The organism is Sphingobacterium sp. UBA7631 (assembly GCF_002483935.1).
Taxonomy (GTDB): Bacteria; Bacteroidota; Bacteroidia; order Sphingobacteriales; family Sphingobacteriaceae; genus Sphingobacterium; species Sphingobacterium multivorum.
This window is the reverse complement of record NZ_DLIX01000010.1, coordinates 1183258-1298600: the sequence shown is the minus strand read 5'-3', so window position 1 is coordinate 1298600 and position 115343 is coordinate 1183258. Positions and strand designations below refer to the sequence as shown.

The following is a 115343-nucleotide window of genomic DNA, read 5'->3' as shown; positions in this document are numbered from 1 at the left end:
ACCGGCGATCCGAAATATTTGCAGCAAGCCGAAAAAGTTGCACATTGGCTGTTTACACATCCTAATATGCCGAAAGACTTGATCCCTTATTGGGATTTCGATGCACCTCATATACCAAATGAACCACGGGATGTGTCGGCAGCGACAGTCATCGCATCGGGGCTGTTGGAATTAAGCACGTATAGCAACCAAGGAAAAGATTATCGTGCAAAAGCACAGACCATATTGGCTAACCTGATAGACCATTACATGTCGCCACCAAATAAAAATCGCGGTTTTATATTATTACACAGTACGGGATCGAAACCTTCCAATACCGAAGTGGATAAACCTTTGAGTTATGCCGATTATTATTTCTTGGAAGCACTGCATCGACAAGAAGAGCTGCAGTCCGGAAAAGTGCAATCGGATCTGGTCCGGAAAAATCCAGCGGGACAATTGATCTATTTTCCGGATGCACAGGGAAACGTCATCCCCGACTTTAGCCATGTGGGCTATCATCAATGTGATCAAAAGCTGCCCAATGTTCCTGTCGTGGTTACGGTAAAACCCAGCATAAATGGCGATGATCAGCAAATTATACAGCAGGCTATCGATGCCGTAGCAGCAAAACCACCTGATAAAAACGGTTATAGAGGTGCTGTTTTGTTAAAAAAAGGCCTGTACACTATACCTGGGAGTTTGGAAATTCATGCCAGCGGTGTGGTGTTGAGAGGTGAGGGGGATGCCGAAGGACAAACCCTGCTTAAAGCAGCAGGCCAGCACCAACGGAGCTTATTGAAAGTTTCCGGTACGGGTAATTATACAGTGGATCAGGCTAGACAACAGTTTGTTAAGCCTGGCTATGGACCTGTAGGGGCTAACTATGTTCTGGTCGATCGTCCGAAGGAATGGAGAGTGGGCGAGCAGGTCCTCCTCTCGTATGAAATGAACGATGCCTGGATTGAAGCGCTTCGAATGAACCAGATTGAAAAAAGAGAAGGGACGAAACAGTGGACAGCGCGGGAATACAAGCTAAATTTTGAACGTACTATTTTAGCCATTCGAGGTGACTCTGTATTTTTTGATAATCCCCTGGTGATGGCGATTGATCCGAGGTACGCAAAAGTGGCCGTCATTCCCTACACCTTCGACGGGCGTATAAGTGAAGTTGGGATCGAAAATATACGGTTCGAGTCTGATTTTGTAAGTGATACGGACGAAAATCACGGCTGGATTGCAATTGATATGGATAAAATAACGAATGGTTGGGTGCGCAATATCACCGCGCGTTATTTTGGCTATGCGGCGGTGAGTCTTGGTGCTTTTGCCAAACAGATTACAGTAATGAAGTCGCGGTGTCTGGATGGAAAATCTCAAATTACAGGCGGGCGGAGGTATTCGTTCAATAATGACGGTCAGCTTAATTTATTTAAAGAACTTTATACGACGGAAGGTCGTCATGATTACGTAACAGGGGCCAGGACCCTCGGTCCGAACGTTTTTAGCCTTTCTAGCGCGGAACGAACACATGCGGATATTGGTCCACATCATCGATGGGCTGTTGGAACCTTATACGATCAAATCGTAACGGATGGTGAAATTAATGTGCAGGATCGGGGTAACTGGGGGAGTGGACACGGTTGGGCTGGGGTGACACAAGTCTTATGGAATTGTACGGTCAAAAGTGCTGCAGTACAACAGCCCTGGACTTCTGGGCAAAATTTTGCCATAGGCGTAAAGGGAGAAAAAGTAGCAGGAAGACTGAAAAATAGAAACGCTGGTTATTGGGAAAATCAAAACCGGATAATGTCGATCGGCTCGCTTTATGAGCAACAATTAAAAGATCGATTAAAGTGATTCTTGTTCGTGTTTATTCAATGGAATGATTATTTTTATCATCCATTTCAATTATATACCTTATGATGCCACTACGTGTTTTTGTGCGCTGTTTTTGCTGTGCTTTAGCGTTAATTTCTGTTTTGCATGCGCAGGAAAAAAACTATCGTTTTTTACACTTGGATGTCAATGAAGGTTTGTCTCAGGGCAGCGTTTTCGCTATTGCTCAAGATTATTTGGGTTTTATGTGGATCGGTACCCGTGATGGCTTAAATAAGTACGACGCTCGAAAGTTTACGATTTACCGCAGCAATCCACAAGATAGCCTTTCCTTAGAGCACAACTTTATTCAAGCGATTACGGAAGATAACAAAAGGCGGCTTTGGATAGGGACAATGACAGGACTGAATTTATACAATCGTGCGTCAGACAATTTCATCCGTATACCCTTACCTACTGTGGAGAGTAGCAGTGGAAAAATGGATGTCAACGTTCATCAGATTTTTCAGGATTCCAAGGGCAAGATTTGGATTGCGACAAATATAGGCTTGTATAAGATTAAAGAGGGCCGGCATCTCGAAGCGGAATTGGTCTTCAATGAGATTACCGTTGAAAGAAGCCAGGGAAAAGAATACTATCGTAATTTTCGAACCGTGTATGAGGATCGCAGAAAGCGATTGTGGTTTTGTACTGATGATGCCATTGTACTCATGCAGGCCGCATCGAAAGATGGAAATAGTTTAAAGGTTCTACGGACTTACTTCAAAGAGAAATCAGTAGATAATAAAGTTAATCAACGGTTTCAGGCCGTATTGGAGGTTAGTCCAGGTATATTCTGGGTAGGCACGAAATATAATGGGATTCGGATTATCAATGAGCATACAGGCGAAATATCCTCGTTAACTGAAGCGGGCAATCATACAGGTTTGGCCAGTCAAGATGTACGGTCCTTAAAAAAAACAGTTGATGGAAAGATTTGGATCGGAACATTCAATGGCCTATATGTTTATCAAAATGGAAAACTGCTTTTTATTCAGGCAGACGATGGAAATCCCAATAGCTTAAGCAATAATTCCATTCGTCCTATATTTCAGGATAAGAGGGGATCTATTTGGATCGGAACCTATTTTGGAGGGGTCAATATCTATGACAAGGATATTCCCAATTTTCAGAATTTTACCCATCAAGCTAAACGAAATAGCTTAAGTTACAATGTGGTGAGCGCTTTTGTTGAAAATGGAATGGGAGAACTTGTAATTGGAACTGAGGGTGGAGGATTGAATTATTTTAATCGGCGTACGAATTCGTTTTTTAGTGAACGTCACGATAAAAATAACCTGAATGGCCTAAGTCATAACAATGTGAAGTCCATTTGTCTAGATAAGGGAGGGAACTTATGGGTAGGTACCTATGACGGTGGATTGAATTTAAGACGAAAGGGGCAACAAGGCTATGAACATTTTCGTTTCGATCCCAATGTAAGTAATGGCCTGGCAAACAATAATGTCTATGCAATCTTAGAGGATCGCAATGGCGATATTTGGATTGGCACGTTCGGTGGCGGACTACAGGTGCTTCGTAAAAACCAGAAAGTGGGATCTTTCCAGACATTTGATGTTGCAGGAAAGCAATTGAGCTCCAATATGGTGCGTGCTTTGCTAGAGGATTCAAAAGGTAATCTATGGATCGGTACTTCCAATGGGTTAAATCTAAAAATAGCCGGTACCGATAAATTTGTCTCCTTTCTAAATGACAAGAAAGATTCTCTTTCAATTAGCGGAAATGATATTGTGAGTATCCATGAAGATCGAAAAGGACAGATTTGGATCGGTACCTATATGGGTGGGCTCAATCGCTATCTTCCGGAGAAGAAAGCATTCAAAAGGTTCAATGAACGAAATGGATTGCCGATCAACAATGTTTTTGCGATGCTGAGCGATCTGAAAAACAAATTGTGGTTGAGTACAAATACAGGGATTTCTTGTTTCGACCCCCTATCGGGTCATGTACGCACCTATACGAAGACCGATGGTCTTCCTGGCAACGAATATATTCAAAATGCAGCAGCAATGTTGCGGGACGGAAAACTTGCCTTTGGAAGTTTCTCCGGCTTCACCCTATTTAATCCGGATAGTTTAAGTGTCAATAATTATATTCCCCCCATTCAGTTTACAGAGCTGAAATTATTCAATAAAACAGTTCTCCCAGGTATTGATGCTGTTATTCCCAAAGATATATCCATGATGGATGAATTGATACTTGATCACAATCAAAATGTTTTTAGTCTCGAATTCAGTGTGTTGAATTATGTCCATCCGGAGAAAAATCAATACGCGTATTATCTGAAAGGTTTTGATCAAGACTGGAATTATGTGAGCAATCGCGTGGCTACGTATACCAATTTAGACCCTGGTACCTACGAGCTTTGGGTAAAGGGGGCTAACAACGATGGGGTATGGAACGAAAAGGCAACGGTTTTGAAGATTAAAGTGCTGCCAGCACCCTGGAAGACATGGTGGGCCTATAGCGGCTATTTTCTTCTTTTTGCTGCGGCCGGTTTTTTGATTATCCGATTTTTCCTCGGCCGGAATAAATTGAAACAGGACCTTTTGATTCGGCAAATAGATTCGGAAAAACAGGAGGAGCTCCATGAAGCAAAACTGAATTTCTTTACCAATATCTCCCATGAATTCCGTACGCCATTGTCATTAATTATCGGGCCGTTAAATCAATTAAAAGGCGACCGATCGCTTTCAGCGTATGCACAGGAGCACCTTGGTTATGCGACGAGAAATGCCGATCGGTTGATGAATCTGGTCAATCAGCTGCTTGATTTCAGAAAACATGAAGGCGGAAAGATGAAATTGTTTTGCCAAAAGGTTCATCTTGCTACGTATTTGGAAAACATTCGCCAGAATTTTCACTTTATTGCCGAAAAAAATAATATTCAGTTTTTTCTGGATAATAAGGTAAGCCCTAATTACGTTGCAGGTTTCGATCCGGAACAATTTGAAAAAGTCCTTGTCAATTTGATTTATAATGCGTTTAAATTTACGGATAAGGGGGGTAAAATAAAGATACAGGTTGAGCTAGAAGTGGAAGGTGAGTTGGAGAAATTGCTTGTTTCCGTTTGGGATTCCGGGCGTGGAATCCCACCCAAAGATATTCCTTTTGTATTTGAACAATTTTATCAGGCCAATACAAAAGGCTTGTCGGCTACCAATGGTGGAATAGGTTTGGCACTTTGCCGTTCCATTGTCCAGTTGCACGGCGGGAAACTCACTGTTGAAAGCAATATGGCACAGGAAACGACAGACTACAATACGGTATTTCGGATCAGCCTGCCCCAGAGCGCTGTCGTCATCGAAGAGCTACAGGTCTTAACGGATACTCCAGGGATGATATGCGCTGACCCAGCAGATGCCGGTATGCCCTATGTGGATACTACAAAAACAGCAATTGAGCGTCCTGCGGCGGAGGAAGATAAACCCATCATACTTGTTGCCGAGGACAATGTGGAGCTACGTTGTTTTCTATGTGAAAATTTACGAAAAAAATATATTGTTTTGGAAGCCAACGATGGTATTGAGGCCTTGGAATTGGTGCAAACAAAACAGCCCGATATTATCATTTCGGATGTAACGATGCCCAACTGTGACGGAATCACACTTTTGCAGCAGATTAAAAATGATAGCAGTTCAAATCATATTCCGGTGATTCTTTTGACAGCCCGCACAGCTGATCCTTATATCACAGAGGCATTTGAAATCGGTACAGATGATTACATTACCAAGCCCTTCAGTATGCCGCACCTCATTCAGAAAATTTCTAACATCTTACAGACGCGGAAAAGGTTGGAGGAAAAATTTGTACAGCATTATCTTCTTGGAGCGCAGGGAACAGATCTGCCCGAAAGAACCCGTTTCTTGGATCAGGTGTTGAAGATTGTTGAAGAAAATCTGGGCTGCGAAGATTTTGGCGTGCTTGATCTTACAAAAGCCATCGGTGTGAGCCGCTCTGTTTTGTACCGCAAGATTAAGCAGCAAACGGGACTGAATCTGGTTGAATTTATTAATATGGTCCGTCTCAAGAAAGCAGCCTATATTTTGGTGAACGATACAGGTTTGAGTATCAGCGAGGTGGCTTATCAGGTCGGGTTCAATGATCCAAAGTATTTTAGCAAATCATTTAAGAAATTCTATAAGGAGAGTCCACGTACCTATGTTGAAAAATTCGGTGTAAAGGAAAGTAGCAATTTAGAAAAATAAGCAAGGGTTTTCGTGATTTGGTCAGCAGCAGCGAGGACAGCAGACTGAATTTTTTTTCGGTCAAAAAAAAAGGTTTTCAGACGGGGAGAATGAAAACCTTCAATAACCAATTATAAACCTAAATTATGATGCAACAAATATAGTTGTTTTTAATACTATTTTAAAAATAATTCAACTTTTAAGTATAGTTTTGTAGCTGTCCAGCTACAGGTTAATATTGCCCTGTCGCTGAAAGAACCTGCCCATAGCTTATACGCTTTTGACCAACTTATGAATAACGTATAAAGTGGTCAATCCCAACAGCGCAAATATGCCATAACCTAATCCAATCTGAAACTGCGAAGAAGGGTTTACCAAGCTTACCGTGATGTAACTGAGTGAAGAGGTCAGCAGGTAGGTAATTCCGCCAACCAATCCGCCGGCGATACCTGCCGACAATGGAAACCTCCCTAAACAGTAGCTGAAATAATTGTTAAAAATAAATCCTGCTGTACAATGTACAGCAAATGCGAAAAATGTCAATGTATAGAGATTTGACAGGTAAGGTGAAACCAAGAGCATACATACAATCAGGCTGATCTGAATGAAGTTGGCGATTCTCAACTTCGGAACCAAGGCTCTTTTAATAAGGGCTTTACCAATAAAACCACCACACATCCAAGCTAAGCCCATAATTAGCGAGGTATAACCGGTTGTGATTGCGCTATAGCCCAGCTGGTGTTCAATAAAAAAGGGACCGCTGAGGTTGTAGAACATGACAAGACCGTAGGATATACCGCACATGACTATACCGAAGGTAAAATCATTGCTTTTAAGCATCATTTTAAATTCACCAATCAGGTAGTTGATATGGAGAGGTTTCTTCTGTTTGATTGTTTCGCCAGAAAAGATCAGTTCAAGGATGAAAAGTACAGCACTGTAAACGGTCAGAACCATAAAGTTAGAACGCCAACCAAATTGTGTCTGAAGGTAGCCGCCAATAAAAGGAGCGACAATCGGACCGATCGACCAGACGATGGTCATAATGCTGAGGTAGTGCTTGCGCTGTTCACCTTCGTAGACATCCACAAAATAGGCTCTTTTTGAGATGACCACGAATGCCGATAAGATGCCCTGTAGAATACGCATCAGGTAAATAACCCAAATATCTTGCGTGCTTGCTGTAATCCAGAAACTGACAATGAAAAGGAAAAGTGATATCAGGTTGATGCGATATCTTCCCCAAGCGTCAACCAACGCTCCTGTAAAGAACTGAGCAACACCATAGCTGATTAGAAAAAGCGAAAGGGTTAGCTGGATTTTGCTTTCATTCAAGCCAAGCTCCTGAGCCATTTGTGGCATCGACGGAAGATAAATATCGGTCGCAAGTCCCGTAATCGGGACAAGTGCAAATGCTAGTATCGTCGGGATAAAAGATTGCTGTGGTTTAGTGTTTTTTTCCATCCTTTAATTTTTTAAATTTCGCGTCTCTATGGACGTTCATGCAGCCAGCCACTTTTTTCTCTTTGACCTGCTAAATATGATGTGGACAAAAGTAGCTTCATTGCCTGTTTCGAAAGATATAGAATTCAAACAAATTATTGTGAAAATCAAACAGGCCTGTTGCGAAAAGCTAAAGGCGGTATGCCCGCATGCTTTTTGAAATAATTACTGAAGTTTGCGGGTTCCTCAAAACCCAGGGCATAAGCGATTTCATTGATATTCCAGCTGCTATGTTGGAGGAGGGCTTTTGCTTCCTGTGTGATGCGTAGCGCGATGAGTTCTTGGGTGGTTTTTCCTGTATTTTGTTTCAAAGCCCTGTTTAGCGAATTGACATGGATATTGAGCTGCTGTGCATAATCCGTTGCATTTTTAAAACGAAGCAAATTTTCGGTGTCAATCGGAAATTGGCGTTCCAGTAGCTCTAAGAAAAGATGTGAAATACGCTGATTGGCGTTTTGGTAAGGTGATATTCCCTCATTTGGCGCTAGTTTTAATGTTTCTAAAACGAGTAACTGCAACTGATTCCGGATAATTTCATATTTGAACGAAAAATCAGATAGCAGTTCCGCATTGATGCGCTGAAAAATGTGATCGAAAAGATCGACCTGTTCGTCCGTTAAGAAATAGACGGGGCTACCACTCGGATTGAAAAAATGGCTTTCGAGGATGTTGTGGTTGTAATGTTTGTCCTCCTGAATGAATTTTTGCGTAAAAAGACAGAACCATCCTTTTTGATCGGGATTGTCTGTTTCCCAAGAGTAGGGAACAAGCGGACTTGAAAATACAAGCGCTGGACGGTCAATAGGGATCCATTGATCGCCATAATGCAGTTGACCCACGCCGATCATAAGGGATATTTTGAAATAATCTTTTCTATTGTACGGTGATTTTAAGGGGCAATGCTCACGAGAAAATACGTTAAAATGAGAAATTTGTTCGGGCGAGGAGCTTATTGGGTAATTGGATTCTCGAAATACCCGTTGATAGAAATCAATTATATTTTCAGAAGTTGTCATGACGCAAAGTTATAAAAATCAAACCTTTTGTTGTGCGCGAGATTCCTCCCGGTCAGTCATTGATTGGTAAAATATGAACTGGAGCAAAAAGGAAGGTCCCATCACCTCGTTAGCTATGACTAGCCCGGGTGATGAGACCTTTGAGAGGGAACCGATTGTTATAAAAGGAAGCGACTATTGGGATCTAGATTTAAGAAACTCCTTGACAAATTCATCGTCGTTTAACTCAGGGTAGTCTTTATATACACGATCAATTTCTTCTTGCTGTCCGATGGAAAGATTTTCGTCGGGGTTCAGACACCAGATACCTTTCATCAAACCTTGTCTACGGAGCACCTCATGTAAGCCTGGTATACAGCCATGGAATGCATTTGCTGGGTCAAAAAATGCGGCATTACTGTCTGTGACAGCAATTGCTTTGCTTAGGAGATGGCTCGCGTGGAAGTTATTGGGGTTCTGTTTGTATGATTTTATTTCCCGAAGGAGCTCAACGGCCTTTGCCGTCCAAACGGCCCAATGACCTAGTAAGCCACCTTTAAATTCTATGGAGACGTTTTCTCCAGCTACGGGGAAATTATACACGCTCATCAGATCGTTGACAATATTGTCATCATTGCCCGTGTACATGGCAATTTGATCTCGCCGGCTGGAGTTTGCTATAGCACGCATAACGTCTAATGTCTGGTAGCGGTTGAAGGACGCGCACTTGATGGCGACGACGTTGTCGATTTCGGCAAACTGCTGCCAAAAGGAATAAGAGAAAATACGGCCACCAACGGCAGGTTGAAGATAGAATCCAAAAACAGGAATAATAGCTGCTATTGCTCTGACTCGATCTAATATTGCATTTTCAGTCCAGCTTTGGAGTCCGCCCATACTCAAAAGTCCGATATCATAACCGTATTGAAGTGCCGTGTTTGCCTCCTGTACCGCTTGTTCTGTGGCGCCGCAGATGCCCGCAATTCTGATAAATGGTCGTTGGAGCTCAGCTTTATCGACTTCTTCGCTAGCCCATCGCAACACGGTTTCAAAAAGATTGATCTCAGGGTCCCGGATTTCAAACTGGGTTGAATGTACAGCGACAGCGATTCCGCCCGCTCCACTGGCTATGTAATACTGGGTCAGGAGTCGTTGATTCGCTTCGTCAATGCTGCGGTCCTCATGGAGGGCGAGGGGGTGCGCCGGAATGACCGTCCCTTCCCAAAGCAACTGTTGTAATTTGTTGTCTAAAGTTTTCATTAGAATTTTCCTTTTCGTTCTTGAAAGTGCGTGTCTTTGTTCCATAGTTCGCCACCTTGGATCAACCATTTGGCTGTAATGTCTATCGCTTCCCGTATGGTTGTCTTCGGGTAGCCAAATAAACGATGGCATTCGGAAGCGTTGTTTAGTAAAGCAGTTCCGGCGGGCTCATTCACAAAGATGGGCCTAGTGTTGAAATGCTCAGCAAAGCGCTCTGCGATCCATCGTGTAGAAAGGATTTCGGGCCCCGTGACATTCAGTATTTTGGCCGGAGACTGACAGTGCAATAATGATCTTAAGGCAATTTCGTTGGCATCTCCCTGCCAGATGACATTGACATTTTCGGTTGTCAAATCTATTGGGAGCTGCCCTTTGACCGATTTTGCAATTTCGACGAGGACACCATAGCGAAAATCCACCGCATAATTCAATCGGTAGATCAGGGTAGGTGTACCATTTTTCTTCGAAAAATACTCGAATATGCGCTCGCGTCCCAAGCAGGATTGTGCGTATTCACCGACAGGCTCGGGCGTTCTTTCCTCGGAAACGCCGCCATTGCTTATCGGCACAAAGGGCAGTACGTTACCCGAAGAAAAAGCAACAATGTTGGAGTCTCGAAAATGAGAAGCTACCATTCCGGGAAGATAGGTGTTCATTGCCCAGGTGAAATCTTCATTTCCTGTGGTGCCGAACTTATGTCCTGCGAGGTAAATGACATTCGGAACCTGCGGAATCTTTTTGAGTTCTTCCTCATTCAGCAGGTCGCAGGCGATGGTCTCTATGCCTAGATCTTCCAGTTCCTGTTGGAGTTCCTTGGTTGAAAAACGCGAAACACCAATGACCTTTTTGTCTATTCCTGCAGCTTGAATAGCCCGCATGGCTAGTTTTGCCATGCTTGGCCCCATTTTTCCGCCAATACCTAGGAAAAGAATATCACCTTGTATCTTTTTTATATCTTCAATTAGATCTAATGATGGTGCAAGTATTTGCTGTTCCAATTCCGCTAAATTGTTATGGTCCATGTCTGAATTATTTGATTAAATTATAGAAATTACTAAAAGCAAGAAAAACGAGTAAGAGAAGTCCGAGGATTGCCCATAACCTTGTTAGTGGGCTGTTTCTGAGCGCACCCATAATTTCTTTGTCGTTTGCGATCAGAAAGAGGATAATGCCAATAAAGGGAACAAGAAAAATGGTGATGCTTTGGGCAAAAACAATAAGCTCCAAGGGGAGATTTCCGAAGATCAGTGCGATGGCAGACCCAAAAATCATGACCAAAGAAATAAAGAGTTTCACTTTGGGGTGATTGAGATTGTTGCCGAAGCCAAAGGTATCGCCCAGTAATGAACCGCCTAATACAGCATTGCCGATCAAGGAAGAAAAGGAGGCGCCGAAAAGGCCGATAAAAAAGAGGTGTGAGGCGTAGCTTCCCAAAAGCGGTTCCAATGCACGGCCCATCTCAGCGGCAGAACTCAATTTGATGCCTTGCGGATGAAGGGTATTTGCAGCGCAGACCATCACGGCAGCACTCATGATCCCGAGTATAATGATGCCGATTCTGCTCCCGACTATTTGCCGTTCCGAAGTCTGCTTGTTGGACGACAGTTTTCTTCTTGACTGCACAAGATAACTTTGATAAAAGGCTCCCACGATCGAAAAGCAAGACGCTGTGAAAGCAATAATTAAACCCATTGATAAAGGCGGGAGGCTTGGAATAAAACCTAAGAAAAAGTCCTGTGCAGACGTCTTTGTCATTATGGCTGTGGATAAAAAAGCAAATAGCATAAGGATAATAAGTGCTAGCATCAGTTTTTCCAGTAGCGCATAGAAAGACTTGAAGAACAACAGTAAAATGCCGATGACATTAAAAACGATGATCCATATTTTAGGGTTTGTCCCCGTTGCTTCCGAAACAGAAATGGAGACCCCTGTGGCATTTCCGGATTGAAAACAGGTTGCGACAAGGAAGATTCCGAGGCCAATGATGATGGCGGTTGTTTTACCAAATTTCTGGCGAATCAAGGTAAGTAAAGATTCGTCTCTCGCAATGCCGATACGTGCCGCCATATTGGTGAAAACCATCATAAAAAAGATCGCGACGACGACAACCCATAATAGGGCGAAGCCATAATCTGCACCCATTTTTGATGTGATGGTCATTTTGCTGGGCCCGAAAACCAGGGCGGCGGTAATGATGCCGGGACCTAAGATGGATAGCCAATTTTTAAACAAAGAGGGTTTTGGCTCGAGGTTGTTTTCCATGAGATTTATCGTAATGAGGTTAAATGCTGTTGGTTGATTTTAGGTGCAGAATTTCCAAAGTGTGTACGGATATAATTGGTAATTTCAATGACCTCTTCATTTTTCAGGAATGAAAAAGATGGCATTGCGCTCTCGTATTTGACCTTGGCTATTGTTTTGTCTTTCAGTCCGTGGAGGATAACCCGCAATAAAGGTGCTGGGTCGCCTTTGACAAGAGATGAATTGGCTAATGGGGGGAAGGTGTTTGTAAGTCCCTTTCCATCTGCTTTATGACAAGATGCACAATACGCTTCGTATAAGGCTTGACCACTTTTGGTCGGGGAGCTGACGGCGTTGGCTGCAACGGGCTTAATCATTGGCGCAACGGCTTTATCGGTAATGCGGAGTCGGTAGATCACGTCGTCATCGGGTTTTGGAAACCCCTTTTGTGGATTCCAGTCCCGGTTGCTTGAACAGAAATAAATGTCCCCATTGGGTAAGGTCAATACGGATCTTAGCCGGCCAAGTTGATCTTTGAACAGGATCTTCTCATCGACGATCTGCTGCCCATCGGCAGATAATTTTAGGATACGTAGAGACTGATTTTTTAACGTCGCAAGCAATAAGCTATGTTGCCATTCAGGGATAACGTTGGAACCGTAATAGGCCATACCAGATGGTGCAACGACTGGAGTCCACGATTTAATAGGTTCCTGTCTTGGCGAGCTTTTGGCGATAGCTTTTTCCTTTTCCGTGTCAATCATGCCTTCGATCTGTGGCCAGCCATAATTTTTTAGCGGTTGGATCAGGTTGATTTCATCTTCGATGGCATCGCCATGTTCGGAGGTGTAAATTAAGCCTTTTGCATCATGGGTAAGTCCTTGCATGTTTCGAAATCCCCAGGCATATACATAGCTGTTTTTAATTGGATTGTCTTTGGGAATGCTCCCGTCGAGATTGAGGCGTAAGATTTTACCGTTTAATGAGGTGCTGTCTTGTGCGAAGGTATCACTTGCGGCATCTCCTGTAGCCCAATATACTTTTTTGTCTGTCGAAACAATAACTCGGGAGCCGTTGTGTCCCGTGTTTCCGGGGATCTGTATAAGCAATTTTGGGTTTGACAACTTGCCTGCCTTATTATAATCGTAGCGATATAGGTTGGAAAAAATAAGGCTATCTTTTTTGCTGGTGTAAGAAAGGTAAAGATAAGCTTGCTGCTGTTCCGGCTGATAGAGCGCCATTCCCAAGAGTCCCAGGGTGCGCTGATGGTATACGTCGGTCAGGCTGTCCACCAAAGTAACAACTTTTGTTTTTGTATCCAGTCTTCGTATACTCCCTCCGATTTCAGAAAACAGAATGGCGTTATTGACCCGGTCATATTGTAAATCCCAGGGCACATGGAGTTTTGTAGCTTCTTTGGTTAGCGATAGTATACTGTGCTCCAGTTGGATGTTATTTATGGGTTTACGTTCTCTTTCTGTCTCGGAAGAACAGGAAGAAAGCAGCGGGATCAGCGATACAAGCCAAATATAGGTTTGTTTTTTCATATAGGATCTACGGTTATTCCTTTGATTTATGTGGTTAGTCAAATGTAGTTGAATAAAAATAAATATACAAAAAATAAGTTAAATTGTATACAAAAATATTTTATCAGCCTAAGGTAAATACGATTTAGTTTATAATCTGGTGGGCAAAAATGTGGTATTGTAGATTTGCCACGAACTTGTTAGCAAAGCTATTTTTGTAAAAAAGTGAAAAAAATATTGAATTGTATACAAAAAATATATATTATTGTATTCACTATGATAAAGTAAAGAAGAGAAATTGCGATCGCATAGGGGTCGAAAATTATTTTTCTTAAAAAATACCAATAAACTAAAGAGCTTATAAATCATTTATTTAACCACTTTAACCTGAGTATTCATGATACTAAAGCAGATTAAAATCCGGGATGTAATAAACAGGAGTTGCCTGTTGGTAGGGCTACCTTTTATTTCGATGGCTGCATTGGCAAATGTACCTTCTTCCCCTAATAATGGAAAGATTCCGATCTCGGATGTTCTAAATCCTTCGCCGGGTTTAGCTAAATTTCAGCAGCAGCTTGTCGGGCAGGTGCTGGACGCCAAAGGGCAGCCACTGTCCGGTGTGGAAGTGCGTAACCTTAAAAATGCAACTGTTACCGTTACGGATCAAGAAGGCCGTTTTAAATTAACGGGTTCGGTTTCAGATCAGATTCAATTTCGGTTAATCGGTTTTAATACAAAAGTGGTGGCGGGGAAAGACGTGCAGGCTTTGGTGCTTGATGCGAGCGAAAATGCGCTGGATGAAGTGGTTGTGGTGGGGTATGGTAAGCAGAAAAAAGGCAACTTGACTGGTGCTGTGGCCAGTGTCAATTTTGACCAATCTACTTCAAGCCGGGGGCTTTCCAATGCCTCGCAGGCCTTACAGGGTGTTATTCCCGGTTTGGCTGTAAGTCAAAACTCAGGGATGGCCGGAAATAATGCAGCGGATCTTTTGATCCGGGGGCTGGGGACGGTCAATAGTGCTGGACCGCTGATCGTGGTCGACGGGATGCCCGATGTCAATATGAACCGTGTGAATGTGAATGATATTGAAAGTGTGACCGTGCTAAAAGATGCTTCTTCCGCTGCTGTATACGGTTCCAGAGCGGCCAACGGGGTTGTATTGATTACGACAAAGTCTGGTAAAAGAAACAGTAGGACGGCTATTTCCTTTAGTGCCAACAAATCGCTGGTGAGACCTACCCGCTCTTTTGATTTTGTCAATAATTATGCAAAAGCAATGACGGCTACGCAAAGGGCTCAGGCTTATAATACCGCTGCATCTGCATTCAATTTTAAAAATGGAACGATCGACGAATGGTTGGCTTTAAGTATGATCGACCCGAGATTGTATCCAAGTACCGATTGGTGGGATGTTATTCTTCGCAATGGTCAAAGTGGGAATTATAATGTTTCCATTAATGGGGGGACTGAAAATAACAATTACTATTTGTCTGTGGGTATGCTGGATGAGAAGGGGATACAGATCAATAATGATTTTAAACGTTATAATGCTGCATTTAACTTCGAAACAAAAGTAACCAATACCATCGGTGCTGGGGTCCGGTTCTCCGGAAATTGGTCCGATTACCGGTATAACTACGAGGATGGTATGACTGCCAACTCAACAAGTGGAATGGATTTGTTTACCTCGCCAGCAGGTATATTGCCTTATGATCCTATGACCGGTTTTTATGGTGGTGCAATGTCTTACAATGAAAGTCCGCAGGCCAATAATATTTATGCGGATTACATGACGCGCAACCAGAACCACATGAATCAAAAGCAGGCTCTGGTGAATGGTTATTTAAACTGGAAGCCGTTCAAAGGGTTTGAGGCTAAAGTGGATTATGCCCTAAATTATGACACGCGTTTTCAATGGAAGGCAGATATGCCGACAAAATTATATAACATCCGAACAGGATTGTCTATCCGGGATCTTGTGCCAACAAATGATGGGATCTATAATACAGACCGGAACAATTACAAAACGCAGCTGAACTTCAAGTTGAGTTATGATCATAAGTTCGGCGCTAATCATGATTTCTCTGCTTTGGCCGTGTATTCCGAAGAATATTGGAACAATCGTGTTTTGGCGGGTAGTCGCTTAGATCGTTTGCATCCTAGTTTACATGAAATCGATGGCGCATCTGAAGATGTGCAAAATGTATCTGGATCATCATCCGCGGAAGGTTTGCGTTCTTATATTGGACGGTTAAATTATACGGCCTTTGGAAAGTATATGTTTGAAGGGAACTTCAGGGTAGATGGTTCTTCGCGTTTCTTACCGGGCGATCAATATGGTTTTTTTCCCTCCGCGGCAGTGGGGTGGCGGATCTCAGATGAGGCGTTTATGTCGGCATTTAAGGAGAAGATTAGCCTGAGTTCGGCTAAATTTAGAGCTTCTTATGGTTCATTGGGTAATAATAGTGGTGTAGGCTTGTATGAGCAGAAACAATCTTTGGTGTCCAGTCCCTACTATCTGATTGACAATAGTACAGGAACAGGGTCTGTTGTCAAGGGGTTGATCAATAAAAAACTGATCAACTATGACCTTACCTGGGAAAAGACACGTGTGTTTAATTTGGGCTTGGACCTTGGTTTCTTTAAAAATAAACTGACGGCCGAGTTGGATTACTACGAAAGAAAGACGATCGGTATGAACAGACCTTCGGATGTATCGATGCATCTGACGGGTTTATTTGCTGCTCCGCGACGCAATATCGGCGATATGATGAATAAAGGGCTGGAAGCAAATGTGACCTGGAATGATAGAAAAGGTGATGTGGGTTACATGCTGAACTTTAATGTGGGCTACAACAAGAACAAGCTACTTTCTTGGAATGAGCAGTTGCAAAGAGGTTCGGTATTTATTGATATGCCTTATAATTTTATCTATGCTTTCGAATCGTTGGGCATTGCGCAGTCTTGGCAGGATGTCTATAATGCAGTTCCTCAGGGGGCTTCTCCGGGAGATATTTTGTTGAAAGATGTCAATGGTGACGGCAAATTGGATGCGAATGACCGCGTGGCATATCCCGCTTACCAATTGGGTAGACCAAAGGTAAATTACGGATTTAGAGGTTCCGTTGACTACAAAGGTTTTGATTTCTCTTTCCTGTTGCAGGCTGCTACCGGACGAAAAGAATTTTGGATGAACAAAGCGAATTCAAATTTTTTAGGGACGGCAAATCAGGCGATTACGGAAGATCAGTGGAATAATATGTGGAGCCTGGACAATCGCGATGCCGATTATCCTAAATTGCTTCCAAGTACATTGGGATCAACGAGTCCAAATGCATACTTGAGTACATTTTGGTTGCAAAACATGTCCTATTTAAGGGTTAAAAATCTGCAGCTTGGCTATACTTTTAAGAAAGAATTATTGATGAAGCTGGGGATCCAGAAGTTACGTGTATTTGGTTCTGTAGATAATTTGGCGGTTTTGACGAGTTTTAAAGGCTTAGATCCGGAGAAAAGTACCTATACCAATGATGCCTATCCGATGACGAAGAGTTTTGTGGTTGGACTGAATGTAGACTTATAATATTTGAACTTATGAAATCGATATATAACATCGTGTTTATTTCTTCTTTGTTGCTTCTTGGTTTATCCGCGTGCCGCAAAGATTTGTTAAATCAAAATCCAACAACAACGCCAAGCTCTGAAACGTTCTGGGTGGACGAAAATGACGCGCTTGCTGCCTTAATGGCGAACTATTCGATATTTAGACCTTGTTTTGATCGTGACTATCATTTTGATGGTCATGGTGATTACCTGAAGGTGTACAATACCGGTGCGGCGCCTATTTCATTAACGGTGAATAGTCCGATGAATTATGGTTCCGGTGCGTCGGCAATGTATAGAGCATTGTATGGATCTATATTCAGTTCCAACTTTGTGATCGAAAATACCAATGCGCGCTTGCTGCCCGTAGCAAAAACTGATGCTGTAAAACAGACCTTGGAAACAATCGTGGCGGAAGCCAAATTGCTGCGTGCCATTGCCTACTTTAGACTGATTTCCTTATGGGGCGATGTACCTTATTTTTATAAATCGGCACCGGCGCCTGCAGAGGCTGATACGGTGCGTAGAATGCCTATTGCGCAGCTGAAAGATTCCATTATGGCTGATTTAAATTACGCTGTGGACAAATTGCCGAATAAGGGGGCTGCAATTGGTCGTGCCGGTAAGCCTGCCGCGTTGGCCTTCCGTGGTAAGTTTCAATTGTACTGGGGTTCGTGGAAGAAAAATGGATGGCCCGAATTGGATGGATTTGTGCAATCTGCTGCCGACGCTAAGTCGGCCTATACGGCGGCAGCTGCGGATTTTAAGCGTGTGATCAATGATTTTGGTATCAAAATGTTTAGAAATGGTGACCCAGGTTCATGGGGTGAATTGGGGAAGGCAGATGTGCTCCCAAATTATTACTACATGTTTATACCTTCTACGGGCAACTTGAGTCAAGATGAGGAAATGGTCATGGTGCTTACCCATGGCGGTGTGGGTACAAAACAGAGTGAGGAATATCAACGTGTGTGGACTGGGCCATTGGTGTCTTTAGGGCAGAACCAAGCTATTCCGCGTTATGAATTGGCCGACCGTTATCAATCTACCATTACGGGAGATTTCTTGCCCAAGATGGTTCAGCTAGATCCTGTGAAAAATCCGGCAGCACGTACAACAGCAAATTCAGCGGTGAACCCTGAGTCGTACCGTAATCGCGATTATCGCATGAAAGCGACTTTGTTGTGGGATTATGAACTGATTATGGGTATGAGCCCTACGGAGACGACAGGTTATATTCCTTTTGTCTACAAAACTTGGGGTGCTGCGGTGACGGTTAACGGTGTCTCTTACAAAACTTCCTTCACCGATAATACCACAAATCTCTCGGGATTACAATCGCGTAAATTTGTGCGCAATTATGGTGGTGTGGCACGTAGTGACGGAAATTACAATTGGCCTTTGATGCGCATTGCAGACGTGTATCTGATGTATGCTGAAGCGACCAATGAGATTGGTGGTCCACAGGCGGATGCGATTGATTTGGTTAATAAGGTCAGGCGCCGTGGTAACTTGCCCGCGCTTGCGGGTGCTAAAACCGCTTCTCGTGATGCTTTTTTTGATGCTATAGAACAGGAAAGGATTGTAGAGTTGTTTGGTGAAGGACAGCGTGCCTTTGACCTGCGGAGATGGCGTAAACTGGAAACCGTATTTGGTAAGCCGTATGGTGATGGAAAATGGTTCCAGGATAGTTTTGGGAATAATTGGGAGCGCTTTTTCTTCAATGAGTCTGAGTTGACTTATCAAAAGTGTTATATCTATCAAATCCCGGAAACAGAACGTTCGCGGAATCCGAATTTAACACAAAATATACCTTGGAAATAAGATGGTAACACTTGACTGTAATAAGATGAAATATACATTATTTTTAATCGGCATGCTGTTCGTTAGCTTGTCCGGTTGTAAGGATGATTATCCAATGGATGAGGATGGTTTGTTGATCACGACCAGGTCGGAATGTTATGTCAGTAGTTTTGAACTGTTGGGCGCCGATTTTCAGACGGTACGGACCAAAGCTGCCTTGGTAGATACCGTTGAGCAAACCATAAAAGTGGAGGTGCTCTTTGGTACGGATTTGAAAAATCTATACCCACAGTTTTCATTGGTCACCGATGCGGTATTAGATCCTAAGATTTTAGGAAAACAAGATTTTTCCAATTTGGATACGCCACGTGAATGGACTGTCGTGTCTGGAAATAGAAAGGTTCGTAAGACGTATAAAGTTTATTTGACAGTACAAAAATAAGTAAGCTGATGAAAACAAATTATTTAAAAATAGGGCTACTGTCCATTGGATTTGGGCTCTTGCTGTTAGGTTCTTGTAAAGAAGAAGCTTATGAAATTCCAAAAGCAAAAGATGGTTTGCAAAACGACATCATTAAGCGCTCTTTAGGGCCAAATGTGGTTGGTGCTACCATAGACTTTGCTTATGCGGCGGCGATATTACCAGATCAGGGGAAGCTCACATCGATCGCTGTGGAAGCCAGCATTGCGGGTGATGAGGGTACTGTGCTTGAAAACAAATCGTACTACACCAGTAGTACGGGGGCAGATGTAGGTGTGGTCGTTGGCGACCCCGCGACAGTAAATGGGAATAGCACGGAGGTGAAATTTACAAAAGACACCTCGGCTTCAACGCTGCGTTATAGCTACAAAATACCGGCAGCAGCAAAAGGCAAATCGGTTACGTTTACATTCAGGGCGAGGTCCAGTAATGGGCAGGAAATTGCGTTGAAGACCGAAGCGTATGCGATTCGTAATATGGATATGGCCTTAGATTTGATCGGGAAAGATGGGGCAGCCTGCTTTTTTTCTGTAGCAGATCTAAAATGGTATACAGCAACGGAAGCTGCAGCAAACCCGGATAAAATTGATTTGATCTATTTGTACCGGCCATTGCCAACGGTGACTTATGCACATTCATTGGTTGCTCCCACGACGGATGCCAGTTATTTGCCGAGCTTCACCTTACCTGTCGGGCTGACAAATAAAACGAAGATCGTGAAGGCTTGGACCGTGCGCGATCAACAATTGGCACGATTGCAATACAGTGTATTTGTGGACGATGTGGATTTGAAAGACAAATCGTTTGTCGATGCGCCGGATTTTGCCATTAATTTAAAAGCTGAATCAGGACTATGGCTGCAAACGGCAGATGGTAAATACAATGCTTATGTATTTGTCAATAGCGTAAATAATACCACGAAAGAAATGAAGATCAGTGTAAAAAGGTTGCAAGTAAAATAAGGATATGGGTGCAAGGATATGGCTTAAAGTTAAAGGTACTATGCTAGGGGGCGCTTTTATGGCGATCCTTGGAGTGTCCTATGGGCAGCAGGCAAAGATTACTTCGATAAAGGGAAATGGGCAGAGGTTGCAGGTGCAGGTAGACGTTCCGACCCCTGGTGTCTATACCTTGGTTTCAGAAGGTGAGGTTACCGATTTGGATAAAATTAAGGCTGCGGATAAAACAGGTATGATGACGCTGTATGCGATGATTGATGTTCGCGCTGCACGATCGACCAAACGGATCGTATTCGACAGCTTTAAAGGTGCGAAGCAAGATCTTGGTAAATTTTATTTTGGGAAAGGGAAGCAGACGGTCGGCATGCAATTGCCAGCTAATTTTAAAATTAAAGCTGTTTCGATCAATGCCTTTGTGCCTCCAGTTGCACCAGCTGCAGCGGAAAATTATAAACCAAAGATTGTTCCACCTGCAGGTCATCCCAGATTATGGGTTAATAAAGAATCTTTGCCGCTTGTTAAAGGGCGGCTGGAAGAGGCGGAGCATCTGGAAGCTTGGGGAAAAGTGAAAACACTTGCGCAGCAACCTGTTCAATTTATTTTTGATCCGAATAAGGAAATGTTTTACGATGAAAAGCTCGAGCGTGCTATTGAATCAAAAGCGTTTTATTACCTCATGTCCGGTGACGAAAAAATAGGTCAAGAGGCGGTCAGACTGGCGGATCAGTACTTGACGATGTTGGAGTTCGGGAATGTATCCTATGGTGATATTACACGCGAGCTGGGACGTGCAATTTATACGGGTGCACTGGTGTACGACTGGTGCTACTCCTTATTGGATGTACGCGTTAAGGCCAACCTGCATAAAAATATGATGCGTCTGGCGCAAGATATGGAAATTGGCTGGCCTCCCTTTTTTGGTATCGAAAGTATTATCAATGGGCATGGGAATGAGGCGCAGGTGTCGCGCGATCTGCTGGCAATGAGTATTGCTTTATATGATGAGGATCCTGTACCTTACAAATATACTTCATATTCGATATTGGAAGAGTTGGTGCCTATGCGCAAGTTTGAGTATCAGTCTCCGCGCCATAATCAAGGTGTTGATTACGGTGGCTATCGTTTTGGGTGGGAAATGCACGGAGCCTGGTTGTATTATCGCATGCTTGGCTATCCGGTTTTTGACGATAACATCAAGGATATGCCGTATTACTGGCTGTATATGCGAACGCCTGACGGAAAAATGTTACGCGACGGGGATATGTTTAATGTAAAGTACAACAGCAGTGCCGATTTTTATTGGAAAAATCCGCAGACCATGTTGCTTTGTTATGCCTATTCAGGTAATCCGGTAATCAAGGCCGAGTTTGTCAAGCAGGGCGGTTTGCCCGACAATCCAATCTTGTTCCTCCTCTTGGATGATCCAAAATTGAAGCCGGATTTTGACCGTGAGAAAATGCCGTTGACGAAGGATTTTGGACCCATCTTAGGGTCTATGGTTGCCCGGACAGGCTGGAGCGAAGAGAACGGAAGTTCCGATGTGGTTGCAGAAATTAAGGGTGGCGGTTATCATTTCGGCAATCATCAGCATGCCGATGCAGGTGCGCTGCAGATCTATCATCATGGTATTCAGGTTGGTGATCTTGGCCTGTATCTTTCCTATGGCTCCCCTTATGATTTTAACTTTAATAAGCGGTCGGTTGCGCATAGTATGCTTTTGGTGCGTGATCCTGCTGAGCCGCTGTTGTTCAGGACCAAAACAAACGATGGTGGTACTCGGTTTAGCCAGCGTTTTCCACGTACGGTTGAGGAGGTATTAAGTGACTCCTGGTACCATACCGGAGAGATCAGGGCATCGGCATTTGGTAAGGATCCCATTCAGCCGAGCTATAGCTATTTCAATGTGGATCTAACGGCTGCATATACCGCTAAAGTGAAATCCTATACTAAAAGTTTCCTGTTTTTGAATTTGAAGCGGAAGGATGTGCCTGCGGTCATTGTCCTATTGGACGAGCTTAAGACCAATGATCAGAAATTTGAGCCCTACTGGCAGATCAATACGCTTGAAAAGCCGTTACAAAGTGAAACAGGTTTTGTATTGCATAGTCAATTTAAAAATGTCGCTGGTGCTACCTATGTTGATTTGCTGAAGCCGCAATTAAGAGACTGTGCGGTGAAATTGTATTCAGGCGATTCGACTGCTTTTGTTTTTGGTGATCTTTATCAGGTCAAGTCTCCTTGGCCAGAGGCTAGAGGAACACGGATTATGGTCTCGCCCAAACAGGAAAGTGATCAGGCGAGTTATGCTTCGGTTTTTCAGATGACGGAGAGTGGTTCTTCAAAATTACCGGTGTATTCGGAGGAAAAAGCAAACTATTACCTCATAAGGGTGGCTGATCGTTTACTGGTGGTGGCCAAACCAAATCAATATCTTAATGAAGCCATTGAATTTGCGGTACCGGGAGATCAGCAGTATGAGGTTGTTGTGGTTGGTTTGAAAGATGGTTTCTGGAATATGAAAAGTTCATTAAAAAATAGTAGCTTTAATATAAATGTCCTGAAAGGGAATCATACAACCAGTTGGAAATCTAAAGCCGAAACTATTTATTTGTCGCCGGGGAGACAGTATCGTGCCCAAGAGGGGAAGATTAATTAAAGAATACGTTGTTTAAATTTTTTTAATGATTTTGTATTCTTATTTTTGCATAAAATTGTATACAATATGAAAGAGGATTCGCTTGCCTATAAAGTTTATTTAGAAGTACGTAAGAAAATTTTGTCCAGTCAGCTAGCTGGAGGGGCGAGATTGGTGGAGAGTGCTTGGGCGGATAAGTTGACGGTGAGTCGAGTGGCTGTTCGTGAGGCTTTTATGCGGTTAGCAGGCGAGAGTCTGGTAGAGTTTGGTGAAAAAGGCGGCTGCTTTGTGAAGAAAATGACGGTCGAAGATGTGAAGGATATTCGTGAGCTGCGTGAGTTGTTGGAAATAGGTGCATTAAAGATTCTGTTTTCAAAGAAAAGTAAAGAGCTTATCGAAGATTTGGAACTGATCTGCAACGATTTTTCTGAGATGGTCAGCAAGGGGTATTATGGTGGTGCTTGTGAGGCGGATGTTCGTTTTCATGAGCGGATTATTGAGGGGACCTGCAATTCAAGATTAATTTCTATTTACAAGAACAGTAACATTCCCTTATTTCATATGAAACTCGGGGCTATTATGGGGCAGATGGAAGATTATCTGGATACGGAGAAGGAGCATCGCGCTATTGTTGATGCGCTGAAAGCGGATGATTGGAATAAAGCTTATACCACTTTGGTCCATCATTTGGATCGGGGCGAGCAAGAAGCCTTGGAATTGGTTTAATATTTTTTGGATTTTTATAGGGGGTCTATTGTTTACAATAGACCCTTTTTTGTGCTGTCCCACAGCAACAATTGCCCTTTTTCAGCTTCTGTAATCATAAGTCCCTGAATGCCTTTTGGGTCTAAAGCACAATTTGTCGGATTCTTTCCCGGCGTAGGTATTTTCTCGGTCGTCTTGTTTTTGGTATCAATGGATAGGATATGTTGCGATCCATAGATAGCGGCATAAAGCTGGTTATCCTGATCGAAGGCAATTCCATCTGGGCCAATAAGACCACCTGTTTCGATGAATTTTTCGATGTTCTCCACCTGTTGTGTCAAGCTGTTCCAGTGCATTTTCCAGATCCATTTTGTACCCGTTTCAGCGACAAAAAGTGTGCAGTTGTCTGCTGCAAAGGCTAATCCGTTTGGGTAAAAAAGGCCTGTGTGGATCTTCGTAAGCGCACCATGTTTATGTAGACAGCAGATGTAGCCTGTACCATCTTCCAGGTCATTTCCTGGGCAGGAGAATAATAGGTTTCCTTCGGTATCAAAACATAAGTCGTTGGGCATTTTTAATGGCTTTCCTGCGATTTCCGTGACTATTGTCGTACAGGTTTTGTCGAAGGGATCATAGCAACGGATGCTGTTTTGTTGTGCGTCGCAAAACCATATTATTCCTTTCTTGTCGATCGCGATGCCGTTGGGATGTCCGCCCACGGCTATCCTGCTATGCTGACTGTTTTTGTAATAAACTAAATTTCCTGCTTCTTTCTCCACAAGCCATATACCACCCTCCCGGTCGAAAGCGGGGCCTTCTGGAAAAAGAAGTCCTTCAATGAGAATATTCATTTTTAAAAATTTTAAAATTTATTTTAAATGTATACAAAAATATTGTAATTTGGTATACATAAAATAAGGTGTATTTAAATACAAATTATTGATGACTGCAACATGTGTGGCGGTGATCGTCCAATTATAACAATAACAAATAGCAAAACTTTTAATAGGCATGCAAGAAAATGAAAAATCAGCCGCGATACTGCGGGAGAATGCAAGATGGATACCGGGTGGAGTGGTATCGTTAAATCGGAAGTCAGATCCGAATATCTGCTTCGTCAAAGGGAATGGTAGTTTGGTCGAAGATATTGACGGGAACAGCTACATAGATTATCAGGCTGGATTTGCAGCATCCTTTCTGGGGCATAATGATCCTGACGTGAACGCTGCAGTGTTACAGACCTTGCAGGAACAGCAGGTATTGATGGGGGCTGGGCCAACCTTACTCGAAGGAGAGTTTGCGGAGCTTTTTTGTCAGTCTGTTCCTTCGGTGGAGAGTGTTCAGATTACAACGACAGGATCGGAAGCGACTTACCATGCCATCCGTATTGCTCGTGCGGTAACAGGCCGTGATCATGTGATTGTTATGCAGGGGGGCTACAATGGCTGGCATAACGATGTGGCCTGCAATGTGATCAGTCAACGTGCAGATGTGGGTTCATATCAAAGTCCGGGGGAATATCCATTCGATTCATTGAGTGCTGGCGTTCCCAAAAATCACAGCGATTTAGTACACATTGTCAACTACAACGATTTGGAAAGTGTGCTGTATGTGGTTCAAAAATATGATGTTGCCTGTATTCTGTTGGAACCGATTCTTCAGAATATCGGGATTGTGAAGCCAAAGGAAGGTTATTTGGAAGGCTTACGCAACATGGCCGACGCGCATGGATTTCTGTTGATCTTTGATGAAGTGAAAACCGGATTCAGACATGCGCTGGGTGGCTATCAGTCCATCTGTGGTATTCAGCCCGATCTTTCAACCTTCGGAAAGGCGGTTGCAAACGGCTACCCATTGGGGGTTATTGCAGGGAAGAAAAAATATATGGATTACTTTGTGGATCCTGATAAGTCGAAGCGCGTTATGATTGCCGGTACCTTTAATGCTTTTCCGCTAACGACGGCGGCGGCGATTGCGACTTTGAAAAAATTAGGAAGCGCTGAGCACCGCGTTTATGAGCACGTAGAGGCGCTTGGTGCGCGTTTGGAGCAAGGATATAAGGAAATATTTCCTAAATTAGGCGTACCGTTTTATGTCGCACGCCAAGGATCTGCCTTCTGTACATATTTTATGGACCATGCGCCAGTCAATTTTCATGATATTTTGGATAACCACAATTTTGAGCTGGATACCCAATATCGAAAAAAGCTCATAAAAGAGGGGATTTTCAATTTCCCGGCACCAATTAAACAAGGAAGTATCTCCTTTGCGCATACGGAGGATGATATCGACAGAACGTTGGAGGCAACTGAACGCGTAATAAAAAGTTTGTAAACCCTAACTATGAAAATAACCGCTATTGAAACCTTTGTATGCCATGCGCGCATGCGAAATTGGATTTTTGTCAAAATTATGACCGACCAGCCCGGGCTTTGGGGATGGGGCGAAGCCACATTGGAATGGCATACGCAAAGTGTGGTCGGAGCTATCAAGGATATTTCTCAATTGTTGATCGGCGAAGATCCGCGTCGTATTGAATACCTGTGGCAGATGATGTATAGACAACATTTCTGGCATGGAAACGGTATCGTTCGCGGTACGGCCATCAGTGGTATCGATATCGCCTTATGGGATATCTTAGGTAAAATTCACAATGTCCCTTGTCATGAGCTGTGGGGAGGTCGTGTACGTGACTATATCCGTTTGTATTGTCATTTAGGTGGAGGTCGCATGGAGGATTTTTATGAGACTGCTCCGGACGATGCCAAGCGATTTGGGGATCTGGCGCTAAAAGCTGTTGATGAGGGTTTTACTGCTTTTAAATCGATGGCTGTTCCAGAGACGATGTCGTTGGAAGGTCTTCGTCCCATTAAATATGCTGAAGCTTGTGTGAAGGCCATGCGTGATGCTGTCGGCGACGATATTGATATTATGGTGGATTGCCACGCGCGGCCAAGCCCACGTATGGGGATGCAATTTGCGAAAGCCTTGGAGCCCTATGGCCTGTATTTCTTTGAAGAGCCATGCTGGCCAGAGACCATGGAAGATATTGCTTTGATTCAACGGGCGGTGACGACACCTATTGCTTCAGGCGAACGTTTGATCGGAGTGCATGCCTTTCGGGATATGCTCGAAAAGCGCGCCGTAAGTGTTATACAGCCTGATATTACACATTGTGGCGGTCTGACTGAAGCGCGTAAAATTGGAGCTTTGGCCGATGCTTACCGTGTATCTATGGCACCACATAATCCACAGGGCCCCGTGAGTACGGCTGCTTCCATTGAGCTGGGATTTGCAACACCATCTTATATTATTTGTGAAAGTGTGCATAAGGACGTCGAATGGCGCCAGGACGTCGTTACCGAAGGGTTTACGGTTCAAGAGAAAGGGCGGATTGTCCTTCCGAATAAGCGCGCCGGTTTGGGTATTGAAATCAATGAAGAAGAGGTAAAGAAACACCCTTTTCAACAGGAAATATTGCAGCGAACCTTCTATAAAGACGGTAGTGTAGGGGATTGGTAGTCTAAAAATAGCGATAATGGAGGAATATAAGAATAAGGTCGTCTTGATCAGTGGGGGACTTGGCGATATCGGAAGGGCTATGGCTGAAGCATTTTTGACCCAGCAGGCCATTGTATGCATCTCGGATCGGTTTGAACCACAGGTGGCTAGCGAGCGATGGCCCTTGTTGGATGCCCCTGGAGCGCGTCTATTTTATGATCAGGTCGATGTAGCGGATGCCGGGCAGGTGGACGCCTGGGTGACACGGATAAGACAGGAGCTGGGGGCAATTTCCATCTGTATCGCGAATGCAGCATGCGTTACGATTAAAGATTTCACCACGTTAAGCAATGCGGAATGGAAGAATGAAATGGCCGTTAATCTCGACGGTTCATTCTTCTTGGCGAATGCCTGTGCAAAGTCATTTGTGGAGAATGAGATCGCAGGTTCGATCGTTTTTATGGGCAGCTGGGCGGCACACGCCGTACATCAAAATTTACCGGCATATAGTGTCTCTAAGGCTGGCCTGCGTATGCTTTGCCAGGCCATGGCTCTTGAATATGCAGCATACGGAATTCGTGTCAACGAGATTGCACCAGGCTATGTCAATGCGGGCTTGAGCAAAGTGGTCTGGTCATCAAATGCCGAACTTCAAATGAAAGCAAAGGCTGTGGTGCCACTTGGTCAGATTATAGAAGCTGAAGAGGTTGCAAAACAGGTACTTTGGATCTGTTCGGACAATTGTAAACATATGACTGGTACCGCAATTGTGATGGATGGTGGACTGTCCTTGATTAGACCCTAATGTATGAAACAGAAAGACCTCTTGGAAGAAACGACCGGTAGCTTGTACGCACGATTTGGACTTAGCCAGTGTGATATTACTCCACCGGTCGGCATCTATTCCCGTAATTGGGGTGCAGCTGCATTTGACCAGGCAACGGCTGTTCACCAACCTCTGTTGATGCATTGTTTAGCTATGCAATCCTGCAATGGCTTGCCCGCAATTCTGCTAACCGCCGATTTGGGCTGGTGGAAAAATGCAGCTGATGAACAAAATTTGCGATTAGCACTGCTCAGTCATTTTAATCTGGCTGAATCGCAGCTGATTTTTGCGCTGTCGCATACCCATGCCGGGCCAAGCATCTGTTCGACAGATGCAGCACAACCTGGAGGTGAACTGATTTCGCCCTACCTTGAATTCCTCAAACAACAGGCGATATATTGCATCGAAACGGCACTAAGTGGGCTGTTTAATGGCAGCCTAACCTGGAATTATGGTGTATGCGATTTGGCCAGCAACCGCGATCTGAAAGTCGATGATCATTATCTGATTGGCTACAATCCATTGAAAGAAGCGGATACAACCTTGTTGGTCGGGCGGTTGTATGATGAAACTGAAAGCTTAAAAGCAGTTATTTGTAATTATGCCTGCCACCCAACCAGCTTTGCCCACGAGAATGATTTGCTCTCGCCCGATTTTGTTGGCGAGATGCGGAATACAGTAGAGCGCTCTTTATCCGTGCCTTGTCTTTTTTTACAGGGTGCATCCGGTGATTTGGCTCCGCGGAGACAGTATGTAAAAGATCCAGCACTGGTTGAAGCCAACGGGAAGCAGTTGGGCTATGCGGTGCTCGCGACCCTGGCCCAGGAACAGCGTAGTCATAAAAACTGGGTTTTTAAGGAATCTTTGATCTCGGGGGCGCCACTGGCCTGTTGGGGATTTCGGGAACAGCGCGCTTCAACCGATTTTAAGCAAAGGGTATTATCGATCAAAGTACCTTACAAAAAGCTACCGAGTCCCGAAGCAATTTTGAGTGAATACGAAGGCTGTACGGACCGTGTTATGAAAGATCGCCTTTGGCGAAAATATAATACCCGCAAATCCATCGGCGATCAAGAGGATGCTGTTATTCCGGTGTGGATCTGGAAAATGGGAGATGCTGTGTTGGTGGCGCAGGCCAACGAAGCTTATTCCTGTTATCAAATCGAAGTAAGAGCCGAATTTCCAGATCATACGATCGTTTTTATCAATATCGCGAATGGGTATGTGGGGTACCTTGCACCGAAAGAGCTTTATGATAAGGATATTTATGCCGTGTGGCAAAGCCCCTATGCCAGCGGCGGTCTTGAAATACTTATTGAACAAACTAAATTAGGAATTCAAACATTATTGACCGATGAAACTCGATTGGATTGATGTCATTATTTTTGCCGTATATATTATTGGTATAGTGGTATTGGGCTTATATGCTTCGAAAAAAAACTCCGTCTCGAAGCGGGACTATTTTCTTGCAGGCGATAAGCTGCCCTGGTGGATGATCGGGGGTAGTATCATCGCAGCAAATATCAGCAGTCATCATCTCGTTGGCGCTATGGGCGCCGCTTATAGTCGTGGTTTTGTAGCTATTACCCTGGAGTGGGGCGCGATTCTAATCGGTTTTAATGCATTATTGTGGATATTTCTTCCCTTTTATATCCGCAACGGTTTCTATACGATACCTGAATACCTCGAAAAGAGATACGGCAACGCTACCCGTGTACTTTATGCAATTTTGATCTTGTTTACTTATGTGTTTGTGGAGATTGGGGCAGTTCTTTATTTGGGCGGTCTGTCGCTGCACGCTTTATTCGGCATTCCTATTTTATACAGCATTTTTGGAATGGCAATTCTGACCGGTTTATATACCGTATTAGGTGGGCTAAAAGCAGTGATATGGACAGAGATGGTGCAGCTCTTCATTTTGGTGTTGGGGGGAATTGTACTAACTTTTGCCACCATTGATGCGGCAGGGGGATTTCAGTCGGTCATAGACTCATCGAAAGATTGGAAAATGTTTTATCCTGCTTCTGATCCTGATTTTCCCTGGACCATGTACTTAGGCGGATTGTTGTGTATCAGTGTGTTTTATTGTGCGACAAACCAGTTTATTGTGCAGCGCGTATTAGCGGCAAAAAATGAATGGCATGGGCGTATGGGAGTTATCTTTGGTGACTATCTTAAATTTTTGGTTCCATTGATTATTACTATTCCGGCATTGGTGGCTCCAAAATTCCTACCTCATCTCGATCAGCCCGATTTGCTGTTTGCAACACTCGTGGAAACCTTACTGCCCAAAGGTCTGGTAGGGTTGGTGATGGCCGGATTAATTTCGGCGATCATGTCCCACATTTCAGGAGCGATCAATTCCTGTACAACAATTCTGACCGTGGATATCTATAGCCAGTATATTAATAAAAATGCAAGCGACTACGAAGCGGTCCGTTTTGGTAAGCGCGCCGGCGTTGCTATTATCGTACTCGGGATCATGAGTGCGGTTGTACTGATCAGTTATTCGGATAAGCCGGTTTTCCTTTATTTGATGAATCTGTATGGTCTTTTCACGCCAGGCATCGCAACAATGTTTTTAATGGGGGTATTTTGGAAAAGAACCACATCGCAGGGTGCTTTAACAGCAGGTTTACTGACAATTCCCCTTTCTTTACTTTTGGAATACACCTTACCTGAAATGCCGTTTTTTAATAGAACAGGCATTGTATTCTGGACTTGTATGCTTGCTTGTGCTGTGGTCAGTTTGTTGACACCAGCGGTCGCCGAAGCAAGATTAAAAAATCTGGTGTTGACGGGCGATTCTTTTCAGGTACCGGATCAGGATAAAGCCGCTTACCGTGGTTTTCGAAATCCGACCTTATGGTGGATTATTATAACGGTGTTGGTGCTCTATTTTTATGTACGTTATTTTTAGCTTAACTTGTTGACCTGTTATACTCTTAAAACTTATCCAGATGATCGACCCAATATTGAAAGAATTAAATGCCAAGATAGCGACTGTTTTTCCAAAAATCGTTGCAATGCGCCGACATATCCATCAGCATCCTGAATTGTCTTTTCAAGAATACGAGACAAGTGCCTATATTCAGCAACAACTTCGCGAACTGGGTATACCATTCGAGCTTGTCGCTCAGACAGGTGTTGTGGCTGTACTGACCGGACAAAAATCGGCGAGCGATGATATTGTGGTATTACGGGCTGATATTGATGCTTTGCCGATACATGAGCAAAATGATGTGGACTATAAATCGAGGAATAGCGGTGTCATGCATGCTTGTGGCCATGATTTTCATACGGCTAATCTCTTGGGGGCGGCGTCCATATTAAATGATTATAAAACGGAGTTTTCTGGTAAAATTATACTACTATTTCAGCCTGCTGAGGAAAAGATTCCGGGCGGAGCGATTCAGGTTTTGGAATCCGGGATTCTGGAATCTTTTGGTGGAACGATTAAAGCTGTGCTGGGGTTACATGTAAGTCCCCGTGTTTCTGTAGGAAAAGTCGGTTTACGTTCGGGACGATTTATGGCCTCGAGCGACGAGTTCTATTTCACCATTAAGGGACGTGGTGGCCACGCTGCGGAGCCACATCGGGCTGTTGATCCCATTATGATCGGCGCGCAGTTACTCACCACCTTACAGCAAGTTGTCAGCCGGAAAGCCAACCCTGATGTACCGTCTGTATTGACCTTTGGTCGTTTTATTGGAGATGGCGCGGCCAATGTTATTCCTGAGGAAGTCAAATTAGCGGGAACATTTCGTACCATGGATGAGGTATGGCGCAAGGAGGCGCTGGAAATGGTTGCTGAAATAGCGGCAACGCTTCCCGTATCGCTGGGTGCAAAGGTGGAAGTTGAAGTACGGCATGGTTACCCCGCACTTTATAACGATCCCGCATTAACGCAAAAAGTCAAAACAATTATTGCGGAAACGATGGGGAATAGTGTGCCACAAGATCTCGAAATCTGGATGGCGGCCGAGGATTTTGCTTATTATTCTTATCGTTATCCGGCGTTGTTCATGTTGATTGGGACAAATAACGACGATTCCACCACGCAATATGGCCTTCATAATCCACAGTTCAATCTGGATGAAAAGGCTTTCGAAACATCCATGGCTGTTTTGGTCAATGCAGCTATTTCTCTTTTGAATGAATCAAATGAATAGAAAGAAATTCTTGATGTCCTCTTTTGCATTTGGACTATCCTATGCCGTTAATGCGAATAACAAGCTGTCCTCGAGGCAAGAGAAGGTGAAAAAAATAGGGATCATTGGACTGGATATTACGCACGCTGCTGCTTTTACAAGAGCGATTAATACGGCTGCCAGCAATCATCCCTATGGAAAATTCAGGGTTACTGCGGCTTACCCCTATGGAAGCAAAACGATCCCTTTAAGTATCGAGCGTATTCCGAAAATTACAGCGGAAGTGCAACAGCTCGGGGTTTCGATCGTATCAAGTATTGCCGAACTATTGAAGAAAGTAGATTATGTACTTTTGGAGACAAATGATGGAAATCTCCATTTGGAACAGGCACTTCAAGTGATTAAAGCAAAGAAACCTTTATTTATTGACAAACCAATAGCGAATTCCTATGCGGACGCTTTCAAAATTTTTGAAGCTGCAAGAAAGTATGGTTGCCCTATTTTTTCGTCAAGCTCCTTGCGTTATATTACCGGTCTTCAGGAAGTGGATAGGACTAAGGTTATCGGAGCAGATGTCTATTGTCCGGCAGTAACGGAACCTTCACATAAGGATTTATATTGGTACGGCATTCATGGCGTTGAAATGTTATTTGCGTTGATGGGATCGGGGTGTCTTTCGGTAAAGACTGTTCAGGAACAGGGTACCTCGTTTTATGTTGGGAACTGGGCGGATGGAAGAATTGCCTCACTTCGGGGCATTCGTGAGGGGAAGGATGATTTTGGTGGAACGGTTTTTTTGAAAGATCAGATTGTCCATTTGGGGCAATTTATGGGATACGGTCCCTTGTTGGATAAGATCCTTCCATTTTTCGAAACGGGTGTAAGTCCGGTTGACGAAAAGGAAACCCTGGCAATATGCGCATTTATAGACGCCGCCGAAGAAAGTAAATTAAACGGCGGCAAGACGGTTCTGCTTCAAAAATAAAAAACTATGTAGGTATGCTTAATACGTATTCGCAATCGTGATCAATAACGCACTATTAAAAATCGAAGCTGGTGATATGACCGTTTCATTTAGCGGGACGCTGTTGCCGTAACGCTCTTTCAATTTGGTTTTTACTTCGGGGCTGCTTAGGTCAAAATCTTTCAGCTTTTCCAGCTTCCCAACTTCGATGCCTGCTCCACGTTGGTATATTTTCCAGATCAATTCCGAACAATATATTTTATCGTCCGACCATTCGAATGTAGCATCGTAATTTTTTCCGAGAAAATTTTTGCCGATTGATTTCATTTTGGCCAGCGTCGAATTGGTCAGTACCTGATCTGCATTTTTGAGGCGCTTGACCGCGTAATGCTGCTTTTCCCCTCGCGCAATCCAGTGTTCTAACTTAGTTACAGTTACGGGCTGTACGGCTTCCAGTACATAAGGATTACCGTTCTCATAAAAAATAATCCCACAATGGGAATACGGAGAACGCGTCGCTAATTGGATCGCTTTACATTGCGGTGAAATGGAAGACTGAAAGATCATATCACCATCTTTGAGTGGGGGCAATTTCGCATTATCTTTTGCGTGTTTGGGGACCACTTTTTTTGGTTGAGCATGTATTGGCTCAGCAAAGATCAGTGTGACTAACATCAAGCTAATCAGCGATAGCAGGTATATAAGTGTCTTTTTCATTGTTTTATTGATGATTTATTGAAATAGTTTCATGATTTTCTTTGACTTGGTCCTTTCGGCAAGTTGAAAAGCAGATAATACGTCGGATTCATATTGGTATACTTTCTCCGTGTTTGCACCGTTCTGCGAAAGATAATCTACGATTATTTTGTTTTTTATTAAGATAGCTTTTCCAAGTAATGTGCATTGTGTAAAGCTATAATCAGCTTTAATTTCATCAATACCCAGTCGGTTCAGGCTATTTAAACAAGTTTTACGGATAAAATCCATGTCGTTTTTTTCTATTGCTATCTTCAGGATTTCGAAATCATTGAATTGTCTGTTTTTAGCTAGAAATAAATGGTGAAACTGTTTGGCGATAGCGTACTGTCCCTTTTCTAAAATCCGATGAATGGCATTGCTGCTAAATTCCTCTACTGTGGAAAATCCATGCAGCTGACTAAAAAATAAAAGTATATTTTCAAAAGGGAGCTTGGCTACCTCCAGTTGCATGAGGCCGCTCAGATCGTTCGTGTCGAATAAATTCTCCATGTGTCTGAGGCTGTCCAAAGCGATAAATTGAAATTCGGGTTGATAGTCCGCGAGCCAATTGGAGGATTTGGCTATTACAAAGGTGTTGTTAGCAATCCTATAGTTGATAGAGATAGCTGGTTCAGCATAGTTGATTATTGTTATTGTACTGTCTGATAATTCATAATGTTTTGAACGAAGATGCGCTGTCGTTGCGGTGGGAAAGAGCCTGTTGAGATTGATCTGTATGGCGTATACGCCCAACTTGTCTGCATGCAAATTATAACAAAGTGTTCCTTGCTCTGTGATGTAAAAGGGTATTCTGCTCCCCGGCTGCTGCTGTGACTGAAAAACGATCTTGTTTTGGTAGGCAAATAACGATGTTGCCAGACCGGCTAGTAAGCAAAGCATGCAAAGACCTATTTTTAACCCTAAGCGATTTATGGTATAAAATGATCGCATGACTAATCGTGGTATAGCTCTAAAAACTGATTGATCTGATTGGTTAACCCAAACGATTCGGATTCCAATAAATTGATTTCAGCTTGTATCTCCATTGTAGTCGGCGACAAGGTAAGCTTTCGATAGACCTGAATATCTAGTTCCAAAACGGCTAATTGTAGTGCGAGCAGCTGTTTGCCTTCTGTAGTATGGAGTTGTAGTTCATTAAAGGCATGTTTTAATCGTTCCAATTCAGCGATTGATTTTTGGACGTCATTTTCATCGGCCTTGCCAAAGTTCGGATAGGCCTCTCCCAACGTGCGAAAAGCATCGAGGTATTCTTCCTCGGACATTTCATAAATATTCGAATAGAGCATATTGTACGCATCAATGGCGTCATAGGTTTCCGAATCCATTAAGTCTTCGCGATAGTCCTCGACCAACTGTTTGATGTCTTGAGATTCAATCTGTAAGATTGACTCAATATCCTGTTTGATAAGATTGGCTATTTCCATGCTTTATGCTTAAAGTAATCTAAAGTCCCCCGCCGGCTCACAAATTTGCTGACAAAGAATTTTTTGACTTTGGTATAGACAAAGATCTTGTTTTATCGCAAAATTTCAATCCCTATAATCAGCTAATTTTTATGGAGACTGTCGCTCAGCAGTTTTTTATCACCTGAGCATCTCCTATAGGACCTGTGCAGTCCATATTTCCATCGCATTTTTCTGTCTTGTCGCACGTATTTTTCTTTCTGCCCGTCAATCAAACGGAGAGCGGGATGCCGTGTAGCCAAACGGGGATGAGCGAGCTATCAAATTCTACCTTTTAACATTGTTTGTTCAGTGCTTGTTCAGTGATTGTTCAGTGCTCGTTCAGTGATGACTCAGTGTGGACTGTATAATTAATGAATGATCACTGTCTAAATAGTGACTAAAAATTGTTATGAGATACGACTTGGTATAGGTATGCTTGGTTTAATATAGGTGAATCAGGAGATCAGCTTTAGGACCAATAGTTAGAAATGGGGGATGAATTTTAAGTAAACTAACTTTCTCTAAATTATTTGATTGATTGATAGTGTTTTATGGTGTTTTTGTGATTTCATGAGTAAAAAGTACTCAATATATTTTGCGCGCTTAAATTTAATCCTCATATTTGTTGAGTAAAAAATACTCAATAGTACAAAGTAAAATTAAAAGCTATGATCGTATTAAATAAGCAACAGGTAGTCACAGAACAATTTCCAAACGGGGAAACAAAAGTGAAAGATTTTGATCAGTTGATCTTAAAAGACAACCTTGTCGAATTTACATATCAAGAAGATGGAGACTTAATCCGCTTGCTTTTTGTCAAGAAGCGGTTGGATGAAACCGAAGCTGAAACTTGTCGGTTATTGATCCATTATATGCCCTATAGCCGTATGGATCGCAAAATAGAAGGTGATTTATTCACATTGAACTATGTGGCGGAGTTTATCAACAGTTTGCAATTTGATCAGGTGTTTGTGGTCGAACCGCATTCCCACGTTACCCTGGAACTTTTAGTGAACAGTGTTGGGGTTTATCCGGCATTGGACTGGTTGCCACAGTTGATGGAAAAGCTTGATTTTTCGGACAATGATCGGATTGTTTTCCCGGATAAAGGAGCGGCGGCACGTTACATCAACAGCGGCTATGAAAATAGCTGTGTTTTTGAGAAAAAGCGAAATCCACAAACAGGCCGGATCGAAGGGATGGAACTTAAGGCTGGAGATATTCCGCTTGGCGCAAAATGTATTATTGTCGATGACCTCTGTTCTGCAGGTGGCACATTTCTTTGGGCCGGGAAAATATTGAAAGAAATGGGAGCCAGTGCAGTTTATCTTTTGGTCACACATTGTGAAGCCCGAATTTTTAAAGGGACCCTGTTGGATGATGATTCACCAATAACCAGTGTCTTTACCACCAATTCCATGATGGATACCGAGCACCCAAAAATAAATTATATCAACTTAACGACTGAAAGTTATGTTTAAATCAATGAGCAAGAATCCAATACTTTGGACAGATGGTTATAAATTGTGTCATAAGGATCAATATCCAACACATACGGAATGGGTTTATGAGACTTGGACGCCACGCATGTCTCGCATAGAAGGTATTAGTCATGTTGTATTTTTTGGATTACAGGGAGCCTTGGCCGAAATCACCAATTCATTTGATGCAAACTTTTTTGCTCAACCGGAAGAAGAGGTCGTGGCGGCTTACGAAGAGGCAATTGCAACTGTTTTTGAAAATACAAACGCGAAGTTTGCGGCGACGCATGATTCGAAACATATTCGCGACTTACATCGGCTGGGGTATCTTCCAATCAAGGTAAATGCGTTGCAGGAAGGAAGCTTGGTTCCTGTCGGCGTACCAATGTTTACGATTGAAAATACACATCCCGATTTTTTCTGGCTTCCGGGTTACCTGGAAACACAATTATCGGCTTTTATCTGGTCACCGATGACTGCAGCGACAATCGCAGATCGCTATAAAAGGTTATTGACGGGGTTTGCCGAGAGAACGGGCGACGTCAATAAAGTCTTTACGCAGGCCGGAGATTTTTCCATGCGTGGTATGGGTTCTCCTGAAACGGCTTATCGTACGGCTGGGGGACATCTGTTGAGCTTCGGTGTCTCTGCTACATTGTCTGTTCGGGAGTATCTGAAATCCTACTATCATGCAAAAAGTGATGTAATGATGTACACCCCATCGACGGAGCACAGTGTAATGTGTTCGTACGGAGAGGACGAGGTAGAAGCATTTCGACATTTAATCACAACGGTGTATCCAAGTGGAAATATCTCCATCGTATCGGATACCTACGACCTCTGGAATGTAGTTGACAATGTATTGCCGCAATTGAAAGATCTTATTATGGCTAGGGAGGGGAAGGTTGTTATTCGTCCCGATAGTGGCGATCCTGTGAAGATTATCTGTGGCGATGCTGCATCTGATCGCAGTACTGTGCAGAAAGGTATCGTCGAACGTTTGTTTGAACTTTTTGGTGGTACGACCAACAGCAAAGGCTTTAAGGAGCTGGATCCCCATATTGGCGTAGTGTACGGTGATTCCATTACAGTCGATCGAGCGGATAAGATCTGTCAAGGTTTGCTGGATAAGGGTTTTGCCTCGACGAATACCATATTGGGCATAGGTTCGTATACCTATCAGTATGTGACACGGGATACCTTTGGCTTTGCGTTAAAAGGGACGGCTGAGATTGTCAATGGTGAGTTTAAAGCGATACAGAAACGTCCCGCTACAGATACTGGCAACTTTAAAAAATCGCAAAAGGGGATGGTCGCTGTGGTCTTTGAAAATGACGATTTTCGTTTGATAGACGATCTTACACCGCAAACGGTCGCCGATCTGGGTGAACGAAATCTGCTGGAAACATGTTATCTGAATGGCGAATTTATACGCACAACGCGTTTTGAAGAAATAAGGAATAGATTAAGAACTGAAACAATTCGAGTATATGGAAAATAGCGTAAACAAACCGTTTTTCATCCAGGATGAAAACGTTGCACAGTATGCACAATTGATGGCATCCTGGATTGCCCAACAGGTGAAATCGGCCGACCGCAAAGGACTTGTATTGGGTATGAGTGGTGGAATAGACTGCAGTGTTGTCGCTTGCCTATGCCGGCTGGCACAGGTGGATGTCCACTTGGTGTTGATGCCGTATGGCAGTGATATGAACAAAAGTAAAAGCCATCAACATGCCATGGAGCTTATTCAGAAATTTGATTTTCCATTTCATGTATTTGACATTCAACCCGCGGTGGATGCGTTGGCCATTCATCAAGAAAAGTTTGTCGCAGAAGCTACCGCCACTAACCGCGCTTTGAGCCTTGCTAATATTCGTCCACGTGTTCGTATGACGTATTTGTATCAATTAGCACAATTGGGTAGTAGATTTGTTATTGGTACGGGGAATATGGCCGAAGCTACTGTAGGTTATTTTACGAAGTGGGGCGATGGTGCCTATGATCTGAACCCGCTGGCAATGGTTACCAAACAGGAAGTATATACCTTAGCCAAATATTTGGGGGTGCCCGAATCTATTCAGTATAAAAGTCCATCTGCTGGTCTTTGGGAGGGGCAGACCGATGAAGAGGAATTGGGTATGACCTATGCGCAAATCGATGGGTTTATTTTAAAAGGTACATCGGGCGATCCGGTTATAGACGAAATTATTCGTAAACGTATACAACAATCTGCCCACAAGTTTGCAGCGGTGCCTACATTCAAAGGTTAATTTTAAATGGTTCGAGAAGTCGACGCAAGCACTTCATAACAGGCAACAAGGGACAAAAAAGTACTATAGTGAAGATGATTTTTCACTGGAAGAAGGCTTTAATGGCTTCATCGTTCTGCGAAATGAAGGCTGCGTTGAAATAAATATAGATGTTATGAAACTGAATAACATAAAAACACAATTTGATCAGATTGTAGATGTCCAACAGATTGCCAGCGGCAAAAAGGATAATATTCCAAACATGTTGATGTTGGCACAGGAAGAAAATATACAGCCAGCAGCCTTGGATAAAAAACGAACCTTGCTATTGGCGATCGATGTCCAAAATGATTTTATGGAATCCATCGGTAGTCTTGCCGTCAACGGTTCAAAGGCCGATGTACAACGTCTGACGCAGTGGATGTACCGTAATATTGAGGCCTTAACGCAAGTCATGTGTAGTCTCGATTGCCACTCGATAAGGCAGATTTTCCATGCCGATTGGTGGCTTGACAGTGCGGGAAATCATCCGGAGCCATTCACCATTATTCGCCATGCCGATGTCTGCGATGGTATCTGGCGTGCTGCGAATGACCATACGGCCTTAGCGCTGGATTATCTCCAGCATTTGGAAGCTGAGGGAAAAAAACAATTGTGTATCTGGCCATACCATTGTCTGGAAGGGACTTCGGGGGCGCAGCTGGAGAGTCAATTTACCAATATGCTTTATTTTCACAGTGCAGCACGTCAGGTCAAACCGATATTGGTTTATAAGGGGCAAGATCCAAATACGGAAATGTACGGTATTATCAAAGCGGAATATGACGATAATAAATTCGTAAATCATGCTGTGCTCGATGCAATTCGCGATTACGATGCGATATACATCGCCGGTGAAGCTTCCAGTCATTGTGTTTTAGCATCAACCGTGCAGATTTTGGAATATTTTGAACAAGATCGAGCGATTACGTCACGAATCACCTTATTGATCGATTGTATGTCGCCCATCGCTGGATTTGAAGCGCAGACTTTACAGCAGTTTGAGGCTTTAAAGGAGAAGTATGGAATCCAGATCAAATTGTCAACCGAAGTAACTTTGTAGCAGATGACAGCCTCCGAAAAAAAATACACATATGATTACCCAAGACCTGCTGTTACGGTTGACTGTGTAATCTTCGGCTTTGATAAAAACCAGCTTAAGGTATTATTGACCAAACGGGCAATAGAGCCTTTCTTGGGAAAATGGGCATTTCCTGGCGGTTTTATTCAGGAAGATGAGAACGCCGACGACTGTGCGCTTCGTAAACTGCAGGAGGAGGCCGGTCTCAAAGATATTTTCCTCGAACAGCTTTATACATTTTCAAACTTAGCTCGTGATCCGCGCGGAAGAGTCATTAGTATTGCCTATTATGCACTTGTCAGGCCCGATGCTTATACGTTGGAAGCAGGGGTTGATATCGATGCGGTGCAATGGTTTGGTATTGACGAAAAGTTGGATCTCGCTTTTGACCATAAACAGATCTTGAACACCGCCATACAACGGCTCAGGGGTAAAATTCGTTATCAACCAATCGGTTTTGAGCTCTTGCCCAAACAGTTTACGTTGCCCGATTTACACAATTTGTATGAAACCGTTCTGCAGCGGTCAATTGACCGTGGGAATTTTCGAAAAAAAATTCTCAGCATGGGTTTATTGATCGACCACAGCGATAAGCAAAAAGACCGGCGTGCCAGGGCTGCAAAGATCTATAGTTTTGACAGGGTAAAATATAAAGAACTTACTGAATCGGGCTTTTATTTTGAAGTATAGGTCTAACGAACGGAGCAGGCAACCATGAAATTGGCTTCTGCCTGCTTTCATTGCTGTCTGGTCTTTTTAAGATCTTACGTTAATGTCCGGTGCAGCGCTGTCTTAATGCACTAATTCAAGCTGAGTCGCGTTTGGGCTAACCCTGAAAATCACCACAATCATGGACTTCGAACTGATCGACTAAAGCTTTCTGCGTGTAGTATTTTGCGACACGTTTATTTTTTAACAAAAGAGAATCCCCCTTGATTTTTAATTCGAAAATGGGCTCTTTTTCTATTTTCTTGAAGTAAAACTCATTATTTTTAGTCTTAATCGTGAGGCCGCTGTCACGAAAATTATAGGTGAAATCTTTGATTTGATAGATTTCATTGGAATCACAGACATTGACCAAAAGCAGTTGTTTTTTATTCATTTTGATTTCTGCAAGATCGCATGCATAACATATTCCTGAGAATTCGATGCCATACTTCTTAAAACTATCGTTGCTTTCCGGTCGAAGAATAGCAATAGGATACAGCTGTTTAAAGAGCGAAAGGTTATCATCGGATATGGATGTTAGCTCTTTTTGTTTCTTTATGGAGTCTATGCTGGCGGTGCTGCTGAATGCGGCAGCTGATTTTTTGGCTCCATTCTTTTGCTGGCAGCTGAAAAACAATACCATGCAGGACAGAAACATAGTCTTTAAGATTACCTTCATCGTTATTTTTCGCAATTATTGTTGTTACTCATAAACATATAGATTGAGAAACGGTTTTTGTTATTCAATCTCAACCCATTTTCTTTCGAAGTAGACGGTGCCTACCGGTGTATCGGTGGCGTCTATGATTTTCGCTGCTACAAAGTCGCCCTTTAGGCCAGCATATTTTAGTTTTAAACCTTTACTTTCTAAGTCGGAGGTATCATAGTATGCACCCAATTTGAGTTGAAATGGATTGTGTTCCACATCATTTGTAAAGATGGAAAACAAAAGCAACTTCGTAGCCTGTTTATCTGCCTCTTCGTATCCAAAGAAGCGATGATCGATACGTATATTGGCATGTAAGCGGATCATACTGTCTCGAGCACTTAAGTTTACATAAGCTTTGGTGATTTCGTCAGATTCCAGTACGCTTTGTGCATTTGCTTGGTCAATGCTATCCAGTTTGGAAGTTTTTAACGAGATACTTTTTTTTGGGGCAGTATCCTCGGCAGCTTTTTCCATGGCCTTGCTTGAACTTACAGGTGCTTCGACTTGTTTTGGTTTTTCCTGACAAGCGATTTGTAACGCGAGGAGTGCTAATGCACTGCTATAATAACTGTATTTGAAATGATTCATTGTTCTTTCTGTTACAAAATCCAATCCAAAGTTGCCGAAAATAGGGGGAGAAAAAAATCCCTATTTTCCGCTAATCGAAAAAATCGATAAATACGGTATTTTTACGGCATTCGCATGATTCTTGTCGTATGGAACGGATCAATGTGATACAACAAAAAACAGAAGAAATAAAGTATGGCACATCGTATTTATATTTATAATGTAAATCTCAGGACCAAAGAAACATATCCCACTTACCTGGCTGAATGGAATTATGAAATTCCCATCCTCATGCGGCCATTATTTTCCGCCAATATCCGTTCCAAAGGTTCTCAGCTTTATGCCAACAAGGAAGATGGGATCGCAAGACTTCGCTATTTTTATGCGTTGTTGGCTGATAGGTATCAATTGCATTATAAAAAAAGCTATTATGAGCCTGTCAACAACATGTTTGAATTTTTGGAAGCGCTACCTTTTGATACCTTGCAGATCGACGGACGCGATGTTTTTACCATGAATGCGGAAAAAGATGTGGAGCAAGCCAAAGATTGGGTGGAAGAAATTAAAATGCAAGCCTTATTGTTTGAACAAGCTGTCGAAGAACAGTCCTTAGATCCGCTGGACCCGCTTGTGAAAGCGTCTGGTTATACTTCTTTTTTAGATGCCCTTCAAACCGATTGGATTGATTATGGATTGGGTTTATGGGAAGAAGACGTTCTGAAAGAGCCAGACCCTGAAGTTTTTGAGGCAGTAGGAAAGCAGGGATTAAAGAATGCCAAGGGGGATATTTTGGTTGAGGCGATTTACGATGAAATATTCGAATTCAATGAACAGGGGATCGCTGTTGTTGAACGCGATGGCCTTTTTGGTTATATTGATACGAGTGGCACTATATTAATTCCCTGTCAATATGTGGAGGCTTTTGATGCCCGGCATATCAATGGGAACAATTACGCTGAAGTGGAAGTGGCAGGAAAACGTGGGGTATTGCATATTGATACCAAACAGCTGAGCATACCTGCATTATATGATGAACTCGACTGGATCGCCTATGGCTTTTTAAATGCAAGACAGGGGGATAGCCACATGCTCCTTTCGGCTGAAGGACGATTGATTATTTCAGATCCCGCAGCCGAGTCGTTTATGTTTGACTATAACAAGTTGTTCTATAGCCGGCAAAAAGGAACGATAAAAAGGAAGTATTACCTAATGGATGGTCAGTTTTTAGGGACCTTTTTGGAAGGTAGCCTGGAGCCGCTAGCCAATCGCTATTTTTGGATTAAACCCAATAAGCTACAGTCAAAAATTGCCGTCATTCAGCCCGATGGTAATATTTTGGATGAAGGAATTGACCGGATTATAGTGTTGGACGACTATCGAAGTATTGCGTATCTCAAAAATAAAAGATGGCAGATCTATTCGCTTGAACAGGGCTTATTCCGATTGGCTGATTTAACGATTGATCAGGTTCTAGTCGATCATATACAGCAGTACCGTAAAGATATCTTTGTCGTTGGTTGTGCCCAAGGACAGGGGATTTATGATGCTCATCGAGGGGAATGGTTACTTGAACCTGCTATTGCCTATCAAAAAATCGAACATTGCTTTTTGGATTTTATGCGCATACACTGTGCACAGGGTATGTACTGCTTCGATACGAAGCTTAACGTCCGTAGTGCGCTGTATGATTATATTTGTTCGCCTTTTCATTACCCAAGACCAGAAGCGGCCGAAGGTGAACTGTTGCTTTTATTCAAAGGGGATAAGTTGTTTAATTTGGATTTAAATCGAAATGTTGTCGAGATTCCCGAAACAGCATATGGCTATTTATATTCCGAGCGATACCAGCTCCGGGGGCGTGATCAAAGTTATTTTGTTCAGTTCTATCAGGCGTGGATCAGGCGTAAGGGCGACGGCTACGAACAGTATTTTGACAATGAAACGCTGTTGGAAAATGGTAAGAAGCTGGAAGCGGAGGGAAAGATTTCAGATGCCATTCGACTGTTCAGCATCGGAGCAGATCGGGGTAGTGCGGACTGTCAATATCTGCTTGGAAACATCTTTACGGATGATGACTACGAGGGGATGGACATCGAAAAAGGAAAGTCTTTTTATGAAAAGGCCATGGCTCAGGATCATGCGCAGGCATGGAACAATTGGGGATTTTTATATGCCACAGGCCATGGTGTAGCTTTTGATGTATCTAAAGCCTTAAAGGCCTATCAAAAGTCTGCTGCGCTGGGGGAAGCGCAGGCCATGAGCAACCTGGGTAACTGGTATTACGAGGGTGAATATGTGGAACAAGATTATGCCTTGGCCCTAGATTATTTTAAACAAGCAGAGAAAGCGGGGATTTATAATGATGCTCAAATCGCAGAAATCTACTATCAAGGGCAAGATTATGCGAACTTATTGCGTTATTTGAAAAAGGATACAACCAATCAATTTTCTGCTATTTATTATGGGATTCTTTATGAGGAAGGCTTTGGTGTAAAGCAAAACTTACAAAAAGCAATCCGCTACTATGAAAAAGCCAATGAAAATAGCGTGTACGCCTATGCCGTTAATCGTTTGCTACAACTCTATGGAGCGCATGGAGCGGCTTCAGACGCGGATAAATACGGATTTTGGTTCAATTTTGCTAAAGAAAATGCTGTTGAAATTGATCAATAGTAAGGAAATTGCATAGAAAATGGCTCATCGCATATATATTTACAATACAGATAAGAAGGATCAAGATTACTTCCCTCATTATTTAGGAGAATGGAACTATGTGATTCCACCCCTTTTTTTACCACTATTTGCTGCTAATCCGAAAGCAAAAGGTATCTTAGTTTACTCCGAAAAGGAACCGGGAGTCAGAAAGCTTCGTGCGTTGTATGATTTGCTCATTCATGAATATGGGTTAAATTCCGATTTGCTGGCCATGGCAGCTATCGGGAAACTGTTCGATTTTTTGGACGGTTTACCCTTCGATTATTTCCAGCTGAACGCAAGTGATGTATTTAACATGAGCGATGTTAAACATAGCCAACAGGCCAAAGATTTTGCAATTGAAATCCTTGAGAAGAATTTGCTCTATGAAAAAGCAATCGAAAAACAATCCTTAGCTGAGCTTGAGTTTATTTTGGTGTCTGCTGGTTATACTTCTTTTTTAGCGATGCTCGAACTGGAATGGAGCAACTATGGCTTAGGCTGGTGGAATAGAGACGCGATTGATCGTCTGGATAATCAATTTTTTGAAGATCAGGGGCTTTGGGGGATACGCAATGCAAAAGGGGAGGTGAAGGTCGAAGCTAGCTATCAGGAAATTGGTACTTTTGAGTGTGAAGGGATCGCAGTCATACAGAAAAATGAGCTGTTCGGTTATTTGAATAGGGGTGGAGAAGAAACTATTTCCTGTGTTTATTCATCGGCGGCGCCAGCCCAATATGGAACCGGATCAACGGTTGGTAAGGTAAGCTTAGCTAAAAAATATGGATTAGTCAACGTCGGGAACGGAGAAATAATCATACCACTTGAATATGATGAACTCGAAGATTTTGCTTACGGTTATTATCAGGGGAAGAAAGATCAGCAATATTATATCATCGATGCCCAAGGCCAGCTGTTCAATGCTGCCGGTGCGGACAAACCGTTTGAAATTGATTATGATGGATTTATCTATCAAGAGATTGGGGGAAATAAACTGCGTCATTATTATTCCAATAGCGGTATTTTGCTTGGCGCTTTTGCCAGTAGTGCACTGAGCGAATTACTGTTTGATTTTTATGCAGTCAATTTGAATAATAAAAAGAAAAAATCAGTTTTGTCTCCCGATGGAACTATCTTGGTCAAAGATGTTGCTGTACTCAATGCTGGAAATGGCCGAAGCGCAGTATTTTTTGCTGATTCCGGCGGCATCCGTTTGTATGACCTGGAAGCCCGCGCCTTTGTACTGCAAGATTTGGCAATTCGGTCCATTCAAGGGGGGACTGATTTTGGTAATGGCGCCTGGGATTGCTATATTATCGAAACAGCAACCGGGAGAGGAATTTATCAGGCTGCTGAAAAGGTGTGGCTGGTCCCGCTCTCAACGCACTATGTGAAAATTGTATATGCTGCTGTGATGGATTATTTTATTCTGAAAGACCATGCGGGAAGATATTACTATTTTGACGCAGTGGAAAGGACGCTAAGTTCCGCCTACGATTATGTTTGCGCAAGCGTTAATCACTATCAGGATCTGATGTTATTGCAAGGTGACCTGTTGTATAAAAAAGGCTACGATGGTGTGGAAGTAATTCAGGAAGATCAATATGGTCAGTTTCTGAAGAAGCTGGATCAATTGTCTGGAGAAGATTTTGAAATATGTAATCGTTTTTTTGAAGGGTGGAAGGCTGCGAAGGGCGATAATTTTGAATCCAGTTATAATAGTTATACGCTATATCATATGGCCCTGGACTGTTGCCGACAAGGCGATGTCGAAATGGCGATACGCTATTTTACCTTTTCTGCTGACCAGAATAATGAAAGCAGCATGCATGAATTGGGGAATATCTATACGGATACTGATAGCGAAGACAATCCTTTTTTAGATTTGGACAAAGGAATTCAATATTATGAACAAGCGGCCCAAAAAGATTATTCCGCTGCATGGAATGCAATCGGCTACCTCTTTCAGTATGGCATCGGCTATAAAAAAGACCTGGAAAAGTCATTTAATGCCTACATGAAAGGAGCAGAGTTGGGTAATGGCTATGCTTTGTCCAATTTAGGCTACTTTTATTCAAGTGGAACCTATGTCGAAGAAGATCTGGAAAAAGCCCTCAGCTATTATCAGAAAGCTGAATTAAAATTAGTTGAGAACAACAGCAATATAGCTTCTATCTATTACAGTTTGGAGGATTACGATCGTCTATTGGTTTATTTGAAAAGGGATAAAGAAAATAGTTATTCCAATATTTATTATGGATTGCTCTATGATCAGGGACTTAAATTTAAAAAGGACAGTAAAAAGGCGATCCACTATTTTGAACGAGCCAACGACTATGGTGTTTACGAAAGTGCCACTGCTCGCTTATTGGATTATTACAAGAATGATCCTACATTTAGAAATCAGGAAAAATATGTCCATTGGCTTGATTTTGCAAAAAACAATGAACTGGATATCGAACTGGATTTATTGCAATGGGATAATCAGTCTGAAGACTCAGGTGCTAGCTCGTCCTTTTTTGGCAAACTGTTTAAAAAGAAAAAGTAAATTATGTTATCATCAGCAAATATAGATTTTGGTGGCATTCTGATCGACTTGATCCTGATTGTTTTTTTGGGATTTGGAACACTTTATACGTTATCTGCAGGCATTGTTCATCGTGTAAAGAAGCAAACACGGACGGTAGGATATTATTTCCTATCCTTTGTGGTATCGGGTGTTATTGGACTGGTTGCCGCCGGATTGCTGGCCTTTATATGGGCGATGTCATTATCGTAAAGTGACGGCAATAGAGTAAATTTATCGCAATGATCTGTTGACCTTAAGTGAAATGATCATTGCGATATTTGATGCCCATCAATGGTTTTTAGCATTGACAATGTGCATCAGGTGGTGATTGCAATGCCAGGCATAGAGGCCAATATTGATCTTTAAAGAAATCAACCTTTTGGTCGCAGGATGAATAAAACCTCTTTCAAGCTGTTCGCCAGTCAGGCTTTTCAACAAAATAACCCAGCGTTCATGTAGACCTTCGAGCAATTTGATCGAGCTTTCTATTGGAATATTTTTTGCGTCGGGAAGCTCGGCCCACAATTTCTCCTCATATAATTTGATGGTTGGGTCTTCTTCTGTAAGGGCTAATTTAAAACGGACAAAGCTGTTCATGTGGCTGTCGGCGCAGTGATGAACGACCTGACGAATCGTCCAGCCTTCGGGACGGTAGCGTTTTTCCAGTACGTCGTCTGTTAGATCGCCGACTTCGGATTTTAACCGGGCCGGAAAGTCGGCAATTGTTTTGATCCAGTCATTCAACAGGGATTTGTTGATGACATCGGGTATCGCAAAGCGACCTATAGGGTATCTGAGTTTTTCTAATTCATGTTGCATGACTTAAAATTAGTTAAAATAGACACAAGGTTCCTAATCTTTAGGTGTATGTTTTCGAAGAATATTTTCTTCGATTTGCTCTTGGGTCTGCTGTAATTTGGATGCGATAAAGAATTATGGTAATTTCGGCACAATGAATAGCTGGATAGCGTTCGAATTCGACCGGTAGACTAGCTGGTCGCTGCATAAAACACATAGGAAATGAAAAGTCTAAAAGAACTGATTGATACAAGTAATTCAGGATGGAAGTTGGTAGAAAGTTGGATGAAAGAAGCGACGAATGCTTATGAAGTGCTTCCTCGAAACCCTAAGCGGGCTGATGAGGAACTTTTAAGGGCCCAAATTACCACAAAATCGCCTATGGGAGCCATTATTCATCAAACTGGTGGTATTTTAATCGATGGGGGCTGGTTACGTATTTTAGGCTCTGGCTCGTCGCAGCTGGACCGAGGGATTATGGAATGGAATAAAGGGAAAAGTTTTGACAAGGAAGGCGAAAAAGGTGGTTTTTTGCTGATTGCAGACGATGTTCTAGGTGGTTATTTCGCTATTAATGCCGGTACGCTGGGAGATGCTATTGGACAGGTCTATTATTTCGCACAAGATACCTTACAATGGGAAAGTTTGGAATGTGGTTATTCAGATTTTGTTTTTTGGGCATTGAAAGGGGATATTAGACAGTTTTACGAAACATTTAAATGGAAAGACTGGAGCGAAGAGGTCAAACTCCTGAGCGGCAATCAAGTTTTTTCATTTTACCCTTTCCTGTGGACTGAAGAAGCACGCGATTTTCGTAAAGTGGATCGTAAGCCAATGGCCATCGATGAGAACTACCATTTTACGATGGAATTTGCTGGTGGACGCTAATTGTTATTTCAATACGACAAACCTCCTGCATAAGGCTTTAATGCGATAATAGGACAATGTATTGTTGTCCTATTATCGTATGATACAGAAGATAATTCCGCTGAATGATATTAAACTGATTTATTTTGAAGGCTAAAGCTAACTTCGTTCAGTCTGACTATTTGTATTTGTATCCCCTCGGAAAGGCCAAGTTTGGTCGCCGCATCTTTTCCTAATTTAAGCACATGAAACCCTCTGCCGCGATAGGTAAAATTACATTCATATTCTCCAGCGTTGATCATAATCCTTAATTTTTGGGATTTGGTTGGGAATAGGGGTTTAAATTCTTTTGTTATCCGTATTTGCGATTTTTTTACGTCATCTGTAGTGATCTTGTTACCTTCAGAAGGAAACAACATGTTCGTGGGCGGAGTGTCAGCTGTAGGGGGGGGCGTTTCTGTTTTTTGCTCCTGAATTTCCTGAACTTTTGGAGCCTCGTTTTGTATTGGGTCAGGACTTGTTTTGTCCTGGCGTTTTTTATCTGGCCGTCCTTTCTTTCTGGTGTTTTGATTTGCAGTTTTTTCCGTAGTTTCTGTAGAGGGTACGGAAGGAGTAGGAGTAGCAGGAGTTTTGTGCTCGGTGTCCACTGCTGTAGCTGGGCTGGCCATTGCTAAAGGCCGTTTAATAATATTACGGATGTAATAGTGTTTTATGCGCGATTTGTCGGTGTTTCGTTCCTCAATTTCAAAATCTTCTTTGTAAGCTTTGAAAAGATGAGACATCTTGTCGTATCCATAGTTGCGCGCATCAAAATCAGGCTTTCTTTTGTTGAAAAGACTTCCGATCTCACCCAGGAATGCCCAGCCATTTTCATCTGCAGTATCATCCACCGTGTCCTTTAAAAGTTCCAAAGTCTCCTCGTCCAATACGGCAATACTTGTTGGATTGTCAACGGGAGCAGGTTTGGGCTGATTTTGTTGCTTTTTCTTTGCGACCGTTTCTTTCTTTTGATTTTTCTCAAAAATTTCGACGTAGATGAACTTGTCGCAGGAGGCAATAAAGGGTTTGGGGGTCTTTTTCTCGCCGATACCGATGACCAGTTTACCGGATTCTCGAAGACGTGTAGCCAGTCGGGTGAAATCGCTGTCGCTGGATACAATACAAAACCCATCAACTCGGTCTGAATGCAGAATATCCATGGCATCAATAATTAATGCCGAGTCAGTAGAATTTTTGCCTTGTGTATAACTGTATTGTTGTATGGGGGTAATTGCATGGGTAAGGAGTTTATCCTTCCATTTTTCAACATATGGGTTGGTCCAGTCTCCGTAGATGCGTTTGATGGTCGGAATTCCATATCTTTTGACTTCATTCAAAATCTCTTCGATCTTTCGATAAGATACATTGTCCGCATCGATTAGTATTGCGATTTGCAAATCCCCATGTTCTGCCATATATGTTTAGATTATTTTTTCAATATAATATTTGAACTCTTTTCTATTCGCGTGACCTTTCTCATCCGAATATATTCGTTAAAAATACAGTATTGTTAAAGAATATCTTGAATTTTTTGAGAATTAATTTGAACGCTATTTTTTGAGAACATGCGATCAGCTGCTTTTGTTTGGGTCTAAAAGGGAAATTATTACGTTTGCGGAGTAGCGAAATGATTTGAGGGACGGTGAAAATAAATAAAAAAAGGTTTTCAAACGGGGAGAATGAAAACCTTAAATAACCAATTATAAACCTAAATTATGATGATACAAAGATAGTGTAAATATTACACCTGTGCAAATATTCGTTACTATTTTTTTTAAACGTCCTGAATTTTGTAGCTGAACAGCTACAAAATTACCTGTGGATACGCCAAAACTAGCCCGCCATGAAGTGCGAAGGTCTATATTTCATCACGGCATAAAAGCTATTGGTAAATGCTTGGACGCTTTTATAACCGACTTTATACGCAATTTGAGAGATGGTGAATTGTTTTGTGCTCAGAAGCTCCAAACTCTTGATAATGCGAAGGAGCTGCTGATATTTTGCAAGCGTCATTCCGGTTTCTTTTTTAAAAAGGCGTTCAATAGTTCGGAGCGAAAGATTGGACAGCATGGCAATCTCGTCTAACGTGATGGCTTCTGTGTAATGGACATGTAGGTGATTTAAGACCGTTTGAAGCCTGCTTTCATGCGGAGGGGTAATTTCTAAGTGGAGTAATTGTGAGCAGAAATAGGGGAGTTCATGGAGTAAAGCACCGAGGAAAACTCTTTCCTGTTCATTTTCTTCTCTCAATTTTGACCATTTTTCGGTATATAAAATCATTTCCCGTAATACTTTAGGCGCCGAAAATAGCTGTACCTGATTGAAAAACAAATGCTCTTGTGAGCTGTCAAATTGTGGGGGATCAAAAAAAAGGACCATAAGCTTAATGCGTTCCGAGTGGGAGTTGGTCTTATGTAATGCACCTGAAGGAATCCAAGCAACGTGATTTTGGGGGAGTAGGTACATTTTTCCTGCAACGGTAAGGTATTGAAAACCCTGCTCAACATAAATCAATTGACCTTTCCGATGACTGTGTAACTCGTCGTCGTGTATCCAGTTTTCTTCAAACCAGACATAGGTTGATTTCTGGATGCCTTCAATTATCAACGTATGATTTGTCTGATCCATGTCGTTTTAAATTAAATTAATGGCAAATTTAATTAAAATTCCATACATACCTTTGCAAGCATTCATTACGTGTATAGCTTGGTTTACATGTATAGTGTGGTTTTATGATGAAAGAAAATATAAAAATATCCGCAGCTGTGTCTTGGACCTGGTTACCCATATTGGTTGTTGTTTTAGTCTCAACCAATCTGCGGTCGCCAATCACAGCCGTTGGCCCTGTACTGGGGCAAATCAGTGAAGATTTGCAATTAAATAGTTTTCAAAGCAGTCTATTGACGGCAATACCTCTTTTTATGTTTGCGAGCTGTTCTGTAGCAGTGAGCCGATATTCACATAAACTGGGCATGCACCGTTTTTTATTACTCGGTTTAATGGCGTTGAGTGTAGGAATTGTGCTTCGGATTTGGGGCAATATGCCAACGCTGTTTGTGGGGTCTTTTTTAATCGGACTTGGGATCTGTGTGGGCAATGTCGTTACGCCCGGTTATATAAAAACAAATTTTCCAAAGCAGATTGGACTGATGACAGGCATTTTTGCCGTAGCAATGAATCTGACCGCAGCTTTTGCTTCGGGGTTTAGTTTACGATTGGGCGAATGGACTGGTCTCGGGTGGCAGGGTTCCTTGGGGGGTTGGGTGATTTTAGCCTTGTTATCCCTTATCGTTGTTTCCTTTGATGCTTTAAGCCGAAAGAAAGCACAGGGTATCACTGAAAATAGACCGGCGACAAGTGGAATCGGACATATCTTTAGGTCAAGATTAGCTTGGTATATCAGCTTATTTATGGGTATTCAGTCCTTAATTTACTACAGTTTGATTTCTTGGTTACCTAAAGTATTGGTCGATTATGGTATGCCAGCGGAGGATACGGGCTGGTTGCTTTTTTTGATCCAAATTGCCATGATTCCCATAATGTTTATTGGGCCTATTTTGGCACATCGGATGAAGGATCAGCGTCTAATGGCAGCGGCTGTTGCGATAGGCATGTTTGGAAGTATCTTTATATTTTGGCATTACAAACTTCAGGGAATTTATGTTGCCGCCATATTGTTGGGACTTTCCAATGGACTTTCTTTCAGTTTGTCTATTCTTTTCTTTACCCTGCGGGCGAGGTCAACGGCGAATGCGATTAAAATATCGGGCATGGCCCAGTCTGTTGGTTATCTGATTGCAGCTTTTGGCCCGCCGGTATTCGGTAAGCTGCACGAAATAGATGCTACCTGGAATTACTCCTTCTATTTTTTAGCGGGCAGTATCGTACTTTTATTGTTTGCAGGATGGAAGGCCGGGGAAGATAAGTATGTAGCGGAAGATTAAAGATAAGGCTACATCAGGCACAGCTGTTTAGCTGATGTAGCCTTATTCAATTCGCTCTTAAACGCTATTATTCAAATTTAACTGTTAATCTTTGAGGACAGAAAATTCGATGTACGTGGCATTGTTCACATCGTGAAAAATACGTTGTGTGGCTTTACGGAAGTCAGCTTTGGTAGCTGTATAAGGCGCTAAAAACACCTGTGGATTTCGTTCTGCCAGCGGAAACCAGGAGTTTTGTACCTGAACCATAATGCGATGTCCTTTTTTGAACGTATGCGCAACATCTGGCATTTCAAAATTCACCTTTTCGACCATTCCTGGAGTCAGGGCCTGCGCTTTTTCAAAACCATTTCGGTATTTCCCGGCCATGATCTCACCACGTACCATCATCTGGTATCCAGCCATTGTTTTTCCTTGATAACTTGCTGCATCGTTCGGGTAAACATCAATCAGTTTGACAACATAATCTGCATCTGTACCTGTTGAAGAAACCTTAAGGAAATTTTTGATGGGGCCAACTATAGTCAGGTCTTCTGTCAACGGTTCCGTTTGATAAACCATGACATCAGGGCGACTAGCGGCGAAACGCTGATCATCTACCATATACTCCCGCGTTCGGTTTTGGATTAGCCCACCCTGGTGCGGAACCGGTTTATTGGGGTCAGTGACATATTCATCCCAAGAATCTGTACGTTGAACTTTGTCAAATCCAAGTTTCCCCTGAGGTTGGAAGTATAGTTTTTTTGTTTCTACATTTTTGGGTGGCCATTGTTCGAAATGTTTCCATTCATTGCTTCCAGAGACAAAAATGTTCGCTTCCGATGGTGCGAAGTTCCCTTCATCTTTTAGATAATATTTGAAAAAAGGCTGTTCAAATTGTTCCTGATAGGTAACGCTGGTTTTTTTCTCAAATTGGATATCACCTAAATAGTTTCCTTCTGCACGAACCCAGCCGCCATGATACCAAGGTCCCGCGACTAAAATCGAGTTGTTTTTTTTGCTTTTATCCTCAATCGATTGATAGGTCTTAAATGTTCCATAAGCATCTTCCGCGTCAAAGAAACCACCGACGACCATCACCGCTGGTTTTACCTCCTGTAAAGAATTGGTGATCACACGCGACTTCCAAAAATCATCATAGTCGGGATGTTTAAACAGGTCATTCCAAAACTGTACGGAGTCACCAAAATACTTTTCCTTCAGTTCCCGTGCTGTTCCGGCTTCTAAAAAGAAGTTGTATTTATCGGCTTCTTTGATCTGAATTTTGCTCTTGAATTGATCTGGGGTGATGGGTTTTGGACGCGGGACACCAAAGGTTGACATGAAGGTGAATGCATCCTGAAGAAACAGTACGCCATTATGGTGGAAGTCATCGCCGATATACCAGTCTGTTACCGGAGCTTGTGGGGAGACCGCTTTCAAGCTCGGGTGCGTTTTGACCAATCCAACGGTAGAATAGAAGCCTGGATAGGAGATCCCATAGAGTCCGGCTTTGCCATTATAGTTTTTGAGATTTTTCTGTAGCCATTCAAGCGCATCATAGGTATCTGTACTTTCATCGATGGCTTTTTTGTCTTTGCTGTAGGTGGTCGGACGTACATCTTCAAATTCACCTTCGCTCATCCACTTGCCCCGCACATCTTGGTAGACGAAAATATAGCCTTCACGCATCATCGTCGGAAAGTTGCCCAGGCTTTTTTTGTATTCGTTTTGTCCATAAGGAGAAACCGTGTAGGGCGTTCTATTGAGCAAAACTGGATATTTCTTCGATTTGTCTTTTGGACTGTAGATCGCAGTAAATAATTTTTTCCCATCTCGCATGGGGATTGCTACTTCGGTCTTTTCATAATGATCTCTAACATAAGCCGAGTCGGCAGCGGTTTGGGCATGTAACTGGCTTGCGCTTAAAAGCGCCAAAGTTAGGCACGAAATTGTATTTTTCATTCAGATAATTATTTGTTCAGTACATTCTTTGGTGTAAAACTCTACTTTACACTTGGTTTCGTTCGTTGCAATGTTATGGATACTCTTATGCACGTTAGGCTATAGGGGATACCGTTAAATTTGTCATCGCGCTACCGATTGGCAGAGCATTTATCCAATAACAATGCGCAGGTCAAATGCTGTTGGTTTATAAATTGAACGATAGACTCATTGCCTGTATTTAGATTTTAGGCTAAAGTTAGTGCTACTAAAACCATTTTCCAATTTTATTGTCATATTTATGGGAAATAGAAAAAGAAAAATTGACCAATTTTTAAGAAAGAAAAACTTTTTTTGGATTGAATTTGGATTAGTTTTCGAATCTTGATATATTGAGTAAAATTAAGGACAATTGTTTTTTGGGTTAACAACTTTAGCTAAAAACGTTAAATTCCAGTTAGATGGACTAGTAGAATACTAAATAATAATTCATTTTCGGATTATTTCTTAAGGTTTCGAATAGGCTTCGTATCGCTATTTGTCACGATTTTATAAATTAAGTGCGGGGTGGTATGAAATATGTTTTTTTAAGCTAATTTTAAGAATTATTTTATCATAATACATCAATTAAATAACAATTTAAGTATATAGAATTAATATGGGACAACAAGTGAAAGATGCCAATGGAAAATTGGGTATTCTTATTCCGGGATTAGGTGCTGTGGCTACAACATTAATCGCTGGTGTGGCATCTATAAACAAAGGTTTTTCAAAACCAATCGGATCTGTTTCTCAATTGAGCAGAATCCGTCTGGGTAAACGCACTGAGAACAGAAATCCATTAATTAAAGATTTCGTCCCTTTAGCAAAACTGGAAGATGTTGTTTTTGGTGGCTGGGACGTATACGAAGATAACGTATATGAGGCTGCATCAAAAGCACAGGTATTGGAGCAAGGTCAATTGGATGCTGTTAAGGCTGAATTGGAGGCTATCCAACCGATGAAAGCTGTGTTTGACCGTAATTTTGTGAAAAATTTGGACGGAACGCACATCAAATCTGAAAAAACTCGCCGTGAATTGGCAGATGCTGTACAACGTGATATTCGTGAATTCAAAGAGAAAAACGGATTAGACCGTATTGTCTTGGTATGGTGTGGATCTACTGAGCGTTATATTGAGACAAACGAAGCTTTTTCAACCTTAGCTAAATTAGAGGAAGCGTTAGATAATGATGATCAACGTATTCCACCGAGTATGATCTATTGTTATGCGGCATTGAAAGAGGGCGCTCCGTATGTCAATGGTGCACCAAATTTAACATGTGACGTTCCAGCGATTGTTGAGTTGGCGCATGAAAATGGTGTAGCAATTGCAGGTAAAGATTTTAAAACAGGTCAAACATTGATGAAAACAATTGTGGCACCTGGTCTTCAAGCGAGAGCTTTGGGTGTTGAAGGTTGGTTTTCGACGAATATCTTAGGTAACCGTGACGGATTAGTATTGGATGATCCTGAAAATTTCAAAACAAAAGAAGTGTCTAAATTATCGGTATTGGAAGAAATTCTAGATGCGAAAAAGAACCCTGAGTTATACGGTGACCTTTACCATAAAGTACGTATCAACTATTATCCTCCACACGGTGATAATAAAGAATCTTGGGACAACATCGATATTTTCGGTTGGTTGGGCTACAAAATGCAGATTAAAATCAATTTCTTATGCCGCGATTCAATTTTAGCAGCACCGGTTGCCTTGGATTTGGCTTTGTTTATTGACTTGGCGCAACGTGCAGGCATGTCGGGTATTCAAGAGTGGTTGTCATTCTACTTGAAGTCGCCTCAAACAGCTCCAGGATTGCCTCCTGAACACGATATCTTCAAACAATTGATGAAATTGCAAAATACATTGCGTCACATTATGGGTGAAGATTTAATCACACATTTAGGACTGGATTATTACCAGGAGCTAGTCGATAGTATTCAATAAGCTAACTTAATAAGAGCGGGGAAACAATTGTCTAAAAACAGTTTTTCCCCTTTTTCTTCAACATCTTTACGGTATTGAAGATTTGTGATATAACCCTCTGTAGACTTTTGCGCTTACGAACGCTGAGATAGTGACGGGGGTTTTGCTTTTTTATAAATGATTTTATTTTGCAATTAGAAGAAATGGAATTTGCAATTATAGCAGCGGGAGAAGGTTCTCGATTGCGAAAAGAGGGGTTCAATTTACCGAAACCCTTGCTAGCATTACATGGAGTTCCATTAATTGAACGATTGATTCGCGTGTTTGTTAAAGAAGGAGCGCAACGAGTTCATGTTATTATCAATAAACAATCTCCGGAGCTGAAATTGTTTTTGGAAAAAACGACGTTTGAATTACCTATTGTGCTTATAGAGGAAGATACTGCAAGTTCATTGCATAGTTTTGCCTTGCTTGTCAAAAACAACCCCGATTGGTCGTCCTGTTGTCTGACCACAACAGATACGGTTTTTAGGCCACATGAATTTCATGCCTATTTAGAAGCATTTCAGCAACATCAACAGGCCGATGCTTTTATGGCTGTAACTCCTTTTGTTGACGATGAGAGTCCGCTCTATGTGAACACCAATTCGCAGCTTCGGGTGGAAGCTTTTTTGGATACGGCAACCGCCAAAACGAAGTACGTTTCTGGGGGAATTTACTGCTTTCGTCAGGCGGCGATGGACTGTGCGTTGAGCTCCGTCGAAGCAGGTAATTCCAGAATGCGTAATTTTCAGCGTGCTCTATTGGAAAACGATTTACAAGTAGAAGCATTTGTATTTGAAAAGGTGGTCGATATTGATCATTTAAAAGATCGTGTTGTCGCAGAACAATTTTTGAGTGAGGAGGTTAGTTAGTAAAATGAGCGATATGATTTCTATTTTAGGCGTAACTCGAAAAAATCGCTTTTCACCCAACCATGTGGGGAATGATGCCGCCATATTCAATGAAGTAGTTTTAAAACTGACTGAAAAAGGTGCCTCGGTAGAGCTTTGTAACGAGGATGAATTTTTGTCTTCAGCATCCGTGAAGCAGGATAATATTCTGACTATGGGGAGAACAAAGACTTTAGTGAAAAAGTTGCAATCTCTTCAAAATAATGGGGTCAATGTTTTGAATTCTGGATTTGGAATTGAAAATTGCTTTCGGAAAAATATGACCCTTAAGCTTTTGGAAGGTGGAGTTCCTTATCCGAAAAGTATCGTGATCTCTACGGTTGCCGATATTCAATCTATTTTTGAGAAACTGAAAGGAAAGGGTGTGTGGATCAAACGTGGCGACTTTCACGCCATTCATAAAGAAGATGTTACTTTTGCCGCTAGTCTGAAAGAAGCGCAACATATCTTGAATGAATATGCGCTCCGCGGGATTAAAGAGGCGGTGATTTCTGAACATCTTGCCGGAGACCTACTAAAATTTTATGCGGTGCGGGGAACGGATTTCTTTTTTTATTTTTACCCCTATGAACACAATCATCACAAATATGATTTGTATGAACAAATTAATGATGAGGTCGTACACTTTCCTTTTGATCTCGACAAGCTAAAAGAAGTCGCCAATCGTGCGGCAGAAGTCCTGGATGTACATATCTACGGCGGCGACGTGATTATTGATGCAAATGGAGACTTCCATATTATTGACTTAAATGACTGGCCAAGTTTTGCGCCTTGTCGGGCAGAGGCTGCAGAGGCCATTGCTCAAATGGTTTACCATAAATTTACTGAAAAGAACCACAATGCAGAAAGAACAAGTTAATGTAATCGAAGAAGATAATTTGAGTGCATTCGAACAATCTTTAAAATCTAATGATACCGAGGAACGAATTGATATTTGGTTTTATCGACCTATAGGTTATCGCATTGCGCAAGTCTGTGCAAAAATTGGTATTACACCCAACGCTGTAACCATTATTAGTATTTTCTTTGGCGTTGCGGCGGGTATTTTATTCTATTACCCGGCGTTATGGATTAATGTGATCGGCATGCTTTTATTGGTTTTTGCCAATTCTCTAGATAGTGCCGATGGACAGCTGGCCAGAATGACGGACAATAAAAGTCGCTTTGGTCGTATCTTGGATGGTTTTGCTGGCGATTTTTGGTTTGCTTCTATTCATATTGCGATCTGTTTACGCAGTATTAACGAGGGGTGGCCACAATGGCTGTGGGTATTTTGTGTGCTTGCAGGTGTATCGCATATGCTTCAGTCAGCAATGGCTGATTATTATCGTAACGTGCATTTGTATTTTATAAAAGGTAAAGCTGGAAGTGAGCTGGACAATACACGTGATTTGAAAGTTGACTACGATGCCTTGTCCTGGCGCAAGAATTTTTTCAGCAAATTTGTGTTAAATGGCTATATGGGCTATACACGAAACCAGGAAAAGCTTTCGCCAAAACTGCAAAAGCTACTGCGCCTAGTGAAAAGTCGCTATAAAGACGAATTGCCAAAACAATTAATGGTCGACTTTAGAACTCAAAATAAACCATTGATGAAGTATACAAATATTGTACAGTTCAATACAAGGGTGATTTTCCTATTTGTTTGGTTGTTTATCGGCCAACCTTGGATTTACTTTTTCTTTGACATGTTTGTCCTAAATCCGATATTGATCTATATGTGTAACCGACAAGAAAAGGTAAGTGGCTATTTTGTTGATAAATTAACAAATGATCCAACCTATGGGTAGCAAAATCTATAAAGTGCTCTTTATGCTGATCGGTATAGGTACACTGGCCTATATGATTCATGCAATGGGAATTGATGAGATTTGGAACAACCTTGAAAATATTGGCTGGTGGTTTCTGCCTGTACTTGGTAGCTGGGCAGTACTCTACTGGATGAATGCTATGGCATTTAAGGCAATTATTCAGGAACCGGAATTGCCACAGACAAACGTCCCTTTTTGGAAGGTCTTACAATTGACAATATCGGGGTATGCCATCAATTATATAACACCATTTGTTGCGTTAGGAGGGGAGCCTTATCGTATTATGGAGCTTAAAAACTATATCGGTGGTTCGAAGGCAGGTTCATCTGTGCTGTTATACGGTGTCATGCACATCCTATCGCATATTTTATTTTGGGTCGCTTCTGTTTTTCTAATTCTTTGGTTTGTGCCTGCTAGCACGATGGTCAATGTGGCCTGTGCTGCGATTTTTGTAATGGCTATCATCTGTACTTGGCTATTTACAAAATTTTATAAGAAGGGAATTACCGTTTCACTATTGAAAGCCTTGTCTAAACTGCCTTTGGTAGGCAAGAAAGTGGGTGATGTACTGGATACGAAATATGAAACTTTGAATGACGTCGATCAACAGGTGAAAAACCTCTTTCAAAATCGTCGTGATCGTTTCTATACGGCGCTTTTTTTGGAATTTGTAGCACGCGTTGTAGGCTGTTTTGAGATTTATTTTATTGGTTTGGCTTTAGATATCAATATTGATTTTATTGATGCTATGATCATTAGCTCAGGATCTTCCCTATTTGCCAATCTTGTTTTTTTCTTTCCAATGCAGTTGGGAACCCGGGAAGGTGGATTGGCAATGGCCGTAATGAGTATAGGATTGCCTGCGAAAGTCGGTATTTTTATGGGTGTTGTGACACGAATTAGGGAAATTGTGTGGATTATGATCGGTTTGGGGTGGATGAGTTTAGTAAAAAAGAAATAACATGGATAAGTTTAATATTAAAGGAATTATTTTTGATTATGGTGGAACCTTAGACACCAATGGCGGCCACTGGGGAGCTGTTATCTGGTCGGGTTATGAAAAATATCAGGTTCCCGTAAATTTGAACGCTTTTCAGGAGGCCTATACCTACGCGGAACGTCAGATGGCTTTACAACCTATTATTAAACCGCAGTTTAATTTTTTGGAAGTGCTTGAAGCAAAGCTCACTGTGCAATTTGATTATCTTATTGCTGCAGGGTACGACTTAGACCGATCATTAGCGCATAGAATAGCCTTTGACGGTTATTCATTGGCGAAGAATACGGTTGAAGAGGTAAAACCACTGTTAAATTCACTCCATGAAAAATATCCGATTGTCATGGTTTCCAATTTTTATGGTAATTTAAAATCGGTCCTTGATGATTTTGGGATTCTATCTTATTTTCAGGAAGTTGTGGAGTCGGCTGTCGTCGGTGTGCGCAAACCTGATCCCGCAATTTATGCCTTAGGTGTAACTAAAATAGGACTTCCTGCACAAGAGGTATTGGTGGTGGGTGATTCCTATAGTAAAGATATGGTACCTGCCAAAGCGGTTGGCTGCCAAACCTTATGGTTGAAAGGGCAGACTTGGGGCGAGGATAAATTGCAGGATACTGGAGCTGCAGACCAGCAATTTACAAGCATCTCCGATTTAATCGACTTTGTTTAAGTAGAGATTCTGACGAAATTCTTTAGGCGAGATTCCAACATTTCGCTTAAAGAATTTACCAAAAAAAGATTGATCCGAGAAATGTAATTTCACTGCAATTTCTCCGATGGGAAGCCCCTGGCAAAGTAATGATTTTGCTTCCTCTACCAAGACGTTCTGAATAAGTTCTATTGCTGATTTTCCAGTTAGTTCCTTGGTAATTACGGATAGATGTTTCGCTGTGATGCCGAGTTCCATCGCATAAAATTGCACCATGTGTTCTTTATGAAACGACTTTTTTAATAGCAAATGGAAATTGGCCAGAATCTCTCTTTTCCGGGAGGGAATAGCGGGTGTATTTCGCATATTTTGGCTTCCTAGACGGGCTATTTCACAAAATAATATTTCCGTTAATGACTTTATAATCTGATGCTTGAAAAGATAGCTAGAGTCTTGTCGGTCGTAATGAATAAACTGTTTAAATAAGTTGGATAAGTTGGTCGAATCTTGGTTCGATAGCGACCAGATGTAACTGTCATTTAAGGCAAGCGACTTTTTGGTGACCTCAAAGAAATCTTCTTGAAAATCCAATTTGAAGCTAAAATCCAGCGTAAAGAAAATCAAATATACCTCACAGTCCCAAGATTTGACGACTGAGGAGCCATTCACTCGGGAGGATGGATTGGTTAACAATAGGTGATTTTGAGCAACCTGTACCCGTTCATTATTAATCATGAAGGAAGTCTCACCTTTTTTTATTAAACAGAGCGAATAGAGATCACCTTTTGTTAAAATCTGCTGCTGCTCGGAACTAAAGACAGGTTTCGATTTGTTGCCCTTAAAATGAAAGACATAAAAACCCTTGTTTTTGATGGGAGTTTCCTTTACAGACATGTTTATTTTACGATAAAATCAAAATAAGTTTTACGATAGGGTTCATCTTGCAAAGTGTAATGCCACCATTCCTTATCATAAGCTTTGAAGCCAAATTTAGCCATCGCTTCTTTTAAAATCTTCCGGTTTTCTTTCTGTTGGGCGGTCAGATGCGCATAGTGATGATGGGAGACTGCGCCGAAAAAATCAAAAGGTCCACCCATATCAATCTCCTTATGATCTTTTAGGCTGATGAGCGTTAGATCGACTGTACTGCCACGGCTGTGGCCTGATTTGGAGGCAATAAAGCCTAGATTGAACAAGTTCTTCTTATTGATAAGCGGGTAGAATTCCCTTTTTGCGATAGTATCATTGGTGTTTAAGGACCATGTTTTAAAGTTGTCAACAGCACGTTGCGGACGGTAGGCATCGAATATTTTCAGGCCAAGACCTTTTTTATTTAAATGGTTCTCGACCTGTTGCAGTGCTAGCGCTGCGCGCTTCGTTAAAATAGCGACTGGTTTTTCATAACCTTGAATTGGCCTTCCGGTGAAGTTGTGGCTACCAAAATAACGCATTTCTAAACTTATTGTTGGAATAATATCCTTGACGTATACAAAATCTGAAGGCATGGTCTTTTCCTGCGCACTGAGAGAAAGCGTGGAAAGGCTTAAGGCAAATATAAGACACAAGTTAAATTTCATGGAATGAAGATACAACTTGTGTCTTAATTAATATAATATAAAACGTTATTCTCGTTCGTAATGACAAGAATGATCTTGAATTCAGCTTATTGACCAATTTGTGCTCGTATTGATCAACAGCCCACTAATGATCCGCTAATTTTTTTTTCAGATAATTGTATATTTCAATCTGCGAACGGCACGGCGCCTTTTTATTCTCAACGTAATGATTGCTCAGTGAATTGTTGAGTATACGGGCCTTGACATTATCATTGAGCTGGATCTGAAGCATTTCTTTTAAATCTTCCTTGATTTTTTTACTTGTTATTTTGACCGCTGCTTCGATGCGATGATCCAAGTTTCTTGTCATCCAATCTGCCGAGGAAATAAATAGCTGCTCTCGGCCAGCGTTGTAGAAATACATCACACGTGCATGTTCCAAATACTCATCGACGATTGAAATGGCATTCATTTGCAATTTAAAGGTTTTTTGATTTGTTGCACAGTAGATTCCCCGGATGATAAGGTCTATTTTGACACCAGCTGTTGCGGCATCATAGAGCTTTTTAATCATTTCTTTATCGCTCAGTGAGTTTACCTTGACAATAATATATGCTTTTCGACCAGCCTTGGCTTCGGTAATCTCCTGATCGATGTAGTGTAGAAGTTCCCTGCGCATATCCGTTGGGCATATCAACAGACTTTTGCAATTTTTGATAATTTCAGCCGGATTTGACTTAGGACGTCTCAGGTAATTGAAAACCTTATTTATATCGGCAATAACATCCCTATTACTCGTTAACAGGCAGTAATCTCCGTATAATTTAGCCGTTTTTTCGTTGATATTTCCTGTGCTGACAAAACCATACTGGATCGTTTTCATTCCGATACGTTTTTTGATGACGCATAGTTTTGCATGGACCTTTTTATTTGGGATACCGGTCAATACCTTGATGCCTTCCAGTTCAAGTTTCTCTTTCCAGTCCAAATTGTTTTCTTCATCAAATCTTGCCCGAAGTTCAAGCATCACGGTGACTTCCTTTCCATTGCGGGCCGCGTTAATCAGGGCATTTGCAATTTTTGAATTCGAGGCTAAGCGGTATGCCGTAATCTGGATGGTTTTCACATCTGGATCCATCGCTGCTTCACGAAGTAGATCAATGATCGGTCTAAACTCATGATAGGGGAAGGAGAGCAGCACATCTTTTTTCAATACAGTATCCGTTACACGTTCGTAGTTCTTGAAATAGGGGTGTGGAAAGGACGTCCGTTCCAAGGGCTGATTGTACGATTTAAACACATTGGGAAAATCCATGAAGTGTTTGAAGTTGTGTATTTTTTGTCCTGGAATGATGCTGTCTTTTTTTGAAAGGTTAAGTTTCTTGATCAGGAATTCTACCAATTTATGGTCCATCTCTTGATCAAAAATAAATCGGGTAGGTTTACCTTTTCTTCTATTTTTTACCCCTTTGCTTATCTTTTCGACCAGCGTCGTGTTGATGTCATTGTCAATGTCAAATTCGGCGTCTTTTGTGACTTTAAATACATGTGCATTGAATACATCAAAACCGAAATAGGAGAATATCAGAGGAAGATTAAACTTGATAACATCCTCCAAAAGTATGATGTGTTTTTCATCTTTTGGCGATGGCAACTGGACGAAGCGTCCATTTTGACTGGTCGGGATTTCGATGAGTGCAAATTTGGTTTCGTACTGCCATTCCTGTTTTCCCATCGCAATGCCCAAATAAAGGCTCTTATCCCGAATATAAGGCATAGGCCGCACATCGTCCAATATCAGCGGAATGACGTTCGATTCTACGTCATCCTGATAATAGTCACTTACAAACTTCTGTTGTTCGGGGTTGAGTTCCTCACTGGTCTTAATATAGACATTTTGTTTGGCCATATCTTTTTGGATACGATTCCAGGTACTGTCAAATTTCTTTTGCTGCTTGATGACCCGGATATTGAGCTCTTCTAGGATAAGCTGAGGATCTTCATAGAAGGATTGATTGGCACTTTTATCTTTGAGGTCTATAGCCCGTTTTAGACCTGCAACACGCACGCGGAAAAATTCATCGAGGTTATTGGAAAATATACCTAAAAATTTGATTCTTAAGGGTAAAGGGACAGTCTCATCCGCAGCTTCCTGAAGTACTCTGCCATTAAAGCTCAACCAACTAACGTCTCTAGGAATAAATTTTTTCGCCATAGCTAAATATACGTAAATTTAAAAAGCAAAACTATAGCTCTGCAGGGGATAATCGAACTTTTTTGTGTTAAAGAATTATTAAGTTATTTTTTGTTGATGTATTTCGAGCGTCGTTTTAAGGTGCATTTTTGCCATCATTCTTCTTCCCTAGAAATAACCGCTACAAGGTAGAGCATAGCATGGCAAAAAAAAATCCCCCAAAGTCTAGCAGACTTTGAGGGACATGTCATTATGTTTGATTTCGTCTATTTCTTCTTTCCGTACTTTTTGGAAATTTGAATAGCTTTGTATTTCGTCGTGTCAAAATGGGGTGTGTCAATTGATAAGCTTGTTGGATAAGGTGCACTTCGATCGAAGAAATACACCGTTGTTGTGCTTCCGTAATCATTGACAGGCATCAAGTCAAGACAGCCTGTATAATCTGCGTTCAACAGGTCACCTACTGTAACGGCATAGATGCGTATGATACCGCCTTTATTTTGTTCATTTCTGACGAAAGCGACTTCCTTAAAACCTCCCGGTAAATCTTCAATACTTTTCTGATTGAAGCTATCTTTTAAAATAAAACCCAGCAGCACTAAAATCGGTATGACCAAAAGCCATAACCTTTTATTCTTCTTCATTAAAAAACACTTAAATTGTAATAGTAATACCTAATAACTTATAAAACTCTTTTAAAATTGCCTGATGTCCTGGCCAAGCAGGAGAGGTGACCAAATTTCCGTCTACGACCGCTTGATCTGCAGGAATATTTTTCCATGTGCCGCCTGCTAATTCAATGTCTGGACCTACAGCAACATAGGCTGTCAATGTACGACCTGCGAGTACTTTTGCAGCTGTTAACACCTGGATACCATGACATATTGCCGCCACAGGTTTGTTGTGCTCAAAGAAGTGTTTCGTAATCTCCAAAACACGTTTGTTGAGTCGAATATATTCTGCCGATCGTCCGCCAGCAATATATAGACCGTCATAGTCTTCAACATTTACCTGGTCGAAATCTTTATTGATTGCGAAATTATGCCCGCGCAATTCTTTGTAGGTCTGATCACCAGTGAAATCATGTACTGCTGTGGGAACTACATCCCCGCTTTTGCGGTCTGGAGCAATTGCATCTACCGTTATCCCTATAGAACCCATTGCTTGAAATGGAACCATTGCTTCGTAGTCTTCTACAAAGTCTCCTACAAGTAGTAATATTTTTTTTGCCATATCAAAAAACCTCTTTTAATAGGTTTTCAATTTACATATTAAAAGAGGTTTTTACAATGATTATTTGTTAATCTTTTGTTAACCCTGAACGGATAATTTTTCGGCAAGTGCACGTTTTGTTTTACGTACTTTAGCTTCTAATTGACTTCTTAAAGTCGGGTCGATAATACCTTTACCTTCTTCAAAGTTTTTGTGGAATTCGGGAAGAGAAAAGGAATCTAATATATCGGCACCGTCCCAAGTGATTCGATTGACAGCAGTGTTCAAAACTGTGGCACCTCCCATTGGACCAGGGGCAGTAGCCAATAAGAAAACAGGTTTGCCGTTGAATAATTTACGGTTAGGAATCCGTGAAACCCAGTCAACGATATTTTTGTAAGCTGTGGTATAGGATCCATTATGTTCGGCCAAAGAAATCAACAGGAAATCTGCGGCATCCATTTTAGCTGCAAAGTCATGCGCTAATTGTGGAATGCCCAACTCGACTTCTTTGTCGTAAGAATAGATCGGCATTTCAAAATGGTTTAAGTCTAGCAATTCGATGATGTCGTCTGCTTCCTTGTAGTATTTTGAAGTACTTGTGACAAATGTTTTGTTGATTGAGTTTTTGTTGCTTGTGCCTGCAAATGCTAATATTTTCATCTTTATATCATTAATTTATGAGGTGCTGCATAGGGTTAAAAATACCCCATACTGGCCTCGCTGTTACCTTTGGAAAATCATGGTTTTCGCATGTTTTCGATTTGATTTATTTTTAAATCGGGTCAAACTTACAATATAATTGCTGAAAAATTGTCAATCAAATGTCGCTGTGTAGCATTCTAGCCTATTTATTGATGTAGATCAAGAAAATTAAAACGTTCGTACATGCCAAGTAGGCCTGTAAGTCCGCCGGTATGTATTACGAGTACCTGATCGGCGGGGGTAAAGTAGTCCTTTTTGATCAGGTCATCCACGGCATAGAGCAATTTGCCGGTATAAGTAGGTTCAATCATTATTCCTGTGGATGCTATAAAATGTTGAACGAAGGCGAGCAAGTCGGCGTTGGATTTGGCATAACCACCAAAATGATAATCAAGGTGTAAAATAGGCGGGGGGATGTTGGGGTAAAGTTGATCGACTTCCGTTTGAATAAAGCCACCATTTTTTAAAACAGGAACGCCATGTACATGGGTAAATAGATCTCGTTTTTCGACAGCATTGCCTATTCCCGCTAATGTTGTTCCTGTACCACAGGCTGTAAAAATATGCTGATATTCATGTTGGAGTTCGTCAACGATTTCGGCGCAACCTTTCGCTCCGAGCATACCGTAACCGCCTTCATGTATATAGAATGTCGTCGGATCCTGACCAAAATAACGCTCGTATAAATTTTCTTTATTTCGGTAAGATTCGCGGTCGACGTAAATAAGCTGCATCCCAAAAAGACGACACATCGTTAAAACAGGGTTGTTAACCCCTTCTTCACCTCTAACAAAAGCAGTTGTTTTAAACTTGAAGGTAGCGCCGGCGCAAGCAGTAGCCAAAAGATGGTTGCTCCATGCCCCGCCAAATGTAACCAGATGGCTTTTCCCTAGCTGCACTGCTTCTTCCAGATTATATTTTAATTTTCGCCACTTATTGCCCGAAATAAACGGATGTATGAGGTCATCCCGCTTAAGCGTTACTTTAATATGCTTCTTCTCCCAGGCCGGAAGGCACAATTCAGTTTCGGGACTATGGATTTTGAACGGCAACATAACATTAAATGAAAACAAATTTAACGAAAATTGTTTCATTTGGTTTATTTTTGTAGCATGACAGAACAAATTGGATCGCAAGATCAGGAAGAACAGGAATTATTTGAGCATCTACGTATTGAGGTGGATAAGGGGCAAGCATTACTCCGCATTGATAAATATCTGATGAACAGGGTGGAAAATGCTACGCGGAGCAAAATTCAGCATGCTATTGAAGCTGGTTCTGTCATGGTTAACGGTAAGGAGATCAAGGCGAGCTATAAGGTTAGACCTGATGATGTGATTACATTGGTGCTACCTGATCCGCCACGGGATAACGAAGTTTATCCTGAAAACATTCCATTAGATATCAAATACGAGGATGACGATGTGTTGATCGTGAATAAGGAGGCGGGAATGGTCGTGCATCCAGGATATAATAATTATACAGGAACCTTGGTCAATGCATTAACGTATCATATACAGCAGCTGCCACAGCTACCTGGAAACTCCGATCGCCCGGGTTTAGTGCATCGAATCGATAAAGACACCTCCGGATTATTGGTCATTGCTAAAAATGAAAAATCAATGGCCTTTTTGGCAAAGCAGTTTTTCGATCACAGCATTACCCGTAAATATATTGCATTAGTTTGGGGAGATTTAAAAGAGGACGGAACAATCACAGGTTATATTGGACGTCATCTAAAAGACAGACGTATCATGGCGATGTATGATAGTGAAGACAAGGGGCGTTGGTCAGTGACACATTACCGAGTTTTGGAGCGACTGGGCTATGTTACCCTAATAGAATGTCAATTAGAAACGGGACGTACACATCAAATTCGTACGCATATGCAATCTATTGGTCATCCGCTATTTAATGATGCCATGTATGGTGGCGATAAGATTTTAAAAGGTACCGTGTTTTCAAAGTACAAGCAGTTTGTGGATAACTGTTTTTCATTGCTGCCGCGACAAGCACTTCATGCTCAAGTATTGGGATTTATTCATCCTTCTACAAAAGAAAATATGTATTTTGAGGTACCATATCCGGAAGATTTTCGTTTAGCTTTAGAAAAGTGGCGCGGATATGCGGCAAATTCAATGGCTATAGAACATGATTAAAATTTAGAACAAAATTAAGATGCCAACAAACTATATCAATTTCAATGGCAATGTAGTGCCGGAAAATCAGGAAATATTTAGCATTGAGAATAGAGGTTTTCGTTATGGGGACGGACTGTTCGAAACGATGTTGTATAAGGATGGTGATATCCGCTTTCTAAATTTTCATGTCGATCGTTTACAAAAAGGAATGGAGTTGATTCATTTGGATGATGCAAACCTTTTCGATGCATTTTTTATTCGTTCGAGATCCGAAGAATTAATCCGTAAAAACAATATGTTGGGACAGCAGGTTCGTATCCGGTTGATCGTATTTAGATCTGGTGGCGGATTGTATAGTCCGACGAGTAATAAACCTGGTTTTGTTTTACAGGTGCAGCGCATAGAACCTAATCTTCGCGATAAGAAGGTCGGTTTGATTGTAGGGCTGTACAATGAATTCAAAAAACCTTATAGCGATCTTTCAAAGATTAAATCTTTAAATGCGCAGATTTATGTGTTAGCTGGCATCTATAAAAAGAAAATGGCTTTTGATGATGTGTTAATTCTAAATCAGGAAGGTTACCTATGTGAATCCTTAATTTCAAATATCTTTGTCTATTATGAAAAGGTGCTTTATACACCAGCATTATCCGAAGGATGTATTGAAGGGGTGATGCGTCGGGTAGTCATGGACATGGCACAGGATGAAGGTATAGAAGTGGTGGAAGCACAGATAAGCCCCGAAATCATGAAACGGGCAGATGAAATTTTCTGTACCAATGCAGTACAGGGGGTACAATGGGTAATGGGCTATAAGCAAAAGCGCTATTTCAATAAGATATCGCGGATCTTACAGGAAAAATTACAGCATTGGAACTATGACCTCAGTGATGAACAAGACTAGTTTAATTTGATCATTCATACAAAAGGGCAGAACTTAATTCTGCCTTTTTGTATGAATGATTCGCTCAGCCCATTGCTCAAATGCTGTTTTAAAGCTGCGGAGAAAATCTTTGGTTTTTGCTAATTCCACTGTTCCACTTGGACCGATACAGCTGCCGATATCGCCCAGATAAGCTTCAGGTTGCTGCATCGTTGGGATATTGACGAAGACAAGTGATTGACGCAAATGATGGTTGGCCCCAAAGCCCCCATAAACTCCCGTTGATGAGGAAATTATTGCGCCAGGTTTACCATCCCATTTATTTTTTCCATAGGGTCTCGAACCCACGTCAATCGCATTCTTTAATACCGCCGGAATCGAACGGTTATACTCTGCGGTAACAAAAAGCACAGCATCCAAGGACGCGACCTCTTGACGGAAACGGGTATAGCTAGCCGGTGGGTTACCAGCATCGTCAAAATCCTGATTATATAAGGGGAGATCGCCGATATCAATCATGCGATAGCTAAATTTCGATTCCTCCTGGTCGAGGATAAACTGTGCGATCTTTTTATTGAAAGATTCCTTTCTCAAGCTGCCGACAAATATGCCTACGTTATATATACTCATGGTAATTATTCATTAAAGTCCTATCAATCTGAACAACGGATCCTTCAAAAAGGTTTGGGGTATTTTGTGAATTACACTATTTTCAACCTGTTCAAAATGAGGTTTTTATTGTTGCGTTAACAAAAATTAACATTTGAACATTAATCTTTTGCATACTGTTTGTTGTAGTATTGTAAAGAAGAAATTACAAACTAAGGGAGGAGCTACTTATGAAAAAATTGTTTTATGCGGCGGCGATCATTGCAGGCCTTTTTACGGCGGGAGCTGCACAGGCGCAAGTGAGTATCAGTGTCAATATTGGAAGTCAGCCTAGTTGGGGACCAGCGGGTTATGATTACGCGCGTTATTATTATATGCCAGAATACAATATGTATTACGATGTACCCGCGAGATGTTACGTTTATTATGATAACGGCGGCTGGATAAGAAGAGCAAGTTTACCGAGACGATATAGACATTACGATTTTTATCGGGTGCATAAAGTAGTAATCAACGATCGCACACCTTGGCATCATCACGATCGCTACAGAAGCCGTTATGGCGGTTATCGGGGAAGGCAGGTCGCCATTCGAGACAGTCATCATGGTGGTGGATATTCATTTGCAAGCGAGCGTCGGGTAAGCCGCGAACATTCATGGGGTGAGCGTCGGGGATACGATAGAGGAAACGACCGCGGTTATGGACGAGGTCGCGAAGGTGGTCACGGGCGTGGCAATGATCAGGGACATGGACACGGGCGAGGTAACGGTCATGGCGGAAGACATCGGGATTAATTGAGTAGCTGAATAACAGAATAAAAAAGGAATCTATATCAACATAGGTTCCTTTTTTTTGGCCGGAAATAACAGCTGGTCTGCTTTCGTAGCGCTGGAGGCATGCGAAATCATGACGCTTTGAGTGCCATGCACAATAAATTAAATAACATAACAGCTTTATTAATGAAAAATATATTAATTTTGCGCAACACGGGACTGAAATCAGCTTATTTTAGATGATTTTGAGTATTTGTGAAATAATTGTGATGGTAAGTTAATTTTTGTAATGAGAAAAGTAGTTAATTCGGGTGTTGTATGGGTAGGGTTAAGTATATCTATTTTGGGATTTTACTCCTGCAATCAAAGTGGGACAAATAAGGTGCAAAATGTGGGGGCTGTTGACTCTATGCCACCAAAAAAGGATAGTTTACTTGCCGTGCAGGATTCAATAAGTAAAGTAGATTCGCTACGGAAAGACACCATTACAAAAATGGAAGAAGATGTGGACTACAAAGGAGCTAAAGATACAACGGTATTGTTGACTGATACTGTTTCTCCACGTTATATTTATCTCACTTTTGACGATGGACCCTTAAATGGAAGTCAGCACCTTGATTCCATTGCGACAGCAAAAGGCATTAAAATCAATGCTTTTCTGATTGGTAATCATGACAAAATGAGTAAGAAGTTACACGGCTTTACAGAACGTTATAAAAATAATCCGTTAGTGGATTGTTACAACCACAGTTACTGGCATGCACACAATAAGTACAGTACGTTCTATTCGAATGCGCAGACGGCTTTTGAAGATTTTGAACTTGCTGAGCAATCGCTGGGCCTAACACATAAGATAGTGCGGCTGCCGGGACGAAATATCTGGTATATCGGAGACCGTAAAAAGGTTGATTTGAAAAGCGGGGCTTCGACGGCCGAGCTACTACACCAGAATGGTTATAAAGTAATTGGTTGGGATTGTGAGTGGAAGATTAATGGTGTTACGGGGAAACCGGACCTATCGGTGAATCAATTGTATACCCAAATGAAGAATTTACTCCGCAAAGGTACGTCTTATACAAAGAACAATGTTGTGCTATTGACTCATGACAATATGTACCAAACGAAAAAAGGGCAGCGGCTATTATCGGACTTGATCGATAGTCTCAAACAACATCCAAACTATCGTTTCGAATTTGTGCGGAATTATCCGCAATAGTGGCAACTAGTATCTATTTAAATAATTAAGGCTTAAACGGGAGTTCCCCAGTTTAAGCCTTAATTATTTAGACGAAAAGTCTATTTTAATTTTGTTTACGGAGATATTTGGTCAGTATCACGATGGTTTGGCCTTCAATCTTTCCCTCAATTTGCTCGATATTGTCTGCTACCAGTCTAATATTCTTAACCACGGTACCTAAAGTCGCTTTTAAAGAGGAACCTTTCACATCAAGCGTTTTTGTCAGAACAACAGTGTCGCCCTCCAATAGTCGTTGCCCGATGCTATCTTCATGAAAAGAAACATAGCCGTCATTTTCATGGTCTCCAGTTTTCTTAGCTTCAGCTAGTGTCTCATCGTCTAAATATAGAATATCCAATGCTTCAGACGCCCAACCTTCATTTTTTAGTCGGTTTAACATACGCCAGCATACAATTTGTACCGATGGGTTCTCGGACCACATTGCATTTGGAAGGAATTTCCAATCGTCCGGATTTAATTGCTCCGTTTTGTTGAGCTGATTGACCAATGTTTCTGAAATCAGTAAAGTATTGTCCAAATTTGATGTTATTTCCGGTGGTAATGTATAAGCAATTAAAGTGGCATCTTCGCCTGTCAGCTCACATTTTCCGCCAGCTCTCGCTTGTAATTGTTCTTCTAATTTCATGTCAGTTTTTTTGAAAGCCCAAACTTAGCCAAATTTGTTTTGATGTACAATGACGAATATCACGACTTAGAGAAATAACTCCTGTTTTTGTCCCTTTAAAGCATTGTTTTTGCTAATGACTATCTTTTCTTACCGGTAAATTTATGATATGAGCGAGCTATGATGTAAATTGTAGCATGAGTTTTTTCTTCAAATAAATCTACTTCATGTAGAACATTGGTACCGAATTTGTGTTTATCCAACATTAGAAAAGATTATTAACTGTAATATAGAAATACTATGAAATGGCAAGGAGGTAAACAAAGTGGTAATTTTGAAGACCGCAGAGGAATGTCGGGGGGAGGAAAAATTGCTTTAGGAGGAATTGGTGGAATTATTGTTTTGGTCATTGGATTTTTGATGGGTGGAGATCCGAGTCAACTCTTACAGCAGGCTCAAAATATGGGGGCGCAAACCGAACAGTCCGGGCAGCCACGTGAGTTAAATCCTGAAGAAAAAAGGCTAACCGAATTCTCCTTGACTGTACTCCAAAGTACAGAGGATGTTTGGGCAAAGCTGTTTAAAGAGCAGATGCAGAAGAGTTATACGCCTACTACCCTTGTTTTTTATGATGGTGGTACACAAACGGATGGTTGTGGCATGGGACAGGCCTCTTACGGACCTTTTTATTGTCCTGGCGATCAAAAGATTTACCTGGATCTGAGCTTTAGTAAAGAACTGTCGGATAAATTCGGGGCGAAGGGAGAGTTCGCCATGGCGTATGTAATTGCCCATGAGGTTGGACACCATATCCAACAGTTGGTGGGTTTATTACCAAAGACCAATCAGGCCCGTGGGCAAATGAGTGAACGCGAAAATAACCGGATCTCTGTGATGACCGAACTGCAAGCTGATTTTTATGCTGGAGTATGGGCGCATTATCTCAATGAATATACCGATATAAAAATCGATTATAATGATATTATGGACGGTATGAAAGCTGCCGAAGCAGTGGGAGATGATAAATTACAGACAGAGGCACAGGGCTATGCTGTTCCTGAATCATTTACGCATGGTACGTCCGCTCAACGTATGGAATGGTTTAAAAAGGGATATGATTCGGGGGATATGCGATCGGGCAACACCTTTGAAGATCCGAGTCTGAAATAAAGATCATACTTCGAATGAAAAAACACCTGTTCACACATCATGAACAGGTGTTTTAATTTAATTGCCCTATGTGTTTCACCACCTACGCTTTCATTTATTTGGGAATATAAAGGATCATCACAAAACCCGTGCTGAATCATGTTGGATCATTATTGAACCAACAAATTACATCCCCTGATATCACTTTGGTCAAAACGTCCTAATATTTCAAAAGATCCATCTGGATATACTTTACCCAAATCCTGCGTGGCTATAAATGAACACGAGTAACGATTCGCAAGGTCGATAACGTTGATACCACCAGTTTTATTCATGGGAATTAGGCTCAATGGATCATTGGTGTCGCGAATCAAGATTTTCATCCATTTGGGAAGATGGAAAATTCCCTGACCTGAAGAATAACCTTGTGAGAGTAATTCTGTCATGCCATATTCCGAATGGATTCCATGGACGGAAAAGGCTTCTTCCAGGAGTTTATGGATTTCCTGTTTGACCATTTCCTTGCGTTTACCTTTCATTCCGCCAGTTTCCATAATAATCAGTTCAGGAAATTCAAAGGCGTATTGTTCAATGAAGTCGAGTAGGGCGTACGTTACGCCGAAAAGGATTGTTTTTGTGCCTTTATTTTTGAGCGCCACAAGTGTATCGTAAAGCTCTTGGTGGTTATAGAGAAAATAATTGCTTTCAGGCTGCTCACTTTGCTTCATGAGATCATCAATCATGTAGATTAAAGATGAACCGCTTCTTTCAAGGTATGAGGGTAGAAGGGCCAGTACGGCAATATGGCTTAGTGGACCATAGAAGTCTTCAAAAATACGACGGAAAGTGCGTTCGTAAATACGGAGGTCAGCGACTAAATGTTTTGAGGTGACCATACCCGTTGTACCCGAACTCGAGAATACGATTTCAGCCTCCATTCCTTCAGCAATAACCTGTTGCGTCTTAAAAAATTCAATAGGCATAAAAGGAATATCCGTATAGTGCTGAATAAGGTCTTTTTCTCTGCCGAGGAGGCTGATATAGTCACGATAAACCTTACAATGCTGGCTCTGGAATTGGTAGGTATCTAAACAATGCTGATTAAAATCATCCTCGGTTTTAATTTCAAAAAAATCCTTCCAGTTCGCCATAGCATTTAAATTTGATCGACAAAATTAACGAAAATTTGTAAATATTGGAGGCGATCTATAGATTCCTTCTTATCAGAAGCCTATTGAAGATGTTTGGTATTATTAACAATACAGGTATGTGGAGATTGAAAATTCTGTAAATAGAAGGAGAAGTATAGTGTCTTTGTCCGGTATATCCAGGTTAGAGGGGTAGATAGATCGGGATCGTCGTAAAACATAACTAGAGAACAGGCTTAGGTCAAGGTAAGAAAACTTGCCCTAAGCCTGTTATTTTTTATAACATACCACCATCAACAGGAAGAACCTGTCCGGTTACGTATGCCGATAAGTCAGATGCTAAATAAAGACATGCATTGGCAACATCTTCTGGTTGGCCAGCACGTTTCAATGGAATTCCAGCTTCCCATCCTGCCACAACTTTAGGATCCAGTACATCTGTCATTTCGGTACGTATAAAGCCTGGAGCAACTACGTTTGCACGGATATTACGAGAACCTAATTCTTTAGCGACCGATTTTGTGAACCCAATGATACCAGCTTTTGATGCAGCATAATTTGCCTGACCAGCATTTCCTTGAACGCCAACAACGGATGACATATTGATAAATGAACCTTTACGGTTTTTCATCATAATTTTTGAAGCAGCTTTTGTAACGTTAAAGACAGATTTTAAGTTGACATTTAATACATCATCCCAATTCTCTTCGGTCATACGCATTAACAGGCCGTCTTTTGTGATACCAGCATTATTGACAACAATATCTAATCCGCCAAAATCAGCGACGATCGCATTGATCAATTGTTCTGCTTCTTCAAATTTTGAAGCGTCAGAGCGATAACCAATCACTTTGGTGCCAAAAGCCTGAAGCTCCTGCTCCAACGCCTGTCCTTTTTCGACAGAAGAAAGATACGTAAAAGCGACGTTAGCACCATGTTGTGCAAACACTTCTGCAATTTTCCTTCCGATTCCTTTTGATGCTCCTGTTACTAAAGCAATTTTTCCTTCAAGTATTTTCATCTGTATAAGTTATTTGTTCTTCAATTAATTACACTATGGCATTTATGACCATTTTCCTCGTGCTTTCTTTCGCTCACAGCCCGTCTGATCTTGGAATTCAACACGATACATGAACTCGCTTCCATTAGGTTTATCTTGGTTATGCCACAGTGTTTGTGTTTTTCTCGATGCTATAGTATGAGCGAATAAATGATCTTATTTTTTAGCCATCGTGTACACTATTGCCTATCGACGTTCTGCAAAAATGTTAAAACTATATTATAACACAAAATCTTTCGATAAATAACGGTTTAAAATAGAAAAACATTGTGTGCTGACCCGGTGTTTATCTTGGAGTGGGGGAGTGTTTTAAGGTAACATTTTTAGAATTTTACGGTAAGCGATTGCTCACTTAGGATTATTTTAATAAATCAATGGTATTTTTGAATAAGTGGTTCTAAAAAGTACAGTTTTTTGACAAAAGACTTGGACGTTTACCAAAAACTATATTAAATTTGCATCAATCACAAAAACATGAGCAAAAAATCAAATAAAGAAGTTGACGTTGTTCTGATCGGCGCCGGTATTATGAGTGCTACTTTGGGTACTCTAATCAATGAATTAAGCCCAGACGTTAATATTGAAATTCTTGAGCGTTTGGATGTTGTGGCTGCTGAAAGTTCTGACGCATGGAATAATGCTGGCACGGGTCACTCTGCTTTATGCGAGTTAAATTATACCCCCGAACAGAAAGATGGTTCTGTCAAGATTGATAAAGCAGTGAAAATTGCCGAGCAATTTGAAGTCTCTAAGCAATTTTGGTCCTACCTCGTTGATAAAGGCATTATTGCCCAACCTGAAAATTTTATCCGTAGTATTCCACACATGAGTGCGGTTTTTGGTGAAAAAGACGCTAAATTTCTAAAGACAAGATGGGAAACACTAACGACCCAAAACTTGTTCAAAGGGATGGAATATACCGAAGATACAGCATTGTTGAAATCGTGGATTCCATTGATGATGGAAGGACGTGCGGCAGACGAAAAAATCGCTGCGACAAAAATGGATCTGGGCACTGATGTTAATTTTGGGTCGTTGACACGTGATTTGATCGCTAATCTTGAAAATAAAGAAAATATTTCGATTTCCTTAAACCACGAAGTAATTGACATCGAACGTGAAGATGACGGTCGCTGGGAAGTGGAAGTCAAAGATTTAAAGACAGGAACAAAGAGAGAAATCAAGGCAAAATTTGTATTTATTGGAGCCGGTGGGCACTCGTTGTTATTGTTGGAAAAATCTGGAATACCCGAAGCGAAAGGCTATGGCGGATTCCCTGTGGGAGGCCAATGGCTGCGTTGTGTGAATGAAGAGATCATTAATACACACCATGCGAAGGTGTATGGTAAAGCTTCTGTCGGTGCGCCGCCAATGTCTGTACCGCACTTAGATACACGTTATATTGATGGCAAGCAAGCGTTATTGTTTGGACCATATGCAGGTTTCTCAACTAAATTCTTAAAACAGGGGTCTTACTTCGATTTACCGGCTTCTATCAAATTGTCCAATATCCGTCCGATGTTATCAGCCGGACTTGACAACTTACCGTTGACGAAGTATCTTATTACTGAAGTCATGAAGTCACCAAAAGATAAACTGGAGTCTTTAAAACAATTTATGCCTACAGCTAAATTGGAGGATTGGGTTATCGAGAAAGCAGGACAACGTGTTCAGGTCATCAAGAAAGATGAAAAGAAAGGTGGAATTTTAGAATTTGGTACAGAGGTCGTTTCTAGTGCCGATGGTTCTATTGCTGCGCTATTAGGAGCTTCTCCTGGAGCTTCAACGTCAGTAGCTATTATGATCAGCTTGTTGAAGAGATGTTTCCCTGAACGTGCCAAATCAGATGAATACCGTAAAAAACTACGTGAAATGATCCCTTCACACGGGAAATCATTGAACGATGATGCGCAACTTTGTAAAGAAACGCGTACGCGTACGCACAAAGCGTTGAAATTGATTGATATAGAATAATCAATTCGACAGAAAATATACTTATGGGGTGCTTGGAATGACCATGGTCATTCTCGGCTGAGATTATACCCAATAAAAGCGATTGTACCTCCTTGTACAATCGCTTTTATATACCTGATCCAGGTAATGCTGGCGTAGGGATTTAATTTCAATAAAAAATAGCCGTTTCTCTCCCATAGGTTTATTATGAATGACACGATATAATAAACAAGGCGATGACTTCTGAAACAATTTTCGAAGCTTTTGTAAAACAGATTCAACAGGCCACCATTGCGGAATGGTTAGGGGTATCTTTTGGTGTTTTACAAGTTTGGTTTTCCCGGCAAAATAAATCGATCAATTACATTTTTGGGATTATTGGTATCTTAATTTCTGTTTACGTATTATTCCATGCGAAACTATATGCCGAAATATTGCTACATCTCTATTATTTGATCATGAGCATCTATGGCTGGATCTATTGGAAATATAGTCGTGATGTAGCTACGCCCATAACACACTGTGAGCCGAAAGAATGGTGGATAGTAGGTGGCATATGTGCTGTCGGTTTTCTGTTGTTTTATTTCGGATTGGTACACTTAACAGATTCTGATGTACCGCTTTGGGATTCTGCAGTTTCCTGTACAGCTTGGGCAGGGATGTGGTTATTGGCAAAGCGGAAGATAGAAAACTGGATATTGTTGAATATCAGTAATCTGATGGCAATTCCTTTACTGATCCATAAAGGGCTGTTTCTTTATTCGGGCTTGACGTTATTTTTATTTGTTATGGCATTTAGTGGGTATTTTAATTGGAGGAGAATAATACGTGAAGAAAGATATGCAATTCAATAGCGAAGATATCGCTATACTGAAAGATAATCAGGCAAAAGGAATTCAGCAGAAAACGTTGTCAGATGGACAATTGCAGCTGATTTACCGTCGGAAGTGGTTTAAGATTTGGGTTCCCCGTGCATTAGGTGGATTGGGGTTAAGTGTACCTGAAGGACTCAGCTTATTGGCTGATCTGGCTTATTGGGATGGGGGATTAGCCTGGACAGTAACCTTATGTTCAGGAGCAAATCTGTTTGTCGGTTTTATTGATCCCCTTATAGGAAATCAAATTTTCGAAACGGATCGGGTTTGTTTCGGAGGAAGCGGACAGGCATCAGGGACTGCTACGCGTGAAGGGGACCACTATCGACTCCGTGGTTTCTGGAGATACGCTACTGGAGCTCCTCATTTAACGCACTTCACATTAAATGCCGCAATTCAGGAGGCGGGAAAACCCGTATTGGATGAAAACGGTGAACCACTGATCAAGTCATTTTTTGTCGATCGGGATCATGTACTGATTCACTATGACTGGGATACATTTGGATTGGAAGCTACAGCTTCGCATTCTTTTTCGCTGGAAGACGTTCTCGTTGATAGCAGGCAGGCTTTTGAGATTGATGCGGCAAAAAGTACATGTGGCGAGCTGTTGTATCAATATCCCTTTATGCCTTTTGCGGAATTGACTTTACTGGCCAACTTTACGGGAATGTATAAGCGCTTTTTGGATTTAATCGAAAAACTATTTGTGTTAAAAAGCAATCAATCTAAATGGGAAAAGTCTGAAAGTAAGGCTGCGTTTAGGGTACTCGATGACTTTCAGCAAGATTATGCGAATCGGAGGGAGGAAATAATGAATTTGGCCGCTCTTTCTTGGGAAAATCTTCACGATGGAGATGATAATGCAGCGATTTATGAACAGATAGGGATACAAAGTAGAGATTTTGTGGAATCTATCTTAACAAATACGATAAGACTCTATCCACACACCGGAATTTCGGGGGCCGCCATTGACCATGAAATCAATATCATCTTCCGGAATATTTTTACGGCTTCGCAACACAAGTTGTTGCAAAAGAGTTTATAAACAACAAAGACTATCCAAGGATAGTCTTTGTTGTTAAATAGGATGTGTTCCCGGCGGGGGTCGAACCCACATCGTCAGAACCGGAATCTGAAATTCTATCCATTGAACTACGGGAACGTCTGGCAAAGATATACTATTTTCTAGATCTTACAAACAATCTTTGTGATAAAATTATATCTTTTAGCAATCAATTTTTAAGGCATCTTATCGTCAGTATTTTAGCGTTTAGCTTTTGTCAATTCTCTATTTTTTTACGTCAATGCTATAATAGTTTCCATATATGCTTAGCATCGGGCGGGCCATGTGGAATGAGAGGTGGCTAGCACGATTGCCCCTGAATAAAGCAGTACAGTTCATTTGGATGGCCGAGCTGGCAAAAGGTGATCGGACATTCATCACGACCGTGGATGATATTGCGTAATAACGGAATGAAGGTAGTCCCTATCGATGTGTGTGTATATTTCGGTCGTGGTAATGCTTTCATGACCGAGCATATCTTGTACAGCTCTTAGATCTGCCCCGCCTTCCACTAAATGTGATGCAAAACTATGCCTAAAGGTATGTGGGCTGATGGTTTTTTGTAAACCGATTTTTAAGGCAAGTTCTTTGATGATCAAGAAGATCATGACCCGGGATAATGCGGCGCCTCTTCTGTTGAGGAATACAATATCTTCATTTCCGGCCTTAATCTTGATATGAGGTCTGATCGTTTCTAAGTAGATACGGAGGTGTTTAATGGCGTGTTGACCAATTGGAATGAGGCGTTCTTTGCTTCCCTTGCCCTCAACTTTGATAAATTCAACATCTAAAAAAAGGTTCGATATCTTGAGTGTGACAAGTTCGGAAACACGGAGACCGCATCCGTATAAGATTTCGATGATCGTTTTATTGCGCTCACCCTCGGGTGAAGAAAGATCGATTGCCGCGATCAATTGATCGATCTCATGTATGCTCAAAACGCTGGGCAGCTTGCGTGCCAAGCGTGGCGCCTGAAGAAGATCTGTCGGATTGTGGACGAATTCATGCTCGATCATCAAAAAGCTAAAGAAAGTCTTCAGGCCAGAGATCAGCCTGGATTGTGTGAAGGGTGAAATATTAAACTCCTGCAACCAAGTCAAAAACTCCTGTATATTTTTTCTCGTTACAGTATTTAAAACCAAATGATTGTCTTCGCAGTAGATCTGAAATTTGGATACGTCATTTAAGTAAGCATCAATTGAATTAACGCTTAAGCCTCTTTCGAACTTTAAGAATTGTTCGAATTCCTTTTTTATATCAGTCCAGTTTTCAAAATCCATTTGCAACAAAATTACAATTAACTGTTGTTCTTTTCGAAAGTTATTCTGTATTTTTAAGTGGAATTTTTACAGATTATAAGTGATACAAAGAGACGTTCCCTTATAGCGGGTCCCGATTCCTCCTTGGATAATGAAAAAAGTATTAATCTGTATTTTACGATTTATCGGGACAATTGATCTCCTGTTCCGTTTACCCTAATATAAAACAATTAGCAAAAATAACTGAAAAAAGACATTTTTTTGTATGAAATTCATTAAACCACTCGCATTAGCTTTTCTATTACCGGCTACGTTCTATATAGCAGAAGCAAAAATGCCAACCACATTAACTGCGGAAGCGCGCGCGATTCTATCCCAAGATAGTTTGGCGCTGAATCAAAAATTACCCTTCGACAATGAAGTCATCACAGGGAAACTGAAAAATGGATTTACATACTTTATTCGTAAAAATAGCGAGCCTAAAGGCCGTGTTACCATGTATTTGGGTATGAAGGCCGGCTCTATTCTAGAAAATGAAAAACAGCTTGGTTTGGCCCATTTTTTAGAACATATGAACTTCAATGGCCTGAAGCACTTTCCAAAGAATGAATTGGTTAACTACCTGCAGAAAGCGGGGGTTCGATTTGGATCGGACCTCAATGCCTATACCAGCTTTGACCAGACCGTTTATCAGCTGCCCATTCCTTCTGACGATCCTGAACTTTTAAAAAATGGTTTGCAGGTAATGCGCGATTGGGCTCAGGACGCTTTGTTGGATGGCGAAGAAATTGATAAAGAACGGGGTGTTATTCTCGAAGAAAAACGAGGTGGAAGAGGAGTACAGCAGCGTTTACAGGATCAATACTTTCCGATGTTGCTCAATGGTTCCCTTTACTCCAAGCGTTTGCCGATCGGAACTGAACAGATACTGAAAACATTTCCCTACACAGAAATACGCAAATTCCATGAAGACTGGTATCGCCCGGATTTACAGGCCCTGATCATCGTTGGAGATATTGATCCCAAGGAGATGGAAGAAAGGGTGAAAGTATTGTTTTCCGATATGAAAATGCCCAAAAAAGCGTTGGAGCGTAAAAAATATCGGGTCGATCTGTTAAACAAGAACCAGTTCTTGGCTATTTCAGATCCGGAACTGCCCTACACTGTTGCACAGATTTTGATCAAAAGCGAAAAAGAAAAGGTTTCCACGGTAGGAGATTACAGAAACGAGCTGTTGAAGAATGTGTTCAATCAGATGATCGCGGGGCGTTTTTCTGAATTGATGCAACAACCGAACCCTCCTTTTATGCAGGCAGGTGGAAGTATCAGCGATTTTGTTGCTAACCTTAATACTTTTTCATTGTTGGTGGTGCCTAAACCAGGCGAGTTGGAATCCGGATTTAAAGCGATGTTAACCGAATTTGAGCGCATTCAAAAATACGGTTTTACACAGACGGAGTTGGATCGTGCCATCGCCGATATGAAAAAGGGTAACGAGATGTCATTTATCGAGCGTGATAAAAAGAAGTCGGATAGCTATGTAAACCGTTATCTCAATTATTTTATTGATGATGAACCTGCTTTAAGTAATGAAAACGCTTATCGTTTGACAAAACAGCTGTTACCAACCTTGAAACTGTCGGAAGTGAATGGTTTGGTGAAAAAATATTATACCGATCTGAACCGCGATGTTTTAGTTATGGGGCCAGAAAAGGATAAGGCCAATTTACCCGCTGAGTCTACCGTGACGGGCTGGGTAAAAGCCGTGGAAGAGAGTCCCGTGACAGCATATGAAGATAAAGTTTCCAATCTTCCCTTGCTTTCAAAAGAGCCCGTAAAAGGCACTGTTGTATCGTCAAAAAGTATTGACGCCGTTCAAGCGAAAGAATTGATCTTAAGCAATGGTGTGAAAGTAATCTTAAAGCCTACGGACTTTAAAAATGATGAGATACAGATTATGGCGTATAGTCCGGGTGGAACATCAGGCTATAGTGATGCAGACTACTTCTCAGCCTCCAATGCGTCTTCTTTAATTGATGCAAGCGGCGTTGGACAAATGAACAACGTTGAGCTTACGAAGTATCTTTCAGGAAAAGATGTCTCCATCTCTCCGTATATCTCCGAACGTTACGAAGGTATTTCAGGTAGTACAGATAAAGAAGGCTTGAAGAATGCTTTTGAATTGATTTATGGTTATTTTACCGAGCCTCGATTGGATCAGGATATTTTCCAGAGTACCATGACCCGGGCAAAAGGATCTTTGGAAAATAGGTTGAGCAATCCAAATAATGTATTCTCGGATAAAGTGAAAGAAGTGCTTTATGGCAACAATGTCCGCCGGCAAAACCCAACGGTAGAAACGATCAATAAAATTGATCGGGAGCGTGCTTTGGCAATTTACAAAGAACGATTTGCTGATGCTTCGGATTTTGTGTTTACAATTGTGGGGTCATTTGACGAGAATCAGATCAAGCCTTATTTAGAAACCTACCTGGCTTCATTGCCGGCCCTTAAAAGAGGAGAAAGCTACAAGGATTTAAATATTCTGGAGCCGAGCAAGGGCGAGCGCGTAGTTGTTCATAAAGGCAAAGAGGAGAAGGCAAGTACGCAATTGGCCTACTATGGGGACTATACCTATAATGAAATTGAAAATGTGAATATGGAAGCCTTGGAGAGTGTGTTGACGATCAAATTGTTGGAAAGACTCCGTGAAAAAGAAGGTGGAGTTTACGGCGTGGGCGCTCGGGCGAGTTTCAGTAAGCTGCCAAAAGCACGTTATGCTTTCTCCATTGGTTTTGGTTCGGCAGTAGATAAGGCTGATGCTTTAATCACTTCGGCCTTGGATGAAGTAAAAAAGATTCAGGAAAAAGGCCCCGAAAATGGAGATATCGAAAAGTTCCTAGCAGAACAACAGCGACAAAATGAGTTAAATCTTCGTGAAAATGGTTATTGGCTGAATTATATATCAAGTTCTTATCAGAATGATCTTGATCTTGCACGATATACACGTAGAATAGACAATTTGAAGAAGGTAACTTCGAAGTCGGTGCAGGATGTTGCCGGAAAATATTTGAAAAGAGATCGACTTTTTGAATTTATTTTGATGCCGGATTCTAAATAACAGGAGTCCTGGAAAACAGAAGGGTTGCCTGCGTAGTAGGCAACCCTTTTTTATTGGCCAAAAAATTAGGAACAAAAAATCCCAACCATTTCTGATTGGGATTGCCAAAATGTCTAATAAGTATCTCTTGTTAACCCAAATAGGATTTTAAGATTTTGCTTCTTGAAGTGTGTCTCAAACGTTGAAGAGCTTTATCTTTGATCTGACGAACGCGCTCACGTGTTAAATTGAATTTTTCTCCGATTTCCTCTAACGACAATTGGTGATTGGAACCTAAGCCAAAGAAAAGCACGATAATTTCACGTTCTCTTTCTGTTAATGTTGCCAATGATCGTTTGATTTCTTCTGACAGAGATTCATCAATCAAAGAACTGTCTGTGTCTGGATCATGGTTCTCCAAAACGTCCAAAAGTGTGTTTTCTTCACCTTGAACAAAGGGAGCGTCCATAGATACGTGACGGCCAGAGTTGCTTAGCGTATCCGAAACCTTGTCTACTGTGGTTTCAAGGATATCCGCCAATTCTTCTGGAGATGGTTCCCGTTCGTATTCTTGTTCTAGTTTTGAGAAAGCCTTACTGATTTTGCTCAATGAACCAACTTGATTCAATGGCAGACGTACGATACGCGATTGTTCAGCAATTGCTTGAAGAATAGATTGGCGAATCCACCAAACGGCATAAGAAATGAATTTAAACCCCTTTGTTTCGTCAAAACGTTTAGCTGCTTTAATTAAGCCCAGGTTACCTTCATTGATTAAATCACCTAAGGTTAAACCTTGATTTTGATATTGTTTTGCTACTGATACTACGAAACGAAGGTTGGTTTTAGTCAATTTTTCCAAGGCAACTTGATCGCCTTCGCGGATACGCTGTGCTAATTCTACTTCTTCTTCTGCTGTAATTAAGTCTACTTTACCAATTTCGTGTAAGTATTTGTCCAAAGACTGTGACTCACGATTGGTGATAGATTGTGTAATTTTGAGCTGTCTCATTAATTTTTATTAATTCTCCTCTCTAAGAAATGTTTGCGAAAATACGAAAAATTTTTGAATTATTAATGGAAAATTGATTATCTAGCCACTCATATTTAATGAGTTAGGCTTTTTTGAGTTTCAATTTTTAATCATCAAAAACTATTCCATTTTAATATTTTTTTTCCTCTTATCTGTTGCTGTAATATTCAACTGTTTGATATTTAAAGAGCTAAAAGGTTTAATTTTTTTTATTGTTCTAAACAATTTAACTCGTCGGCAGCTGATTTATTATGCACCATGCATTCCTCAAATTTATTTTAAAATGATAATTTTATGATAAAACAAAAAGATGGATCTTTTGTTTTATTAGTGACATTAAATAAATTTAAAAGAATAAAAATTATATTATGCCAATCTTAATTCACTTGGATAAAATAATGAAAGAGAAAAAGATGTCGCTTAACCAATTGAGTGACAACGTCGGAATTACCCTTTCCAATCTTTCAATCATCAAGAATCAAAAGGCGAAGGCATTGCGATTAGATACTCTTGAAGCGATCTGCAAAGCGCTAGACTGCCAGCCTGGTGATCTGCTGCAATATTATGATGGTGGTGATGAAAAAGGTTAAAATCGATAGCCTTTTAAAAAATCGACTACATTCATTCTTTTTTTGCCTTCGAGTTGAAGGTCAGAAATGACAATATAGCCGTCTTGTGTCGCAATTTTTAAGAAACTTTTCTTGTCAGTTTCTACGGTGCCCGGTATTGTAGCTGTATGGGCAAGCTCTTTTTCTGTGCGATAGATTTTTAGTACCTTATCATTTAAGAGGGTAAATGCCGCTGGATAAGGGCTTAAACCGCGAATGAAGTTATAAACCTCCGCAGTGGGCTGATCCCAGTTTATTTTACAGTCTTCTTTGAAGATTTTTGGTGCGTGTTTGAGTGGCTCCGTGGTGAGAAGGACGTCTTGAGGTTTAGGCTGCAAAGTGCCGGCCTTCAATTGCTGGATGGTTTGAAGGAGCGTTTCTGCCCCAGCCACCATAAGGTTGTCGTGGAGATCGCCGGCATTGTCGGTTTCTTTGATGGTAACTTTTTTCGACAATAAGATGTTTCCCGTATCGATTTCGTGCTGTAGTAAAAATGTCGTTACGCCCGATTCTTTCTCGCCATTGATGATGGCATGATTTATCGGTGCTGCACCCCGATATTGTGGAAGGAGTGAGGCGTGAACGTTGATTGTTCCAAATTTAGGCATATTCCAGACGATCTCAGGTAGCATACGAAATGCGACCACAACCTGTAGGTCCGCCTGAAAACTTTTGAGGTCATTCAGAAATGCTTCATCGCGAAGTTTCACAGGTTGAAGAACTGGGATGTTATGTTGTCTAGCAAATATTTTCACCGCAGATTCATGTATTTTTTGTCCGCGTCCTGCAGGTTTATCCGGTACAGTAACCACAGCGACAACTTGTTCGCCAGACTGAATCAGTGCTTCAAGTGAAGCTACAGCAAAATCGGGAGTACCCATGAAAATAATACGCATAATACTTGAAAATTTTTATAAAACTCTTTAAACCAGTGCAGGAGCCTCCTCGTTGAATAGCCTACTGAAAAACACCTAATAATTTGTCATTTCAGTTTTGTAAATAACAAATTTTTATAACTTTGCGAAGTTACATAAATATATTGAAAGCTTGAATTTTCCTTATTTTTTAGCAAATCGGATCGCATTTTCTGGAAAAAGAACGTTCTCAAAATTGATCGTTCGGGTGACTATTGGTGCCATTGCTCTTGCTATTGCAGCGATTATTATATCTATTGCGGTATTGCGCGGATTTAAGGGAGAGATTATCAGTAAGCAACGGAGTTTTTTTGCCGATGTATTGGTTTTACGTTACGACCTGAATAAGTCTTACGAAAATTCGCCCATAACACTTGCACCGGAGGTCCGCAAGTCCATATTGGCAATTCCTCAAGTCAATTCCATCAGTTCCTTTGCAACCAAGGCCGGAATCATCAATGTCAACAATGAAGTGGAAGGCGTGGTTCTCAAGGGTATCGATTCATTGTATAATCAGCAGCCGTTTCAAGGTATGCTGGTGGAAGGGAATATGATAGACTTTAAATCGGATAATGCTGATAATCAGATTTTAGTCTCTAAGTATCTCGCAGATCGATTGCTCTTAAAAGTCGGTGACGATTTTATTATGTATTTCGTGCAGGATCCTATACGCAAACGTAAATTTGTCATTAAGGGCATTTTTAATACAGGCTCTGAAGAATTAGATAAGGTCTATGTGATCGGGTCTCTCAATGTCATCCGCAAACTGAGCAACCTCGATGATCATGAGGTAGGGGGCTATGAGATTCGGATCAAAGATTTTAGTCAGCTCGAACGGACAACAAACAAGGTTGAAGACCTGTTGCCTATCGATATGCAGGCAATCAATATCAAGGATCAGGTTCCCGATATTTTTCAATGGCTGGAACTGCTGGATATGAACACCAAAATCATTTTTATACTGATGACGGTGGTAGCTATTATCAATATGATTTCCGCCTTGCTGATCACCATTCTTGAGCGGACTTCAATGATCGGTATTTTAAAGGCGTTGGGGTATCACAATGCCGGAATTCGCCGTGTTTTCATGTACAGTGCCTTGTACCTGATCGGCCTCGGATTGTTAATCGGTAATCTTATTGGCCTCGGTTTTTACTTTTTTCAGGATTTTACCCATTTCTTTAAATTGGATGAGAAGACCTACTATATCTCCTATGTGGCCGTTCAACTTCAATGGTCTGATGTGATTCTTGTCAATTTGGCTGTTGTGTTTATCGGAATGATCTCTTTATTTATTCCGTCAATGCTAATTACCAAAATTAGTCCGATTAAAGCCATTTCTTTTAAGTAACACTCTTTTTAGGCTTCGCTTTCTTTAAAAAATCGTATTTTTAGTGCTGTTAACTATTTTTCGAGCTGTATAGAAAAATAAGTATATACATATTACGGCTAGTATACAAGCACTTATGAATAAAACTTTTGAGCATATTTCCCACGCTTTCGAAGCACCTTTACAAAATCCTGTACTTATATTTTCACTGGTACTTTTTATTATCCTGTTATCACCGATCGTATTGCGGCCGATTAAGGTTCCCGGTATTATTGGATTGATTATATCTGGTGTTATTATTGGACCACATGGACTCAACTGGTTGGAAAAAAACTCGGCTATCACACTTTTTTCAACAATAGGCCTGCTCTATATCATGTTTATTGCTGGTTTGGAGTTAGATATGAATGAGTTTAAAAAGACCAAGAATAAGAGTTTACTTTTTGGCTTTTTAACATTTATTGTTCCGATCAGTATTGGCTATCCTGTTTGTCATTTTTTACTGGGCTACGGTGTTTTACCGAGTTTGTTGATATCAAGCATGTTTGCTACCCATACGCTGGTTTCTTATCCCATCGTCAATAGCTATGGTATTTCAAAAATGGAGGCTGTTGCGATTACGATCGGTGGAACAATCCTGACCGATACGGCCGTGCTGATTATTCTTGCTGTAATTACCGGCGTTTCTCAGGGAAATATTGGTAATGAATTTTGGATTACCCTGGCGATTTCCTTTGCTATCTTTCTGTTTATCATGTTTGGTGTTATTCCGAGGATCGCGAAATGGTTTTTTGAGCGCTTGGGGAGTGAGAAGACGTCCAATTATATCTTCGTTCTCTCGGTTGTGTTTTTTGCGGCATTTTTGGCAGAAATTGCCGGCCTTGAGCCGATTATTGGTGCTTTCGTTGCCGGTCTGGCCCTCAATAAACTGATTCCACATTCTTCGGCTTTGATGAACCGGATCGAGTTTATTGGCAACGCGATTTTTATTCCTTTCTTCTTGATATCTGTGGGCATGATTGTCGATGTCAGCGTGATCTTGAAGGGGCCGCAGGCCCTTATTATTGCCGGAACACTGACCGTTGTGGCTATCGTCGGAAAATATGTGGCCGCATGGCTGACACAGATCGTTTTTAAATACAGCCGTGGTCAGCGTAACCTGATATTTGGTTTAAGTAGTGCACATGCCGCAGCAACACTGGCCGTTATCATGGTTGGACATAAGAACGGCATTATCGATGAGAATGTGCTTAATGGTACGATTCTGCTGATTTTGGTGACCTGCATTGTCGCCACGGTGGTGACGGGAAATGCCTCACGTAAAGTGGTTCTGGATGGCGAACAGGACGAAGAACATACTGATGTGGTAAAGGAAAAAGATGAAAACATCTTGATTTCTATCGCTAATATGGATAATATGGAGCCGATTTTGGATTTTTCAACCTATATTAAAAGCAAGAAATGTTCCTATCCTGTCAATATTGTGTCCGTTGTGAAAGATAATGAACAGGCACAATTAAACATGTCCAAAGCACGGAAGAACCTGGACAATATGGTCAGGTATGCTTCGGGTAGTGAAACAAATGTGAATATAAGTGCTACTATAGATTTAAACATTGCCAGCGGGGTTGCACGTTCGGCAAAAGAGGTTTCTGCCAATTGTATTGTTTTAGGCTGGCCAAGTGCGGCCAATTTTATGGATAAGTTTGTCGGGGAGAAAACGGAAAGTATTTTAAATAGAACCTCGGCTAATGTGATGTTATGTCATTTTAAAAAACCTTTTATTTCGAATAAGTCGATTGTCGTTTTTGCACCACCGATGTGCGAGGCGGAATTTGGTTTCGAATACTGGCTGGAAAAGGTAGTTAAGTTTGCCCAGGAATTATCCCTGTCCATCACTTTTGTGGTTGATACACGTTCTGCCGCTGCCATTGAAGAACATCTCGTCGAATTGAAAAATTCTGTTCCTGTCACATTCAAACATTACGACAACTGGGACAATTTACAGGGCCTTAAAGCGTTTAAGGAGGAGGATGCGATGTTTATTTTTGTGTCGGCTAGAAATGGAGAAGTTTCCTATCGGGATTCGCTGGATGGAGTAGCAAAGAAATTAGATCGTATTTATGCAAACGAAAATCTTGTTTTAGTGTTTCCTAGTAGAGTGGAAAATGCGCACATCGACGAATATGAAGATGTTGAAGCTGCACCAATCTTTAGAAAAATTAGCAAAGAAATCGGAAATATGTTTAATAAGGGATAGTTATTGTCCGTTAAAATTGAAGGTTATGTCAAATAAGATTACAATGTCAAGTGAAGGAACTTTACAGGTTCCAGATTTTCCAACAATTCCTTTTATTATCGGCGACGGCATTGGTCCTGACCTCTGGCATGCGGCAGTGCGTGTTTTTGATCAGGCGGTGGAGAAAGCGTACGGCGGACAACGGAAAATTACATGGAAGGAGGTGTTGGCAGGTGAGAAAGCTTTCAACGAAACAGGCGAATGGCTACCAAAAGATACGTTGAATGTATTAAAAGAGTACCTGGTTGGAATCAAAGGGCCGCTCACCACGCCAGTAGGCGGGGGAATCCGTTCGTTGAATGTTGCGTTGCGTAAGGATTTGGATCTCTATGTATGTCAACGCCCGACAAAATGGTTTGAGGGTGTACCTTCGCCAGTCAAACATCCCGAGTATGTGGATATGGTGATTTTTCGCGAAAATACCGAAGATATTTATGCTGGAATAGAGTTTCAGGCAGGAACAGCTGAAGCCAACAGATTCCAGGATTTCTTGCATGATGAGCTTGATATTGATTACAATTTCTCGGCCACGACAGGCGTCGGTGTCAAGCTGGTTTCTGAAGAGGGCTCCAAAAGATTAGTCCGTGCAGCGATAGAACATGCTATTGATCACAATTTGCCTTCCGTGACGATTGTCCACAAAGGAAATATCATGAAATTTACGGAGGGGGCTTTTAAGATGTGGGCTTATGAGGTTGCTGAAACGGAATTTGCCGACAAAACCTATACGTGGGGACAGTGGGAGCGAACGAAAGAGGAAAAGGGTGCTGAGGTTGCTAACCAAGAGCAAAAAGCGGCCTTGGATTCCGGTAAAATCTTGATTAAAGATATGATTGCCGACAATTTTTTACAGCAGATCCTGCTGAATCCACGGGATTTTTCTGTTGTAGCAACGTTGAATCTGAACGGTGATTATATTTCTGATGCGCTGGCAGCAATGGTTGGCAGTATAGGGATCGCACCGGGTGCTAATATCAATTTTAAAACCGGGCACGCTGTCTTTGAAGCCACCCATGGTACTGCACCTCGCTTTGCAAATACCAATACCATGAATCCTTCATCGGTTATTTTAAGCGGTGTTATGCTATTCGAATACCTCGGCTGGACCGAAGCGGCGGCGGCAATTGTTAAGGCCTTAGGAGAAACGATATTGGCTAAGACTGTGACGGTGGATTTTTACAATTTGATGGATGATGCGACCTTGGTCAAAACAAGCGAATTTGCAGATCGAATTATTGAAAAAATATAAGAATTTTATTTTCTGAGATATTAAGCAGAAATTTGAATAAAATTTCTGCTTTTTTTTATGGATTACAATCAGCTGCCACTTTTTATAAAGGAATCGACCGTTTTTACGGAGAACGAAAAAATGAAGTTGGCTCAGGTCGACCGTTTACCCACGCCACAGGAGGTAGATGATATAACGAGTCTCCCTGAAATTTACGAATTGCTAAATGCCTTTATTGGTGATCAATCTTCTCGTAATACCCATCTTCAGCTCAAGGCTAAGGAGTATTTGCAAGATAATCAGGTAGATATGGCATGGAAAGTGTTGCTTATTTGATGTTTTTTGCATTGAATTAGCTGTTTGTTATGCGATCTTTTTATTGAAATCATTTAGAATTTTATAAATTTTCAATAAAAAAACAGATTAGTTGAAAAATATATAATTTTATTTTACCTTTGGTTTTTAAACAACGGATTGCTTAGCTAGGGTTAAAAAATAGCAATCAAACAAACTATAACATCAATGAAACATAATTTTGGAGCAGGTCCATGTATTCTGCCAAAGGAAGTATTTCAACAAGCCTCAGAAGCTGTAATTGATTTTAACAACACCGGTTTATCAATTTTAGAGATCTCTCACCGTTCCAAAGAGTTTGAAGCAGTGATAGATGAAGCCACGCAATTAGTACGCGAGTTATTGGCAGTACCTCAGGGATATTCGATTCTTTTCCTCCAAGGAGGGGCAAGTTTGCAATTTGCAATGGCGCCGTTGAATCTTTTACCTGAAGGCGGTAAGGCTGCTTATTTGGATACGGGTGTATGGGCTACAAAAGCATTAAAAGAAGCTAAAAAATTCGGTACAGTAGATGTTGTAGCTTCGTCGATTGATAAAAATTATTCCTATATCCCTAAGGGATATGCCATCCCAACAGATGCGGCATATTTTCATTATACAGCCAACAATACCATTTACGGTACGGAGGTTTTTGATAAACCCGAAACCGCATTGCCAGTGGTTGTTGACATGTCTTCTGATATTTTTTCACGTGAGATCAACGTTGCTGACTATGATTTGATTTATGCTGGTGCTCAAAAAAATATGGGACCTGCAGGTGTTACACTCGTGATTGTTAAAGATGATATCTTAGGTAAATCAGGACGTATTCTTCCATCGATGTTGGATTATCAATTGCATATCAACGGTGGTTCAATGTACAATACACCACCGGTATATTCGATTTTTGTTTCGATGTTAAACCTTCGTTGGTTAAAAGCAAAAGGCGGTGTTTCGGTATTGGAACAAGAGAATATCATCAAAGCACGTGCTTTATACGATGAAATCGATCGCAACCCATTATTCAAAGGTACTGCTGCTGTAGAAGACCGTTCACGCATGAATGTTACTTTTGTGATGGATACACCAGAGTTGGAAGCTGAATTTTTGGCTTTGGCGAAAGAACGTAATTTGATTGGCATCAAAGGTCACCGTTCTGTCGGTGGATTTAGAGCTTCAATCTACAATGCTTTACCATTGAGCAGCGTAAATGCGTTGATTGATGCCATGAAAGAATTTGAGGACACGCATACAGCCTAAGGCTGCATGCATGTTGCTGAAATTTAACAGTTGACGAATAAATAATTAGTTAGATTACGAATTATAAAGGTCGTATCGTATTCACGGGATTGGATCTTCCAATGAGTTGAATGGTACTGCTACCTTTAAAAACGAATTATAAAGATGAAAATATTAGCGAATGACGGTATCGATCCACTAGGAAAAAAAATGCTGGAAGATGCCGGTCATAGTGTAGATACAACGCATATTCCACAAGAAGAGCTTCCAGAAAAGCTTCTTGCTTATGACGCAATCACGGTACGTAGCGCAACTAAAGTGCGTCAGGCCCTGATTGATGGCTGCCCTAATTTGAAAGTTATCGGCCGTGGTGGAGTAGGCATGGATAATATTGACGTAGAATATGCCCGTTCAAAAGGCATCGCTGTTGTCAATACCCCGGCGGCATCTTCGCTATCCGTTGCTGAGCTGGTGTTTGCTCACCTATTGAATGGTGTCCGCTTCTTATACGATGCCAACAGAAAAATGCCAGTTGAGGGCAACACAAAATTTGGCGCCCTTAAAAAAGCTTATGGTGCCGGTACGGAGCTTCGTGGTAAGACGATCGGTATCGTTGGATTTGGCCGTATCGGTCGTGAAGTTGCCAAAATCGCCATTGGTCTAGGGATGGATGTGGTTTATACGGATTTGTTCGAAGGACCAAAAGCGTTGACCATAACACTTTCAGGTGGCATCCAGGTTGACGTGCCTATTCAACAAGTGGAGATGGACGAGCTATTGAAAGTTTCAGATTTTATCTCTTTACACGTTCCATTTTTGGATAAACCAGCGATTGGAGCTGCAGAGTTCCCATTATTGAAAGATGGTGTAGGCTTAGTCAATGCTTCTAGAGGTGGCGTTATTGATGAGTTGGAATTGGTGAAAGCATTGGATTCGGGCAAGGTAGCATTTGCTGGTTTAGATGTATTCGACAACGAACCTACTCCACGTGAGGAGATTTTAAAACATCCGAAAATTTCATTGACGCCACATATTGGAGCGGCAACTAATGAAGCTCAAGAAAGAATCGGCGAAGAATTGGCCGGTCTGCTGATCGAAAACTTGAAGAAGTAATTCTTCCGCATAACATAAAGGTATGCGGCACAAAACTTTCATGATTTTGTGCCGCATTTTTTTTAATATAAATTCATGAATTGCCTATATTGGCACACAGAAATTTAATAATTGTAACTTCAGTATGAAAGTTTTAAAATTTGGTGGTACTTCCGTGGGGAGTGCAGCACGTATCAAAGGGTTGTTGGATATTGTAAACCCTGCTGAACGTCAGATCGTCGTGTTGTCCGCAGTTGCTGGAACGACAAATGCTTTGGTTGAAATCGGTCAAGCTTACACAGCAGGTAAGAAGGACGAAGCTAAAGAGTTGGTCAAGAAGCATAAGGATAAGTACGAAGACCTTATTAAAGAACTTTTCAGTACTGAACAGGGATATAAAAATGGTAAAGAATTGATCGATTACCATTTTAACCTGATTTCTACCTTGGCCAACGAATTGTTTACACCCATCGAGGAGAAAGTTATTTTAGCACAGGGCGAATTGATGTCTACCGCTTTATGGCATTTTTACCTGAATGAAATTGGCGTAAAATCCGTGCTGTTGCCAGCCCTGGACTTTATGAAAATTGATGAAGACAATGAGCCTATGGTTGATTACATTGGCGAAAAGCTAAGCCATATTTTGGCCCAGAGTCCAGAAAATACCCTATTTATCACGCAAGGTTTTATTTGCCGTAATTCTTTTGGTGAAATTGATAATTTGCGCCGTGGAGGTTCAGATTATACGGCTTCCTTGATCGGGGCAGCAATCCGTGCCGAGGAAGTTCAGATCTGGACTGACATCGACGGGATGCACAACAATGATCCCCGTGTTGTCAAAGGAACCACACCGATTGCACATCTAAGCTTTGATGAAGCAGCGGAGCTGGCTTATTTTGGTGCTAAAATCTTACATCCACAATCGGTGTTCCCAGCGCAAAAATATAACGTTCCAGTTCGGTTGTTGAATACGATGGAACCCAATGCAAAAGGGACATTGATCAGTAAAGACGGTGCGCAGAAAGGTTGTATTCGTGCTATAGCAGCGAAAGACGGTATCACAGCAATTCATATCCATTCGTCGAGAATGCTACTTGCCTACGGTTTCCTGCGCCGTGTCTTTGAAATATTCGAGCGTTATAAAACACCAATCGATATGATCACAACTTCGGAAGTGGCGGTGTCTTTGACGATTGATGATACCACAAATTTGGCGGATATTATCAAAGAAGTGGAAGATTTTGGTTCAGTAACAGTGGATGGTGATCAGACCATTGTATGCGTTGTAGGGGATTTTGGTTTGAATAGCCATGGCTATGCCGCTCGCGTACTTGATGCTGTAAAACACCTTCCAGTTCGTATGATTTCGTATGGTGGTTCAGACTTTAACGTGTCAATTCTATTGAATTCAGATCATAAAACTGAAGCATTACGTTCATTGCACAATCGTTTATTTTAAGAATTAGGTTTTTATATGATAAATACAGGTATCGCGGCGAAGTTTGCAGAGAAAGAAACGCCGTTTTATTATTATGATCTGCATGTGTTAAACAAGACCCTGGAGGCTGCGCATGCTGCTTCGCACAAACGGGGATTTCATGTTCATTATGCATTAAAGGCCAATTTTAATGACGAGTTATTGAAGGCGATTCAAGCGGTCGGCTTTGGTGCGGATTGTGTGAGCGGCAATGAGGTGAAGAAAGCCATTGAATGTGGCTTTGATTCCAAAAAAGTTACTTTTGCAGGAGTTGGTAAATCCGATAAGGAAATCAATTACGCGCTCGATCAAAATATCTTCGCGTTTAATGTTGAATCCATTCAGGAGCTTGAGGTCATCAATGAGCTTGCCTCAAAGAAAGGTGTAAAAGCGAATGTAGCTTTACGGATCAATCCAAACGTGGATGCACATACCCATCATTATATTACAACAGGGCTTGATGAAAACAAATTTGGTGTGCCCAATGCCGATTTGGAAAAATGTGCAGCCGTGCTTAAAAAATGTGAGTCTATTGAATTGGTAGGTCTTCATTTTCACGTCGGTTCACAGATTACGGATATGACCGTATTCAAAAGCCTGTGTGTGAAAGTCAATGAATGGAAAAACTGGTTTGAAGAACGCGGTAAACAAATCCGTGTATTGAATGTCGGTGGCGGATTGGGGATAGATTATAAAAATCCGGATGGGAATACAATTCCCGATTTTGAAGCCTATTTTGATATTTTCGACCGCTTCCTGGAGCGTACAGCACAGCAAGAAGTGCACTTTGAATTGGGACGGGCTTTGGTTGCGCAATGCGGAAGCTTGGTAAGCCGTGTCTTGTATGTCAAAAATGGTGTCAAGAAGAATTTCTTGGTATTGGATGCCGGAATGACTGAATTAATGCGCCCGGCCTTGTATCAGGCCTATCATAAAATTGAGAATATCAGTGCGGTGGACACTGTAGAATCCATTAACTATGATGTGGTTGGACCTATCTGTGAATCTTCAGATTGTTTTGGTAAGGAAGTGCCACTTCCGGTCTCAAAACGTGGCGACTTAATTGCCATTCGTTCTGCAGGCGCCTATGGCGAAGTGATGGCTTCGCGTTATAACCTCCGTGAGGAAATACGGTTTGTGTATAGCAATCAGCTTTAATAGCTGTCGTAAAATAATTATTCTTAAGCCAGTCCATTTCTCGGACTGGCTTTTTTTGTTTTTAAATGCTGGCGTCATGTCTGCTTGGTGAGCAATTTTGTTTATCATTTTGTTGATCGTCTTTCGTATACTTGTTTATGCTTGTGCTAATTGAATTTCCGGTTACGATAGATTTGTTTGGAAAAACATTTCTCTTACATCCTTTTATGGAAGGGTTGGGGATGTTTATAGGGATGCGTTATTACCAACTGCTCAAGTGGAAGGATGAGGAAAGTTTAGGGCATACCAATTCACTTCTTATTGTTATTGCTGCCGGCTTAGGCGCTTTAATCGGCTCGCATATTATCGGGTCCCTCGAGCGTCCGGCTGAGTTGCTCAATGCGACACATAAATTGACCTACATCTGGGTGAATAATACGATAATCGGTGGTTTGGCAGGAGGTTTGGTTGCCGTAGAAGGGATGAAAAAGATCATGGGTAAAAAAGAAAGTACCGGGGATCGGATGGTCTTTCCTTTAATTACCGCAATTGTCATTGGCAGGATAGGATGTTTTTACACGGGTGTATTCGAGCAGACCTACGGTTTACCCACTACCTCTCCATTGGGGATGTACTTGGGCGATGCCTACAAACGGCATCCAGTTGCGCTGTATGAAATCGCATTTTTGCTGCTTTTATTTGTAACGCTCCAACTTTTTAAACGACGATACAATTATCGAAATGGTGTGTTGTTTCAGCTTTTTATGCTTAGTTATTTTAGTTTTCGTTTCCTTTTGGACTTTATTAAGCCACGGGCAATTATACTTTTGGGGCTAAGTACCATACAAATTACCTGCATCGTGGTGATAATTTATTATATTTATTTATTAAAAAATGAACGTTTAATCAAAAAATAGGAATCATGTATTTGCTTGAAGGATCATTTGGATCGGAAAGTACCGCGATGTTGGGACTTTTTCTTCTTACTATAGGTGCTATTGTGATTGGCATTGCACTTTTGGTTATTATTATCGGCTCGATTATTAAAGCAGGTAATAAGGAGTCGAAGTTTAATGTCAATCCCTGGCTTAAAGTATTGTTGGGCGGAATTGGAGCAATGCTGGCAGGAGGGCTTGCCTGCGGACTTACCTTTATGAACTAGAAATCAGAACGATGCCAGTAAGAAACTATACGTACTACGATTATACCATTAGCCTATGTCCAACATGCCTTTCGCGTGTGGGTGCCAAGATTATTATCGAGGATGAACAGGTATTTATGACCAAAAACTGTCCCGATCATGGTTTTTTCAAAACGCTGATTGCGACGGATGTTGACTATTATAAGAACATTCGGAATTATAATAAAGCCTCCGAAACACCGTTGAAATTTGACAACGAAGTACATTATGGCTGCCCATACGATTGCGGTTTATGTGTAGATCACGAGCAGCATAGCTGCTTGTCCATTGTTGAGGTGACCGACCGTTGTAATTTGACCTGCCCAACTTGTTACGCCATGTCGTCGCCCCACTACGGACGACATCGCTCGCTGGAAGAGATTGAACAGATGTTTGACAAAATCGTCGAAAGTGAGGGTGAACCAGATGTGGTTCAGATCAGCGGTGGAGAGCCAACCATACACCCTGATTTTTTTAAGATTTTAGACATTGCGAAGACAAAACCTATTAAGCATCTCATGCTCAATACGAATGGTATCCGAATTGCCAATGATCCTGGTTTTGCTGAGCAACTCGCCACCTATGCGCCTGAATTTGAAATCTATCTCCAGTTTGATTCTTTTCGCCCATCCGTGCTCGAAAAGTTTCGGGGCAAAGATCTCACGGATGTCCGAAAAAAGGCCATTGACAAATTAAATGCGCTCAATCTGAGTACAACATTGGTTGTGGTCTTAGAAAAGGGAACCAATGATGATGAAATTGATAAAATCTTGGAGTACGCTTTACAACAGCGATGTGTACGCGGGGTAACTTTTCAACCGGTGGAAATTGCCGGGCGAAATGCGACCGATGCACAGCAGCATAAAATGACACTGACCGAGGTGCGTCAGGAAATTCTGAATCAATATTCCCTATTGGATCCACATGATATTATTCCTGTTCCTTGTAATCCTGATGCGTTGGCGATGGGTTATATCCTGAAGATAGGCGATGAGCGGATACCCTTGACCCGGCATATTGATCCGGCTATTTTATTAAATAACCAATCGCGCAATACCATTGTCTATGAACAGGACAAAGGTGTTCAGATGCAATTGCTGGATATATTTAGTACCGGAATTTCGGTGGATAAGGTAAAGCCAAAAGTAAACCAGTTACTTTGCTGTTTGCCAGAAGTGTGCGCACCTGATCTTGATTACGACAATCTTTTCCGCATTATCATTATGAATTTTATGGACGCCTACGATTTTGATGTTCGTGCTGTTAAGAAATCTTGTGTCCACATCGTCAATAAAGATTTGAAGTTGATTCCTTTTGAAACGATGAATTTATTTTATCGTGATGATAAAATAAAACGGCTGGAAGAACTAAAACTCTCCGATGCTATTCGATTTTAACAGGAGATAAGTTATTTTTGTCGGGGAAAAACCTTTGGTCCTTTCTTTGCAATTTGTAGTTTCCATGGCATTTGACTACCTGTTGCCAGGAAAGAAAATCAACAAAATTAGAAGTATGAAATTGGGCATTGTCAAGCATTTTATTTTTGTCTTAAGTCTCTTGACTTTTCAGCTGCACGGATTTGCACAGGACTCCGTTCAGGTTCGGAAGAATCAGATAGGCGATCGCACGGCGAACCATAGCAGCCTAAGTAGACGGTCGAATGTGGATTCGACACGCGTTGGAAATGACTCACTGCGGAATGAGCTACGAAATGATCTTCGCAAAGTAAATCTAAACTTTTTATCCAATATTCGTACGGCTTCCATGGCCGAGCTTATCGCGCAGCTGAATGAAAAATCCAATGGCTACTTGACAACGAATGCTGGATCGGCTAAAGATAGTATTGCTTTAATAAAAAATAGTATCCATGAAGAAATCAGCCAGCTGAAGTCTATTAAAGGCAGTATCAGCAATTATTCCAATAGCCTCAATGTGACAGCAGATCAGATCAAAACGCTGATCAACCGCTATGATATCAGTGCCAATAATCACAGTAGAGCGTATCAATATCTCGACAATGCGCAGCTTAAACTAGCTGCAAAACAAGATTCGCTGGAGGCGATCAATCGGACGATTGATGAACTTATAGCTAAAAATCAACGTCATCTGATTCGGATTGAAACCGTTCACGAAATGAAAAGCGGAAACAAAAAAGCCGATTCCGTGACCGCTAAAAGTTCGATATGGAAAGCCAATACGGCAGCCATCTCTAAAGATGTGATCTTAAATAATATCCGGAGTAATTACAGTAACAATAAGTCGATAGACAAATATGTGAATCGGACAGATTGGGCGAGCCGTATCCTGTTGATTGTACTGGGATTGGGGTATTGCTACTGGATTGTACGGGTGTCTTATATCCTTCGGCAAAATGATCCTGAACATAAACTTGCGATTGATGCGATCGTTGGGAAAACCATTATTTTTCTCCTGACACTGTTGCCTTTTGTAAACTTCTTTACACCAAGTTTCATTTTGCAGGCTTCCCAATTGGTCATCATGTTAATCTTCATGTTTTTGCTCAGGCATCGCATGAGTGGATTGCAGCGTAAAATTGCCATTATCCTTATTGTATTCTATATCCTGGATGTATTTGTCAATATGATCGTAAGCGATGACCTGTTTTTACGTATCGTTTGTATTGCCTTCAATTTGATTGCTTTAGGATTGGTCAGTTATACGAAACGGCGTATAAAGAATGCGGATAGTCCGGGTTATATCAGTAATTTTATTTATGTGATTTTTGCTATACTCAACGTGACGGCAATTACGCTGAATATTATCGGGCATGTGGAGCATTCACGTAGTTTTAGTATTGCCTGTGCTGTGGGGCTGGTGCAGTCTTTTACACTGCAGTATTTTTCGGATATGATTAAGGCGGATGTCCGCAATCAGTTTAAAAAAGATCGGCTGACTTCCGGTTTTTGGATGCGTTTCAACGAGCAGCGCACCTTGGCTATCATCACCGAAATTCTGCGTATTGTCTGTGTGCTTTTGGCGATCATTGTCCTGGCAAATAACTTACAGTTTATTGAAAGTTTATTGGCATTGAGCGAAACATTCTTCGGAAAAGTACGCAGCATCGGCAGCATCTCTTTTACCTTAGGAAATCTTGGTGTAGCGGTTTTACTGCTGTTGGTGGCCAATTGGTTTCAGAAAAATATTAGTTTGATCGTTCTTGGTGGTGAAGACGGTCAGCTCAGCCAGGTCTATAATCAGAAGATGACCTTATTTCCGCTCTTTCGCTTGGCCATTATTCTGATCGGTTTCTTTATGGCCATCTCGGCCCTGGGTATGAGTTTGGACAAACTTACGGTCGTGATTGGCGCATTGAGTGTTGGTATCGGACTCGGCATGCAGAATATCATCAATAATTTTGTCTCGGGCATAATTTTGGTTTTTGATAAGCCGTTTCGCGTTGGTGATCAAATTGAGCTTGCCGACAAAAAAGGGCGCGTCAAGGAAATCGGTATACGCGCCAGTGTTTTAAAAACAGGTGATGGTGCAGATGTCATTATTCCAAATGGTGATTTGCTGTCGGGAAGGGTTGTCAATTGGACCTTATCCCAAGAATACAGCAAGACAAGTTTTGTTCTCCATATCGATCGGAAAGCAGATTTGGACCAAGCCAAACAATGGATCAAAGACGCTATGGAAAGTAGTGACCATTTTATCAAGGATAGAGATAGCGGAATCAGTATACAGGACATCAGTGCTGAGATGATTTACCTGAGTGTTTCCGGCTGGGTAAATTTTGCTGCCAATGCTTCTGCCTTTAAAAATGATGTCTTACTTGTATTGTATAAGAAGTTTGAAGCTGAGGGCTTGAAGTTTTATAGCGTCATTCCACCCAAGATTTAGCCCATTCAATTGCAATTTTTCCGCGTATACAGGGTGTATTATCTGGAAAGCCTACTATTTAGTCCGCTGAGTTCGATAATGTAAAGGACTAAATCCCCTGGCGCGTTTGTAGAAATGGGAAAGATGGCTCTCGTCGGTAAATCCGAGTTCTGCAGCAATTTGTTTCAAGGTATAATCTTTGGATTTAAGTCTGTTCTCGATGAGTTCGATCCGGTAGGTATTGATATACGTTCTTAAACTGCTGCCGAAGTTCTTCTTAAAGTAGGTCCCAAAATAGGATGGGGCAATATTGAATTTCTGAGCCAGTAGGCTGACCTGAAGTTGTTCGGGCGAAAAAATATGCTGATGAATGTAAGCCGAAATCGATCGGTCAACATATAGTTCATGCTGCTGGGGTAAACGTTGCGTCTCTGCTATTTCTTTGAAGAGCCCAAAGATCGCGACGAGTTGGTCAAATAGCCAGTCCGAACGCTCGCTGACTGTGGTATGACTATACAGTCGGACCGCTTCCAGGATATGAGTGTAAATCAGGCGATGATGCTCGCCCATATCCAATTTGCGTTCCTTTAATCCCCTGTCGTTCATCAGCTCCATAATCCAGGCATAGCGCTTTTGATTGCGTTTATTCTGCAGGAAGTAGGTATCTGTAAATAAAATAAACAGAAAATGTGTCTTTTCTTCAATGTTAAAATAATGCTTGTCTGCCGGACTAATTAAGAATACATCGCCACGTTCATAGTTCAGTTCAAATCTGTTGATCACATGGGTTCCTTTGCCTGAACGAATATAAACAAGCTCATAATAATTCTGTTCATGTGGAGGTAAATGAAAGCTATCCTCAATAAATTCACTGATCCGCAAAGGCTCAAACTGTTTTTTGCGCATTATTCTCCTGATTATATATCAGTAAATGTACATAAAAATAATGTATTTGTACATGTTATTGCCTGCTGTACTATTGCACCTTTGTGTCGTATAAAATGGTAATAAAACATGGTCAATTTTATAATGATTGCATTTTGCATCGCGGCAGGGATGCTGTTAAAGCGAACAAATTTAATTCATTCCGAAGCACATAAAGGGATCAATACCTGGATTCTTTATTTTGCCCTTCCAGCGGTGTCTTTCAAATATATTCCGAAGATTGTATGGTCATCGCAATTACTGTTTCCGGTGTTTTCGGCAATCCTCGTTTGGGCAGGTAGTTGGTTATTTATGGAAATGTACTGTAGGCGTAAAAACTATAAACAGCGTTCGCGCAGTAGTTTGGAATTGGCCGCTGGTTATAGCAATACGTCCTTTATTGGCTTTCCATTGATCATCGCCTATTTTGGCGAAGCCCAGTTGCCGATTGCGATTATTTGCGACCAAACCACATTTATTCTACTTTCTACAGCTGGACTTATCAATGCACTGCGAGCGAATGCCCAAGATGGCGAGGCGATCGATGTCAAATTTATGCTTCGAAAGTTAGTCAACTTTCCACCCCTGATCGGTTGTATAACAGCCTTAATGCTGTCGCAATTGGTTGATCTTTCAGTTGCCGAGCCCTTTTTTGATAAGCTGGTGGCGACCGTTGGACCCTTGGCCTTATTTTCTATTGGTTTACAGTTGAAGTTTGATGGCTGGCGACAACAGATTTCGCAGATCAGTACAGCGATGAGTTATAAATTGATTCTTGCCCCAGCATTGGTATTACTATTTGCTTTACTACTTGGTGTAAAGGGCGCTGTTGCGCGGATCAGTATATTCGAAGCGGCTATGCCAACCTTGGTAACCTCAGGGATCATTGCCGAGCAATACCATCTGAATACCAAATTGGTCAATCTGGTGATCGGTTTTAGTATCGTTGTGGGGCTGCTGACAACCGCGTTTTGGGATTTTGTTATTCGACTTTTTTTCTCCTAACCTACAGTTGCGTTGATTGATTGATTGATTGATTTTGAAAACAGCGTAGGCCTGATTTGGCAGCGATTAGTCTTATCCGAAGTATTGTGTAGGCGTGGGGATGTATTCACTTCGTAACATTTTGATAGTGAATCATCTCATGCGAACAACTTTTTTGCTGTTCAAGTGTTATTAGGCTATAACCATCTATAAAAAGGAGGTATGTTATGAACCTGATACACAAAATTGAACATTGGGGCGATGCTCATCACCCACAATGGATTGATTACCTAAGAATAGCCTTAGGGGTCGTTATTTTTGCCAAAGGTGTAAGTTTCGTAAATGATAGGGATGTTGTTCAACATATGATTGAGCAAAGTAGTTTCCACTTATCATCATGGGGTGCTGTTCACTATGTGGTTTTTACCCATTTGGTGGGAGGGTTGTTCCTAATTTTAGGTTTTCAAACCCGTTTGGCCTCACTACTGCTATTTCCGGTACTGGTAGGGGCTGTATTTTTTGTTAATATCACCCACGGGTTTAGTTATTTGAATTCCGAATTGTGGCTTTCTATAGTCGTATTCTTTTTGCTGATCTTTTTTATGGTCATGGGCTCTGGAAAATACTCCCTAGATCAAATGATGAACAAACCAGGATACAAAAGGGATATCTAAAAAAAAACTCCTTCATACATGAAGGAGTTTTTTTTTTTTATTTGCCTTGCTCGTCAATCCATTGACGTGCATTAACGAATGCTTCAATCCAAGGAGAAACTTCGTCCTGACGACCTTTTGGATAATTTGCCCAATGCCATTGGAACACCGAACGCTCAATATGTGGCATCGTAGCCAAGTGGCGTCCAGTCTTATCGCAGACCATTGCCGTATTATAGTCCGAACCATTTGGGTTATGCGGATATTGCTCATAAGCATATTTTGCCACGATATTGTATTGCTCTTCCGCATACGGAAGGTTGAATTTTCCTTCCCCGTGTGAAATCCAAACCCCTAAGGTACTTCCCGCTAGTGTCGATAACATGACCGAATTGTTTTCCTGAACTTTTACAGACACAAAGTTTGACTCGTGTTTCCCTGAAGTATTGTGTAGCATTTTTCCATGGATTTCATGCTCAGGATTGATCATTTCAAGTTCCATAAATAACTGACATCCATTACAGATACCAACCGAAAGTGTATCCGGACGAGCAAAGAAGTCGGTTAAGGCTTTTTTCGCTTTTTCATTGTAAAGGAAAGCACCGGCCCAACCTTTTGCCGAACCCAATACATCTGAGTTCGAGAAGCCTCCGACGGCACCGATAAATTGGATGTCTTCCAATGTCTCACGACCAGTGATCAAATCGGTCATGTGAACATCTTTCACATCAAAGCCTGCCAAGAACATGGCATTTGCCATTTCGCGTTCGGAGTTGGAACCTTTCTCACGAAGGATTGCCGCTTTCGGACGTGCTTTAGTTCCGTCGATTTTTGGTTTCTTACCATCAAATTGACTTGGGAAAGTAAAGGCTAGGGGTTGGTGTTTATAATTATCAAAACGTTGTTGTGCAGTTCCATTTTTAGATTGCTTGGAATCCAAAAGGAAGGATGTCGTAAACCATACATCACGTGTTGCTGCTACATCAAAGCTGAATACCGCTTCTTGATTTTTAATCGTCACTGTATTACCTTCGATCACCTGACCAATTTTAACCGCGTTTACACCGGCATCTTTCACGATTGCTTCGAAAGCAGCGTCGTCTTTTGCTTGAAGGACAAGTGCGATATTCTCATTAAAGAAGGCTTTTACGCTATCCGATTCATGTAATGCCGAAAGGTCATAATTGGCACCAAGATTAACATCGGCAAAGGTCATTTCCAATAAGGTGGTAATCAAGCCACCCGATCCGACGTCGTGCCCAGCTTCGATCTGTCCTTCGTGAATTAATTGCTGTACGGTATTGAATGCTGTTTTAAAGTAAGCAGCATCTTGAATGGTCGGTACTTCAGTACCTAATTTATTGATGATTTGTGCAAATGACGAACCGCCTAATTTGAACTGATCTTTTGATAAGTTGATGTAATAGATCGATCCGGCCGTTTTGTTTAGCACAGGTTCAACCACTTTGGTGATATCAGTACAGTTTCCTGCGGCAGAAATGATCAATGTGCCAGGGGCAATGACGTTTTCGCCGTTTGGATATTTTTGCTTCATCGACAAAGAATCTTTTCCCGTCGGGATATTGATTCCCAATGCAATGGCAAAATCCGAGCATGCTTTAACAGCTTGGTATAAGCGGGCATCTTCACCCTCATTATTGGCTGCCCACATCCAGTTGGCCGATAGGGAGATTCCTGCAAGACCGTTTTTGATTGGGGCAAATACGATGTTGGAAAGCGATTCCGCAATAGCCGTTCTGCTTGCCGCAGCCGGATCCACTAAGGCAGCCACAGGGGAGTGACCTATTGTTGTCGCAATACCTTCTTTACCTTTATAATCCAATGCCATGACACCGACGTTATTCAACGGCAATTGCAATGGACCCGCACATTGTTGTTTGGCAACACGGCCACCAACACAACGGTCTACTTTATTGGTTAACCAATCTTTGGAAGCAACCGCTTCCAGTTGTAATACTTGGTTTAAGTAGCTTGGAATGTTGGCTGCATCATAAGCAAGATCAGCGTAGTTGCGAACTACGGTTTTATCGCGCATGAAAGTTTTTGGCGATGAGCCAAAGAAATCTTCAAGGGCATAATCCATTGGTTTTTCACCCGTACTTTTTGATTCGAAAGTAAAGCGGTGGTCGCCAGTGACATCACCTACGGTGTACATTGGTGCACGTTCGCGATCGGCAACACGTTTTAAGGTGTCAATATCATCTTCGGCGATGACAAGTCCCATACGTTCTTGCGATTCATTACCGATAATTTCTTTTGCGGATAGTGTCGGATCACCTACAGGAAGTGCATCCAGGTCAATCAAGCCGCCGGTCTCTTCAACAAGTTCAGATAAACAGTTTAAGTGGCCACCTGCACCATGATCGTGGATAGAGACAATAGGGTTATGATCAGACTCTACTAAGCCACGAACAGCATTCGCTGCACGTTTTTGCATTTCGGGATTGGAACGTTGAATGGCATTAAGCTCAATTCCAGAACCAAATGCCCCTGTATCTGCAGAAGATACAGCAGCGCCACCCATTCCGATGCGGTAATTTTCTCCACCTAGGATAACAACTTTATCGCCAGTTTTCGGCGTATGTTTTTTCGCTTGATCCAGTTTTCCATAACCAACACCACCCGCTTGCATAATGACTTTGTCGTAACCAAGTTTACGGCCATCCTCTTCATGCTCGAAGGTCAATACAGAACCTGTAATTAAGGGCTGACCAAACTTATTACCGAAGTCAGAAGCACCATTGGAAGCTTTAATCAGGATGTCAACCGGGGTCTGGTACAACCATTGACGCTCTTGCATCGCATTTTCCCATGGCCGCGTTTTGTTAAGTTCCTTTGCCGGTTCAGTAACTGTTCCTGCCTGAAGGTCCAATTTATTTTGTTCCAATCGCGAATAAGCAGTCATGTATACGGCAGTACCCGCCAATGGAATCGCTCCTTGGCCACCGGCCATACGGTCGCGGATTTCACCACCTGACCCAGTTGCAGCACCCGAAAATGGTTCTACAGTAGTCGGGAAATTGTGTGTTTCAGCTTTTACGGATAAAACCGAATCAAATGCTTTCTCTTCGTAAAAGTCAGGTTTGTCGGCCGATTTAGGTGCAAATTGTGTGACACGTGGACCTTTGACAAAGGCAACGTTATCTTTATAAGCAGAAACAATCTCGTTCGGATTGGTTTCAGAAGTCTTTTTAATTAATTTAAAGAGGGAAGTGGGTTGCTCTTCGCCATCAATGATAAAGGTACCATTGAAAATCTTGTGTCTACAGTGTTCAGAATTCGCTTGCGAAAAAGCGAATACTTCCGAGTCTGTAAGCAGACGACCCAATTTGGTCGAAAGGTTATTGAGGTAATCTACTTCTTCTGGATTTAGCGCTAGGCCCTCAGATTTGTTGTAGGCCTCGATGTCTTCAATTTCCAATATCGGTTCAGGTGTAATGTTGACGGTATACATGTCCTGTGTCAACATACTGAACTTTTGTGAAATCATTGGATCGAAGTCATTGAAATCCGCTGGTACCGGTTGAAATTCTTCTATACGAACAATTCCTGCAATTCCCATATTTTGCGTGATTTCTACTGCATTGGTACTCCAGGGAGTAACCATCGCGGCGCGGGGTCCTACAAAGTAATGGTTAAGGTTTTGGTCGTCTAGTTTTTTGGCGTTGCCGAATAGCCAGTTGAGTTTAGTAATGTCTTCTTGTGATAAAGAGTTTACGCTTTGAACACCATATACAGTGTTCGATGGGTTCTCAAAGAAATGAATCATTATAAATGTTTGTTTTGAACGTTCTTCAAATTAAAGCACAAAGTTACATATTATTTTTATGGAAATGACTGGATTTTTGATTAAAAAATAGGTCTTTAAGATTGGACATAAAAAGGATAAAAATTGGTACAATTTGATAAGGCTTTTTTTATGAAATTGTGTTGGGGCTTGCTTATTCAAGAGCGGAGTGTATATGCCTAAAGTCCGTTTAATTCCCTTTAAATCCGCTCAAGTCCGTTCAAATCCGTACGCTATTCGGCAACGGATCGGGATTGCTTCGGGAACGGCTCGGGTCCGCTTCGAGACAGCTTCGGCTGGGCTTCGACTGGGCTTCGGGAAAGATTCGGGTCCGCTTCGACAAGGAGCCGAACAACGGCCGAACAGCAGGCGAAGCAATCCCGACCATGTTCAGGCCATGTCCCGAAGCTGCCCCGAACCAAGGCCAACGATGTGCCGACCAAAGCCCAAAGCACCTTGTCCATGCGGAAAACCTGAAAAAGCATAAGCAATAGCGCAAGAAAAACGCCCTGTGGCAAGTCGGTTTGTTCGCCGAAGCCCAACAACCCCTTAGATCATATGGTAATTTGTCATACAGCCGGTGAGGATAGGGGCTGCCAGCTATCTTCAAATTCAGGACTTCCGGCGATGATCGGCAAATTGACGTTGGATATAAACTCAAATTTATCTAAGTTTGTGCATCAAATCAGATTCGAGATGAATATTTCATATAATTGGTTAAAACAACACGTTAATATAGATTCGACACCGGAGGAACTATCGCTGATCTTAACAAATACAGGATTGGAAGTAGAAGCTTTGGACGTCGTGCAGAGTATCCCAGGTGGATTGGATGGTTTGGTTGTTGGTGAAGTGAAAACTTGTGAACAGCATCCTAATGCCGATAAATTAAGAGTAACCACTGTTGATGTCGGTGGACCGGAGTTATTGCACATTGTATGTGGTGCACCAAACTGTCGTACAGGATTGAAAGTTATTGTTGCTACAGTAGGTACTACTTGCCATCCGCTTACCGGAGAGCCTTTTAAAATTACCAAATCTAAAATTCGTGGTGAAGTTTCCGAAGGTATGTTATGTGGAGAAGATGAAATCGGTTTGGGTACATCTCATGCCGGTATCGTTGAATTACCAGCTGACGTTGCTGTGGGGACCTTAGTGAAAGATCATTTCAATATCCAGGATGATTACCGTTATGAAATTGGCTTAACACCAAACCGTGCAGATGCTGCTTCGCATTTAGGCGTTGCAAGAGATATTGCGGCACATTTTCGTACACACGTGTTAAAGGCAGATGTTTCTGCATTTAAGGCTGCTGAGGCGGAGGGAACGACAGTGATTGTTGCAGACGCTCAGGCAAGCCCACGTTATAGTGGTATCAATATTACCGGTGTTCGCGTTGGCGAATCTCCCGATTGGTTAAAAGAGAAATTAAATGTTATCGGTGTTCGTCCGATCAATAATATTGTCGATGTTACCAATTATATACTACACGATTTAGGTCAGCCACTGCATGCTTTTGATGCTGATAAAATTGCGGGAAATAAAGTCATTGTTCGTTTGGCGACTGAGGGTGAAAAATTTGTTACGCTGGATGGTGTGGAGCGTACCTTGTCTGCAGAGGACTTGGTGATTGCAGATGCTGAAAAACCAATGTGTATTGCGGGTGTTTTCGGTGGAGCACATTCGGGTGTATCAGCTGAAACGACCAATGTATTTTTGGAGTCGGCCTATTTCAATGCTGTTTCTGTACGGAAGACCTCCAAAAGACATGGCTTAAAAACAGATGCCTCTTTCCGTTTCGAACGTGGTATCGATCCGAATATTACGGTTGAAGCCTTGAAGCGCGCAGCTTTATTGATTCAGGAAATTGCGGGTGGAACGATTTCATCGACGCTAAAAGATGAGTATCCCGTGGTGATTAACCCGTTTTCATTTCACGTGAGCTATGCGAATGTGGTTCGTTTGATCGGTCAGGCGATCCCAAATGAAGAAATTAAATCCATTATTGTCGCTCTTGGCATTGAAGTCGCTTCAGAAACTGAAACAGGACTTGATGTGTTGGTGCCTGCATACCGCGTTGATGTCACACGCGAGGTAGACGTTGTGGAGGAAGTGTTGCGGATTTATGGTTATAACAATATCGAGTTGAAGTCACAAATTAAGGCCTCTTTAAATACGGTTGAGAAGCCGGATAAGGAAGTTGTCTTAAATCAATTGGCTGATCTACTCATCGCCAATGGGTTTCGTGAAATTCTGTCCAACTCCCTAACGAAGCTGGATTATGCGGATGATAGCGAAACGGCGGTCAAATTGTATAATCCATTGAGCTCGGATTTGGATACAATGCGTCAAAATATGGTTTTTTCTGTTTTGAGTGCGATTGAATATAACCAAAAACGAAGAAACTTTGACCTGAAGTTCTTCGAATTCGGTAAAACTTATGCGCTGGATGGTGAAAGCTATAAAGAAACGCAGCATCTGGCTTTTGCCATGGCAGGTAAAAATGAAGCTGAGCAATGGAACAGCAAAAAAGACGCGGTTAATTTCTATAACCTTAAAGCGGCTGTAGATACGCTTATCAAACGCTTGAAAATTGAAGGAATTCAGATACAAGATGCTACAAGTACACATTTCGCCTATGGTTTGAACTATATGAAAGGGCAGAAATGTTTAGTTTCTTTTGGTGCAATCGCGAACGCAGATTTGAAAAAAGCAGATGTTGAAGGTCAGGTTTTCTTTGCTGATTTTGACTGGGATGTTTTGATGAAAATTATTCGTAAGAATAGCATTCAATACAAAGAAGTTTCCAAATTCCCGGCTGTGCGCAGAGATTTGTCGCTCTTGATCGATGAAAATGTGAGCTTCGATAAGCTACAATTTGTTGCTCAAAAGACCGAACGCAAGCTTTTGAAGGAGGTAAATGTGTTTGATGTGTATAAAGGTGATAAAATTCCGGAAGGGAAAAAGTCTTATGCTCTGAGCTTTATCTTGCAGGATGAAGAAAAAACACTTACGGATAAGCAAATTGATGCGATAGTTCAAAAATTAATTGTTAATTTTGAGAAGGAACTAGGCGCGGAAGTGCGTGGTTAACGAGAGATACAACATTAATTGGTAATATTCAATTTATACTATGGCAACATTGTCTTCACAAATGAATCTGATCGTTGAGAAAACGAAAAATTTAATTCAATTGTGCGAAGTCTTGCAAGAAGAAAATGATTTGCTTAAATTAGAGGTACAATCCTTAAAAGTGGCTTTCGATGCGAGCAACGATAAGAGCAAGCAGTTGGAAGAGAAGGTCAAAGCGTTGGCAGTTGCCCGCACGTTAGATTCTGAAACGGATAAGGAAGCAATTAATGAAAAAATACTTGACACAAAACAAAAAATTAACGATTTTGTGCGGGAAATAGACAAATGTATTAGTTTGTTGAAATAGTTGGGAGAAGTGTTATCGGATTCAAACTAATACAACGTTAAAAAGCTCAAAGAAATGGGAGAGATTTCCATAAAAATAAATATCGCAGATCGTGTTTATCCCCTTCGGGTGGAGAGCGCGGAAGAAGAAGTAATTCGACATGCTGCGAAATTGATAAATGAAAAAGTAAAGGAATTGCAGGAAAACTATACTGTGAGAGATAAGCAGGATTTGTTGTCCATGTGTGTATTGCAATTTGCGACGCGTATGCTTAATGCAGAGCGGCAGTCCCAAAACCACGAAGTGGGCTTGGAAAATTCAGTACAGGAACTTGATCAGTTGTTGACGGATTTCTTTAAAAAATAAATTTACGTTCTTTATATTTAGAGCTTAAACGACGAATTTGCCGCAATTAAATTCGGGTTGTCACTATTTTAAACTTAACGCTTCAATATTACAGGCGCAAAAAGATATAGGCCATTTTGCGAAAGCCATCTGGGTCATAATCTAAGCCTAATTATGTAATCACGAAGTTTAATAATACATGAGACCTGTTTAAATTTAATTGCGGTTTTTTTTTGTCATGAAGTCTTATGAGCTTATCAGGCTCGCCACATTGGTGCATACCAAAGAAGGGGAATAGGACGATTCATGATTTTACTGGAATTTGAATATAATTAATAAAAACAAACATAATAATACAATTATACATACATGGACATCGCAATTTATAGCATAATTTCTCTGATTGTTGGTGTTGTTATAGGTCGTTATCTATTGGTTTTGTTGTTTAAAAAGCAAGAACAGGAAGCCAAGGATAAGGTAAATAGCATACTGAAAGATGCAGAGCAGGAAGGGGAACACATTAAAAAGAAACGCCTGTTAGAGGCCAAAGAAAAGTTCCTTCAATTAAAATCTGAACATGAAAAGGAAGTCAATCAACGTAACAATGCCATCAACCAGAAGGAAAATACGTTAAGACAAAAAGAGCAGTCAATTAACCAAAAATTGGAAAACATCAACCGCGACAAGCAGGAGGTGGATACCAAGAAAAAGCAATTGGATAAATTGGTTGAACTGAATGAAAAGAAATCCGAGGAAGTAGAAGCGTTAAAATTGCAACAGATTAAGCAATTGGAAAGCATCGCTGGCGTAACTGCCGACGAAGCAAAAAATCAATTGGTGGATTCGTTGCGTGAAGAAGCCCGCTCACAAGCCATGATTCAAATCAAAGATATTGTGGATGAGGCAAAATTGACAGCGACTAAAGAGGCGAAAAAGGTTGTTATACAGACGATTCAACGCACCGCTACGGAATCTGCAATCGAAAATACCGTTTCAATTTTCAATATTGAAAATGATGAAATTAAGGGCCGTATTATTGGTCGTGAAGGTCGTAATATTCGTGCATTGGAAGCTGCAACGGGCGTAGAGATCATCGTAGATGATACACCTGAAGCAATTATCCTATCCGGTTTCGATCCTGTACGTCGGGAAATCGCACGTTTAGCTTTACACCGTTTGGTAACCGATGGACGTATCCACCCGGCACGTATTGAGGAAGTTGTTGCAAAAACACGGACGCAAATTGAGGATGAAATTGTTGAAATCGGTGAACGTACAGCGATCGATTTGGGGATCCATGGTTTGCACCCCGAATTGATTCGTATGGTAGGGCGTATGCGTTACCGTTCATCTTACGGACAGAATCTTTTACAGCACTCGCGTGAGGTTGCTAATTTTGCAGCGACAATGGCAGCAGAACTGGGCCTGAATGTTAAACATGCGAAACGTGCTGGATTACTACACGATATTGGTAAAGTGCCTGATGACAATCCAGAGTTGCCACACGCTATTTTAGGTATGCAACTTGCAGAGAAATACAAGGAACATCCTGATGTATGTAACGCAATTGGTGCTCACCATGATGAGATCGAAATGACGGCTTTAATATCTCCGGTTGTTCAAGCCTGTGATGCGATTTCTGGCGCACGCCCGGGCGCACGCCGTGAGGTTGTAGAAAGTTATATCAAGCGCTTAAAAGAGCTGGAAGACTTGGCTTTATCGTATCCTGGGGTTGAGAAGACCTTCGCGATACAAGCTGGTCGTGAACTACGTGTCATCGTGGAGAGTGAGAAGGTCTCTGATGCGCAGTCGGAAATACTCGCTGCTGATATCTCTAACCGTATCCAAACGGAAATGACGTATCCAGGGCAAATTAAAGTAACTGTTATCCGTGAGACAAGATCGGTGTCTTACGCAAAATAGATCCTAAGGATCCATCTTAAAAAAGCTCCAATCATTTTGATTGGAGCTTTTTTTATGGAATTCTACAGCTTTCGCTCAACAGGATGATTTCAGTTATTCAAGGTGTTTGGGTATTGACTTGAACTGTTCTCAATAAACTTGGCCTGAGTAGAATTAGCCTGAATTGACTTGTGTCTTGCCTGGTGAATGGACTTGAATTGGTGTCAATAGACTGTATTGGAATTGATCTGAATAGACCAGACCTGAATAGACCGGACTTGAATAGACTAGACTTGAATCAAGTTGACCTAAATGGACTCAACCTAAATTGTCTTTAATTTAGGATCCCTATTTTTTAATTGAAAAATTCGATTAGGTCAGGCACTGTCTGGATGAGATAGGTCGGTGACTCCTGCTCGAGTTCGGCTTGGCTACCATAGCCATACAGTACGCCAACGGCATCCATGGCAGTTTCCCTTGCGCCAATCAGATCATGTTTACGATCGCCGATCATGAGGCATTCCTGTGGATTTGTTAGTTTGGCCTTTTCCATGACATATTGGATGACGCTGGTTTTGGTCGGTC

At 41.5% G+C, this 115343-nt stretch carries 94 protein-coding genes and 1 tRNA gene (2 of these 95 only partly in view); 61 read left to right on the top strand and 34 right to left on the bottom strand.

Translation table 11 applies throughout. From position 1 onward, the window contains the following. Together B3P16_RS24285 and B3P16_RS22030 are read left to right on the top strand one after the other, a co-directional pair. Positions 1 to 1839 carry the 3' portion of a glycoside hydrolase family 88 protein gene (locus tag B3P16_RS24285; RefSeq protein ID WP_313159087.1) on the top strand. Its footprint begins 861 nt before the window's first position, so 1839 of the gene's 2700 nt are visible here — the last part of the coding sequence; the start codon falls outside the window, past its left edge; the stop codon is at positions 1837 to 1839. A 62-nt stretch (positions 1840 to 1901) separates the two neighbouring features. Next, a complete protein-coding gene (locus B3P16_RS22030) occupies positions 1902 to 6086 on the top strand; it encodes a hybrid sensor histidine kinase/response regulator transcription factor (RefSeq protein WP_286844328.1) in 4185 nt (1394 codons plus the stop codon). Positions 6087 to 6335: 249 nt separating this feature from the next. Here B3P16_RS22030 and B3P16_RS22025 read toward each other — a convergent pair whose 3' ends face one another. The 6 genes from B3P16_RS22025 to B3P16_RS22000 all read right to left on the bottom strand — a co-directional run bounded on the left by B3P16_RS22025 (position 6336) and on the right by B3P16_RS22000 (position 13611). Next, complete coding sequence (locus B3P16_RS22025) at positions 6336 to 7529, bottom strand: MFS transporter (RefSeq protein ID WP_286844326.1); 1194 nt, start codon at positions 7527 to 7529, stop codon at positions 6336 to 6338. Between the two features lie 146 nt (positions 7530 to 7675). Beyond that, on the bottom strand, positions 7676 to 8584 hold the full coding sequence (locus B3P16_RS22020; RefSeq protein WP_286844325.1) for a helix-turn-helix domain-containing protein: 909 nt from the start codon (positions 8582 to 8584) through the stop codon (positions 7676 to 7678). A gap of 174 nt (positions 8585 to 8758) precedes the next feature. Further along, positions 8759 to 9823 carry a dihydrodipicolinate synthase family protein gene (locus B3P16_RS22015; RefSeq protein ID WP_286801552.1) on the bottom strand — a complete coding sequence of 355 codons (1065 nt, stop codon included), beginning with the start codon at positions 9821 to 9823 and terminating at the stop codon, positions 8759 to 8761. Next, a complete protein-coding gene (locus B3P16_RS22010; protein ID WP_115048011.1) occupies positions 9823 to 10845 on the bottom strand; it encodes an NAD-dependent epimerase/dehydratase family protein in 1023 nt (340 codons plus the stop codon). Before B3P16_RS22010 ends, B3P16_RS22015 begins: the two co-directional genes overlap by 1 nt. 7 nt (positions 10846 to 10852) lie before the next feature. Continuing rightward, the gene (locus B3P16_RS22005) at positions 10853 to 12085 is read right to left on the bottom strand and encodes an Nramp family divalent metal transporter (RefSeq protein WP_115048013.1); all 1233 of its coding nucleotides are present in this window, start codon (positions 12083 to 12085) and stop codon (positions 10853 to 10855) included. A 5-nt stretch (positions 12086 to 12090) separates the two neighbouring features. Next, positions 12091 to 13611 carry a PQQ-dependent sugar dehydrogenase gene (locus B3P16_RS22000; RefSeq protein ID WP_286844324.1) on the bottom strand — a complete coding sequence of 507 codons (1521 nt, stop codon included), beginning with the start codon at positions 13609 to 13611 and terminating at the stop codon, positions 12091 to 12093. Between the two features lie 376 nt (positions 13612 to 13987). On the opposite strand from B3P16_RS22000, the gene B3P16_RS21995 reads away from it, so the two are divergent. The 6 genes from B3P16_RS21995 to B3P16_RS21970 all read left to right on the top strand — a co-directional run bounded on the left by B3P16_RS21995 (position 13988) and on the right by B3P16_RS21970 (position 23797). Next, a complete protein-coding gene (locus B3P16_RS21995) occupies positions 13988 to 17173 on the top strand; it encodes a SusC/RagA family TonB-linked outer membrane protein (RefSeq protein ID WP_286844323.1) in 3186 nt (1061 codons plus the stop codon). An 11-nt stretch (positions 17174 to 17184) separates the two neighbouring features. Continuing rightward, entirely contained in the window at positions 17185 to 19017 is a 1833-nt protein-coding gene (locus tag B3P16_RS21990; protein WP_046675762.1) for a RagB/SusD family nutrient uptake outer membrane protein, read from the top strand. Between the two features lie 25 nt (positions 19018 to 19042). Further along, complete coding sequence (locus B3P16_RS21985) at positions 19043 to 19438, top strand: hypothetical protein (RefSeq protein ID WP_046676362.1); 396 nt, start codon at positions 19043 to 19045, stop codon at positions 19436 to 19438. An 8-nt stretch (positions 19439 to 19446) separates the two neighbouring features. Beyond that, positions 19447 to 20439, top strand: a complete 993-nt coding sequence (locus tag B3P16_RS21980; protein WP_286844322.1) for a DUF4466 family protein — start codon at positions 19447 to 19449, stop codon at positions 20437 to 20439. Positions 20440 to 20443: 4 nt separating this feature from the next. Beyond that, entirely contained in the window at positions 20444 to 23092 is a 2649-nt protein-coding gene (locus B3P16_RS21975; RefSeq protein WP_286844321.1) for a hypothetical protein, read from the top strand. A 66-nt stretch (positions 23093 to 23158) separates the two neighbouring features. Then, positions 23159 to 23797 (top strand): GntR family transcriptional regulator, encoded by a 639-nt coding sequence (locus B3P16_RS21970; protein WP_046675764.1) that lies wholly within the window; start codon positions 23159 to 23161, stop codon positions 23795 to 23797. Positions 23798 to 23829: 32 nt separating this feature from the next. On the opposite strand, the gene B3P16_RS21965 is transcribed toward B3P16_RS21970, so the two are convergent. Continuing rightward, complete coding sequence (locus B3P16_RS21965; RefSeq protein WP_286844319.1) at positions 23830 to 24627, bottom strand: SMP-30/gluconolactonase/LRE family protein; 798 nt, start codon at positions 24625 to 24627, stop codon at positions 23830 to 23832. A gap of 160 nt (positions 24628 to 24787) precedes the next feature. On the opposite strand from B3P16_RS21965, the gene B3P16_RS21960 reads away from it, so the two are divergent. From B3P16_RS21960 to B3P16_RS21930, 7 genes are read left to right on the top strand one after another with little or no spacing between them, the layout of a single operon-like run. Beyond that, positions 24788 to 26110 carry an aspartate aminotransferase family protein gene (locus tag B3P16_RS21960; protein WP_046675766.1) on the top strand — a complete coding sequence of 441 codons (1323 nt, stop codon included), beginning with the start codon at positions 24788 to 24790 and terminating at the stop codon, positions 26108 to 26110. 9 nt (positions 26111 to 26119) lie between these two features. After that, on the top strand, positions 26120 to 27298 hold the full coding sequence (gene dgoD, locus B3P16_RS21955) for a galactonate dehydratase (RefSeq protein WP_046675767.1): 1179 nt from the start codon (positions 26120 to 26122) through the stop codon (positions 27296 to 27298). A 16-nt stretch (positions 27299 to 27314) separates the two neighbouring features. After that, entirely contained in the window at positions 27315 to 28082 is a 768-nt protein-coding gene (locus B3P16_RS21950; protein WP_286844317.1) for an SDR family NAD(P)-dependent oxidoreductase, read from the top strand. A gap of 3 nt (positions 28083 to 28085) precedes the next feature. After that, complete coding sequence (locus tag B3P16_RS21945) at positions 28086 to 29477, top strand: hypothetical protein (protein ID WP_286844315.1); 1392 nt, start codon at positions 28086 to 28088, stop codon at positions 29475 to 29477. After that, positions 29458 to 31023 carry an SLC5 family protein gene (locus B3P16_RS21940; protein ID WP_286844314.1) on the top strand — a complete coding sequence of 522 codons (1566 nt, stop codon included), beginning with the start codon at positions 29458 to 29460 and terminating at the stop codon, positions 31021 to 31023. The genes B3P16_RS21945 and B3P16_RS21940 overlap by 20 nt, the downstream gene beginning before the upstream one ends. Positions 31024 to 31063: 40 nt before the next feature. Beyond that, entirely contained in the window at positions 31064 to 32275 is a 1212-nt protein-coding gene (locus tag B3P16_RS21935) for a M20 metallopeptidase family protein (protein ID WP_070569572.1), read from the top strand. Continuing rightward, a complete protein-coding gene (locus B3P16_RS21930; RefSeq protein WP_286832063.1) occupies positions 32268 to 33239 on the top strand; it encodes a Gfo/Idh/MocA family protein in 972 nt (323 codons plus the stop codon). Before B3P16_RS21935 ends, B3P16_RS21930 begins: the two co-directional genes overlap by 8 nt. Positions 33240 to 33257: 18 nt before the next feature. Here B3P16_RS21930 and B3P16_RS21925 read toward each other — a convergent pair whose 3' ends face one another. Genes B3P16_RS21925 through B3P16_RS21915 form a run of 3 tightly spaced genes read right to left on the bottom strand, consistent with a single transcriptional unit; the run spans position 33258 to position 35401 of the window. After that, the gene (locus B3P16_RS21925; protein ID WP_286832062.1) at positions 33258 to 33935 is read right to left on the bottom strand and encodes a YiiX family permuted papain-like enzyme; all 678 of its coding nucleotides are present in this window, start codon (positions 33933 to 33935) and stop codon (positions 33258 to 33260) included. A 15-nt stretch (positions 33936 to 33950) separates the two neighbouring features. Next, positions 33951 to 34856 (bottom strand): hypothetical protein, encoded by a 906-nt coding sequence (locus B3P16_RS21920; protein ID WP_286844313.1) that lies wholly within the window; start codon positions 34854 to 34856, stop codon positions 33951 to 33953. Positions 34857 to 34909: 53 nt separating this feature from the next. Continuing rightward, on the bottom strand, positions 34910 to 35401 hold the full coding sequence (locus B3P16_RS21915) for a hypothetical protein (protein WP_112374175.1): 492 nt from the start codon (positions 35399 to 35401) through the stop codon (positions 34910 to 34912). Between the two features lie 689 nt (positions 35402 to 36090). Between B3P16_RS21915 and B3P16_RS21910 the strand changes: the two genes are divergently transcribed. The 5 genes from B3P16_RS21910 to B3P16_RS21890 all read left to right on the top strand — a co-directional run bounded on the left by B3P16_RS21910 (position 36091) and on the right by B3P16_RS21890 (position 40965). Continuing rightward, positions 36091 to 36903, top strand: coding sequence for a ribose-phosphate pyrophosphokinase (locus tag B3P16_RS21910; RefSeq protein ID WP_115048038.1), 813 nt, complete (start codon positions 36091 to 36093; stop codon positions 36901 to 36903). Positions 36904 to 36907: 4 nt separating this feature from the next. After that, complete coding sequence (locus B3P16_RS21905) at positions 36908 to 38404, top strand: nicotinate phosphoribosyltransferase (RefSeq protein ID WP_201649465.1); 1497 nt, start codon at positions 36908 to 36910, stop codon at positions 38402 to 38404. Then, positions 38394 to 39176: an NAD(+) synthase gene (gene nadE / locus B3P16_RS21900; RefSeq protein WP_112374424.1), complete on the top strand. Its 783-nt coding sequence runs from the start codon at positions 38394 to 38396 to the stop codon at positions 39174 to 39176. The genes B3P16_RS21905 and nadE overlap by 11 nt, the downstream gene beginning before the upstream one ends. A gap of 154 nt (positions 39177 to 39330) precedes the next feature. Continuing rightward, positions 39331 to 40257, top strand: coding sequence for a hypothetical protein (locus B3P16_RS21895; RefSeq protein WP_286769752.1), 927 nt, complete (start codon positions 39331 to 39333; stop codon positions 40255 to 40257). Positions 40258 to 40260: 3 nt separating this feature from the next. Then, complete coding sequence (locus B3P16_RS21890; protein WP_201639418.1) at positions 40261 to 40965, top strand: NUDIX hydrolase; 705 nt, start codon at positions 40261 to 40263, stop codon at positions 40963 to 40965. Positions 40966 to 41101: 136 nt separating this feature from the next. On the opposite strand, the gene B3P16_RS21885 is transcribed toward B3P16_RS21890, so the two are convergent. After that, positions 41102 to 41662 carry a hypothetical protein gene (locus B3P16_RS21885; protein WP_201639417.1) on the bottom strand — a complete coding sequence of 187 codons (561 nt, stop codon included), beginning with the start codon at positions 41660 to 41662 and terminating at the stop codon, positions 41102 to 41104. A 60-nt stretch (positions 41663 to 41722) separates the two neighbouring features. Continuing rightward, positions 41723 to 42280 carry a hypothetical protein gene (locus tag B3P16_RS21880; RefSeq protein ID WP_286844311.1) on the bottom strand — a complete coding sequence of 186 codons (558 nt, stop codon included), beginning with the start codon at positions 42278 to 42280 and terminating at the stop codon, positions 41723 to 41725. A 174-nt stretch (positions 42281 to 42454) separates the two neighbouring features. Here B3P16_RS21880 and B3P16_RS21875 point away from each other — a divergent pair, with 174 nt between their 5' ends. Genes B3P16_RS21875 through B3P16_RS21865 form a run of 3 tightly spaced genes read left to right on the top strand, consistent with a single transcriptional unit; the run spans position 42455 to position 47732 of the window. Continuing rightward, positions 42455 to 44932 carry an SEL1-like repeat protein gene (locus B3P16_RS21875; RefSeq protein ID WP_286844310.1) on the top strand — a complete coding sequence of 826 codons (2478 nt, stop codon included), beginning with the start codon at positions 42455 to 42457 and terminating at the stop codon, positions 44930 to 44932. A 19-nt stretch (positions 44933 to 44951) separates the two neighbouring features. Further along, positions 44952 to 47501, top strand: coding sequence for an SEL1-like repeat protein (locus tag B3P16_RS21870; protein WP_286844309.1), 2550 nt, complete (start codon positions 44952 to 44954; stop codon positions 47499 to 47501). 3 nt (positions 47502 to 47504) lie between these two features. Beyond that, a complete protein-coding gene (locus B3P16_RS21865; RefSeq protein ID WP_286832053.1) occupies positions 47505 to 47732 on the top strand; it encodes a hypothetical protein in 228 nt (75 codons plus the stop codon). 78 nt (positions 47733 to 47810) lie between these two features. Here the strand turns inward: B3P16_RS21865 and B3P16_RS21860 are convergent, their stop codons facing one another. After that, on the bottom strand, positions 47811 to 48341 hold the full coding sequence (locus B3P16_RS21860; protein ID WP_070569622.1) for a YfiT family bacillithiol transferase: 531 nt from the start codon (positions 48339 to 48341) through the stop codon (positions 47811 to 47813). A gap of 201 nt (positions 48342 to 48542) precedes the next feature. On the opposite strand from B3P16_RS21860, the gene B3P16_RS21855 reads away from it, so the two are divergent. Further along, positions 48543 to 49208, top strand: coding sequence for a DUF2625 domain-containing protein (locus B3P16_RS21855; protein WP_286844308.1), 666 nt, complete (start codon positions 48543 to 48545; stop codon positions 49206 to 49208). Between the two features lie 110 nt (positions 49209 to 49318). Here the strand turns inward: B3P16_RS21855 and B3P16_RS21850 are convergent, their stop codons facing one another. Beyond that, positions 49319 to 50641: an NYN domain-containing protein gene (locus B3P16_RS21850; protein WP_286844306.1), complete on the bottom strand. Its 1323-nt coding sequence runs from the start codon at positions 50639 to 50641 to the stop codon at positions 49319 to 49321. Positions 50642 to 51059: 418 nt separating this feature from the next. Continuing rightward, a complete protein-coding gene (locus tag B3P16_RS21845) occupies positions 51060 to 51854 on the bottom strand; it encodes an AraC family transcriptional regulator (RefSeq protein ID WP_286844304.1) in 795 nt (264 codons plus the stop codon). 104 nt (positions 51855 to 51958) lie between these two features. Between B3P16_RS21845 and B3P16_RS21840 the strand changes: the two genes are divergently transcribed. Beyond that, positions 51959 to 53170, top strand: a complete 1212-nt coding sequence (locus B3P16_RS21840) for a CynX/NimT family MFS transporter (protein ID WP_286844303.1) — start codon at positions 51959 to 51961, stop codon at positions 53168 to 53170. Between the two features lie 84 nt (positions 53171 to 53254). Here the strand turns inward: B3P16_RS21840 and B3P16_RS21835 are convergent, their stop codons facing one another. Beyond that, complete coding sequence (locus B3P16_RS21835) at positions 53255 to 55114, bottom strand: CocE/NonD family hydrolase (RefSeq protein ID WP_070569635.1); 1860 nt, start codon at positions 55112 to 55114, stop codon at positions 53255 to 53257. 637 nt (positions 55115 to 55751) lie between these two features. On the opposite strand from B3P16_RS21835, the gene B3P16_RS21830 reads away from it, so the two are divergent. The 6 genes from B3P16_RS21830 (at position 55752) to B3P16_RS21805 (ending at position 61493) form a co-directional block, all read left to right on the top strand. Next, a complete protein-coding gene (locus tag B3P16_RS21830; RefSeq protein WP_070569637.1) occupies positions 55752 to 57080 on the top strand; it encodes an inositol-3-phosphate synthase in 1329 nt (442 codons plus the stop codon). A 167-nt stretch (positions 57081 to 57247) separates the two neighbouring features. Next, the gene (locus B3P16_RS21825; RefSeq protein ID WP_286844302.1) at positions 57248 to 57973 is read left to right on the top strand and encodes a nucleotidyltransferase family protein; all 726 of its coding nucleotides are present in this window, start codon (positions 57248 to 57250) and stop codon (positions 57971 to 57973) included. Between the two features lie 13 nt (positions 57974 to 57986). Next, entirely contained in the window at positions 57987 to 58871 is an 885-nt protein-coding gene (locus B3P16_RS21820) for a hypothetical protein (protein ID WP_231585333.1), read from the top strand. Then, on the top strand, positions 58852 to 59802 hold the full coding sequence (locus tag B3P16_RS21815) for a CDP-alcohol phosphatidyltransferase family protein (RefSeq protein WP_070569641.1): 951 nt from the start codon (positions 58852 to 58854) through the stop codon (positions 59800 to 59802). The genes B3P16_RS21820 and B3P16_RS21815 overlap by 20 nt, the downstream gene beginning before the upstream one ends. Beyond that, positions 59795 to 60784 (top strand): lysylphosphatidylglycerol synthase transmembrane domain-containing protein, encoded by a 990-nt coding sequence (locus B3P16_RS21810; RefSeq protein WP_286844300.1) that lies wholly within the window; start codon positions 59795 to 59797, stop codon positions 60782 to 60784. Before B3P16_RS21815 ends, B3P16_RS21810 begins: the two co-directional genes overlap by 8 nt. Position 60785: 1 nt before the next feature. After that, complete coding sequence (locus tag B3P16_RS21805) at positions 60786 to 61493, top strand: HAD family hydrolase (protein WP_286844298.1); 708 nt, start codon at positions 60786 to 60788, stop codon at positions 61491 to 61493. On the opposite strand, the gene B3P16_RS21800 is transcribed toward B3P16_RS21805, so the two are convergent. From B3P16_RS21800 to B3P16_RS21770, 7 genes are all read right to left on the bottom strand, one after another. After that, positions 61476 to 62366, bottom strand: a complete 891-nt coding sequence (locus B3P16_RS21800; protein ID WP_286832036.1) for a helix-turn-helix domain-containing protein — start codon at positions 62364 to 62366, stop codon at positions 61476 to 61478. The genes B3P16_RS21805 and B3P16_RS21800 overlap by 18 nt on opposite strands. Before the next feature lie 2 nt (positions 62367 to 62368). Further along, positions 62369 to 63049: a M15 family metallopeptidase gene (locus tag B3P16_RS21795; protein ID WP_201639405.1), complete on the bottom strand. Its 681-nt coding sequence runs from the start codon at positions 63047 to 63049 to the stop codon at positions 62369 to 62371. A gap of 124 nt (positions 63050 to 63173) precedes the next feature. Continuing rightward, positions 63174 to 65243: a polyphosphate kinase 1 gene (ppk1, locus tag B3P16_RS21790; RefSeq protein ID WP_286832034.1), complete on the bottom strand. Its 2070-nt coding sequence runs from the start codon at positions 65241 to 65243 to the stop codon at positions 63174 to 63176. Positions 65244 to 65488: 245 nt separating this feature from the next. Further along, entirely contained in the window at positions 65489 to 65866 is a 378-nt protein-coding gene (locus B3P16_RS21785) for a hypothetical protein (RefSeq protein ID WP_046675797.1), read from the bottom strand. A gap of 10 nt (positions 65867 to 65876) precedes the next feature. Beyond that, positions 65877 to 66455, bottom strand: a complete 579-nt coding sequence (locus tag B3P16_RS21780; protein ID WP_070569652.1) for a DJ-1/PfpI family protein — start codon at positions 66453 to 66455, stop codon at positions 65877 to 65879. A 78-nt stretch (positions 66456 to 66533) separates the two neighbouring features. Further along, positions 66534 to 67097 (bottom strand): NADPH-dependent FMN reductase, encoded by a 564-nt coding sequence (locus tag B3P16_RS21775; RefSeq protein ID WP_075991933.1) that lies wholly within the window; start codon positions 67095 to 67097, stop codon positions 66534 to 66536. A 188-nt stretch (positions 67098 to 67285) separates the two neighbouring features. Beyond that, positions 67286 to 68233 carry a 1-aminocyclopropane-1-carboxylate deaminase/D-cysteine desulfhydrase gene (locus B3P16_RS21770; RefSeq protein ID WP_053003927.1) on the bottom strand — a complete coding sequence of 316 codons (948 nt, stop codon included), beginning with the start codon at positions 68231 to 68233 and terminating at the stop codon, positions 67286 to 67288. An 18-nt stretch (positions 68234 to 68251) separates the two neighbouring features. Between B3P16_RS21770 and B3P16_RS21765 the strand changes: the two genes are divergently transcribed. Together B3P16_RS21765 and B3P16_RS21760 are read left to right on the top strand one after the other, a co-directional pair. After that, on the top strand, positions 68252 to 69298 hold the full coding sequence (locus tag B3P16_RS21765) for an RluA family pseudouridine synthase (protein ID WP_046675800.1): 1047 nt from the start codon (positions 68252 to 68254) through the stop codon (positions 69296 to 69298). Positions 69299 to 69317: 19 nt separating this feature from the next. Then, positions 69318 to 70184: an aminotransferase class IV gene (locus B3P16_RS21760; RefSeq protein ID WP_286844296.1), complete on the top strand. Its 867-nt coding sequence runs from the start codon at positions 69318 to 69320 to the stop codon at positions 70182 to 70184. A 33-nt stretch (positions 70185 to 70217) separates the two neighbouring features. Here the strand turns inward: B3P16_RS21760 and B3P16_RS21755 are convergent, their stop codons facing one another. Next, on the bottom strand, positions 70218 to 70793 hold the full coding sequence (locus B3P16_RS21755) for an NADPH-dependent FMN reductase (protein WP_070569655.1): 576 nt from the start codon (positions 70791 to 70793) through the stop codon (positions 70218 to 70220). Positions 70794 to 71002: 209 nt separating this feature from the next. On the opposite strand from B3P16_RS21755, the gene B3P16_RS21750 reads away from it, so the two are divergent. Then, positions 71003 to 71566 (top strand): hypothetical protein, encoded by a 564-nt coding sequence (locus B3P16_RS21750; RefSeq protein WP_115048048.1) that lies wholly within the window; start codon positions 71003 to 71005, stop codon positions 71564 to 71566. Positions 71567 to 71834: 268 nt separating this feature from the next. After that, positions 71835 to 72761 (top strand): polysaccharide deacetylase family protein, encoded by a 927-nt coding sequence (locus B3P16_RS21745; protein ID WP_070569659.1) that lies wholly within the window; start codon positions 71835 to 71837, stop codon positions 72759 to 72761. An 85-nt stretch (positions 72762 to 72846) separates the two neighbouring features. On the opposite strand, the gene B3P16_RS21740 is transcribed toward B3P16_RS21745, so the two are convergent. After that, complete coding sequence (locus B3P16_RS21740; protein WP_046675805.1) at positions 72847 to 73428, bottom strand: PhnA domain-containing protein; 582 nt, start codon at positions 73426 to 73428, stop codon at positions 72847 to 72849. A gap of 279 nt (positions 73429 to 73707) precedes the next feature. Here B3P16_RS21740 and ypfJ point away from each other — a divergent pair, with 279 nt between their 5' ends. Further along, positions 73708 to 74577 (top strand): KPN_02809 family neutral zinc metallopeptidase, encoded by an 870-nt coding sequence (gene ypfJ, locus B3P16_RS21735; protein ID WP_070569662.1) that lies wholly within the window; start codon positions 73708 to 73710, stop codon positions 74575 to 74577. 149 nt (positions 74578 to 74726) lie between these two features. On the opposite strand, the gene B3P16_RS21730 is transcribed toward ypfJ, so the two are convergent. Both B3P16_RS21730 and fabG read right to left on the bottom strand, forming a co-directional pair. Then, complete coding sequence (locus B3P16_RS21730) at positions 74727 to 75707, bottom strand: acyl transferase (RefSeq protein WP_201639401.1); 981 nt, start codon at positions 75705 to 75707, stop codon at positions 74727 to 74729. 274 nt (positions 75708 to 75981) lie between these two features. Further along, the gene (gene fabG / locus B3P16_RS21725; protein WP_046675808.1) at positions 75982 to 76725 is read right to left on the bottom strand and encodes a 3-oxoacyl-[acyl-carrier-protein] reductase; all 744 of its coding nucleotides are present in this window, start codon (positions 76723 to 76725) and stop codon (positions 75982 to 75984) included. Between the two features lie 513 nt (positions 76726 to 77238). Here fabG and B3P16_RS21720 point away from each other — a divergent pair. From B3P16_RS21720 to B3P16_RS21710, 3 genes are all read left to right on the top strand, one after another. Then, positions 77239 to 78738, top strand: a complete 1500-nt coding sequence (locus B3P16_RS21720) for a malate:quinone oxidoreductase (RefSeq protein WP_070569666.1) — start codon at positions 77239 to 77241, stop codon at positions 78736 to 78738. A 215-nt stretch (positions 78739 to 78953) separates the two neighbouring features. Continuing rightward, entirely contained in the window at positions 78954 to 79571 is a 618-nt protein-coding gene (pnuC, locus tag B3P16_RS21715; RefSeq protein WP_070569668.1) for a nicotinamide riboside transporter PnuC, read from the top strand. Beyond that, positions 79558 to 80637, top strand: a complete 1080-nt coding sequence (locus B3P16_RS21710) for an acyl-CoA dehydrogenase (protein ID WP_286844295.1) — start codon at positions 79558 to 79560, stop codon at positions 80635 to 80637. The genes pnuC and B3P16_RS21710 overlap by 14 nt, the downstream gene beginning before the upstream one ends. Before the next feature lie 45 nt (positions 80638 to 80682). Here B3P16_RS21710 and B3P16_RS21705 read toward each other — a convergent pair. Next, positions 80683 to 80754: transfer RNA gene (locus tag B3P16_RS21705), tRNA-Arg, on the bottom strand. Positions 80755 to 80917: 163 nt separating this feature from the next. Between B3P16_RS21705 and B3P16_RS21700 the strand changes: the two genes are divergently transcribed. Next, positions 80918 to 81058: a hypothetical protein gene (locus B3P16_RS21700; RefSeq protein WP_286754400.1), complete on the top strand. Its 141-nt coding sequence runs from the start codon at positions 80918 to 80920 to the stop codon at positions 81056 to 81058. Here B3P16_RS21700 and xerD read toward each other — a convergent pair. Next, entirely contained in the window at positions 81033 to 81935 is a 903-nt protein-coding gene (xerD, locus tag B3P16_RS21695) for a site-specific tyrosine recombinase XerD (RefSeq protein ID WP_286844294.1), read from the bottom strand. The two genes, B3P16_RS21700 and xerD, sit on opposite strands and share 26 nt — an antisense overlap. A gap of 244 nt (positions 81936 to 82179) precedes the next feature. On the opposite strand from xerD, the gene B3P16_RS21690 reads away from it, so the two are divergent. Then, positions 82180 to 85035 (top strand): M16 family metallopeptidase, encoded by a 2856-nt coding sequence (locus tag B3P16_RS21690; protein ID WP_286832024.1) that lies wholly within the window; start codon positions 82180 to 82182, stop codon positions 85033 to 85035. A 130-nt stretch (positions 85036 to 85165) separates the two neighbouring features. On the opposite strand, the gene B3P16_RS21685 is transcribed toward B3P16_RS21690, so the two are convergent. Beyond that, positions 85166 to 86026 carry a sigma-70 family RNA polymerase sigma factor gene (locus B3P16_RS21685; protein WP_028068906.1) on the bottom strand — a complete coding sequence of 287 codons (861 nt, stop codon included), beginning with the start codon at positions 86024 to 86026 and terminating at the stop codon, positions 85166 to 85168. A 389-nt stretch (positions 86027 to 86415) separates the two neighbouring features. Between B3P16_RS21685 and B3P16_RS21680 the strand changes: the two genes are divergently transcribed. Beyond that, complete coding sequence (locus B3P16_RS21680) at positions 86416 to 86637, top strand: helix-turn-helix domain-containing protein (RefSeq protein WP_046675813.1); 222 nt, start codon at positions 86416 to 86418, stop codon at positions 86635 to 86637. On the opposite strand, the gene fmt is transcribed toward B3P16_RS21680, so the two are convergent. Beyond that, positions 86634 to 87551, bottom strand: coding sequence for a methionyl-tRNA formyltransferase (gene fmt, locus B3P16_RS21675; RefSeq protein ID WP_286754402.1), 918 nt, complete (start codon positions 87549 to 87551; stop codon positions 86634 to 86636). The two genes, B3P16_RS21680 and fmt, sit on opposite strands and share 4 nt — an antisense overlap. Positions 87552 to 87702: 151 nt before the next feature. Here fmt and B3P16_RS21670 point away from each other — a divergent pair, with 151 nt between their 5' ends. From B3P16_RS21670 to B3P16_RS21615, 12 genes are all read left to right on the top strand, one after another. Then, the gene (locus tag B3P16_RS21670; RefSeq protein ID WP_070569678.1) at positions 87703 to 88920 is read left to right on the top strand and encodes an ABC transporter permease; all 1218 of its coding nucleotides are present in this window, start codon (positions 87703 to 87705) and stop codon (positions 88918 to 88920) included. Between the two features lie 115 nt (positions 88921 to 89035). After that, the gene (locus B3P16_RS21665; protein WP_286832023.1) at positions 89036 to 91159 is read left to right on the top strand and encodes a cation:proton antiporter; all 2124 of its coding nucleotides are present in this window, start codon (positions 89036 to 89038) and stop codon (positions 91157 to 91159) included. Between the two features lie 25 nt (positions 91160 to 91184). Beyond that, on the top strand, positions 91185 to 92447 hold the full coding sequence (gene icd / locus B3P16_RS21660; RefSeq protein ID WP_286844292.1) for an NADP-dependent isocitrate dehydrogenase: 1263 nt from the start codon (positions 91185 to 91187) through the stop codon (positions 92445 to 92447). A 57-nt stretch (positions 92448 to 92504) separates the two neighbouring features. Then, the gene (locus B3P16_RS21655; RefSeq protein WP_070569685.1) at positions 92505 to 92762 is read left to right on the top strand and encodes a hypothetical protein; all 258 of its coding nucleotides are present in this window, start codon (positions 92505 to 92507) and stop codon (positions 92760 to 92762) included. A gap of 186 nt (positions 92763 to 92948) precedes the next feature. Continuing rightward, positions 92949 to 94019: a 3-phosphoserine/phosphohydroxythreonine transaminase gene (serC, locus tag B3P16_RS21650; RefSeq protein WP_070569687.1), complete on the top strand. Its 1071-nt coding sequence runs from the start codon at positions 92949 to 92951 to the stop codon at positions 94017 to 94019. 144 nt (positions 94020 to 94163) lie between these two features. Continuing rightward, complete coding sequence (locus B3P16_RS21645) at positions 94164 to 95111, top strand: D-2-hydroxyacid dehydrogenase (RefSeq protein WP_115048054.1); 948 nt, start codon at positions 94164 to 94166, stop codon at positions 95109 to 95111. Between the two features lie 124 nt (positions 95112 to 95235). Beyond that, entirely contained in the window at positions 95236 to 96549 is a 1314-nt protein-coding gene (locus B3P16_RS21640; protein ID WP_046675821.1) for an aspartate kinase, read from the top strand. A gap of 15 nt (positions 96550 to 96564) precedes the next feature. Continuing rightward, positions 96565 to 97725 (top strand): diaminopimelate decarboxylase, encoded by a 1161-nt coding sequence (lysA, locus tag B3P16_RS21635; RefSeq protein ID WP_286832020.1) that lies wholly within the window; start codon positions 96565 to 96567, stop codon positions 97723 to 97725. Between the two features lie 137 nt (positions 97726 to 97862). Beyond that, positions 97863 to 98621 carry a prolipoprotein diacylglyceryl transferase gene (locus tag B3P16_RS21630; RefSeq protein ID WP_286754404.1) on the top strand — a complete coding sequence of 253 codons (759 nt, stop codon included), beginning with the start codon at positions 97863 to 97865 and terminating at the stop codon, positions 98619 to 98621. 5 nt (positions 98622 to 98626) lie between these two features. Then, a complete protein-coding gene (locus B3P16_RS21625; RefSeq protein ID WP_046675824.1) occupies positions 98627 to 98866 on the top strand; it encodes a hypothetical protein in 240 nt (79 codons plus the stop codon). An 11-nt stretch (positions 98867 to 98877) separates the two neighbouring features. After that, positions 98878 to 100281 carry a radical SAM protein gene (locus B3P16_RS21620; protein ID WP_286844291.1) on the top strand — a complete coding sequence of 468 codons (1404 nt, stop codon included), beginning with the start codon at positions 98878 to 98880 and terminating at the stop codon, positions 100279 to 100281. 64 nt (positions 100282 to 100345) lie between these two features. Further along, on the top strand, positions 100346 to 102745 hold the full coding sequence (locus B3P16_RS21615; RefSeq protein ID WP_286832019.1) for a mechanosensitive ion channel family protein: 2400 nt from the start codon (positions 100346 to 100348) through the stop codon (positions 102743 to 102745). Between the two features lie 54 nt (positions 102746 to 102799). On the opposite strand, the gene B3P16_RS21610 is transcribed toward B3P16_RS21615, so the two are convergent. Then, a complete protein-coding gene (locus B3P16_RS21610; RefSeq protein ID WP_286832018.1) occupies positions 102800 to 103630 on the bottom strand; it encodes a helix-turn-helix domain-containing protein in 831 nt (276 codons plus the stop codon). A gap of 108 nt (positions 103631 to 103738) precedes the next feature. Between B3P16_RS21610 and B3P16_RS21605 the strand changes: the two genes are divergently transcribed. Next, entirely contained in the window at positions 103739 to 104653 is a 915-nt protein-coding gene (locus B3P16_RS21605; RefSeq protein WP_286832017.1) for an AEC family transporter, read from the top strand. Between the two features lie 206 nt (positions 104654 to 104859). After that, positions 104860 to 105306, top strand: coding sequence for a DoxX family protein (locus B3P16_RS21600; protein ID WP_075991990.1), 447 nt, complete (start codon positions 104860 to 104862; stop codon positions 105304 to 105306). Positions 105307 to 105343: 37 nt separating this feature from the next. Here the strand turns inward: B3P16_RS21600 and purL are convergent, their stop codons facing one another. Beyond that, positions 105344 to 109075 carry a phosphoribosylformylglycinamidine synthase gene (purL, locus tag B3P16_RS21595; RefSeq protein ID WP_286832015.1) on the bottom strand — a complete coding sequence of 1244 codons (3732 nt, stop codon included), beginning with the start codon at positions 109073 to 109075 and terminating at the stop codon, positions 105344 to 105346. Between the two features lie 193 nt (positions 109076 to 109268). On the opposite strand from purL, the gene B3P16_RS21590 reads away from it, so the two are divergent. The 5 genes from B3P16_RS21590 to rny all read left to right on the top strand — a co-directional run bounded on the left by B3P16_RS21590 (position 109269) and on the right by rny (position 114779). After that, positions 109269 to 109580, top strand: a complete 312-nt coding sequence (locus B3P16_RS21590) for a hypothetical protein (protein ID WP_286844290.1) — start codon at positions 109269 to 109271, stop codon at positions 109578 to 109580. A 209-nt stretch (positions 109581 to 109789) separates the two neighbouring features. Then, positions 109790 to 112186: a phenylalanine--tRNA ligase subunit beta gene (gene pheT / locus B3P16_RS21585; RefSeq protein ID WP_286844289.1), complete on the top strand. Its 2397-nt coding sequence runs from the start codon at positions 109790 to 109792 to the stop codon at positions 112184 to 112186. 40 nt (positions 112187 to 112226) lie between these two features. Beyond that, the gene (locus B3P16_RS21580; RefSeq protein ID WP_046675830.1) at positions 112227 to 112532 is read left to right on the top strand and encodes a hypothetical protein; all 306 of its coding nucleotides are present in this window, start codon (positions 112227 to 112229) and stop codon (positions 112530 to 112532) included. 54 nt (positions 112533 to 112586) lie between these two features. Then, positions 112587 to 112877, top strand: coding sequence for a cell division protein ZapA (locus B3P16_RS21575; RefSeq protein ID WP_046675831.1), 291 nt, complete (start codon positions 112587 to 112589; stop codon positions 112875 to 112877). Between the two features lie 348 nt (positions 112878 to 113225). Continuing rightward, positions 113226 to 114779, top strand: coding sequence for a ribonuclease Y (gene rny / locus B3P16_RS21570; RefSeq protein WP_286754411.1), 1554 nt, complete (start codon positions 113226 to 113228; stop codon positions 114777 to 114779). A 334-nt stretch (positions 114780 to 115113) separates the two neighbouring features. Here the strand turns inward: rny and B3P16_RS21565 are convergent, their stop codons facing one another. Beyond that, positions 115114 to 115343, bottom strand: partial view of an HAD-IA family hydrolase gene (locus tag B3P16_RS21565; RefSeq protein WP_286832012.1) — the 3' portion only. Its footprint extends 421 nt past the window's final position; 230 of the gene's 651 nt are visible here — the last part of the coding sequence; its start codon lies beyond the right edge, outside the window; its stop codon occupies positions 115114 to 115116.

Excerpts from the sequence above, each read along its gene's own strand:
- B3P16_RS21925 (WP_286832062.1), bottom strand. The coding sequence starts at position 33,935 with ATGAAAAAGACACTTATATACCTGCTATCGCTGATTAGCTTGATGTTA.
- B3P16_RS21830 (WP_070569637.1), top strand. The coding sequence starts at position 55,752 with ATGGGACAACAAGTGAAAGATGCCAATGGAAAATTGGGTATTCTTATT.
- ypfJ (WP_070569662.1), top strand. The coding sequence starts at position 73,708 with ATGAAATGGCAAGGAGGTAAACAAAGTGGTAATTTTGAAGACCGCAGA.
- B3P16_RS21895 (WP_286769752.1), top strand. The coding sequence starts at position 39,331 with ATGAAACTGAATAACATAAAAACACAATTTGATCAGATTGTAGATGTC.
- pnuC (WP_070569668.1), top strand. The coding sequence starts at position 78,954 with ATGACTTCTGAAACAATTTTCGAAGCTTTTGTAAAACAGATTCAACAG.
- xerD (WP_286844294.1), bottom strand. The coding sequence starts at position 81,935 with ATGGATTTTGAAAACTGGACTGATATAAAAAAGGAATTCGAACAATTC.
- B3P16_RS21685 (WP_028068906.1), bottom strand. The coding sequence starts at position 86,026 with ATGAGACAGCTCAAAATTACACAATCTATCACCAATCGTGAGTCACAG.
- B3P16_RS21935 (WP_070569572.1), top strand. The coding sequence starts at position 31,064 with ATGATCGACCCAATATTGAAAGAATTAAATGCCAAGATAGCGACTGTT.
- B3P16_RS22010 (WP_115048011.1), bottom strand. The coding sequence starts at position 10,845 with ATGGACCATAACAATTTAGCGGAATTGGAACAGCAAATACTTGCACCA.
- B3P16_RS22030 (WP_286844328.1), top strand. The coding sequence starts at position 1,902 with ATGATGCCACTACGTGTTTTTGTGCGCTGTTTTTGCTGTGCTTTAGCG.
- B3P16_RS21980 (WP_286844322.1), top strand. The coding sequence starts at position 19,447 with ATGAAAACAAATTATTTAAAAATAGGGCTACTGTCCATTGGATTTGGG.
- B3P16_RS21780 (WP_070569652.1), bottom strand. The coding sequence starts at position 66,455 with ATGGCAAAAAAAATATTACTACTTGTAGGAGACTTTGTAGAAGACTAC.
- B3P16_RS21765 (WP_046675800.1), top strand. The coding sequence starts at position 68,252 with ATGACAGAACAAATTGGATCGCAAGATCAGGAAGAACAGGAATTATTT.
- B3P16_RS21950 (WP_286844317.1), top strand. The coding sequence starts at position 27,315 with ATGGAGGAATATAAGAATAAGGTCGTCTTGATCAGTGGGGGACTTGGC.
- B3P16_RS21605 (WP_286832017.1), top strand. The coding sequence starts at position 103,739 with ATGGTCAATTTTATAATGATTGCATTTTGCATCGCGGCAGGGATGCTG.
- fmt (WP_286754402.1), bottom strand. The coding sequence starts at position 87,551 with ATGCGTATTATTTTCATGGGTACTCCCGATTTTGCTGTAGCTTCACTT.
- B3P16_RS21740 (WP_046675805.1), bottom strand. The coding sequence starts at position 73,428 with ATGAAATTAGAAGAACAATTACAAGCGAGAGCTGGCGGAAAATGTGAG.
- purL (WP_286832015.1), bottom strand. The coding sequence starts at position 109,075 with ATGATTCATTTCTTTGAGAACCCATCGAACACTGTATATGGTGTTCAA.
- B3P16_RS21960 (WP_046675766.1), top strand. The coding sequence starts at position 24,788 with ATGCAAGAAAATGAAAAATCAGCCGCGATACTGCGGGAGAATGCAAGA.
- fabG (WP_046675808.1), bottom strand. The coding sequence starts at position 76,725 with ATGAAAATACTTGAAGGAAAAATTGCTTTAGTAACAGGAGCATCAAAA.
- B3P16_RS21630 (WP_286754404.1), top strand. The coding sequence starts at position 97,863 with ATGCTTGTGCTAATTGAATTTCCGGTTACGATAGATTTGTTTGGAAAA.
- serC (WP_070569687.1), top strand. The coding sequence starts at position 92,949 with ATGAAACATAATTTTGGAGCAGGTCCATGTATTCTGCCAAAGGAAGTA.
- B3P16_RS21920 (WP_286844313.1), bottom strand. The coding sequence starts at position 34,856 with ATGCTTTGCTTACTAGCCGGTCTGGCAACATCGTTATTTGCCTACCAA.
- B3P16_RS21995 (WP_286844323.1), top strand. The coding sequence starts at position 13,988 with ATGATACTAAAGCAGATTAAAATCCGGGATGTAATAAACAGGAGTTGC.
- B3P16_RS21640 (WP_046675821.1), top strand. The coding sequence starts at position 95,236 with ATGAAAGTTTTAAAATTTGGTGGTACTTCCGTGGGGAGTGCAGCACGT.
- B3P16_RS21835 (WP_070569635.1), bottom strand. The coding sequence starts at position 55,114 with ATGAAAAATACAATTTCGTGCCTAACTTTGGCGCTTTTAAGCGCAAGC.
- B3P16_RS21770 (WP_053003927.1), bottom strand. The coding sequence starts at position 68,233 with ATGAAACAATTTTCGTTAAATTTGTTTTCATTTAATGTTATGTTGCCG.
- B3P16_RS21975 (WP_286844321.1), top strand. The coding sequence starts at position 20,444 with ATGGGTGCAAGGATATGGCTTAAAGTTAAAGGTACTATGCTAGGGGGC.
- dgoD (WP_046675767.1), top strand. The coding sequence starts at position 26,120 with ATGAAAATAACCGCTATTGAAACCTTTGTATGCCATGCGCGCATGCGA.
- B3P16_RS21610 (WP_286832018.1), bottom strand. The coding sequence starts at position 103,630 with ATGCGCAAAAAACAGTTTGAGCCTTTGCGGATCAGTGAATTTATTGAG.
- B3P16_RS21730 (WP_201639401.1), bottom strand. The coding sequence starts at position 75,707 with ATGGCGAACTGGAAGGATTTTTTTGAAATTAAAACCGAGGATGATTTT.
- B3P16_RS22005 (WP_115048013.1), bottom strand. The coding sequence starts at position 12,085 with ATGGAAAACAACCTCGAGCCAAAACCCTCTTTGTTTAAAAATTGGCTA.
- B3P16_RS21810 (WP_286844300.1), top strand. The coding sequence starts at position 59,795 with ATGGGTAGCAAAATCTATAAAGTGCTCTTTATGCTGATCGGTATAGGT.
- B3P16_RS21755 (WP_070569655.1), bottom strand. The coding sequence starts at position 70,793 with ATGAGTATATATAACGTAGGCATATTTGTCGGCAGCTTGAGAAAGGAA.
- B3P16_RS21785 (WP_046675797.1), bottom strand. The coding sequence starts at position 65,866 with ATGAAGAAGAATAAAAGGTTATGGCTTTTGGTCATACCGATTTTAGTG.
- B3P16_RS21910 (WP_115048038.1), top strand. The coding sequence starts at position 36,091 with ATGATCGTATTAAATAAGCAACAGGTAGTCACAGAACAATTTCCAAAC.
- B3P16_RS21840 (WP_286844303.1), top strand. The coding sequence starts at position 51,959 with ATGATGAAAGAAAATATAAAAATATCCGCAGCTGTGTCTTGGACCTGG.
- B3P16_RS21870 (WP_286844309.1), top strand. The coding sequence starts at position 44,952 with ATGGCTCATCGCATATATATTTACAATACAGATAAGAAGGATCAAGAT.
- B3P16_RS21720 (WP_070569666.1), top strand. The coding sequence starts at position 77,239 with ATGAGCAAAAAATCAAATAAAGAAGTTGACGTTGTTCTGATCGGCGCC.
- B3P16_RS21890 (WP_201639418.1), top strand. The coding sequence starts at position 40,261 with ATGACAGCCTCCGAAAAAAAATACACATATGATTACCCAAGACCTGCT.
- B3P16_RS21885 (WP_201639417.1), bottom strand. The coding sequence starts at position 41,662 with ATGAAGGTAATCTTAAAGACTATGTTTCTGTCCTGCATGGTATTGTTT.
- B3P16_RS21590 (WP_286844290.1), top strand. The coding sequence starts at position 109,269 with ATGCCTAAAGTCCGTTTAATTCCCTTTAAATCCGCTCAAGTCCGTTCA.
- B3P16_RS21690 (WP_286832024.1), top strand. The coding sequence starts at position 82,180 with ATGAAATTCATTAAACCACTCGCATTAGCTTTTCTATTACCGGCTACG.
- B3P16_RS21775 (WP_075991933.1), bottom strand. The coding sequence starts at position 67,097 with ATGAAAATATTAGCATTTGCAGGCACAAGCAACAAAAACTCAATCAAC.
- rny (WP_286754411.1), top strand. The coding sequence starts at position 113,226 with ATGGACATCGCAATTTATAGCATAATTTCTCTGATTGTTGGTGTTGTT.
- B3P16_RS21620 (WP_286844291.1), top strand. The coding sequence starts at position 98,878 with ATGCCAGTAAGAAACTATACGTACTACGATTATACCATTAGCCTATGT.
- B3P16_RS21940 (WP_286844314.1), top strand. The coding sequence starts at position 29,458 with ATGAAACTCGATTGGATTGATGTCATTATTTTTGCCGTATATATTATT.
- B3P16_RS21880 (WP_286844311.1), bottom strand. The coding sequence starts at position 42,280 with ATGAATCATTTCAAATACAGTTATTATAGCAGTGCATTAGCACTCCTC.
- B3P16_RS21990 (WP_046675762.1), top strand. The coding sequence starts at position 17,185 with ATGAAATCGATATATAACATCGTGTTTATTTCTTCTTTGTTGCTTCTT.
- pheT (WP_286844289.1), top strand. The coding sequence starts at position 109,790 with ATGAATATTTCATATAATTGGTTAAAACAACACGTTAATATAGATTCG.
- lysA (WP_286832020.1), top strand. The coding sequence starts at position 96,565 with ATGATAAATACAGGTATCGCGGCGAAGTTTGCAGAGAAAGAAACGCCG.
- B3P16_RS21930 (WP_286832063.1), top strand. The coding sequence starts at position 32,268 with ATGAATAGAAAGAAATTCTTGATGTCCTCTTTTGCATTTGGACTATCC.
- B3P16_RS21945 (WP_286844315.1), top strand. The coding sequence starts at position 28,086 with ATGAAACAGAAAGACCTCTTGGAAGAAACGACCGGTAGCTTGTACGCA.
- B3P16_RS21795 (WP_201639405.1), bottom strand. The coding sequence starts at position 63,049 with ATGAAATTTAACTTGTGTCTTATATTTGCCTTAAGCCTTTCCACGCTT.
- B3P16_RS21665 (WP_286832023.1), top strand. The coding sequence starts at position 89,036 with ATGAATAAAACTTTTGAGCATATTTCCCACGCTTTCGAAGCACCTTTA.
- B3P16_RS21815 (WP_070569641.1), top strand. The coding sequence starts at position 58,852 with ATGCAGAAAGAACAAGTTAATGTAATCGAAGAAGATAATTTGAGTGCA.
- icd (WP_286844292.1), top strand. The coding sequence starts at position 91,185 with ATGTCAAATAAGATTACAATGTCAAGTGAAGGAACTTTACAGGTTCCA.
- B3P16_RS21985 (WP_046676362.1), top strand. The coding sequence starts at position 19,043 with ATGAAATATACATTATTTTTAATCGGCATGCTGTTCGTTAGCTTGTCC.
- B3P16_RS21855 (WP_286844308.1), top strand. The coding sequence starts at position 48,543 with ATGAAAAGTCTAAAAGAACTGATTGATACAAGTAATTCAGGATGGAAG.
- B3P16_RS21965 (WP_286844319.1), bottom strand. The coding sequence starts at position 24,627 with ATGAATATTCTCATTGAAGGACTTCTTTTTCCAGAAGGCCCCGCTTTC.
- B3P16_RS21745 (WP_070569659.1), top strand. The coding sequence starts at position 71,835 with ATGAGAAAAGTAGTTAATTCGGGTGTTGTATGGGTAGGGTTAAGTATA.
- B3P16_RS22020 (WP_286844325.1), bottom strand. The coding sequence starts at position 8,584 with ATGACAACTTCTGAAAATATAATTGATTTCTATCAACGGGTATTTCGA.
- B3P16_RS21850 (WP_286844306.1), bottom strand. The coding sequence starts at position 50,641 with ATGGCAGAACATGGGGATTTGCAAATCGCAATACTAATCGATGCGGAC.
- B3P16_RS21580 (WP_046675830.1), top strand. The coding sequence starts at position 112,227 with ATGGCAACATTGTCTTCACAAATGAATCTGATCGTTGAGAAAACGAAA.
- B3P16_RS21625 (WP_046675824.1), top strand. The coding sequence starts at position 98,627 with ATGTATTTGCTTGAAGGATCATTTGGATCGGAAAGTACCGCGATGTTG.
- B3P16_RS21865 (WP_286832053.1), top strand. The coding sequence starts at position 47,505 with ATGTTATCATCAGCAAATATAGATTTTGGTGGCATTCTGATCGACTTG.
- B3P16_RS22025 (WP_286844326.1), bottom strand. The coding sequence starts at position 7,529 with ATGGAAAAAAACACTAAACCACAGCAATCTTTTATCCCGACGATACTA.
- B3P16_RS21915 (WP_112374175.1), bottom strand. The coding sequence starts at position 35,401 with ATGGAAATAGCCAATCTTATCAAACAGGATATTGAGTCAATCTTACAG.
- B3P16_RS21575 (WP_046675831.1), top strand. The coding sequence starts at position 112,587 with ATGGGAGAGATTTCCATAAAAATAAATATCGCAGATCGTGTTTATCCC.
- B3P16_RS21615 (WP_286832019.1), top strand. The coding sequence starts at position 100,346 with ATGGCATTTGACTACCTGTTGCCAGGAAAGAAAATCAACAAAATTAGA.
- B3P16_RS22015 (WP_286801552.1), bottom strand. The coding sequence starts at position 9,823 with ATGAAAACTTTAGACAACAAATTACAACAGTTGCTTTGGGAAGGGACG.
- B3P16_RS21845 (WP_286844304.1), bottom strand. The coding sequence starts at position 51,854 with ATGGATCAGACAAATCATACGTTGATAATTGAAGGCATCCAGAAATCA.
- nadE (WP_112374424.1), top strand. The coding sequence starts at position 38,394 with ATGGAAAATAGCGTAAACAAACCGTTTTTCATCCAGGATGAAAACGTT.
- B3P16_RS21700 (WP_286754400.1), top strand. The coding sequence starts at position 80,918 with ATGCTTAGCATCGGGCGGGCCATGTGGAATGAGAGGTGGCTAGCACGA.
- B3P16_RS21875 (WP_286844310.1), top strand. The coding sequence starts at position 42,455 with ATGGCACATCGTATTTATATTTATAATGTAAATCTCAGGACCAAAGAA.
- B3P16_RS21655 (WP_070569685.1), top strand. The coding sequence starts at position 92,505 with ATGGATTACAATCAGCTGCCACTTTTTATAAAGGAATCGACCGTTTTT.
- B3P16_RS21600 (WP_075991990.1), top strand. The coding sequence starts at position 104,860 with ATGAACCTGATACACAAAATTGAACATTGGGGCGATGCTCATCACCCA.
- B3P16_RS21800 (WP_286832036.1), bottom strand. The coding sequence starts at position 62,366 with ATGTCTGTAAAGGAAACTCCCATCAAAAACAAGGGTTTTTATGTCTTT.
- B3P16_RS21905 (WP_201649465.1), top strand. The coding sequence starts at position 36,908 with ATGAGCAAGAATCCAATACTTTGGACAGATGGTTATAAATTGTGTCAT.
- B3P16_RS21750 (WP_115048048.1), top strand. The coding sequence starts at position 71,003 with ATGAAAAAATTGTTTTATGCGGCGGCGATCATTGCAGGCCTTTTTACG.
- B3P16_RS21760 (WP_286844296.1), top strand. The coding sequence starts at position 69,318 with ATGCCAACAAACTATATCAATTTCAATGGCAATGTAGTGCCGGAAAAT.
- B3P16_RS21645 (WP_115048054.1), top strand. The coding sequence starts at position 94,164 with ATGAAAATATTAGCGAATGACGGTATCGATCCACTAGGAAAAAAAATG.
- B3P16_RS21710 (WP_286844295.1), top strand. The coding sequence starts at position 79,558 with ATGCAATTCAATAGCGAAGATATCGCTATACTGAAAGATAATCAGGCA.
- B3P16_RS21860 (WP_070569622.1), bottom strand. The coding sequence starts at position 48,341 with ATGCAACATGAATTAGAAAAACTCAGATACCCTATAGGTCGCTTTGCG.
- B3P16_RS22000 (WP_286844324.1), bottom strand. The coding sequence starts at position 13,611 with ATGAAAAAACAAACCTATATTTGGCTTGTATCGCTGATCCCGCTGCTT.
- B3P16_RS21680 (WP_046675813.1), top strand. The coding sequence starts at position 86,416 with ATGCCAATCTTAATTCACTTGGATAAAATAATGAAAGAGAAAAAGATG.
- B3P16_RS21970 (WP_046675764.1), top strand. The coding sequence starts at position 23,159 with ATGAAAGAGGATTCGCTTGCCTATAAAGTTTATTTAGAAGTACGTAAG.
- ppk1 (WP_286832034.1), bottom strand. The coding sequence starts at position 65,243 with ATGGCGAAAAAATTTATTCCTAGAGACGTTAGTTGGTTGAGCTTTAAT.
- B3P16_RS21805 (WP_286844298.1), top strand. The coding sequence starts at position 60,786 with ATGGATAAGTTTAATATTAAAGGAATTATTTTTGATTATGGTGGAACC.
- B3P16_RS21820 (WP_231585333.1), top strand. The coding sequence starts at position 57,987 with ATGATTTCTATTTTAGGCGTAACTCGAAAAAATCGCTTTTCACCCAAC.